This window comes from Rubrobacter aplysinae (genome assembly GCF_001029505.1).
GTDB lineage: Bacteria > Actinomycetota > Rubrobacteria > Rubrobacterales > Rubrobacteraceae > Rubrobacter_A > Rubrobacter_A aplysinae.
The window spans coordinates 1-115,343 of sequence record NZ_LEKH01000010.1; the positions used below are offsets into that span (position 1 = coordinate 1).

The 115,343-nt window shown below is 65.3% G+C and carries 114 protein-coding genes, 2 pseudogenes and 1 riboswitch (1 of these 117 running past the window's edge); of the genes and pseudogenes, 16 read left to right on the forward strand and 100 right to left on the reverse strand.

What is annotated here, in order from left to right:
- Positions 1-206 precede the first annotated feature (206 nt).
- The 6 genes from larA to ABD53_RS10685 all read right to left on the reverse strand — a co-directional run bounded on the left by larA (position 207) and on the right by ABD53_RS10685 (position 6,805).
- On the reverse strand, positions 207-1,472 hold the full coding sequence (larA, locus tag ABD53_RS10660; protein ID WP_047865789.1) for a nickel-dependent lactate racemase: 1,266 nt from the start codon (positions 1,470-1,472) through the stop codon (positions 207-209).
- A 76-nt stretch (positions 1,473-1,548) separates the two neighbouring features.
- A complete protein-coding gene (locus tag ABD53_RS10665; RefSeq protein ID WP_047865790.1) occupies positions 1,549-1,857 on the reverse strand; it encodes an MTH1187 family thiamine-binding protein in 309 nt (102 codons plus the stop codon).
- A 163-nt stretch (positions 1,858-2,020) separates the two neighbouring features.
- Complete coding sequence (locus ABD53_RS10670) at positions 2,021-3,244, reverse strand: cation:proton antiporter (protein WP_053057952.1); 1,224 nt, start codon at positions 3,242-3,244, stop codon at positions 2,021-2,023.
- Between the two features lie 465 nt (positions 3,245-3,709).
- A complete protein-coding gene (locus ABD53_RS10675) occupies positions 3,710-4,399 on the reverse strand; it encodes an SOS response-associated peptidase (protein WP_047865791.1) in 690 nt (229 codons plus the stop codon).
- A gap of 64 nt (positions 4,400-4,463) precedes the next feature.
- Positions 4,464-6,338 carry a hypothetical protein gene (locus ABD53_RS10680; RefSeq protein ID WP_047865792.1) on the reverse strand — a complete coding sequence of 625 codons (1,875 nt, stop codon included), beginning with the start codon at positions 6,336-6,338 and terminating at the stop codon, positions 4,464-4,466.
- Complete coding sequence (locus tag ABD53_RS10685; protein WP_152670737.1) at positions 6,338-6,805, reverse strand: hypothetical protein; 468 nt, start codon at positions 6,803-6,805, stop codon at positions 6,338-6,340. Before ABD53_RS10685 ends, ABD53_RS10680 begins: the two co-directional genes overlap by 1 nt.
- 207 nt (positions 6,806-7,012) lie before the next feature.
- Between ABD53_RS10685 and glsA the strand changes: the two genes are divergently transcribed.
- Positions 7,013-8,005: a glutaminase A gene (glsA, locus tag ABD53_RS10690; RefSeq protein ID WP_200900365.1), complete on the forward strand. Its 993-nt coding sequence runs from the start codon at positions 7,013-7,015 to the stop codon at positions 8,003-8,005.
- A gap of 27 nt (positions 8,006-8,032) precedes the next feature.
- Here the strand turns inward: glsA and ABD53_RS10695 are convergent, their stop codons facing one another.
- Complete coding sequence (locus ABD53_RS10695; protein ID WP_047865795.1) at positions 8,033-9,655, reverse strand: hypothetical protein; 1,623 nt, start codon at positions 9,653-9,655, stop codon at positions 8,033-8,035.
- A 305-nt stretch (positions 9,656-9,960) separates the two neighbouring features.
- Here ABD53_RS10695 and ABD53_RS10700 point away from each other — a divergent pair, with 305 nt between their 5' ends.
- Positions 9,961-10,395: a hypothetical protein gene (locus tag ABD53_RS10700; RefSeq protein ID WP_047865796.1), complete on the forward strand. Its 435-nt coding sequence runs from the start codon at positions 9,961-9,963 to the stop codon at positions 10,393-10,395.
- A 186-nt stretch (positions 10,396-10,581) separates the two neighbouring features.
- Here the strand turns inward: ABD53_RS10700 and ABD53_RS10705 are convergent, their stop codons facing one another.
- Both ABD53_RS10705 and ABD53_RS10710 read right to left on the reverse strand, forming a co-directional pair.
- Positions 10,582-11,385, reverse strand: coding sequence for a methylated-DNA--[protein]-cysteine S-methyltransferase (locus tag ABD53_RS10705; RefSeq protein WP_053057953.1), 804 nt, complete (start codon positions 11,383-11,385; stop codon positions 10,582-10,584).
- 16 nt (positions 11,386-11,401) lie between these two features.
- Complete coding sequence (locus ABD53_RS10710) at positions 11,402-11,977, reverse strand: RNA polymerase sigma factor (protein WP_053057954.1); 576 nt, start codon at positions 11,975-11,977, stop codon at positions 11,402-11,404.
- 255 nt (positions 11,978-12,232) lie between these two features.
- Here ABD53_RS10710 and ABD53_RS10715 point away from each other — a divergent pair, with 255 nt between their 5' ends.
- Complete coding sequence (locus tag ABD53_RS10715; RefSeq protein ID WP_047865797.1) at positions 12,233-12,691, forward strand: MOSC domain-containing protein; 459 nt, start codon at positions 12,233-12,235, stop codon at positions 12,689-12,691.
- A gap of 51 nt (positions 12,692-12,742) precedes the next feature.
- On the opposite strand, the gene msrA is transcribed toward ABD53_RS10715, so the two are convergent.
- Positions 12,743-13,240: a peptide-methionine (S)-S-oxide reductase MsrA gene (msrA, locus tag ABD53_RS10720; protein ID WP_047865798.1), complete on the reverse strand. Its 498-nt coding sequence runs from the start codon at positions 13,238-13,240 to the stop codon at positions 12,743-12,745.
- A 597-nt stretch (positions 13,241-13,837) separates the two neighbouring features.
- Here msrA and ABD53_RS10725 point away from each other — a divergent pair.
- Complete coding sequence (locus ABD53_RS10725) at positions 13,838-15,070, forward strand: peptidase C39 family protein (RefSeq protein ID WP_160309677.1); 1,233 nt, start codon at positions 13,838-13,840, stop codon at positions 15,068-15,070.
- Positions 15,071-15,078: 8 nt separating this feature from the next.
- Here ABD53_RS10725 and ABD53_RS10730 read toward each other — a convergent pair whose 3' ends face one another.
- Positions 15,079-15,498, reverse strand: coding sequence for a hypothetical protein (locus ABD53_RS10730; protein WP_152670738.1), 420 nt, complete (start codon positions 15,496-15,498; stop codon positions 15,079-15,081).
- A 117-nt stretch (positions 15,499-15,615) separates the two neighbouring features.
- Complete coding sequence (locus ABD53_RS10735; protein WP_047865867.1) at positions 15,616-15,903, reverse strand: cupin domain-containing protein; 288 nt, start codon at positions 15,901-15,903, stop codon at positions 15,616-15,618.
- A gap of 233 nt (positions 15,904-16,136) precedes the next feature.
- Here ABD53_RS10735 and ABD53_RS10740 point away from each other — a divergent pair, with 233 nt between their 5' ends.
- The 4 genes from ABD53_RS10740 to ABD53_RS10755 all read left to right on the forward strand — a co-directional run bounded on the left by ABD53_RS10740 (position 16,137) and on the right by ABD53_RS10755 (position 19,675).
- On the forward strand, positions 16,137-17,177 hold the full coding sequence (locus tag ABD53_RS10740) for an asparaginase (protein WP_047865801.1): 1,041 nt from the start codon (positions 16,137-16,139) through the stop codon (positions 17,175-17,177).
- A gap of 139 nt (positions 17,178-17,316) precedes the next feature.
- On the forward strand, positions 17,317-18,210 hold the full coding sequence (locus tag ABD53_RS10745; RefSeq protein WP_047865802.1) for a polysaccharide deacetylase family protein: 894 nt from the start codon (positions 17,317-17,319) through the stop codon (positions 18,208-18,210).
- A gap of 2 nt (positions 18,211-18,212) precedes the next feature.
- Positions 18,213-18,575 carry a hypothetical protein gene (locus ABD53_RS10750; RefSeq protein WP_047865803.1) on the forward strand — a complete coding sequence of 121 codons (363 nt, stop codon included), beginning with the start codon at positions 18,213-18,215 and terminating at the stop codon, positions 18,573-18,575.
- Positions 18,572-19,675, forward strand: coding sequence for a CobW family GTP-binding protein (locus tag ABD53_RS10755; RefSeq protein ID WP_084709531.1), 1,104 nt, complete (start codon positions 18,572-18,574; stop codon positions 19,673-19,675). The genes ABD53_RS10750 and ABD53_RS10755 overlap by 4 nt, the downstream gene beginning before the upstream one ends.
- Before the next feature lie 43 nt (positions 19,676-19,718).
- Here the strand turns inward: ABD53_RS10755 and ABD53_RS10760 are convergent, their stop codons facing one another.
- The 65 genes and pseudogenes from ABD53_RS10760 to ABD53_RS11070 form a co-directional block, all read right to left on the reverse strand.
- Entirely contained in the window at positions 19,719-20,141 is a 423-nt protein-coding gene (locus ABD53_RS10760; RefSeq protein ID WP_047865869.1) for a Fur family transcriptional regulator, read from the reverse strand.
- 217 nt (positions 20,142-20,358) lie between these two features.
- The gene (locus ABD53_RS10765) at positions 20,359-21,249 is read right to left on the reverse strand and encodes a manganese catalase family protein (RefSeq protein WP_047865804.1); all 891 of its coding nucleotides are present in this window, start codon (positions 21,247-21,249) and stop codon (positions 20,359-20,361) included.
- A gap of 292 nt (positions 21,250-21,541) precedes the next feature.
- Positions 21,542-23,140: a phosphoenolpyruvate carboxykinase (ATP) gene (gene pckA, locus ABD53_RS10770; RefSeq protein ID WP_047865805.1), complete on the reverse strand. Its 1,599-nt coding sequence runs from the start codon at positions 23,138-23,140 to the stop codon at positions 21,542-21,544.
- 255 nt (positions 23,141-23,395) lie between these two features.
- On the reverse strand, positions 23,396-23,932 hold the full coding sequence (locus ABD53_RS10775; protein WP_047865806.1) for a macro domain-containing protein: 537 nt from the start codon (positions 23,930-23,932) through the stop codon (positions 23,396-23,398).
- A gap of 36 nt (positions 23,933-23,968) precedes the next feature.
- Entirely contained in the window at positions 23,969-24,766 is a 798-nt protein-coding gene (locus tag ABD53_RS10780; RefSeq protein WP_327286895.1) for a RibD family protein, read from the reverse strand.
- Positions 24,726-26,123, reverse strand: a complete 1,398-nt coding sequence (gene hflX / locus ABD53_RS10785; RefSeq protein WP_084709532.1) for a GTPase HflX — start codon at positions 26,121-26,123, stop codon at positions 24,726-24,728. The genes ABD53_RS10780 and hflX overlap by 41 nt, the downstream gene beginning before the upstream one ends.
- The gene (locus ABD53_RS10790) at positions 26,114-26,950 is read right to left on the reverse strand and encodes a hypothetical protein (protein WP_047865808.1); all 837 of its coding nucleotides are present in this window, start codon (positions 26,948-26,950) and stop codon (positions 26,114-26,116) included. Before ABD53_RS10790 ends, hflX begins: the two co-directional genes overlap by 10 nt.
- A gap of 67 nt (positions 26,951-27,017) precedes the next feature.
- On the reverse strand, positions 27,018-27,971 hold the full coding sequence (locus ABD53_RS16025) for an ATP-binding protein (protein ID WP_053057958.1): 954 nt from the start codon (positions 27,969-27,971) through the stop codon (positions 27,018-27,020).
- Between the two features lie 18 nt (positions 27,972-27,989).
- The gene (gene rny, locus ABD53_RS10800; protein ID WP_047865809.1) at positions 27,990-29,546 is read right to left on the reverse strand and encodes a ribonuclease Y; all 1,557 of its coding nucleotides are present in this window, start codon (positions 29,544-29,546) and stop codon (positions 27,990-27,992) included.
- Positions 29,547-29,748: 202 nt separating this feature from the next.
- Positions 29,749-30,360, reverse strand: a complete 612-nt coding sequence (locus ABD53_RS10805; protein WP_053057959.1) for a regulatory protein RecX — start codon at positions 30,358-30,360, stop codon at positions 29,749-29,751.
- Positions 30,361-30,434: 74 nt separating this feature from the next.
- The gene (gene recA, locus ABD53_RS10810; RefSeq protein ID WP_047865873.1) at positions 30,435-31,499 is read right to left on the reverse strand and encodes a recombinase RecA; all 1,065 of its coding nucleotides are present in this window, start codon (positions 31,497-31,499) and stop codon (positions 30,435-30,437) included.
- Positions 31,500-31,674: 175 nt separating this feature from the next.
- Positions 31,675-32,541 (reverse strand): helix-turn-helix domain-containing protein, encoded by an 867-nt coding sequence (locus tag ABD53_RS10815; protein WP_047865810.1) that lies wholly within the window; start codon positions 32,539-32,541, stop codon positions 31,675-31,677.
- Positions 32,542-32,581: 40 nt separating this feature from the next.
- Entirely contained in the window at positions 32,582-35,185 is a 2,604-nt protein-coding gene (locus ABD53_RS10820; protein WP_053057960.1) for an FtsK/SpoIIIE family DNA translocase, read from the reverse strand.
- Between the two features lie 65 nt (positions 35,186-35,250).
- Positions 35,251-36,930 (reverse strand): ribonuclease J, encoded by a 1,680-nt coding sequence (locus ABD53_RS10825; RefSeq protein WP_235401536.1) that lies wholly within the window; start codon positions 36,928-36,930, stop codon positions 35,251-35,253.
- A 191-nt stretch (positions 36,931-37,121) separates the two neighbouring features.
- Positions 37,122-38,417, reverse strand: coding sequence for a M16 family metallopeptidase (locus tag ABD53_RS10830; RefSeq protein ID WP_053057961.1), 1,296 nt, complete (start codon positions 38,415-38,417; stop codon positions 37,122-37,124).
- A 2-nt stretch (positions 38,418-38,419) separates the two neighbouring features.
- Positions 38,420-40,483: a polyribonucleotide nucleotidyltransferase gene (locus tag ABD53_RS10835; protein ID WP_047865811.1), complete on the reverse strand. Its 2,064-nt coding sequence runs from the start codon at positions 40,481-40,483 to the stop codon at positions 38,420-38,422.
- Between the two features lie 94 nt (positions 40,484-40,577).
- Positions 40,578-40,844, reverse strand: coding sequence for a 30S ribosomal protein S15 (gene rpsO, locus ABD53_RS10840; RefSeq protein ID WP_047865812.1), 267 nt, complete (start codon positions 40,842-40,844; stop codon positions 40,578-40,580).
- An 84-nt stretch (positions 40,845-40,928) separates the two neighbouring features.
- Positions 40,929-41,849 (reverse strand): bifunctional riboflavin kinase/FAD synthetase, encoded by a 921-nt coding sequence (locus tag ABD53_RS10845; protein ID WP_047865813.1) that lies wholly within the window; start codon positions 41,847-41,849, stop codon positions 40,929-40,931.
- A complete protein-coding gene (truB, locus tag ABD53_RS10850; protein WP_047865814.1) occupies positions 41,837-42,724 on the reverse strand; it encodes a tRNA pseudouridine(55) synthase TruB in 888 nt (295 codons plus the stop codon). Before truB ends, ABD53_RS10845 begins: the two co-directional genes overlap by 13 nt.
- 14 nt (positions 42,725-42,738) lie before the next feature.
- Complete coding sequence (locus ABD53_RS10855) at positions 42,739-43,716, reverse strand: DHH family phosphoesterase (RefSeq protein ID WP_047865815.1); 978 nt, start codon at positions 43,714-43,716, stop codon at positions 42,739-42,741.
- Complete coding sequence (gene rbfA, locus ABD53_RS10860; protein ID WP_047865816.1) at positions 43,682-44,068, reverse strand: 30S ribosome-binding factor RbfA; 387 nt, start codon at positions 44,066-44,068, stop codon at positions 43,682-43,684. Before rbfA ends, ABD53_RS10855 begins: the two co-directional genes overlap by 35 nt.
- A complete protein-coding gene (locus ABD53_RS10865; protein ID WP_047865817.1) occupies positions 44,065-44,346 on the reverse strand; it encodes a DUF503 domain-containing protein in 282 nt (93 codons plus the stop codon). Before ABD53_RS10865 ends, rbfA begins: the two co-directional genes overlap by 4 nt.
- 30 nt (positions 44,347-44,376) lie before the next feature.
- Positions 44,377-46,707, reverse strand: a complete 2,331-nt coding sequence (gene infB, locus ABD53_RS10870; RefSeq protein ID WP_047865818.1) for a translation initiation factor IF-2 — start codon at positions 46,705-46,707, stop codon at positions 44,377-44,379.
- Entirely contained in the window at positions 46,700-47,836 is a 1,137-nt protein-coding gene (nusA, locus tag ABD53_RS10875; RefSeq protein WP_047865819.1) for a transcription termination factor NusA, read from the reverse strand. Before nusA ends, infB begins: the two co-directional genes overlap by 8 nt.
- Positions 47,833-48,270 (reverse strand): ribosome maturation factor RimP, encoded by a 438-nt coding sequence (locus ABD53_RS10880; protein ID WP_053057963.1) that lies wholly within the window; start codon positions 48,268-48,270, stop codon positions 47,833-47,835. The genes nusA and ABD53_RS10880 overlap by 4 nt, the downstream gene beginning before the upstream one ends.
- Positions 48,271-48,619: 349 nt before the next feature.
- Positions 48,620-48,856, reverse strand: coding sequence for a DUF2283 domain-containing protein (locus tag ABD53_RS10885; protein ID WP_047865820.1), 237 nt, complete (start codon positions 48,854-48,856; stop codon positions 48,620-48,622).
- A complete protein-coding gene (locus ABD53_RS18020; RefSeq protein WP_084709535.1) occupies positions 48,837-49,103 on the reverse strand; it encodes a DUF4258 domain-containing protein in 267 nt (88 codons plus the stop codon). The genes ABD53_RS10885 and ABD53_RS18020 overlap by 20 nt, the downstream gene beginning before the upstream one ends.
- An 18-nt stretch (positions 49,104-49,121) precedes the next feature.
- Positions 49,122-50,195: a flavodoxin-dependent (E)-4-hydroxy-3-methylbut-2-enyl-diphosphate synthase gene (gene ispG / locus ABD53_RS10890; protein ID WP_047865821.1), complete on the reverse strand. Its 1,074-nt coding sequence runs from the start codon at positions 50,193-50,195 to the stop codon at positions 49,122-49,124.
- A 32-nt stretch (positions 50,196-50,227) separates the two neighbouring features.
- Positions 50,228-51,427: a M50 family metallopeptidase gene (locus tag ABD53_RS10895; protein WP_047865822.1), complete on the reverse strand. Its 1,200-nt coding sequence runs from the start codon at positions 51,425-51,427 to the stop codon at positions 50,228-50,230.
- Positions 51,424-52,653: a 1-deoxy-D-xylulose-5-phosphate reductoisomerase gene (gene dxr / locus ABD53_RS10900; protein WP_160309679.1), complete on the reverse strand. Its 1,230-nt coding sequence runs from the start codon at positions 52,651-52,653 to the stop codon at positions 51,424-51,426. The genes ABD53_RS10895 and dxr overlap by 4 nt, the downstream gene beginning before the upstream one ends.
- Positions 52,646-53,416 (reverse strand): phosphatidate cytidylyltransferase, encoded by a 771-nt coding sequence (locus tag ABD53_RS10905; RefSeq protein ID WP_053057965.1) that lies wholly within the window; start codon positions 53,414-53,416, stop codon positions 52,646-52,648. The genes dxr and ABD53_RS10905 overlap by 8 nt, the downstream gene beginning before the upstream one ends.
- Positions 53,417-53,478: 62 nt before the next feature.
- Positions 53,479-54,237, reverse strand: a complete 759-nt coding sequence (uppS, locus tag ABD53_RS10910) for a polyprenyl diphosphate synthase (RefSeq protein ID WP_047865823.1) — start codon at positions 54,235-54,237, stop codon at positions 53,479-53,481.
- A 1-nt stretch (position 54,238) separates the two neighbouring features.
- The gene (gene frr / locus ABD53_RS10915; protein ID WP_047865824.1) at positions 54,239-54,799 is read right to left on the reverse strand and encodes a ribosome recycling factor; all 561 of its coding nucleotides are present in this window, start codon (positions 54,797-54,799) and stop codon (positions 54,239-54,241) included.
- A gap of 49 nt (positions 54,800-54,848) precedes the next feature.
- Positions 54,849-55,595, reverse strand: coding sequence for a UMP kinase (pyrH, locus tag ABD53_RS10920; RefSeq protein WP_047865880.1), 747 nt, complete (start codon positions 55,593-55,595; stop codon positions 54,849-54,851).
- Positions 55,596-55,700: 105 nt separating this feature from the next.
- Positions 55,701-56,288: a translation elongation factor Ts gene (locus tag ABD53_RS10925; RefSeq protein ID WP_047865825.1), complete on the reverse strand. Its 588-nt coding sequence runs from the start codon at positions 56,286-56,288 to the stop codon at positions 55,701-55,703.
- 11 nt (positions 56,289-56,299) lie between these two features.
- Positions 56,300-57,433, reverse strand: coding sequence for a 30S ribosomal protein S2 (gene rpsB / locus ABD53_RS10930; protein WP_084709558.1), 1,134 nt, complete (start codon positions 57,431-57,433; stop codon positions 56,300-56,302).
- Positions 57,434-57,711: 278 nt separating this feature from the next.
- Positions 57,712-58,548, reverse strand: a complete 837-nt coding sequence (locus ABD53_RS10935) for a FliA/WhiG family RNA polymerase sigma factor (RefSeq protein WP_053057967.1) — start codon at positions 58,546-58,548, stop codon at positions 57,712-57,714.
- A gap of 7 nt (positions 58,549-58,555) precedes the next feature.
- A complete protein-coding gene (dprA, locus tag ABD53_RS10940; RefSeq protein WP_047865826.1) occupies positions 58,556-59,728 on the reverse strand; it encodes a DNA-processing protein DprA in 1,173 nt (390 codons plus the stop codon).
- Positions 59,718-61,244 carry a YifB family Mg chelatase-like AAA ATPase gene (locus ABD53_RS10945; RefSeq protein ID WP_047865827.1) on the reverse strand — a complete coding sequence of 509 codons (1,527 nt, stop codon included), beginning with the start codon at positions 61,242-61,244 and terminating at the stop codon, positions 59,718-59,720. The genes dprA and ABD53_RS10945 overlap by 11 nt, the downstream gene beginning before the upstream one ends.
- A 375-nt stretch (positions 61,245-61,619) precedes the next feature.
- Positions 61,620-61,958 (reverse strand): annotated as a pseudogene (locus ABD53_RS10950) (YraN family protein); the annotation flags it as partial.
- Positions 61,959-61,971: 13 nt separating this feature from the next.
- Positions 61,972-62,616: a ribonuclease HII gene (locus ABD53_RS10955; protein WP_047865829.1), complete on the reverse strand. Its 645-nt coding sequence runs from the start codon at positions 62,614-62,616 to the stop codon at positions 61,972-61,974.
- 53 nt (positions 62,617-62,669) lie between these two features.
- A complete protein-coding gene (rplS, locus tag ABD53_RS10960) occupies positions 62,670-62,996 on the reverse strand; it encodes a 50S ribosomal protein L19 (protein WP_047865830.1) in 327 nt (108 codons plus the stop codon).
- A gap of 99 nt (positions 62,997-63,095) precedes the next feature.
- A complete protein-coding gene (gene trmD / locus ABD53_RS10965; protein WP_047865831.1) occupies positions 63,096-63,824 on the reverse strand; it encodes a tRNA (guanosine(37)-N1)-methyltransferase TrmD in 729 nt (242 codons plus the stop codon).
- 67 nt (positions 63,825-63,891) lie between these two features.
- A complete protein-coding gene (gene rimM / locus ABD53_RS16035; RefSeq protein ID WP_053057970.1) occupies positions 63,892-64,422 on the reverse strand; it encodes a ribosome maturation factor RimM in 531 nt (176 codons plus the stop codon).
- A 4-nt stretch (positions 64,423-64,426) separates the two neighbouring features.
- Positions 64,427-64,666, reverse strand: a complete 240-nt coding sequence (locus ABD53_RS10975; RefSeq protein WP_047865832.1) for a KH domain-containing protein — start codon at positions 64,664-64,666, stop codon at positions 64,427-64,429.
- A 19-nt stretch (positions 64,667-64,685) separates the two neighbouring features.
- Complete coding sequence (gene rpsP / locus ABD53_RS10980; protein WP_047865833.1) at positions 64,686-64,928, reverse strand: 30S ribosomal protein S16; 243 nt, start codon at positions 64,926-64,928, stop codon at positions 64,686-64,688.
- Between the two features lie 48 nt (positions 64,929-64,976).
- A complete protein-coding gene (gene ffh, locus ABD53_RS10985) occupies positions 64,977-66,437 on the reverse strand; it encodes a signal recognition particle protein (protein ID WP_084709536.1) in 1,461 nt (486 codons plus the stop codon).
- Between the two features lie 3 nt (positions 66,438-66,440).
- Positions 66,441-67,814 carry a signal recognition particle-docking protein FtsY gene (gene ftsY, locus ABD53_RS10990; RefSeq protein WP_047865834.1) on the reverse strand — a complete coding sequence of 458 codons (1,374 nt, stop codon included), beginning with the start codon at positions 67,812-67,814 and terminating at the stop codon, positions 66,441-66,443.
- 10 nt (positions 67,815-67,824) lie between these two features.
- Positions 67,825-71,181, reverse strand: a complete 3,357-nt coding sequence (locus tag ABD53_RS10995; RefSeq protein ID WP_047865835.1) for an AAA family ATPase — start codon at positions 71,179-71,181, stop codon at positions 67,825-67,827.
- A gap of 63 nt (positions 71,182-71,244) precedes the next feature.
- Positions 71,245-71,904, reverse strand: coding sequence for a ribonuclease III family protein (locus ABD53_RS11000; RefSeq protein WP_053057971.1), 660 nt, complete (start codon positions 71,902-71,904; stop codon positions 71,245-71,247).
- A gap of 51 nt (positions 71,905-71,955) precedes the next feature.
- Complete coding sequence (gene fabF / locus ABD53_RS11005) at positions 71,956-73,236, reverse strand: beta-ketoacyl-ACP synthase II (RefSeq protein ID WP_047865836.1); 1,281 nt, start codon at positions 73,234-73,236, stop codon at positions 71,956-71,958.
- Positions 73,233-73,478: an acyl carrier protein gene (gene acpP, locus ABD53_RS11010; protein ID WP_047865837.1), complete on the reverse strand. Its 246-nt coding sequence runs from the start codon at positions 73,476-73,478 to the stop codon at positions 73,233-73,235. Before acpP ends, fabF begins: the two co-directional genes overlap by 4 nt.
- A 111-nt stretch (positions 73,479-73,589) precedes the next feature.
- Positions 73,590-74,336 (reverse strand): 3-oxoacyl-[acyl-carrier-protein] reductase, encoded by a 747-nt coding sequence (fabG, locus tag ABD53_RS11015; RefSeq protein WP_047865838.1) that lies wholly within the window; start codon positions 74,334-74,336, stop codon positions 73,590-73,592.
- 42 nt (positions 74,337-74,378) lie between these two features.
- A complete protein-coding gene (gene fabZ, locus ABD53_RS11020; protein ID WP_047865886.1) occupies positions 74,379-74,822 on the reverse strand; it encodes a 3-hydroxyacyl-ACP dehydratase FabZ in 444 nt (147 codons plus the stop codon).
- A gap of 11 nt (positions 74,823-74,833) precedes the next feature.
- Complete coding sequence (locus ABD53_RS11025) at positions 74,834-75,661, reverse strand: ACP S-malonyltransferase (RefSeq protein WP_160309680.1); 828 nt, start codon at positions 75,659-75,661, stop codon at positions 74,834-74,836.
- Between the two features lie 30 nt (positions 75,662-75,691).
- Positions 75,692-76,645 carry a beta-ketoacyl-ACP synthase III gene (locus ABD53_RS11030; protein ID WP_047865839.1) on the reverse strand — a complete coding sequence of 318 codons (954 nt, stop codon included), beginning with the start codon at positions 76,643-76,645 and terminating at the stop codon, positions 75,692-75,694.
- Positions 76,642-77,676 carry a phosphate acyltransferase PlsX gene (gene plsX, locus ABD53_RS11035; RefSeq protein WP_047865840.1) on the reverse strand — a complete coding sequence of 345 codons (1,035 nt, stop codon included), beginning with the start codon at positions 77,674-77,676 and terminating at the stop codon, positions 76,642-76,644. The genes ABD53_RS11030 and plsX overlap by 4 nt, the downstream gene beginning before the upstream one ends.
- Positions 77,677-77,720: 44 nt before the next feature.
- Complete coding sequence (gene rpmF / locus ABD53_RS16620) at positions 77,721-77,906, reverse strand: 50S ribosomal protein L32 (protein WP_084709540.1); 186 nt, start codon at positions 77,904-77,906, stop codon at positions 77,721-77,723.
- 89 nt (positions 77,907-77,995) lie between these two features.
- Positions 77,996-78,472, reverse strand: coding sequence for a YceD family protein (locus ABD53_RS11040; protein WP_047865841.1), 477 nt, complete (start codon positions 78,470-78,472; stop codon positions 77,996-77,998).
- Positions 78,473-78,559: 87 nt separating this feature from the next.
- Complete coding sequence (locus tag ABD53_RS11045; protein ID WP_047865888.1) at positions 78,560-79,021, reverse strand: ATP synthase subunit B family protein; 462 nt, start codon at positions 79,019-79,021, stop codon at positions 78,560-78,562.
- Positions 79,022-79,028: 7 nt separating this feature from the next.
- Positions 79,029-80,165, reverse strand: a complete 1,137-nt coding sequence (coaD, locus tag ABD53_RS16625) for a pantetheine-phosphate adenylyltransferase (RefSeq protein WP_235401553.1) — start codon at positions 80,163-80,165, stop codon at positions 79,029-79,031.
- 198 nt (positions 80,166-80,363) lie between these two features.
- Positions 80,364-81,926 carry a hypothetical protein gene (locus ABD53_RS11055; protein ID WP_047865842.1) on the reverse strand — a complete coding sequence of 521 codons (1,563 nt, stop codon included), beginning with the start codon at positions 81,924-81,926 and terminating at the stop codon, positions 80,364-80,366.
- 276 nt (positions 81,927-82,202) lie between these two features.
- A complete protein-coding gene (gene recG / locus ABD53_RS11060; RefSeq protein ID WP_053057973.1) occupies positions 82,203-84,332 on the reverse strand; it encodes an ATP-dependent DNA helicase RecG in 2,130 nt (709 codons plus the stop codon).
- 49 nt (positions 84,333-84,381) lie between these two features.
- Positions 84,382-85,197, reverse strand: a complete 816-nt coding sequence (locus ABD53_RS11065) for a DegV family protein (protein ID WP_053057974.1) — start codon at positions 85,195-85,197, stop codon at positions 84,382-84,384.
- Complete coding sequence (locus ABD53_RS11070) at positions 85,194-86,915, reverse strand: DAK2 domain-containing protein (protein ID WP_053057975.1); 1,722 nt, start codon at positions 86,913-86,915, stop codon at positions 85,194-85,196. Before ABD53_RS11070 ends, ABD53_RS11065 begins: the two co-directional genes overlap by 4 nt.
- A 176-nt stretch (positions 86,916-87,091) precedes the next feature.
- On the opposite strand from ABD53_RS11070, the gene rpmB reads away from it, so the two are divergent.
- On the forward strand, positions 87,092-87,310 hold the full coding sequence (rpmB, locus tag ABD53_RS11075; RefSeq protein ID WP_047865843.1) for a 50S ribosomal protein L28: 219 nt from the start codon (positions 87,092-87,094) through the stop codon (positions 87,308-87,310).
- Positions 87,311-87,332: 22 nt separating this feature from the next.
- Here rpmB and ribH read toward each other — a convergent pair whose 3' ends face one another.
- The 6 genes from ribH to ABD53_RS11105 all read right to left on the reverse strand — a co-directional run bounded on the left by ribH (position 87,333) and on the right by ABD53_RS11105 (position 92,900).
- Positions 87,333-87,857 (reverse strand): 6,7-dimethyl-8-ribityllumazine synthase, encoded by a 525-nt coding sequence (ribH, locus tag ABD53_RS11080; protein ID WP_047865844.1) that lies wholly within the window; start codon positions 87,855-87,857, stop codon positions 87,333-87,335.
- Between the two features lie 8 nt (positions 87,858-87,865).
- Positions 87,866-89,068 (reverse strand): bifunctional 3,4-dihydroxy-2-butanone-4-phosphate synthase/GTP cyclohydrolase II, encoded by a 1,203-nt coding sequence (locus tag ABD53_RS11085; protein WP_047865845.1) that lies wholly within the window; start codon positions 89,066-89,068, stop codon positions 87,866-87,868.
- Positions 89,069-89,199: 131 nt separating this feature from the next.
- Positions 89,200-89,847, reverse strand: coding sequence for a riboflavin synthase (locus ABD53_RS11090; RefSeq protein WP_047865846.1), 648 nt, complete (start codon positions 89,845-89,847; stop codon positions 89,200-89,202).
- The gene (gene ribD, locus ABD53_RS11095) at positions 89,847-90,983 is read right to left on the reverse strand and encodes a bifunctional diaminohydroxyphosphoribosylaminopyrimidine deaminase/5-amino-6-(5-phosphoribosylamino)uracil reductase RibD (protein ID WP_053057976.1); all 1,137 of its coding nucleotides are present in this window, start codon (positions 90,981-90,983) and stop codon (positions 89,847-89,849) included. Before ribD ends, ABD53_RS11090 begins: the two co-directional genes overlap by 1 nt.
- 1 nt (position 90,984) lies before the next feature.
- Positions 90,985-91,190: riboswitch (FMN riboswitch) on the reverse strand.
- Between the two features lie 78 nt (positions 91,191-91,268).
- Positions 91,269-91,958, reverse strand: coding sequence for a ribulose-phosphate 3-epimerase (rpe, locus tag ABD53_RS11100; RefSeq protein ID WP_047865848.1), 690 nt, complete (start codon positions 91,956-91,958; stop codon positions 91,269-91,271).
- A gap of 114 nt (positions 91,959-92,072) precedes the next feature.
- A complete protein-coding gene (locus tag ABD53_RS11105; protein ID WP_160309681.1) occupies positions 92,073-92,900 on the reverse strand; it encodes a sigma-70 family RNA polymerase sigma factor in 828 nt (275 codons plus the stop codon).
- A gap of 293 nt (positions 92,901-93,193) precedes the next feature.
- On the opposite strand from ABD53_RS11105, the gene ABD53_RS11110 reads away from it, so the two are divergent.
- Together ABD53_RS11110 and mnhG are read left to right on the forward strand one after the other, a co-directional pair.
- Entirely contained in the window at positions 93,194-93,463 is a 270-nt protein-coding gene (locus tag ABD53_RS11110) for a monovalent cation/H+ antiporter complex subunit F (protein WP_235401543.1), read from the forward strand.
- A gap of 2 nt (positions 93,464-93,465) precedes the next feature.
- Positions 93,466-93,813 carry a monovalent cation/H(+) antiporter subunit G gene (gene mnhG, locus ABD53_RS11115; RefSeq protein ID WP_053057977.1) on the forward strand — a complete coding sequence of 116 codons (348 nt, stop codon included), beginning with the start codon at positions 93,466-93,468 and terminating at the stop codon, positions 93,811-93,813.
- Positions 93,814-93,850: 37 nt separating this feature from the next.
- On the opposite strand, the gene ABD53_RS17300 is transcribed toward mnhG, so the two are convergent.
- The 14 genes and pseudogenes from ABD53_RS17300 to ABD53_RS11185 form a co-directional block, all read right to left on the reverse strand.
- Positions 93,851-94,069: a SpoIIAA family protein gene (locus ABD53_RS17300; RefSeq protein WP_053057978.1), complete on the reverse strand. Its 219-nt coding sequence runs from the start codon at positions 94,067-94,069 to the stop codon at positions 93,851-93,853.
- A gap of 8 nt (positions 94,070-94,077) precedes the next feature.
- Positions 94,078-94,203, reverse strand: coding sequence for a hypothetical protein (locus ABD53_RS17820; protein WP_268778281.1), 126 nt, complete (start codon positions 94,201-94,203; stop codon positions 94,078-94,080).
- 118 nt (positions 94,204-94,321) lie between these two features.
- The gene (locus tag ABD53_RS11125; protein ID WP_047865850.1) at positions 94,322-96,964 is read right to left on the reverse strand and encodes a PEP/pyruvate-binding domain-containing protein; all 2,643 of its coding nucleotides are present in this window, start codon (positions 96,962-96,964) and stop codon (positions 94,322-94,324) included.
- A 38-nt stretch (positions 96,965-97,002) separates the two neighbouring features.
- Positions 97,003-97,798 (reverse strand): annotated as a pseudogene (gene heR / locus ABD53_RS11130) (heliorhodopsin HeR).
- On the reverse strand, positions 97,795-98,223 hold the full coding sequence (locus ABD53_RS11135; RefSeq protein WP_047865851.1) for a PEP/pyruvate-binding domain-containing protein: 429 nt from the start codon (positions 98,221-98,223) through the stop codon (positions 97,795-97,797). Before ABD53_RS11135 ends, heR begins: the two are co-directional and overlap by 4 nt.
- A 7-nt stretch (positions 98,224-98,230) precedes the next feature.
- Complete coding sequence (locus ABD53_RS11140) at positions 98,231-99,133, reverse strand: SAM-dependent methyltransferase (RefSeq protein ID WP_047865852.1); 903 nt, start codon at positions 99,131-99,133, stop codon at positions 98,231-98,233.
- A 234-nt stretch (positions 99,134-99,367) separates the two neighbouring features.
- Positions 99,368-99,721, reverse strand: a complete 354-nt coding sequence (locus ABD53_RS11150) for a SpoIIAA family protein (RefSeq protein WP_047865854.1) — start codon at positions 99,719-99,721, stop codon at positions 99,368-99,370.
- Between the two features lie 63 nt (positions 99,722-99,784).
- On the reverse strand, positions 99,785-100,768 hold the full coding sequence (locus ABD53_RS11155; protein ID WP_053057979.1) for a class I SAM-dependent methyltransferase: 984 nt from the start codon (positions 100,766-100,768) through the stop codon (positions 99,785-99,787).
- Positions 100,769-100,799: 31 nt separating this feature from the next.
- Positions 100,800-100,988: a hypothetical protein gene (locus ABD53_RS11160; protein WP_047865855.1), complete on the reverse strand. Its 189-nt coding sequence runs from the start codon at positions 100,986-100,988 to the stop codon at positions 100,800-100,802.
- A gap of 22 nt (positions 100,989-101,010) precedes the next feature.
- Entirely contained in the window at positions 101,011-101,367 is a 357-nt protein-coding gene (locus tag ABD53_RS11165) for a SpoIIAA family protein (RefSeq protein WP_047865856.1), read from the reverse strand.
- 105 nt (positions 101,368-101,472) lie between these two features.
- The gene (locus ABD53_RS16040) at positions 101,473-102,345 is read right to left on the reverse strand and encodes an ABC transporter permease subunit (protein ID WP_053057980.1); all 873 of its coding nucleotides are present in this window, start codon (positions 102,343-102,345) and stop codon (positions 101,473-101,475) included.
- Between the two features lie 53 nt (positions 102,346-102,398).
- Positions 102,399-103,265: an ABC transporter permease subunit gene (locus tag ABD53_RS16045; protein WP_084709549.1), complete on the reverse strand. Its 867-nt coding sequence runs from the start codon at positions 103,263-103,265 to the stop codon at positions 102,399-102,401.
- The gene (locus ABD53_RS11180; RefSeq protein WP_084709551.1) at positions 103,262-104,500 is read right to left on the reverse strand and encodes an ABC transporter ATP-binding protein; all 1,239 of its coding nucleotides are present in this window, start codon (positions 104,498-104,500) and stop codon (positions 103,262-103,264) included. The genes ABD53_RS16045 and ABD53_RS11180 overlap by 4 nt, the downstream gene beginning before the upstream one ends.
- A complete protein-coding gene (locus tag ABD53_RS11185) occupies positions 104,488-104,964 on the reverse strand; it encodes a GbsR/MarR family transcriptional regulator (protein ID WP_053057982.1) in 477 nt (158 codons plus the stop codon). The genes ABD53_RS11180 and ABD53_RS11185 overlap by 13 nt, the downstream gene beginning before the upstream one ends.
- A gap of 333 nt (positions 104,965-105,297) precedes the next feature.
- On the opposite strand from ABD53_RS11185, the gene ABD53_RS11190 reads away from it, so the two are divergent.
- The 5 genes from ABD53_RS11190 (at position 105,298) to ABD53_RS11210 (ending at position 111,504) form a co-directional block, all read left to right on the forward strand.
- On the forward strand, positions 105,298-105,927 hold the full coding sequence (locus tag ABD53_RS11190; RefSeq protein ID WP_152670742.1) for a class I SAM-dependent methyltransferase: 630 nt from the start codon (positions 105,298-105,300) through the stop codon (positions 105,925-105,927).
- A 189-nt stretch (positions 105,928-106,116) separates the two neighbouring features.
- Positions 106,117-106,602: a TspO/MBR family protein gene (locus ABD53_RS11195; protein ID WP_047865858.1), complete on the forward strand. Its 486-nt coding sequence runs from the start codon at positions 106,117-106,119 to the stop codon at positions 106,600-106,602.
- A 221-nt stretch (positions 106,603-106,823) separates the two neighbouring features.
- The gene (locus ABD53_RS16050) at positions 106,824-109,385 is read left to right on the forward strand and encodes an MMPL family transporter (RefSeq protein ID WP_053057983.1); all 2,562 of its coding nucleotides are present in this window, start codon (positions 106,824-106,826) and stop codon (positions 109,383-109,385) included.
- A 1-nt stretch (position 109,386) separates the two neighbouring features.
- Entirely contained in the window at positions 109,387-109,959 is a 573-nt protein-coding gene (locus ABD53_RS11205; RefSeq protein ID WP_047865859.1) for a TetR/AcrR family transcriptional regulator, read from the forward strand.
- 30 nt (positions 109,960-109,989) lie between these two features.
- Positions 109,990-111,504 carry an amidase gene (locus ABD53_RS11210; RefSeq protein WP_047865902.1) on the forward strand — a complete coding sequence of 505 codons (1,515 nt, stop codon included), beginning with the start codon at positions 109,990-109,992 and terminating at the stop codon, positions 111,502-111,504.
- Positions 111,505-111,669: 165 nt separating this feature from the next.
- On the opposite strand, the gene ABD53_RS11215 is transcribed toward ABD53_RS11210, so the two are convergent.
- The 3 genes from ABD53_RS11215 to ABD53_RS11225 form a co-directional block, all read right to left on the reverse strand.
- A complete protein-coding gene (locus ABD53_RS11215; protein WP_047865860.1) occupies positions 111,670-112,920 on the reverse strand; it encodes a cytochrome P450 in 1,251 nt (416 codons plus the stop codon).
- A 37-nt stretch (positions 112,921-112,957) separates the two neighbouring features.
- Positions 112,958-114,769, reverse strand: coding sequence for a thiamine pyrophosphate-requiring protein (locus ABD53_RS11220; protein WP_047865861.1), 1,812 nt, complete (start codon positions 114,767-114,769; stop codon positions 112,958-112,960).
- A gap of 73 nt (positions 114,770-114,842) precedes the next feature.
- A protein-coding gene (locus tag ABD53_RS11225; RefSeq protein WP_047865862.1) for a hypothetical protein crosses the window boundary here: on the reverse strand, positions 114,843-115,343 show its 3' portion. The gene runs 51 nt beyond the window's last position; 501 of the gene's 552 nt are visible here — the last part of the coding sequence; its start codon lies beyond the right edge, outside the window; the stop codon is at positions 114,843-114,845.

A 115,343-nucleotide genomic window follows, 5' to 3' on the forward strand; every position in this document is an offset into this window, starting at 1 on the left:
AACGGATCTCATCTGGTGGCGCTGGTTAGGGCCGGAGCGAAGTTCAGAAACGGAGAGCTGATAGAAGGAAGCGAGGAGAAGGTCGCCGCGTGACCCGACCTCGATCCACAAGATTTGCAAATATCTCCCGCAAGAGCTCCGCAATAGATTTGCACTCTGCAATATCCGGCGCGCTGTGGAGAGACTCTGCGGCGGTCCTACCGAGCCTACAGATAGGGGACCGTCTGGGGACCCTCCGGCAGCACGCACAGCCGGGAGCCCGGGCCGGCCTCGTCGAGGGCCTCGCGGACCGTCTCTCCCACGTTCCAGGTCTTTTGCAGGTGGGCGGCTTCGAGGCGATCCTCTTCGAGAAAGTCGCTGTACACCAGCACCCGCGCCTTTTCCTGGACCTGGGCCTGGATCTGTACCTGCCACTGGTCCGGCTCGGTACGCTCGCGGCCCTCTATGGAGCGTAGCAGCCCGCCTATCGTGGAGCCGGAGCCCAGCATCCGGTCGTACTCGCCGCCGTCGGGCAGGCCGTCGCGGCACTCGGCGGCGCAGACGATCACACCGCCTTCTTTGACCACTTTCTCGGCAGCGGACATGCCTTTCACGGCCTGGTAGAGATTCTGGTCCAGCGGGTAGCCAGAGTTCGTGGTCAGTACCACGTCGAACGCCTCTTCTAGCTTTACCATCGCGATGTTCCGGGCGGCTCCGCAGGCCGCGTCGTGCATGGCGAAAATCTCGCCGCCGAAAGCCGAAACGACGTGTTGCTCGCGGTTCAGGATCACATCCAGGGCGAAGTCCACCCCCGTAGCGGCGGCGATAGCCCGCACGTCGTCGTGTACCGGATTGCCCTCGCGTACGCCCCACGTGGCCTCCGGACTCCCGATGCGGGCCGCGTCGTGCAGGGTAAGCACGGTATCCAGCCCGGCCAGACCCGGCGCTACCATCTTCGGGCCGCCGGAAAACCCGGCAAAGAAGTGGGGCTCGACGAACCCGGTCGTGATCCGCACGTCGGCCCTGGCCCACTCCAGATTCAGCCACGTCGGCACCCCGCGCCCAAACTCGCCCATATACACCAGCGAGTACGAGTTGCGGCAGTCGTGGTTCACGACCCGTACCCGGCCGAGCAACTCCTCGCCGAGCATGTCCAAGAGCTCTTCGCGGGTGTTGCCCCGGTGGGTGCCGGTCGCGACCAGCACGACTACGTCCTCCGGCTCGACTATCCCGTCGAGCTCGTCGAGCACCACCTGCAGCATCACTTTCCGGGGCTGGGGCCGTGTAACGTCACAGATGGAGATCGCAACCTTCTGACCGGGGCGTACGAGATCCCGCAGGGGCGGCCCGGACACGGGTCTTTTCACGGCCTCGCGCAGGAGCCCGGCAGGGTCCTCAGCCCCGGGATGGTACTCGGGCTCTACCACGGTGGCCCGGTCCCCCGGCACCTCTACCGGTAGACCATCGGTGCCGTAGGCCAGCCTCACCTCCACGTCTCCTCCTTCCCGAGTATCTCCTCGTGCAGCAACGTGACTCTAGGCCAGGGCCCGCGCCCGCAGGCCGCCGGCTCTAATCCTCCTGACTATCGCGGACCGAGCGGACCATGTCTTCCTGGGAGCGCCCGGTCTCGTCCCGGCGGTCGTCCATCTTCAGGATGGTGTACACCCGCCCGGCGCCCTGACGAAACACCGCCTCCTGGGCGCCGGCAAGGGCCTCGAAGAGCTCCCCGGGTGAGTCGGCCTCCACACTGGTCCCGGTCGCGGTCAGGGTGACCCGGAGCCCGGACGCCTCCAGCTCCGAGACCGCCGCGGCCACGTACTCGCTGACGCTGGACGAGCCCGTCCCTATGGGTATTACGCTGATCTCCGCGTTGACCATGTCCCTCCTCCGAAGATTATTTAGGCGGGCATCCGGGCCCACCCGGCCCTCTTACCCACGGCCAGTTTATACTTTCCGGCGGCCCGGCGGTTCAGCGTCCGTTAGCCACGAGCTCCCCCAAAGACCGGTACGCACCGCCGGAGACCGGCTCGGAAGGGGCGGCTCATCCATCCTGGCCACCCTCCGGCGTATCCCTCGATACACCCAGCCGGCGCGCGACCGGGGCGGCGCTCAGGCCATACACGGCAACGGTTGCGAGGATGACGAGGAATGCCAGCGGCGCGAGCGCCTCCGCCCCGGGCACCCCGGCGGCCGAGAGCTTCAGCCCGAACACCGAGGCGACGGAGGCGGCCACTATCCCGCGAGGCGCCATCCAGGAGAGGAAGGCCCGCTCGCGTCCGGAGAGGCCTGAGCGGTAGGTCGAAGCCAGGACCGCGAGCGGGCGCACCACGAGTACCAGCCCGAGCACGAAGAAGAGAGTGCCGAGGGTGGCCACGGCGCCCAGCTCCTCCAGACCCAGCCGGGCGGAGAGCAGGATGAAGAGTATCGCCAGAAACAGCTCCCGCAGCTCCTCCTTGAAGTCTATGATGCCCTCGACGGCGACCCTCCGCTGGTTGGCGAGCACCAGCCCCATGAGCGTAACCGCAAGCAGCCCGGACTCGGCCCGGATCAGGTCGGAGACCGCGAAGGTTAGCAGCACTACCGCGAGCGTCACGCCGTTCCTCAGATGCTCCGGCACCCATCCCCGTAGCAGGACCACGAACAAGAATCCCCCGCCCGCCGCCCCCGCGAGCAGGCCGGCGAGGACGGTCAGGGCGAAACCAGCCAGCAGGGACGCGGGCTCCTCCCCCGAGCTCGCCGCGAGGATGCCCTGGAAGACGAGCACCGCGAGTATCGCGCCTATCGGGTCCACGAGTATCCCCTCCCATTTCAGGGCGGAGTTGAGCCGCTCTCTGGGCCGCGCGTGCTCCAGCAACGGCAGCACCACCGTCGGGCCCGAGACCACGAGGAGAGCGCCGAGCAGCACCGAGACCTGTATCCCGAGCCCCAGCAAATAGTATGCGGCCACGGAGGTAAGGAGCCACGTCAGCAGCACCCCGACGCTTATCAGGCCCCGCACCGCCCTCCGCACACCGCGCACCTCCGCTACGCGAAGGTTCAGGCCGCCCTCAAACAGGATCACCGAGACCAGCAACGACGCCACGGGGGATAGAAGGTCGCCCAGCAAGGCATCGGGATCTATTATCCCGGTAACCGGCCCGACCAGGAGCCCGACCAAGAGGAGACAAAGTATGGAGGGTATGCCCAGCCGCGCGGCGAGCCACTGGGCCCCGACCCCGGCCGCCACGACGCCGCCGAGCCCCAGCAGCGGTTCCGCTACGGCCACGGTGTATGGCCTTTTCGTAGGGCTCCGTCGAGCGTGGCGGGGTGAGCCGTGGGTCTCCGGCAGGTTTCACCGGGCGGAGGCCGTCGAGCCTCCGGCGCGTCTGTCAGGGAGCCTGCTTCGGCCCGGAGCATATTGTTAGATCCGACCATGACGAATACGCAACCTCACGGCCCCGGCCTTTATGAGCTTTATGACGCTTCTCATTACGGTCATTATGGCTGACGCCGTTGAATCTGCACGCGGAGGCGCGTGGCGAACGCGTGGCGGACACCCGGCTTCCCCGCGTCCAGGTTTTCCTATCCGGCTGGTAGCGGTTCAGCCAGAGACGAGGGTAAGCGCTTTATCTCCGCAAGTTACCGCCACTACTAATCGTGAACCGAGGAGCACCCGTGCCCTGGCCGGAGAGCGCCGCGGCTGGATGACGCCTGGTTAATAGATGCCTGATCGGGGGCTGCGGCCCATCTCTCAGTACGAGAGGTCCACGGGCTCGACGCACGAGGCGTCGTCGTTTGCGGGCCGGTTGACGTGGGTGCTCACGGGATACGCCCGCATGCTCTCCGAGGCGTGGGGCGCCAGCAGGGGAAGTAGCTTCTCGGCGTCGCTGGTGCCGGGATCCAGCCACGGGCCGTAGTGCTCGGGGGAGAGTATCACGGGCATCCTGTGGTGGATACCGCTCATCAGCTCGTTGGCCTCCGTCGTGATAATGGTCGTGCTCTGTATCTTCTCCCCCTCGGCGGACTCCCAGCTCTCCCACAGCCCGGCGAATGCGTAGGGTGAGCCGTCGGACATCTGGAGGTAGTACGGCTGTTTGGGGCCGGACTCCCCGGCTGCGGGACGTTGCCACTCGTAGAAGCCGTCGGCCGGGATCAGGCACCGCCTCCGCTTTAGCGCCGCCTTGAAGGCCGGCTTGCGGGCGACGCTCTCGGCGCGGGCGTTGATCATGCGCAGTCCTATGCCGGGGTCGTCGGCCCAGTGGGGAACCAGGCCCCAGCGCAGCTTTCTGAGCCTGCGTCGTCCCTCCGCATCCGCCCCGACGGCGGCTATATCGGCGCCCGGAGCCACGTTGAAGCTCGGGGCGAGCCGTGGCGACTCGCCCGAGACGCCGAAGCGTCCGGCGAGACCCTCCACCGTGGTAAGTGTAAACCTGCCGCACATACGGAGATTATCCCCGTTTGCGCAGGCTTCTCAACCCGGATTCCAGAAGAGATCGTCTCATTATCTACCTCACGAACTCCCGGAGGTTGTCCCAGAGTATGTACAGACCTATGGCGAGGACCGCGAAGACCACGATCTCCCAGAAGAACTGGTACAGCAGAAGCAGGGCCGCCACCACCGCGAGACCGGCGTTGGCGCTGCCGACCAGGCTGGTGAGCCTGCCCCGGAAACCGGCCTCCACGAACGCGAACAACGAGAAGCTCAACACCAGCGCCACCAGGATGTGATCCCGTTGGTAAGTCGCCACGACGACCAGCACGATAAGCATCAGCCCGACGCTCACCGCGGCCCACAGCTCGGCGATCCGGCCCGCCTTTATCTGCACCTCGGAGGCCGGTCGCTGGGGGTTCGCGACGTGTACGTCCACCGGCCCCCGCTCTCCCCGCCGGAGCCTCTCGGCGTGCCGGGCGAGGGAGCCTTCCACGAGCTCACCGGTCGCCACCTCCTCCCGCAACCCTCTCGCCTCCGAGGACAATGCCTGGATGCGCTCCCGGCGCAGACGGTACGGGTCTTCGAGGTGCGAGAGGTCGCGCATGGCGGCGGCCTCCATCCCGAGCCGCTTGAGCTCGCGGTCCTTCGTCTCTATCTCCGCCCGCGCCGCCTCCCGGCGGGCACGGATCTCCTCCATCCTGTGGCTTATGGTCGCGGCCTCTTCGCCGATGGTCGGGACCTTGTCGAGCCCGGCCCAGCCCACGGGGTCATACCACTCGCGGCTGATGCCCTTGTCCCGGTCGTACATGGGCCCGGCGGGCGCGTCCTCGCCCTCGAACGGGTCCCGAGTGTACAGTCCCCACAGCCCCCGGTACTCCGACACCCATCCCGGCGGCGGGTCGCCCATCACACGGGGCTCGTCCCACTCGTGATCCCCTCCGGGGCCGACGGTCAGCCCGTCTCCCCTGGCGTAGTCCACGAACGGGATGCTGAAGCGTTTGAGCGGGTCACGGTCCGTGTACTGGCGCAGGGCGTCGTTCCAGACCTTCTCGGCGGCGTCGCGGAGGCGCGCCAGGGGCTTGGGGGGCCGTATCTCTAGCTCCGTGAGGTACTCGCCCCGGACGTACCGGCTGGCGTGGGAGCCGCTACACACGTAGACGACCGGATGATCGTCCACCGTCTCCAGCTCCGGGTCGTCCCACCGGCGGCGCAGGTCGTCGCCGGTCTCGTTGTGTGCCGAGTAGGCTGCCCACTCGGGCACCACCCCGCCGCTCTCGGTGCGCGAGAGGTAGACAAAGACCTTCTCCCAGTCGGCCTCGTGGTCGTTGGCACCGTAGTAACCCGAGCGCCAGTCGTTGAAGGCGTAGAACAGCCAGTACTGAAGCACGATCCAGCCGTTCTGCCGCACGACCCGCCCGTGGTAGCGGTAGTGCTCGTCCTCGTGCATCGCCCGCCGGTACGTGTCGAGCGCCTCCTCGACGGCCTCGCCGGGGACGCGGCCCCGGGCCAGCAGGGCGAGCGAGTACAGGGCGTCGGCGAACCGGGAGACGTACCCGACCCGCGCCAGACGGCCCCGGCCGGGCCGGAAGAGCTTCCTGTGCCGGGCCAGGCTCTTGCGGTGATCCAGCCAGGGCCGCAAGGTCTGGTCCCTACGGCTCCTGTTGCCCTCGCCGGCGGAGTCGGTCACGATCAGGTAATGCACCGCGCCGAACTCGTCGTCGGGCTGCTGGGCGAGCCGCTCCAAGTTTAGCTTGCCCCGGCTGGCGGCCCGCACCGCTTCCTCTCCGGGACGCTCGACCCACAGTGCGCAGGCCTCGACGTAGGGCTCGACGTCCATCGGGTAGAACCTCTCGCCCTTCGTGAACCGCAGCGCCGGCTCGTATCGCCGCAGGAGCTCCCGGTCCGTGGCGTCCGCCCCGACCTCCGCCCCGCTCGTGCGGCCAACCACTATCCCACGCTCCCGGGCCAGAGCCGGATCGGGGCGTGCATTATGGTGCGGACGTCTCTGGAGTTCAGATACAGTATGGTGAGCACGCAGTAGGCCATCACCGGGTAGACAAAGGCCGGCGCGATCCCGGTGTACAGGAGCAGGCACGCCCCGAGACAGAGCCCCTGTGAGACGGACGCGACCACCCAGCCCTTGCGCCTGAGCAAGAACCACATGCCGGAGAGCAGCATCAGGGCGGCGGACGGTACGAACAGCACCACGATCAGCGCACCCCCGCCCTCCGCGCCGCCGGAGAGCAGCCCCTCCACCACCTCACTCCAGCCGATGCCCTCGGCGAGGCTCTGCCGGCTCACCACCGCCAGCCAGTACAGAACCAGCCCGCCGAGCCCCAGAGCCTGTACCACGAGCAGCGTCCCGACTATCCTGACGGGCCGGTAATATGCCCGCTCCTCACTCACCGGGGCCAACCCGCGCATCCCCCGGACGTCCCGTACGGACCCGGGCTCCCCGCCCAGGCACCGCCGTCTCTCTAATCTCTCTCGAATTCCGGGGACCGTGAAGCATCCTGCGGGTGAGTCTACAGTAAACTCGTCTCCGGCGTCCGTACCCGGCAGGATGTCCGACAGGGAGCACCGGAGAGCCGGAAGACCAACGTACGAAAAAGGAGACTGCGGGTGGGTAAAGGGCACGTAGACCCTCGCATAGACGATAAGCTGGAAGAGCTCTACAGGCGGCACCTCGACGCCGAGGAGCCCACGCTCGCAAAATACTACACTCCCGGGCGCGGGTACTACCCTCCCGAACTGGCCGGGGAGGAGCGGGACCATTTCGGCGTCTGCCTGGTCTCCACCGACGGTCAGGTCTACGGGGCCGGCGACTACGAGCTACGCTTCGCGCTGCAGTCGCTCTCCAAGGTCTTCGTGTACGGCATGGCCCTCTGCGACCACGGCCGCGAGCGCGTCCTGGAGAACGTCGGCGTCGAGCCCAGCGGAAACGCCTTCAACTCCCTCGTCTTCGACGAGCGTTACAACCGCCCGTTCAACCCGATGGTCAACTCCGGCGCGCTCGCGACCACCGACCTGATCGCCGCCGAGGGCTACACGGAGGCCTGGGAGAGGATTCGCGGCACCTTCGGGGTGTACGCCGCCGACGACACCCTCGAGGCGGACGAGGAGATCTTCCGCGAGGAGATGCGCGACGCCGACCGCAACCGCGCGACCGCCTACCTCATGCGCAGCTACGGCATGATCGGACGCGAGGTGGAGAACACGCTAGCGCTGTATCTGAGGCAGTGCTCGATCCCGGTAAACTGCCAGGACCTGGCGACGATGGCCGCCACCCTAGCCAACGGCGGCACCAACCCCATAACCGGCAGGCAGGCCATCGAGCGTCCCTACGTGCGGGACATCCTGAGCGTGATGTACACCTGCGGCATGTACGACTTCGCCGGACAGTGGGCCTACGAGGTCGGCATACCGGCCAAAAGCGGCGTGAGCGGCGGCATCCTCGCGGTCATCCCGGGCAAGTTCGGCATAGGGGTATTCTCACCGGGCCTCGACGTCCAGGGCAACAGCGTCCGGGGCATCGCCGTCTGCGAGGAACTGTCCGACCGTCTCGGGCTGCACGTGTTCGCCAACGAGAGCGAGGACGCGCTCCTGCAAGCATAGGGAGTCGGGGAGGGAGTCAGCGGGGCGCTACTCGCCCTCCACCCGCTTCCACAGATAGGTCTGATCCCCGGTGCTGAGGTTTATCACGAGCCTGTCGTACTCCTCGCGGAAGCCCGGGGTGTTCGCGAGCTCCTTCTCGCTGGCGAAGGTGAACGGGGGTGTGATCTCGGGCACCATTATGTAGTCCGGCTCCCGGGAGAGGATGTACTCGCCGTCGCTGGTCTGGTGTCCCGGCTTCAGGCTCGGGTACTTCTCGCCGTGGTGGGCTATGTAGCTGTCGTTGAGCCCGAGCATGTCCACGAGACGCAGATCCGAGTAGTATCCGAACGCCCCGACCCCGTCCCTGGCTACCAGGGCATTCGGGGCATTCTCGTCGAACCAGTCGGCGGCGGCGTGCCGCCGCTCGGTCATGGACGCCAGATAATCGCCGTGCTTCTTCTCTTCCTTGACCTGATCCGGGACCCCGGACAGGAACACGGAGACCGCGAAGATCAGGGGCAGAGCCACGGAGACCGCCCCGAGGACGGATCTCGTGCGCGTCGAGGAGCCCGCCGCCGCGCGGAGCACCAGCCCGGACCCGACGACGGCCAGAGTGTACAGCACGGGCAACATCGGCTGTAAGAACCTGCCAAAAGGCATGTAGTCGCCCCCGGCGTAGACCACGTACGCCGCCCACACCGGCACGAGGCCTGTCACGGCGAGGTTCCGCTTCAAGAACCCACGGTGCGCCACGGCCCCGGCAATGACCAGGACCCAGGCCACGGGAAACCAGTTTTCCTGGGCGGTCTCCACGATGTACGGCACCCCCCAGCGCTCCATCACCTCCAGACCACCGGCCTTGGCGAACGCGGTATTCGGAATCGGGGAACCATAGTAGTAGAGCCGCCACAGCGTAACCCCGGCGATCACGAGCCCGCCCGGCAACGCGGCGGCGAGCGTCCTGCGCCACCGGGCTCCGCCGGACCACAGGGCGTAAGCCGCCGCGGCGAAGAGGAGCACCAGTGCGCCCTCGGGACGGGTTATGGCCGCCGCGCCGAGCAGCAGGCTGCCCGAAACGGCACACCACAGCTTCCCCCCTCCCCTGAGAAAGTATAGCCCGGCCATCACGAGGAACCCGAAGAACACCACCTCCAGGCCGGAGGCCGCGTAGTAAGCAAAGCCGGGCGCTAGAGCCAGGAGGAAAGGCGCGCCCACGGCCCCGGTGGCGGCCATGGGCCGGGATACACCGCTCCCGAAGAGCTCCTCGAAGCCCCAGGCCCACGCCAGGAGCAGCGTAAGCACGCCGAAGATCAAACCCAAAGCCACCGACACGGCGGGCAATCCGGCCCCGCTTATCCACGAGCCCACGGCTAGGGAGAGGGTCCACAGCAGGTTGGTGATCCCCTCGACCTGCTGGCCGTCGGGGTTGAACACCAGCCCCTCTCCGGCGAGCAGGTTCTGGGCGTAGCGAAACGAGATGTAGGCGTCCTCGTCCACGGCGCCCACGTTCGCGGCGCGAGACAGAAACAGGGCGACCGCCGCGGCCAACTCCGCGACTACGAGCACCGCCAGAGACACGACGCCCGCCAGCTCCGCCGGCTTTCTGGAGCATCCCGTCCTGATCCCGCCTCTCCCCGCCAGCTTCTCCGGGAAACCAACGCTTCGCTTCATACACTCCCGTTCGACTCCGGGGTCCCGCCCGAAACCCCATGCCCGCCCGACAACCCGGAAACACGAGACCCGGCGCCCCATCCCGCATAGCCACGTGCCGGCGGGATAGCGCCCGTTCCGCCTTCCAGGGACCCTACCAATCTCCACTAACGCCCAACGCTAACCGCGGACACTAGTGTACAGCGATCCAGGCGGCCGGATACGGCGTTTTACCCTCGATCGTGTGTACTCTTTAGAACTTTAGGGTATCTAGTGAGTACTGGTAAGGGGTGAAAGTTTGACGACACAAAGGGGATGGTAGCGAGATGGAGACCAGCACACGGACCCAAAAATCCACCGGACGGCCGCCGTACTGGGTGATCACCCACAGCGGTGGCCCTCCCGGCAGACGCCGGAGGAGAGAAGCCGCCTACCGCGACATCCTGACTCTGGAGACCGCCGGTAACAAGATACTGCCGCTATTCGGCTCCGAGACGGCGGCTTCGGAGTTCGCCGGACTCTACGAGGCCCAAACGGGGATGTCCGGCTGGGGGGCGACTCAGGCCTGGTCCGGGGAGCTCCTGATGCTCCTCTCGGCCAGCGGCTCGGGGGTCGGGGCGTGTTCGGGGGTCGGCGCGGTGACCTTCGATCCTCCAGTGGAGGCTATCGAGGATGACGGCCGGAGCCTCAAGCTCCTCGGGGTGCGCTGCTTCATGGATCAACTCCTGGGCCGCGGCGACCGGTGGTGGCGGAGCCGGTAAGAGGAGACCGCGTGCTGGCCTTTCTCATAGCCAGAGAGCCCGGCCATTACGAGGAACCCGGAGTCCACCGTCTCCGCCTCGGCCCTGGTGAGGGCCAGGGCGTTCCACCGGACCAATCCCGACCAGAGCCTTCTGGTGGCAGTGACTTTGCCGGTCTAGCGGCCGCCGGGTTCGGTCCCGCCACGGCTACCCGGAGACCACCGGGCGGCACACTTTGCAGGGTCTATAACCGGCCCGTACCGCCTCCGCCGCCGAGCGGAAGCGCCGGCGGTTTCCGGGCTTTATCTTCCTGGCGCTGCGGCAGGTGGCGTAACAGAAGATCGCCGTGGACGGAGACCCGAGGTACGGGGAACCAGAGATCTCCGCGACCGGCACACCCTCCCTTTCGAGTAGCCCAACCTTCTCTCCGGCTCCGAAAGCGTAGTCGCCGGTGGCACCGTCGTTACGGACCACCCGGTGGCAGGGGATGACCAGCGGCACCGGGTTACGCGCCATCACCGAGCCGACGGCGCGCGAGGCTCTGGGCGAGCCGGCCTCGCGCGCAACCCAGGCGTAGGGCCGCACCTCGCCCCGGGGGATGCCGCCCACCACCCCCAGCACCCGCTTCTGGAAGGCCGTAGTGCGCGAAAGATCCGTCGGGACTTCCGGGGTCTCTACCTTCTCCACCCGCTCCCCGGCTATCGCGGCGGCTACTCTGCGGGCCAGGATGCGTGTCCTCTCGTCCGTGCCCCAGGAGAGGAGCCTCCCGAAACGCTCTCTGTATAGCCGGGCGAACTCCTCTGGCGAGGCGGCCTTGCCAAGAGAGCGCACTCCCAGGTCGCTCGCCCCGACGTAGACCTCGCCCAGGGGCGAAGCGCACGAGAAGAGGCGGTCCGTTCCGGCCGCGAGCGCACGGTCTACCGTCTCCTCCGACTCTCTCGCCGGCATCTGGCGCGCCGCGGACTCTCCGAGCAGATCCTCGACCCATCTCTCGCCGTGTTCGTCATTCATGTATTCTCCCGGTTCTCTAGCGTGCCTGATCCGGCCCCGCTTCATCGGCTAGAAGCGTGCCCAGCCTTCCGATACCCCGGCGCACCAGGGTCTTACAGGTGTTCTCCGGCCATCCGGTCGCCGCCGCAACCCCGGCGTACGGCAGATCCTCCAGATAGCGGAGCGCCACCGCGACCCGCTGCCGCTCGGGGAGCTTCGCCAGGGCATCTAGCGCGTCCATCCAGGACTCTTCCCGAGCCTCATCCCGAGCTCCGCCGGGACTCGGTGCAATCTCGGGGACGGAGCGCTCCCGGTCACCCTCGCGCCAGACATTGCGCACCACATTCAGGGTGATGCGGTACAGCCAGGGACGCAGAGACAGCGACTCGATGCGCTCTTCCGGGTATCCGCCAAGCGCGGCGAAAGCCCTCGAGAAGGCCTCCTGCACCGCATCCTCGGCGGCCTCCGGGCCGCCCAGCAGGGCCCGGGAGTAGCGAAAGAGCTCGGCGCGGTGCCGCTCCACCAGCTCCCGCGGGGCGGCGGGGTCTCCCCCCGCCAGCCGCCGCGAGAGAGACTCGGGGCTGCCCGCTTCGATTCCCGCCTCGCCTCTCACCTCGCCTCCCGCATCTACATCCACCCCCGTGTAACACGCCGGGCGCCCGGAAAGTTTCACCCCGCCCGCTCCACGCATAAAAGGGACGAGTCAGGGGCGCGTACACGAAGCTCACCCCACGCTGTAATGTAGATGCGGTGAAGGCGTGATGCAGGCTCCGCGTGCGGTAGCATAACCGGTTCGATCCGGGCGCCTGGGTGGCTCAGATAGCCTGGAGAGTTCGTGGCGGGTCAAGCGAGTGAGTCAGGAGTAGAGATGCCGGGAACCGTGGAGGAGATCTACATAGCCCCCGAGGGTAGCGTGCAGATGCGGAGGGTGGAGTCAGCCAGCGCGCTCGCCGGATGCGGCCTGGACGGGGACCGTTACTGCGAGGGCACCGGATACTGGACGCCCATGGGTGACGTCTGCGAGGTAACCCTCATAGCCTCCGAGGACCTGGACTACATACAGACCGAGATCGGCCTGCGGGTAAAGAGCGGCGAGCACCGGCGTAACATCATCACCAGCGGCATAGACCTCTCCGGGCTCTCCGGCAAGCGATTCCGGGTCGGGGAAGCCATCCTACGCTACGACAGGCCGAGGCCACCCTGCAAGCACATCCAGGATCTCACGGAGCCCGGCATGACCCGGGCGCTGGTTGGCCGGAGCGGACACTGCGCCAGGGTCGTGCAGGCCGGCACCATCCGCCCCGGGGATGGCATCAAGCCCGAGTAATCCAAGGTAACCTGGAGTGATATGGAGTAGGCCAGCGTAGCCGCGGACCGGCTACACCGGGCAGGAGGCTATACCCTTCTTCTCGAAGTAACGCTGGTGGTACTCCTCGGCCCGGTAGAATGGCCCGGCGGCCGTGATCTCCGTTGCTATCGACTTCCGGAGCGCGGACTGGGCCCGCTCCTTCGAGGCCTCGGCGCTCCGGAGCTGATCCTCATCCTGGTAGAAGATCGCCGAGCGGTACTGGGTGCCGACGTCCGGGCCCTGGCGATTTTTCTGGGTGGGGTCGTGCAGACTCCAGAAAACGTCCAGAAGCTCGTCGTAGCTGACCTTCTCGGGATCGTACTCGACCTCTACCACCTCGGCGTGCCCCGTGCGACCGCTGCACACCTGCTCGTAGGATGGGTCGGCCACACTGCCGCCCGAGTACCCGACAGGAGCGTCGATCACGCCCGGCACCTTCCGAAACGCCGACTCCACGCCCCAGAAGCATCCTGCCCCGAAGATCGCACTCCGCGTACTGTTTGCCCCGGCACTACCGTTTTCCGACATATCCCGCTCCTCTATAAAAGCTATTCGTCAGCAGTATCGTGCTCCGCGCCCGCCGTGCCTCCGTACCTTACTCCCCGGAGATTCCGATCAGTATCAGGGCGAACGGCACAATGGCCGTTAGAATCAGCACCGCGTACGGGATTATCTCCGCCATCTCGACTCTCCTTCTCCTCGCTTCTCCAGGCTCCGACTAGCATCTCGGCTCCGATGCTCCGGCTGTACCGGTATTTTACCCTGGTTACGGCCCGTCTTCCGCGTTTTCGGGGATCTCTTTCCACCTCCCCGCGCCTTCCAGCCACGGCCTCCACTTCATCGCATCGCCTGTCTCGGAAGGGAGCCGGGCGATCGGAACGCGTTAAAGTCCCAGCCTCTAGGAGACGACAAAGAGACGACGAAGAGACGACAAGCTGGTTGCCGCCCTCACACGGCACGACGAGGACGGTCGTGGGGAGGGCGTACGGGATCAGCCCGCGCGAGATTTCATAAGAAGAATAAGAAGGCGAGTCGCCGCCAGTGATAATCCCGGCGAAGGGAGAGATAGTGGACCAGAATGCTCGGAGAATGGGATCGTCCCCCGGCCTAGAGGCCCCGGGAACCTTGGAGGCTGAAACCCCGGGGACCGGGTTTAGCCGCCGGGACTTTTTGAAGATGAGCAGCGCCGGGGTGGCGGGGGCAGCGCTGCTGGCGACGCCCGGGGTGGCCTCGGCCCGGACCCGGCCTTACGTGGACTTCAACGAGCATCGCGGGGGCCACTTCGACAAGGGCAGGAAGCGGGGAGTCACCGTCAGAAACGGCGTCCTGCGGCTCTCGAACCCGATGAAGAGGGGTAGCAGATACATCGGTATCCTCACCTCGCGGCCGGTTCGCACCTCCGTGGGCTTCGACACCATGATCCCGTCCTGGGAGGCAAGGACGCCGCCGGGGACCCGGATGCTGGTGCTGGTCAGGGTCCGCTACGGCGGCCGCTGGAGCTCGTGGATGAACCTCGGCAACTACTCCGCGGCGGGCCGCAGCCGCAGCGCGAGCCCGGCCTACGGAAACTGGCGCGTCGCCGTGGACACCATACAGTCGCGGCACGGGGAGCGGGCCGGAGCGTATCAGTATCAGTTGCGTTTGATCTCGTCCCGCAAGAACCGCAGCCCCGTAGTGCGGCGCTTCTCGACGGCTTCTTCCCAGGTCACGAACCACGGCAGGTTCATAGATTCTGGGAACCTGAAGCGCGCCTATGGTGAGAGCCTCCCCGTACCCCGCTTCTCCCAGTACGACTACGACCGGGGCGCGGCCTGGTGCAGCCCGACCTCCATGAGCATGGTGCTGGGCTACTGGAGCCGCCGCACGAATCGCAGAGGCTGGAGGCGGACCCCGCCCCAGGTCGCCCCGCGCGTGTACGACGCCGGAGCCCGCCTGTGGGGCAACTGGCCCTTCAACACCGGATTCGCCGGACATCTAGGGCTGGAGTCCAGCGTGACCCGCTTCAACTCGTTGCAACAGGTCGAACGCTGGATAGACAAGGGTATACCCGTGATCGCGAGCGTCGCCTGGGACAACCGCTACCGCGGCCGGAGGCTGAACAACGCCTCCATACCCCGCGCCACCTACGGGCACCTGATGGTGATCGTGGGCTTCACGAACAGAGGAGACGTGATCGTCAACGACCCGGCCGCCTCCCCGCGCCGGACGGTGCGCCGGGTCTACGACCGGGGCCAGTTCCGCCGGGCCTGGCTGAACAGCGATCGCTGGCTGGGCGGACGCTCGGACGGCGTCGTGTACCTCGTGCATCCCAGAGGCTGGACCACGCCATACAACTACGCCTCCAACGGTAGCTGGTAGGCCGGAGACTATCTTTCCAGAGTTTCCAGAGAACGCTGCATCCAGCGCGGGAACCTGGACCAGAAGACCCGCTGGGATAGCTCCCAAGCACCGGCGAAGGGGCCCCGGACGAGGCTATCGAGCTGTAGCGTGACCCCGGTACCGCCTCCGGGCTCGGGCTCCGCCCAGAACTGGAGCCTCGTCGGGCGGGACAGGCGCAGGCTCAGGGCGTAGCTTCCGTAGAAGTACTTGAGGTCCCGGTAGGCGACGCTCTGAGCCTCCGGGCCTTTTACCTCCCCGATCACCCCCGCGAAGTTGATAAACGGCCCGTGGTGGACGTTCAGGACTCCGGGCTCGAAGTCCCCGCCCACGAACTCGACCCTGAAGGGCCAGATCTGGCCCTCCGTGAATGTCGCCGGGTCGTTTAGCCAGCGCCACACCCTATCCACGGGGTACGGCGTCTGGAATTGCTTGCGGTAGGAGTGACGGACAAAACCGTCGGGCGCGCCGTTCGGCGCCTCCGGGACCCGCGGGCTAGGCGTACCGACGGCCGCCCCTACTCCTCGTCAGTCCTCGTCGCGGGACTCGACCTCGGCGGGCGGGCTGGTGGCCTCCACGGCGTTGAAGGTCTCCAGGATCTCGTACGTGTGAGAGGCACCTTTGGGCACGACCCAGGAGTCGCCGGGGTCGAGATCCACGACCTGTCCCTCCAGGTGGAGCCTTGCCCGGCCCCCGATCACGTACCCGACCGTCTCGTAGCTGCGCCGGGCCTCGGGCTTTGTCTCCCCGGGCTCTTCGCCGTCCCAGAGCCGCATGGAGACCGCCTTACCGTCGGCGAGATACTTCTGACCCATCTCGCCCCGGGGCGAGTGCTCTGAGTCAACCTTCTTGATGCTCTTGTCTTCGGACACGATCCTCCACTCCCATGCTCGCTTGCGCTCTTCTGTGCTCCTGCAACCCGTCTCGGTCTCACGATACCCACAAGACGGGGGATCTACTCTGGCGCGCCACAGACCCCGAGCCCGCGGGCGGCAGTCCCGGTATCATACCCACCCGGACAGGGTATCTAGTGATAGGAGTTACCGTAATGGGTGAGCACGAAGATACGGCGCAGGCGGAAGAGTTGAAGGATAGGCCGGAGGTCGTGCTGCTGGCCACCGGCGGTACGATAGCCTCGCGGCCGGACCCGGATGGCGGCGTCGTGGCCCGGGCTCCGGGAGAAGAGGTGCTCGACAGCGCCCCCCGGGTCCGGGAGCACGCACGGATCCGGGTGGAAGACGTGATGAACGTCGGGGCGTACCTGATGACCCCGGAGAGAATGATGACCGTCGCCGGACGCGTGAGGTCGGCGCTGGCCGACGAAGAGGTCGCCGGCGTCGTGGTTACCCACGGCACCGACACGATGGAGGAGACGGCCTACGTCGTGGATCTTCTACACGACGACGAGCGTCCCGTGGTCTTTACCGGGGCCCAGCGCAACGCAGCCGAGCCGGACACCGACGGCCCTCGCAACCTCACGGACGCCGTAAGGCTCGCCGCCTCTCCCCGGGCCCGCGGGATGGCTCCCACGATAATGATGTCCGGAAGCGTGGAGGCCGCCAGGGACGCGACCAAGGTGCACACCACGGCTCCCAGGGCTTTCGCCTCTCCGGGCCACGGGCCGCTGGGCGAGATAAACGACCGCGCGATCCACATCCCCCGCTCCCGGACGAGCCCGGACACCCTGGCCGGAGAGCCCCCGGAGTCCCCTCTGCCCCGCGTGGATCTCGTCAAGCTCTACGCTGGAGTGGACGGTCTCCTGGTACGCGCCTCGCGGGAGGCCGGAGCGGAAGGGGTCGTGATCGAGGGCTTCGGACTCGGCAACGCAAACCACGAGGTGATGGCCGAGGTAGAACGGTCCGTGGCAGCCGGCGTCACGGTAATGGTCGTCTCCCGTTGTGCCGAGGGACACGCGGCACCGATCTACGGTAACGGCGGCGGCCACGACCTCGCGGTGGCCGGCGCGATCTTCGGCGGAGACCTCGGAGGACAGAAGGCCCGGCTACTCTTGATGCTGGCGCTGGTCCGAGCCAGAGAAGGCGGCGCCTCAGACGTGCAGACCCTCCTCACGCCGCACCTGCAAGCCTGAATCCCCGGGTCCCAACCTCCCGCGGCTCCCGTGGCTCCCGCGGCCAGCCGCCTCCCCGGCTCCGGGTTTGCGTTGCGCACCGGACGCGCCTCTAGCAGAATACCGCCCACGATCCGCGATCTTCCGAGAAGGAGGCCAGATGGCTGAGAAGGAAATTCTTGTAGCGTACGGGGTGGATGTGGACGCCGTGGCCGGCTGGCTCGGCTCCTACAGCGGCGAGGACTCACCCGACGACATCTCGCGCGGGCTGTTTGCCGGCGAGGTTGGCTCACAGAGGATGCTCGACCTCTTCGACCGCTACGGTATAAAGACGAGCTGGTTCATCCCCGGCCACTCCATAGAGACCTTCCCGGGCGAGATGGCCGAGGTGGTACGGCGCGGCCACGAGGTCGGTGTTCACGGATACTCCCACGAGAACCCTATAGCGATGACCGAAAAGCAGGAAGAGAACGTCCTCCTGCGCTCCATAGAGCTGATAACAGACCTCCGCGGCGACCGCCCCACCGGCTACGTCGCCCCGTGGTGGGAGTTCTCGAACATAACTAACGAGCTGCTCCTAAGAAACGGCATCAAGTACGACCACTCGCTGATGCACAACGACTTCTCCCCGTACTACGTGCGCGTCGGCGACTCGTGGACCAAGATAGATTACTCAAAGCCCGCCGCCAAGTGGATGGAGCCCCTCGTGCGCGGCGAGGAGACGGAGCTTATAGAGATACCGGCCAACTGGTACCTCGACGACCTGCCCCCGATGATGTTCATCAAGGGCAACCCCAACAGCCACGGCTTCGTGAACCCCAAGGACATAGAGGATCTGTGGCGCGAGCAGTTTGACTGGGTCTACCGTGAGCTCGACTACGCCGTGTTCACCATGACCGTCCACCCCGATGTCTCGGGCCGGCCACAGAACCTCTTGATGCACGAGCGACTCATCGAGCACATAAACTCTCACGATGGCGTGCGGTGGTGCACCTTCGACGAGATCGCCGACGACTACGCCAGCCGCAACCCGCACCCGGATGGCAAGGGCTAACCGTGTGCGTCCTCTGCGGCGACTCCATTACCCACCTGCACTGGACCGAGGAGAGCCGCCACGCCTCTGCGGTGGGCGGCGCCCAGGAAGATAGCCGAAACACGGACCCCCAGGGCAGTCTACGGCGCGAGCGGATAAACCGGGCCCGGTTGGCAGACACGCTGGTAAGGTTCTACGGGCTCAAGCTAAGGGAGACACCGGGCAGGGACTACCAGCTCTCGGACGGCAAAGGTCGCTCGGCCCTCGTCGGGGATCTAGGGGAGCTGTGGCCCGAGGCCGAGCGGCTCGCCGGGCGCCCCGTGGACCCGCTGGACCCCGCACTCGTCGCCTCTCTCGGAGAACCTTCGCGGAAGTCCGGGCCTTGAACGGGGATCTTGAAGCGTGCAGTCTCCACACTGACGATGCTAACGGTACCGGCGGCAAGCTACCGGTAACGGTCGTGACCGGGTTTCTCGGTAGCGGCAAGACCACTTTGCTCTCGCGAATCCTGCGAGACCCGGCGCTCGCGAACACGGCGGTGCTGGTGAACGAGATCGGTGAGATCGGGCTAGACCACCACCTCCTGGAGCGCGTGGACGAGACGACGGTGCTCCTGGAGAATGGCTGCGTGTGCTGTACCCGGCGCGGGGAGCTCGCGGATGCGCTGCGGGATCTCCTGGAGCGCGAGTCCAGAGGAGAGACCGGAGGGGGAGCATTAGAGCGCGTGGTCGTCGAGACCAGCGGCCTGGCGGACCCCTCCCCGATCCCCTACACCATCCTCTCAGACCCTGTGCTGCGGCACCATTACGCTCCGGGACGGGTTGTCGCAACCGCCGACGCGGTAAACGGGGCGCTCCACCTGCGGGACAACCCGGAGTCGGTAGCCCAGATCGCGGCCTCTGACACGGTCTGCATTACCAAGGGAGACCTGGCCGATGGACAGACCGTAGGAGATCTGGAGCCCAGCATCCAGAAGATAAACCCCCACGCCAGGCTGGTTTCAGCCGGTAGCCAGGTAGCCTCGGACGTCTTTGGCTCCCCGCAACCGCAACGGGACTCCACACCGGGGGACGCGCACCCGCAAACCGGTAGAGTCTCACACTCCGCCCACCACCTCGCAGACAACCGTTCCGGTGGTCCAGGCAGCGTAGAGACACTCTCGCTGACCTTCGGTGAACCACTGGACTGGACGGCGTTCGGCGTGTGGCTCTCTGCTGTGTTGCACGCCCACGGCGAGAAGGTGCTTCGCGTAAAGGGACTGCTGGATGCGGGAGGCCCGGGACCGGTCTCGGTAAACGGCGTCCAGCACGTTATACACCCGCCGCATCACCTGGAGCACTGGCCCGGAGACGCCGGGGGAGATAGCGGCCCGCAGAGTTCATCAGAGCGCCGCTCCCACCTGGTATTCATAACCCGGGACGTGGATACCGCCACGCTGGAGGAGTCGCTGAGAGCCTTTACAACGCTCGACCACCCGGCACCATAAGATTAATAATAGCCTCTGCAAACCTCGCCAGCCCCATTAGCCGCTATTCCGTGGAGCATAGGGGGCACAGGCCGCCCAGCATGATGCTCTTGCGGTCCACGACAAACCCTCCGCCGCCAGAGACTCTCAGGCTATTCACGCCTTCAAGGTATACATCGTAAAGCCGGCCGCAAGAGCTGCACCGGAAGTGGTGATGCTCCGGGTCGAGGTTGGCATCGTACAGTAAGGCTCCTCGTACCTCTACCACCTGTAGTAGCCCGGCCCGGACGAGCTCAGATAGTGCGTTGTACACGGTGGCCCGTCCCAGGTCCGGCAACTGTTGCCGGGCCCGGTCGAACACCTGCTCGGCGGTCAGATGCCGCTCCGATTCCTCCGTAAAAGAGGACCACACCGCCCGGCGCTGGGCCGTAACCTTCATCCCGGCCCCGCGCAGCCGCTCCTCGGCCTCTAGTTCGTTCCGCCTCATACGGTGCATGTACAACCGTCCTATACCCCTCGCAAACAGATGTCTGAAACTCTACGCTAGCAGGCCTGTCCCCGTAAATACGAACACCGCGGCGGTTCGGACGTATTACATGGGCACCAGACACAAAAACGCGGTACGGCGTCCTGGTGAACGCCGTACCGCGACTCTGGCCCCTTATCCCGGGCCGCCTGGGACCCTCGGATCGTTTTGGAGGAGACTAGCTTATGCCGAGCTTCTTGGCGATCTCGTTCACGTCCTCCTCGCTGACGCCGGGGGCAAAGACCTGCGGCTCCGCGTCGAGATCCGGCACAGGCCCACCCTCGGGGATCTGGTCCAGCACCTCGCGCTCCTCGCCGGTATCCACCTGCGCGCCGTTCCAGATCTGGCCCATGTCGTTGTAGTCGTTCTGGCTGAACTTGTAGATAAACTTGTGGAAGCCCTTGTCCATGAACTTCTTGGCGTGCGGGAAGTTCTTGCTCTCGATCTCCGGGATCGGCAGCAGCTTGGTGGCGTCCACGCCGGTCAGGTCGCCGAGCGCCTTGGCGTAGGCTTCCTGATGCACGCCGCCCCGGCAGATGAGGTACCCGATCATCTCGCGCGCCACCGGGTTACTCGTGGCCTCGTAGACCCGGATCTTGCCCATCCTGGCGCCGCTCTCCAAGAAGAAATTGTGCAGCAGGTCGAGCCGGAGGTTGCCGCTGTTGAATACGTTGGAGCTGTCCCAAGGTATGCCGCCCGGGTCCATCGGGAAAGATGACTGACCGGTGAACAGAAAATGCGCCGGGTTGCCGGCCTGCTTGGCGGCCGAGAGCGGCTCGCCGTCGGTGGCACCGTACGCCTCCGAGCCACCACTGAGCATCAGGTTGATCGTGTTCGCAACCAGCTCGACGTGACCGAGCTCCTCCGCGGCGATGTTGGCGATGAGGTCATAGTAGGGCTTGACCTTGCTCTTGGCCCTCATGTTGAAGGACTGGTGCATGTAGTTCATCAGGGTGGACATCTCGCCGAAACGTCCGCCCATGAGATCCTGCACGACCGCAGCCGCGTCGGGATCCGCCTCCTTGGGCTGCGGCAGCTCTACCTGTAGCTTGTCTATGCGGAGAAACATACCCCTCCTTCTAAACCGGTTGCCCGGTACTCGTTAGATGCCCTTCCAACTCCACTAACTCCGTGTCTGGATTACCCCCAGACACCGGCCATAAAAACCATCCACCGACGATTTTTCGCGCCGTCATCCCGTAACCGTTATCTTAACGATTATGATTCCTAATTTAGACGACGTCCAAACAAAGGTCAAGCCGGGAGGGTTGCCCCCCTCCCGGCCCGATACGCTTCGCATCTTCTCCTGCTCCCTCTGGGCTTCCGCCCAGCTCGGGTAAGCTCGGGTACTTCCGGGATTCTCAGGCCGAGGGTCCGGCCTCCATTACCTCCCGGTCCACCTCGCCTTCGAACTTCAGGAAGTTCTCCCGGAAGAGTGAGGCGAGACGTTCGGCCTGTTTATCGTAGGCCTCTTTGTCGGTCCAGGTCGCACGGGGGTCCAGTATCTCGGTCGGCACGCCCGGCACCTCCTCGGGGATGTTGAGCCCGAAGAACGGCTCGGTGCGGGTGCTACCGGGCTCTAGTCTGCCCTGTATTACCGCCCGGACCATCTCACGGGTTGCGGCTATGTCTATACGCTCGCCTTCACCGTAGGGGCCGCCGGACCAGCCGGTGTTGATCAGGTAGCACCGGCTGCCGTACTCCCTCAGCTTCTCCGAGAGCATCCGGGAGTAGGTGGTCGCCGGCAGTGGCAGGAAAGGAGCCCCGAAGCAGGTGGAGAAGGTGGCCTCGACCTCCGACTCCATATCCGCCTCGGTTCCGGCGAGCTTTGCGGTGTAGCCGGAGAGGAAGTAGTAGGCGGCCTGCTCCGGCGATAGCTCACTGATAGGGGGCAACACACCGAAGGCGTCGGCGGTCAGGAAGAGGACGGCGGACGGATGGCCGCCCTGACCGCTCTGTACGGCGCCGTCTATGTGCTCCAGCGGGTATGCCACGCGGGTGTTCTCGGTTATGGAGCCGTCCGTGTAGTCGACCTCGCGGGTCTTGCGGTCAATGCCCACGTTCTCCAGCACCGCGCCGAAGCGTATGGCGTGGTAGATCTGGGGCTCTTTCTCTTCGGAGAGGTCTATGGTCTTGGCGTAGCATCCGCCCTCGAAGTTGAAGATCCCAGTCTCCGACCAGCCGTGCTCGTCGTCGCCGATGAGGTAACGCGACGGGTCGGCGGAGAGCGTGGTCTTGCCGGTGCCGGAGAGGCCGAAGAAGAGCGCCACGTCCCCCTCCTCGCCCATGTTCGCCGAGCAGTGCATCGGGAATACGCCCTGGTCCGCCGGCAACACGAAGTTGAGGACCCCGAAGATGGATTTCTTGATCTCACCCGCATAAGCCGTGCCACACACCAGCACGACCTTTCGAGAGAAGTCCAGCCCCACGAAGGTCTCCGAGGCCGTCCCGTCTCTCTCGGGATCGCAGAGGAAACCGGGTACGCTGATAACGGTCCAGTCCGGCTCGAACTCGTCGAGCTCTTCTCTTTTCGGCCTGCGGAAAAGCTGCTGGGCGAACAGCGCCTGCCAGGCGTTCTCGGCGACCACCTGCACCCCGAGGCTGTATTCGGGGTCCGCGCCGGCGTGGGCGTCTACCACGTACAGCTCGTCGAGGTTCTCCAGGTAAGAGGTCGCCCTGCGGAGTATCCTGTCGAAGGCCTCGGAAGAGAAAGGCTGGTTCACCGCGCCCCAGCCCACCGTGTCGCGGGTCGCCTCATCCTCCACGATAAAACGGTCCTTGGGCGAACGCCCGGTGCGTTTTCCGGTCTTTGCCGCCAGGGCGCCATTCCCCGCCAACAAGCCTTCTCTCCTGCGCACCGCCGCTTCCACGAGGCGCGCTGGGGGCAGGTTCTCGTGTACCGCCCCGAGGTGCATGAGACCGAACCTCTCCAAGGTTCTCTTGCGAGCCGCTACGTCCATCTTTCCCTCACCCCTTTTTGAATGGCCTGTAAACCTCTCACCCCAAAGCCTCGGGAGGATACGCTACGAGAAGTACATCTCGGACGTGAAGTCTAACAAACTACCCCGCTAACCGCCGTGAGGGTACACGGCCGACTCCCGGCCCGACGTCGGCCATCAGCATGGCAGAAAAGAAGGGTTTTCCACCCCGTTTTCCCGCACCAGAATATCGTCATGCGGAAACTCTTCTACCGGATTCATTAACGGGCGGGCGCCTCAGCCGTCCACGAGCCGCAGGAGGGTCTGCTCGTGGACGGCGAGCCCCCGGTCGGAGAAGAGCACGAAGCGGACCAGGGAGACACTGTTCAGCCGGACCGTCTCGCCGAGCACCGCGTCGAGCGCGACGCCGGCCGCCTCCTCCAGTGGGTAGCCGAATGCCCCGGTAGACAGCGCGGGGAACGCTATGGAGCTAACACCTAGCCCTTCGGCGCGGGCCAGAGAGCCCAGGTAGCAGCGGGCTAGCAGCTCGGCCTCCGGCCGGTCCGAGCCGTAGACGGGGCCCAGGGCGTGTATCACGTACCGGTTCGGGAGGCCGTGGGCCCCGGTCACGGCGGTCTCGCCAGGTGAGATCGGGGCCAGCGGCCGGCACTCTCGCTCGAGACCGGGACCCGCCGCCCGGTGGATGGCTCCGGCCACGCCGCCCCCGGTCACAAGCTCCGCGTTCGCGGCGTTTACGACGGCGTCCACGTCGGGCTGGTAGGCGATGTCAGCCTTTACGCACTCGACCGTTACTCCCCGCAATGATCTCCGCACGACCCTTACCTCCCGCTACTCGGCCTCGACGACGCCTCAACCACGTTGCAGAGAGTACCTGAGATACAGCTCGCCACCGGACTCGTAGACGGAGATCAGCCGCATACCGGCCGGAGCTTCTAGAGCCTCTCCCGTGAGTATGTTCGCGGCCTCTCCCGCGGCGAGCTTAGGGGCGAAGGTCAGGAACAGCTCGTCGACCTTGCCGGCCCCGATCAGGCCCCGGTTCAGGCCGGGACCGCCCTCGACGAGCAGCCGCCTAACGCCGTACTCCTGCCGCAGCACCGCGAGCGTCGTGCCGTATCCGGCGTCTTCCGGTATCCTCCGGGCCTCGCCTCTAGTAGAGAGTGTCTCCACAGCCTCGTCCGGGGCACCTTCCGAGATCAGGAACAGCAGCCGCTCCCCGGCGTTGTGGACGAGGTTATCCAGGGGCACCTGGCCGCTGCCGCTGATCACGACCCCCAGGAGGTCTCTTTCAGACATTTCGGGCATTTCGGGCACCATCCCGCGCAGGTCTTGCGGGAGCCCGAGGTTGATCTTCTCTTCCCTTACGGTACCGGCTCCGACCATAACGGCGTCTACGCGGGAGCGCAGCAGGCGCATCACCAGCCGGTCAACCTGCCCGCCGATACCGCCCGCGCGGCCGTCCACCGTGATCTTGCCGTCTGCGGTGGAGACCATGTTCAGCGCGACGCAGGGCCTTTCCGGCGGGGGCTCCGGAAACTGGAGGCCGCCGTAGATCTCCTCCGCCCTGAGCTCTGCCGGCTCTGGAAGTAGCCGCCTTACGAGCGGGTTTCTAGGAGACCCTGAAATCGTCGTACTCGTCCGCGATGGAATCCGGCAGCGTTACGTCCATGAGCGTACCCTCGAGGGTGCTCTCGGAGTCGTGTATCTCGGCCCGGCCGTACAGGCTCGCCGCCTTGCCATACTCCTGGTGCGGGATGAGTATCCTGATCCTGCGCCGGTCGCGGGAGATCGCGGCGTATACCCTGTCGAGCAGCGGGCTCACGTCGTGGTAGGCGCTGATCGTCACCGCCTCCGGGTACTCTTCCAAGAGGTCCGCGAGCGTCTCCGAGCGGATCAGATCTCCCTTGTTCAGACACACGATAACGCGGGGCCCGGCCTCCGCATTCTCCGCGCCACTTTCCCCATCGGCCGCCTCATCCGCGCCGTTCGAGCCGAGATAGTCAGCTATGGTACGCCTGACGGTGCTTATCTCGTCGTGGAGCTCCTCGCTGGAGGCGTCGGCGCAGAGCACTATAACGTCGGCGTCGCGGGTGGCCTCCAGGGTGCTGGCGAACGAGTGCACGAGCTGGGTCGGCAGCTTGCGGATAAACCCGACGGTGTCAGTAACTATAAAATCCGGCCTGACGGTGTCCGCGAGGCCGTTGCGCCGGGCCTTTGCCGCCCCGGAGGTTTCGGCTACCCCCGTGGTCTGACCGTTGTTCGGCGCGTCGTGTCTATCGCGGCCGTCGTTGCCGTGCTCGGAGCCGCCGGGGATTCTCCGGGTGGTCGTCTCCAGGGTCTCGAAGAGTCTGTCGTCTGTCGAGCGTTCCGCTCCGCTCAGGGCGTTTAGTATGGTGGTCTTGCCGGCGTTGGTGTAACCGACGAGCGCCACCTTGGGCGGCCCGCTCTCGCGGCGGCGGGCGGACCGGACCTCGCGGGCGGAGCGTTCTTCGTCCAGCTTGCGCCGGAGCACGTCCATGCGCTCCCGGATCATGCGCCGGTCGTACTCTAGCTGCTGCTCGCCCGGTCCACGGGCCGCGCCCCGGGCGCTGGCCCCGACGCCGCCGATACGGCCGAGGGCCGTGCGGCGTCCCTTGACCCTCGGCAGCCGGTACTCGAGCTCGGCAAACTCGACCTCCAGACGGCTCGCCCGGTCACTGGCGTGGGACTCGAAGATGCGGATGATCAGCTCCGTCCGGTCCACCACCGTGCCTCCGGCGACCCGCTCCAGGTTCCGCGCCTGCGAGGCGGTCAGCTCGTCGTCGGTGATAACGAGATCCGCCTCTAGCTCCCCGACAAGCCCGGCGAGCTCCTCGCGCTTGCCGCGTCCCACGTAGGCGGCGTTATCGCGGCGGTTTTGCTCCAGGCTGCCCACGACCAGGACGCCCAGGGTATCCGCCAGGCGCGCTAACTCCTGCATGTGGCGGTTCTCGCCCGCACCGACGAGCACCGCTCTCTCTAATCCCATAGACCGATCATACCACGCATGTAACCCGTGGCTTTTTCTCCGCCCGCCCGCTCCGCGACCGTGACCCCGGCGCTCTCGGGGAGGCTATCGCAGAGCTTGTCGAACCAGCGCATCTGACGCCGGGCCAGCCTCCGGGTGCGGGTATTTATCTTCTCTTCCGCCCACTCCAGGCTCGCCTCGCCGCTCACGTACAAGGCCATCTCCTTGAAGCCTACGGACTGCTTGACGGAGTCGTTCGGCTCCACTCCGAGATCCCGCCAGCGGCGCAGCACCTCCGCCACCTCTTCGGCCCCGTCCCGGACTATGCGCCGGGCTCTCTGCCGTATCCGGAGATCGAGCTCATCGCGGGGCGGTCTGATGTACAGGAGCGAGGTCGTGTACCTGAGACCGCCATCCCAGATAGACCTTCTCTCCTCCGCCCCGGCCAGATCCAGCTCTATCCTTCTCGCCTCACGGCGCGGGTTCGCCTTTTCTCCAACCTCTCCCCCTGCCTCCTCCACCCTACTCACGGCCTCGGCCCGGATCTCCCCCGGCACCCTCGGGGCCAGGTCCACCTCGAGGAGGATGGCGTTCAGATACATCCCGGTACCCGCGTCCAGCACGAAAGGACCGTCTGCGGCCCGGATCTCCGCTTCGGCCGCCGCCCTGTGGCGCGCGACCGTCCACTCTTCCGAGACCGGCACGATTCCAGTAAGTCTCGCGGGACGCTCCCTGTGCTGGTTCGTCACGACGGGCAGCTCCCGGTACACCTGCATGGAATCCACCACGATTGACGGAACCTCTAGCCCGCTCGCCCGGGAAAGGCCGCCAGAGAGACTGTCCGCCACCCCGCTCTTCCCGCTTGCCGTCGGACCACACACCACCATAGCTCGTGAAGCTTCTGGCGAGCTCTTCCTAATCTTCGTACTCCTCCTCTGCCTCGTAGATCCTCGCCCGGATGATGATCTCACCCTCCCGGCTCTCGCAGCCGATCTCCCCAACCTCGAGATAACTCTCGCCGGCCGCCCGCTCCACGATGCTCCTTATCTGCGAGAGATCCCGCTCATCCAGGGTAAGTCTGCCGCCTCCGAAGGCTCGCGAAGGCTCACTCTCCGCCCTGGAGTCTCCGCCACTCTTCTTCGCCTCCTCCCGCTTGACGACCCGCTCCGCCGGCGCCACCAGACCCTTCCTCACCCGCTGCAAGGTCCTCTTGGATAATCCGCCCCCAAGATTCTCCTCACACCACGAATCAAGCTCCGCTATACTCGAAGCTTCTTGTATTATATGGTTATGCACCATCAGGGATGTCACGCTCGCGGGGGAGCCGTAGAAGATTCCGGGGGCCCCGGGAGTTGAGGCCAGGTCTTCGAGCGTGGCCCACAGGTTGCTGCGAGAGTTCCGGCGCGGTTTTTTGGAATCGTGGCCGGACTGCAGGGAGCGTTCGGGCAGCGTGCGGGTGTTGAAGACCGTCCTGATCGAGGTCGGAGAGCCGGTAGACCCGGTAGACAGGACCTCGGCGGAGAGCGCCGCCTCTTTGATGTGGTGCAGGGAGAGACCGGCGCCGTGGGTGCGGCCGGCGAGCCGCGAGGGGGATAGGTGCCGGGTGGTAACCCCGGGCTCGAAGATCGTCTCCCGGTACTGCTCCGGAATTCCCTCCCCGTCGTCGAGGACGATCAGCTCCCGGTAACGCCGGGCGTGGAGTACGGAGGCGACATATACGTTCCCGGCCCCCGAGTCCACGGCGTTGCGCACGAGCTCCAGGAGAGCATCCTCTACCGTTTCTATGCGGGAAGGGGCACGACGGACGCCTTCCACACCGGTCAGCCGGGCGAAGCCCTCGCCGAGATCCCTGTACGGCCCTTCAGACACGGATATTCAAACCAGGAGCTAGCGAGCCACCTCGCTCACCCGGCTCTCGCGGATGACGGTGACCTTGATCTGGCCGGGGTACTGCAGGTCGTTCTCTATCTGCTTGCTTATGTCCCAGGCGAGCTTGGCGGCGATACGGTCGTCTATCTGCTGGGGCTGGACCATGACCCTGACCTCGCGGCCGGCCTGTATCGCGTACGCCTTCTCCACCCCGTCGTGGTTCGTGGCGATGCTCTCTAGCGAACGCAGCCGCTCGATGTACGTCTCGGTCGTCTCCTGCCGGGCGCCGGGACGCGCGGCGGAGACGGCGTCGGCGGTTGCAACCAGCACATCCTCGACGGTCTCCATCTCGATCTCGTGGTGGTGGGCGCTTATGGCCCGCACCACGGGGTCCGGCTCCCCGGACTTCTTCGCGTAACGGCCGCCGATCATGGCGTGCGTGCCCTCGACCTCGTGATCCACGGCCTTGCCCACATCGTGCAGCAGCCCGGCGCGGCGGCATATCTTCACGTCCGCGCCGAGCTCAGCGCCCATCATGCCGCAGAGGTTCGCCACCTCTACCGAGTGCGCCAGCACGTTTTGCCCGTACGAGGTCCGGTACTTGAGCGCGCCGAGCAGGCCGACCAACTCATTGTCCATACCGCCGGTTATCTTGGCGTCGTCGAGCGCCTGCCGGCCGGCGTTTTTCATCTCCTTGTCCACGTCTTTCTTGGCCTTGGCCACGATCTGCTCGATCCTGCCAGGATGGATACGACCGTCCTTCACCAACCGCTCCATCGAGATGCGCGCGATCTCGCGCCTCACCGAGTCGAAGCACGAGAGGACGACCGTCTCCGGCGTGTCGTCGATGATCACGTCCACCCCGGTGGCGGCTTCGAACGCCCGGATGTTGCGGCCCTCCTTGCCGATCACCCGCCCCTTCATGTCGTCCGAGGCGAGGGCCACGGTCTTTACCGTGGACTCCGAGGTGTGGTCCGAGGCGAGACGCTCCATCGTCGTGGACAGTATGTGCTTGGCCTCCTCCTCGGCCCGCTGCTCGGCCTCCAGGGTGCGATCCCGGATCATCCGCCCAACCTTACCTTCAAGCTCAGATTCAACTTCCGAGATCAGCCGAGCCTCGGCATCCGCACGGCTCAGGCCGGAGATCTCCTCCAGCCTGAGCTGCTGCTCGGCTTCGTGCTGCTCCAGATTTCCTTCTCGCTGTTTGAGGCTTTCTTCACGCTGGTCGAGGTTCCTGTTGCGGTTCTCGAGCTCTTTATCTCTACGGTCGAGGGCACCGTCGCGGTTGTCCAGGCGCTCCTCGTAGCGCGCCAGCTCGGTCCGACGAGCCCGAGCCTCTTCCTCAGCCTCAGCTTTAACTTTCAGCGACTCTTCTTTTGCCGCAAGCTCGGCCTCACGGCGGGCGGATTCGGTGATCCTGCCAGCTTCCCGCTCAGCCTCCTCGCGTATGGAACTGGCGTCGGAGCGAGCCTCGGCCTGCTTGCTGTCGGCCTGGTTCCGGGCAAAGAGAAAGCCGGCCGCCAGACCGATGGCAAGAGCCAGGACCGCTATCACGGCCAGTAGCAAGGTGGTCATTGATTTTCCTCCAAAGGCCGCCCTCTCTGTGGCGGTGAGCCGCTATACAGGCCGCTGGCTAACCCGGCATGCTACTGCGGCTTTATCCACGATCCACGCTGCGAAACGCTACGAACCTCCACAACGGCGGCCGGATAGTACCGGTGTATATCTACAAGCCTTTACAGATCTTTACAGATCACGTGGCTCCGGCGAGAGGAGATCACTCTCCCCGGCGGTACTCCCGGGCTACCTCCGTACAAACCCCGGGTGAATAGCCCCGCCGCGCCAGAAAGCCGTGGACCCGGCGCGCGAGCGCGTCAGATCCTTCCTCGGTATTATAACGCCGCTCGGCGGCGGAACGCGCGGCCTCCAACTCCGAGAGTTCGGAAAACTCCTCGTCCACGGCCTGCCGGGCTATGCTGTCGTCTACGCCGCTACGCCACAGATCGGATAGAACCCTTCTCGGACCATACTTGCCGGACCTCTCGGAGGCGAGATCCCTGGCGAAACGCCAGTCATCGAGGTAGCCGAGCTCCCGCAAACGCTCTACCACCTCCCCGACGGTGCGCTCGCCGTAACCATACCGGAAAAGGCGTTCCTCGACCTCTCCCACGGATCGTGCCCGATATCCGAGGTAATGGAAAGCCCGGCTCATCGCCAGCGCCTTTTCCCCGGCTAGCCGGGCTTCCTCTAACTCTTCTTGTGAAAGAGAGAGGCCCTTGTACAGCCCGTAGTCCAGCACCGCTCCGGGGTCGATCTCGGCGAAGAAATCACCGTCCACGTACAGCCGGGCGCGATTGCGCTTCTCGCTTATACCCGTTATCTCCGGCATCTAGCAGGCTCCGGGGCGACGCCCTGAAAGACGACGCCCGCGGTCTCTTGTCCTGTTAGAGGACCTGTCAGAGGCTATACGGCGCGCTCGGAGCCCTCCATCCGGCCTCCTGGCAGATCATCCTCGAATGCAGCTTCCTCGGAAGGCGACTCTTCCGGCTCCTCCTGGGGCTCCTGATCCAACCCCAGCTTCTGGTGGATGTCCCTGACTATCCTGTCGCGGACATCCTCGTTCTCCTTGAGGAATATCTTGGCTTTCTCACGCCCCTGGCCCAAGCGCTCGTCGCCGTACGCGAACCAGGCCCCGCTCTTCTGTACCACCTCGTTCTCGATACCGATGTCCAAGAGACTCCCCTCGCGGGAGATGCCTTCCCCGTACATGATGTCGAACTCCACCTGCTTGAAAGGCGGCGCGACCTTGTTCTTGGCAACCTTTACCCGCGTCTGGTTACCCACCGTGTCGTTGCCATCCTTAAGAGCCCCGATACGACGCACATCCAGCCTGACGCTTGAGTAGAACTTCAAAGCACGTCCACCCGGCGTCGTCTCCGGCGATCCAAAGGTGACCCCGATCTTCTCCCGGAGCTGATTGATGAAGATCGCCGTGGTTCCCGAGCGGCTCAGGGAGCCGGAGAGCTTTCTCAAGGCCTGGCTCATCAAGCGAGCCTGGAGTCCTACGTGAGAGTCTCCCATCTCACCCTCTATCTCAGCTTTAGGCACTAGGGCGGCGACGGAGTCCACGACCACGATATCGAGGGCGCCGGAACGGACCAGGGTGTCGGCGATCTCCAGGGCCTGCTCGCCGTTGTCCGGCTGTGAGAAGTACAGGTTTTCGAGGTCTACCCCGATAGCCTGGGCGTAGATCGGATCCAGGGCGTGCTCGGCGTCTATAAACGCGGCGAGGCCACCTGCTTTCTGGGCCTCGGCGAGCACGTGCAGCGCCAGGGTGGTCTTGCCGCTGGACTCCGGGCCGTAGATCTCGACGATCCTGCCTCTCGGCACCCCGCCCACGCCAAGGGCGAGGTCGAGCGAGAGCGCGCCGGTAGAGATCGACTCTATCTTGCGCTGGGTTTCATCGCCCATGCGCATGATCGAACCCTTACCGAACTGCTTCTCTATCTGGGACACGGCCGCGCCCATGGCCTTGCTCTTATCCAATGCTCCTCCAATTTGGTGTCTCTCGCCTCATACGTGGAGGCGTGTTTTCAGCACAGCGTCAGCAGCTCTACGGTGGAAGTGCTTGCCTCGAACTTGCCCCGATTATACTTTAGCCGTCGCCGCCTCCCAACACGGCGATATTGATGTCTCTTCCTTCTCACTCTCGTTTCAGGGTAAAGCTTCTGGAGCGAACCTCTCCGCTCTCACCTAGGGTCCCGTACTCCAGGCCGTTGATCCTGAGCTCCACGGCTCCGGCGTTCCCGGTGGTTATCCTGAGCCCCTCATCGGAGTCGAAGCTCCGGGAGAATCCGGGCTGCGCAACGCCCGTGTACTCGACCCTGCCATCCGACTCCACGCTGATCCAGGACTCCGCCCCCCGCACGACCACCCTCGCCCGGAGCCTCTCTGCCTGTGATGGAGACCCGCTCCCCGCCTCTTCTTCAAGCGTGGGGGTCGGCTCGGCGGTCGTGCTCCTAGCCTCGCCCGGGCCTCCGCCGCCGGGAGAGCTCTCCACGGGGTTACCGTCACCCTCCATGGGAGCGCCGGACAGTACGGTCTCGTTCTGTAGTAGATAAAGGGTCGTTACAACGAGGCCGAGAGACAGCACTATCAGCGAAACCAAGAGCAGGGCGCCACCATTCAACCCTCTACGGCGGGCCCAGGATAAAGCGGTCTGGTCACTCTCAGACTGTGATTTCCGGGTCGGAGACAAACGATTTCCTGCGGGAGAGCTCCTCCTCACCCGCCGCTTGTTATCCCTTTCGTGGCTCCCGAGGCTCCGGGTGAGCTCTTCTGCATCTAGCCCGAGGAACTCGGCGTAGGCGCGCAGAAAGCCTTGCGTATACCTCCGGCCCGGAAGCTCGGTGGGGTCCTCGCGTTCCAACCCTTCCAGATAACGCCACCGGATACTGGTGTACTTCTCGGCCTCTTTCAGAGAGACTCCGCGCCTCTGCCGGGCCTCCTTCAGGAGAGGCCCAATCTCGCCGTTCCAGGCTCCGGCCCTCGTTTCTCGGCGTCCCTTCATCTCAGGCTAAAGCCTGGCCGGAAGGCTCCACGCCTCCGGCCTAGCTCCCTCCTCCGGTACCAGGCTCGTCCGTGGGACCTTTCGATCTATCCGGCCGCGGCTCGACTACGCTCCCGGAGCTTCCTCTCTCGACGGAGCCCAGCCGGGATCTTGAGAAGGCGTTCTCGCCGGCTCCGTCAGAGGGCGGCGGTGGAGCCTGCTCTTCGGTCTCCGGCTCGTCTTCACCATCTTCCGTACCTTCTTCCGGAGGGCTGAATATTCTTTGTAGGTCCATCTCCGTAGCCGATATGGAGCGGGCCTTGGAGCCCTCGTAGGGTCCGACCACACCCTTGCGCTCCAGGGCATCCACGATGCGTCCAGCCCGGGAGTAGCCGACCCGGAAACGCCGCTGCACCGCGCTAACCGAGGCCTGCTGGCTGGAGACCACGAAGCTCGCCGCCTCGGGTAGGAGATCATCCTCCGGCTCCTCCTTGGACTCGCGGTGGTCCGGGGTGCCCTCGGTGACCTCTTCCACGTAGCGGGCCTGCGCGCTGCCGGTAGAGGCCTTGACTATCTCTTCCACCTCTCTCTCCGTGATGTACGCGCCCTGCACCCGGGAAGACCTCAGGGAGGTGACGGGCTTGAACAGCATGTCGCCGCTGCCCAGCAGGGCCTCGGCACCCGGAGTGTCCAGGATAACCCGCGAGTCCACCTGACTGGAGACGGCGAAGGCGATGCGGGACGGGATGTTCGCCTTGATCATGCCCGTTATCACGTCCACGCTGGGCCTCTGGGTGGCGACCACGAGGTGTATCCCCACGGCTCGCGCCTTCTGGGCGAGCCGGATCACGGCGTCCTCCACCTTGGAGGCGGCGGCCATCATCAGGTCCGCCAGCTCGTCTATAACCACCACGACGTAGGGCATCTGCTGCTCGAATCGCTCGTTGTAGCCGTCAAGCGAGCGTGCGCCGTGCTTCTCGAGCATCTCGTAGCGCCGCTCCATCTCGGCCACCGCCCACGAAAGCGCATTAGCAGCCTTCTTTACGTCCGTCACGACCGGCGTGATGAGATGCGGTATCTTGCCGAACTGACTGAGCTCCACCCGCTTGGGGTCTATCAGGACCAGCTTCACCCGCCGCGGGTCGGCGGTCAGGATCAGGGAGGTAAGTAGGTTGTTCAGCATGACGCTCTTACCGCTTCCCGTGGTGCCGGCGACCAGCAGATGCGGCATCTCGGCGAGATCCAAGAACACGGGCTTGCCGGATATGTCCTTGCCGAGGCCAACCGGCAGCGCCCAGTCGTTACCTGCCGGGTACTCCTGGAACACGTCGCCGAGGGTTACGGTCGCGGGCTTGGTATTCGGGACCTCTACCCCTACCGCGCTCTTGCCCGGTATCGGCGCGAGTATGCGCACCTCCGTCGCGGCCAGCGCATAGGCTATATCCTGCTGGAGGTTGCGGATCTTGCCGACCTTGATGCCCGAACCCAGCCTGAGCTCGTAGCGCGTGACCCGCGGCCCGACGATGGCCCTCAGCACGTGTGCCTCGACTCCGAGGTCGGATAGCGCCCGCGTTAGCCTCTCGCTGGTCTGCTCGGCGTCGTGCTCGGGGTCCCCCTTACCGGTCTTGAGCATGGACATCGGGGGCGCGGAGTAATCGCCGGATACGATCTCCCGGCCGGCCTCGACCTCCTCGAACGAGGTCTGCTTACGACTCTCCGGCAAGACCACCTCGAAACCACCCCGAGGCTCCTCATCCTGACCGGACGCCGGCGCCACCTCGCCGTTGGACGGCTCCGGATGGGGCCCACGAGGCTCCTTCTCGAACTCTATGGTCTCGCTCTCGTCTTCCAGGGCGACGCCCGAGTCAGCTCCGCCCGTCCGGGGCTCGGGCCGGGGGGCCCGTTTCACGCTCCCGCCTTCTTTCCCCAGGACCCGGGTACCCTCCTGGTTTCGGGCTTCCGCGCGAGCCCGGCGCCTCTCGCCCTGCTTTTCACGCAGGGCCGACGCGCCATCCATCAGTCCCGAGCCTGAGCTGCCCAGAAATTCCCGTGACTTTAGTAGAGCCTGCTCGGCCGTTACCCCGGTCAGTAACAATAGGCCGGCCACGTACAGCAGGACTAGTAACAGCACGGCCCCGATAATCCCGGCGACGCTATATACCGCCGCGTACACCAGGCTGCCGACGAGGCCTCCGTGCTGCATGTACGTCCCCGGCTCGAAGCGTTCTCCGGCTGTCATGGGAGCGGCCAGCGTAGAAGCTGCGGCCACGAACAGCAGAGAGGCCCCGGCCAACCTCCGGTAATCCGGCGGGCCTACGAGGAGCAGAATTCCGGCGACGGCCATCGCGGGCGGCACGAAAAGCCCCGCCGCGCCCATGAGATACCGGAACCCGGTCATCCCGCTCTCTCCGAGAACCGCTCCACGCCCCGTTATGAAAGCCGCCGTCAGGAATAGCCCGACCACGAGCAAAACCACACCCAGCGCCTTGCGGGTCAGAAGCGGGTTCGGCGTCGGCTCCTTCTTCGAGGCGTGACCGCCCCTGGCGGCGGGCTTCCTCCCACCGCCGGAGGCTCCCTTCGGCCGGGCCCCGCTCTTGTGAGTCTTGGACGCCTTGCTCCCGCCGCCCGCACCGGATTTTGCCCGCGAACTCTTGTTCGTAGCCATGCCCTTAGTTTAGCGCAGCGTCCGCCGCGCCATAAGCCGGGGCCTCATGTAGTGGTCCCCGCCGGCTACACCTCAACTATTAGCGGCAGTATTATGGGTCGCTTCTGGGTACGCTGGTTCAGGAAGCCCGAGAGGTCGCGCCGGATCTCGGTTTTGAGGTCGCCCCAGTCCGTGATCTGCTTCTTGGCGGTCCGGTCCAGGGTCTTGGAGACGACGCCTATGGAATCGCCGACCAGCCCGTTCGCCTCCTGCTGGTTTACGAAGCCGCGCGAGATCACGTCCGGCTCCCCGAGCAGCTGCCCGTTCTGGGCGTTAATTCTGGCTATGACGATGAACATTCCGTCTTCGGAGAGCTGCTGGCGCTCGCGCATTATGGAGTCCGAGGTGTCGCCGAACGTCGCGCCGTCCACCAGGAACATACCCGCCGCGACGTTGTCTATCTGGCGGGCCTGGCCGTCACCGTAGAACTCCACGCAGCCGCCGTTTTCGAGCACGAAGATGTTCTCTTCCGGGATGCCCATGGACTTCGCGGTCTGGACGTGATGGAACTGGTGCTTGTACTCGCCGTGTACCGGCACGAGATACTTCGGGTTCAGCAGAGACAGCATGGTCTTCTGCTCCTCCTGGGAGGCGTGGCCGGAGACGTGCACCGCCTCCAGCGGGCTGTAGTGGACGTGCGCGCCGCGCTTCATCAGGTTGTTTATCGTGCGGGACACGCCCTTCTCGTTACCCGGTATGGGGTGGGCGGCGATTATTACCGTGTCGCCGTCGCCGGCCTCTATGGTCTTGTGCGCGCCGTTCGCTACGCGGGAGAGCGCGGCCAGCGGCTCGCCCTGGGAGCCGGTCATCAATATTACGATGTCCGAGTCCGGGACGTTTGCGATGTCGCGTCCCTCGACCATCATCGAGGACGGCAGATCTATGTAGCCGAGCTCGCGGGCTATACCGACGTTACGCACCATCGAGCGCCCGGCGACCCCGACGAGGCGGCCGTGACGCTTCGCCGCCTCGACGACCTGCGAGATCCTGTGCAGGTGAGACGCGAACGAGGCCACGATCACACGCCCCTCGGCCCCGGCTATGAGACGATCCAGCGTAGCCGCAACGTTCTGCTCCGAAGGGGTGTGGCCGGGACGTTCGCTGTTGGTCGAGTCGCCGAAGTAGGCGAGCACGCCCTCGTTGCCGATACCGGCGAGGCGGGCGAGGTCCATCCGGCGGCCGTCTATCGGGGTATGGTCTATCTTGTAGTCGCCCGAGAAGACCAGGGTGCCCTGATCCGTCTTTATGGAGACGGCGCAGGCGTCCGGGATGGAGTGGTTGACCTCTATGAACTCCAACCCGAAGCCGGCGAGCCGCTGCTTGTCGCCGCCCTTGACCTCGCGCAGGTCACCTTTCTTTATGCCGAACTCCTGGAGCTTGGATCTTATGATGCCGAGTGTGAGCTTGGTCGCGTACACCGGCACGTTGAACTCGCGCAACAGGTACGGGATCGCACCCACGTGGTCCTCATGGCCGTGGGTTACGACTATGCCCTTGAACTCCTGCGAGTGCTCCCGGATGTAACTAAAGTCCGGCAGTACCAGGTCTATGCCGGGCATCTCCTCGTCCGGAAACGACATCCCGGCGTCCACCAGAATCATGCCGCTATCCTGCCGCACGGCGGTCATGTTCTTGCCGATCTCCCCCAGACCTCCCAGGGGCATTACCTGTACGTTCTTGCTCTTGCCGTTTCTTTCGTTTGCCACTATCTCTATTGCCTCCTTTGCGAGCGCAAAGGCCGCAGCGCATCATGCGCTAATGTCGGGTTACGACCCGGGCACCGGAACGCCATCCCACTCTTGTACGGCGGGACATAGCGTTTCCCGGCTCCGGATCGCAACCGGCCTCCGCTTCGCTAGTTTTCGTCAGTTCTTATTCAGCTCTTTTGGCTCTTTATTTAGTTCTCGTTCAAGAAACGTCCGAGGTCGAGCTCTTCCGGTCCGACCGCGGAGAGATACATCCTCTCCGGCTTCAGGTGCTCCCTGGCAAGACGCTGTATATCCTCCGCCGTTACGGACTCTATGCGGTTCGAGATCTCCTCGGGTGTGAGAAGCTCCGCGCCCGTGATTACGCTCCGCCCCATGCGCGTCATGCGGGCCGAGGTGTTTTCGAGCGCCATTAGAGTCTGGCTCTTGAGCTGCTCGCGGGTGCGCCTGAGCTCTTCCTCGCCGATCTTCTCCTCCTGGATGCCCCGGAGCTGCTCGGCTATGACCTGTACCGCCTCCTCGACGTTCCCTGTCGTGGAGCCGACGTAGATCTTGTTCGCCCCGGCGTCCGAGAAGCCCTCGTGGAACGAGAATACCGCGTATGCCAGGCCGCGCTTCTCGCGCACCTCCTGGAACAGCCGGCTCGACATCCCGCCCCCGAGCACGTTGTTCAGCGCCGCCATCGCGTAGCGGTCCTCGCTCTTGGCGGGTAGCCCGAGAGAACCGAGCGCCACGTGGTACTGTTCGGTGTCCTTATACTTGTAGAAGAAGCGGCTATCCGGCTTTTCGACCCGCGATCCCCGGTGCGAGGACTCGCCCTGCGGCAGACCGCCGAGGCTCTCCTCCGCCATCCTTTCGAGCTCTTCGGGATCGAGGTTGCCCGCCGCCACGACGAACACGTTGGAGCCGTTATAGGTATTGTCGTGGAAGCTCATCAAGGTGTCGTGGTCCACGCCGCGCACCGTCTCCGCAGAGCCGATTATGGACTTTCCGAGGCCGTCGCCGTGGAACACGAGGCTCGCGAGGTACTCGTCGGCCATCTGGTCCGGCCGGTCCTCGTACATGCGAATCTCCTCGACTATGACCTCGCGCTCGCGTTCGAGGTCAGCGAGGGTCGGGCGCCGGATCATGTCTGACATGATCTCCATCGCCGAGCCCACGTGCTCGGGCAGGAAACGGGCGAAGAGCATCGTGTACTCCTCGCCGGTCGCGGCGTTCTCCTGCGCGCCAATGCCCTCGAACTCCTGGGCTATCTTCAAGGCGTCACGGTCGGGGGTACCCTTGAACAGCATATGCTCCATGAGGTGCGTGATCCCGGCGACCTCGTCCCGCTCGTCGCGGCTTCCGGCCCGGATCCAGACCCCGAGCGCAACGCTGGTTGCGCCCGGCATCCTTTCCGACAACACCCTCACGCCGTTTGGCAGGGTCTTTACCCTGACCCCGCCTCCGGCGTCCGCCGCTCCGTTGGAACCACTACTCTGAGCCATCTCTAGCTTTCCACCCGCTCTAGCGAGATCTTCTTGTTCTTGTCTATCTCCAGCACCCGGACTTTGATGGCATCGCCCTCGCTGACCACGTCCTCGACGTTCTCCACGCGCTCGTTGCCCGGCGCGAGCCGCGAGATGTGCAAGAGCCCGTCCCGTCCCGGCGTAAGCTCCACGAAGCAGCCGAAGTTGGTGATCTTTACGACCTTGCCGTTGTAGATGTCTCCGGCCTCGACGTCCTTGGTCATCGCGTTGATGGCCGAGATCGCCTCCTTCGCCGACACGCCGTCCACGCCCGCGACGTACACCGTGCCGTCGTTCTCGACGGAGATGTTGACGCCGTAGTTCTCCTGCAGGGAGTTTATGGTCTTGCCGCCGGGACCGATGAGCATCCCGATCTTGTCCGTGTCGATCTTGAACACCTCGACGCGCGGCGCATAGTCCGACACCTCCTCGCGGGGCTCTGCGATGGCCTCGTGCATGGTGTCCAGGATCTCCAGGCGGCCCCTCTTGGCCTGATCCAGCGCCTCCTGCAAGAGCTGCGCCGAGACGCCCGTGATCTTCATGTCCATCTGTAGCGCGGTGATGCCGTCCCGCGTACCGGCGACCTTGAAGTCCATGTCGCCGAGGTGGTCCTCCAGGCCCTGGATGTCGGTGACGATCACGTAATCGTCGCCTTCCTTGACCAGCCCCATCGCAACGCCCGCCACGGGGGCCTTGATCGGCACACCGCCGTCCATCAGCGCCAGAGTCGAGCCGCAGACGCTCGCCATCGAGGAGGAGCCGTTTGACTCCAGCACCTCAGAGATGATGCGCAGCGCGTACGGGAACTCCTCGTCCGAGGGCAGCACAGGCACGATTGCCCGCTCGGCCAGCGCGCCGTGGCCGATCTCCCGCCGCCGCGGCGGCCCGAGACGCCCGGCCTCGCCGGTTGAGTACGGCGGGAAGTTGTAGTGGTGCATGTAACGCTTGGTCGTGTCCGGCTCCAGCGTGTCGAGCTTCTGGGACAGGCCAAGATCCGCCAGCGCGAGCGAGGAGAGAACCTGTGTCTCACCGCGGCTGAACAGCCCGGTGCCGTGGACCCGCGGCAGCACGTCCGTCTCGGCGGAGGTCGGCCGGATCTCGTCGAACGCCCGCAGGTCGGTGCGCTTGCGGTCCTCAAGCATCAGCGACCGGAACGCCTCTTTCTTTAGCGTATCCAGCGCGTCCTTTACCTGAGGGACCTCTTCTTCCTCGCGGCCTTCCACGAGCTCGTCCTCCAGGTCGTCCAGCGCGGTGCGCCGCGCCCGGCGGTCGGTGTTGACGATCGCTTCCTTGATGCGGTCGAAGTGGCCATTACGCAGCTCGTCCACGAACGGGTTGGCCCCGGCCCCGGTCTCGAACTGCTGCTTGGGCTTGCCGTGCTCGGCGGCCCAGCCTTCTATGGCCTCGACCTGCGAGGTGATGGTCTGCTGCGCGAGCTGCAGGGCCTCCACCATGACGTCCTCGGTTACCTCGTTGGCCCCGGCCTCGACCATCGTGATGGCTTCCTTGGTGCCGGCTACGACGAGGTCCAGATCGCTCTCGCCGATCTCCTCGTAGGTCGGGTTCAGCACGAACCCGCCGTCGGGCTTGCGCCCGACGCGCACGGCCCCGATCGGGCCGTCATACGGTATGTCCGAGAGCGCGAGCGCGGCCGAGGCCCCGACCATGCTCACGGTGTCGAACGGGATGCTCTGGTCGGCGACGAGGACCGTGCCGATCACCTGTATGTCGTAGTAGTAGTTCTTAGGGAACAGCGGCCGCAGAGGGCGGTCGGTAAGCCGCGCCGTGAGCGTACCCCGCTCCGAGGGCCGGCCCTCACGCTTGATGAAACCGCCCGGGATCTTGCCCGCCGACGACATCCTCTCCTCTACGTCAACGCTCAGGGGCAGGAAAGTGGCCCCCGGTCGCGGCGACTCCGAACGGGTCGCGGTGGTAAGCAGCATGGTGTCGCCGAGCCGGGCCGTGACGGAGCCGCCGGCTTGCTTGGCAAGCTTACCGGTCTCCAGCACTAGCGTCCGCTCGCCGACGGGTATCTCTAGACGCATATTCTTTTTCTCCTGTTTACTTCGTGTAATTCGTTTACTGCGATGTTCGGTTCAGACAGACTTCTAAAGATTCTGATGGTGCTTCTAGTACCCGTTAGCGGCGCAGCCCGAGGCGTGCGATCAGGGCGCGATACTGCTCCACGTCGTTGCGCTGGATGTACTGCAACAGCCGCTTGCGGCGGCCTACCAGCTTCAAAAGGCCCCTGCGGGAATGATAATCGTGCTTGTGGGTGCGCAGGTGCTCTGTGAGGGACTTGATCCTCTCGGTGAGCAGCGCGACCTGGACCTCCGAGGAGCCCGTGTCTCCCTCGTGGGCCTGATACTGCTGAATGGTCGATTCCTTGTTTTCCGCTACCGCCAACTTCCTGCTCCTCTTCTTACTCTCTTCGTTTGCTTTGTCTAAACAGTCTCTAGATTATGCGTATGCTACCACAGGTATCAAACCCTAGGGTGCCCCCTCCTCCAGTTCCCGGGCCCGCTCCACGTCGCGTGAGATCTGGGTCTTTAGCTCCTCTAATCCCGAGAACCTCTGCTCCCCCCTGAGCCTCCCGGTAAAACCCACCTCAACCGTCTCACCGTACAGGTCGCCGTCGAAGTCCAGCAGATGGGCCTCGATGCGATTCTCCCGGCGGTCGAAGGTGGGCGCGGTCCCGACGTTGGTGCAGGCCCCGTAACGCTCTCCGCCGGGTAATTTCGCATACCCGGCATACACTCCGCGAGCGGGGACGAGAACTCTCGGGTCAGGGGCCAGATTCGCGGTGGGGAAACCTATAGTGGCCCCGCGCTGGTCTCCGGTTACCACCTCGCCCCGCACGGCATACGCGCGGCCCAGGAGGCGCGAGGCACCGAGAACGTCTCCCTCCGAGACCAGCTCTCTTATGCGGGAAGAGCTGATCTCGCCTCCATCCCCTCCCCAGGCGTGCATCGGCACAGGGTAGGCGTCGCCGCCGCTTTTCTGGAGGCTTCCCGCAAGCTCCCGTATCCCGCCCGACGCCTTGTGGCCGAAGCGGAAGTTCTCCCCGACCACGACCGCCGAGGCCCCGAGACCGCCGACCAGCACGTCCTCCACGAACTCCTCCGGCCCCTTCCGGGATAGCTCGGCGTCGAACGGGATCACGAACACCTCGTCTACTCCACAACCCAGAAGTAGCTCGCGTCTAGTCTCGGGCGCAGTTAGCAGCCAGGGCTCGGTGCCGGGCCGGATTACGGCCCTCGGATGGGGATCGAATGTCGCCGCCACGACCCTCCTGCCGCTCTCGCGGCCAACCTCTAGCGCCCGCCGAATAACGGCCTGATGTCCGAGATGTACCCCGTCGAAGTTCCCGAGGGCGACCACCACGCTCCCGACCCGATCTACCCCGCGCAAAGCACCGCTTCGGGCCGGGCCGTTCCCTCTTGCGCGCGGTAGATCGCGAGTAGCTCCCCGGCGTGCTCGACGCGGAGCGCCTCTCCCTCTCCGGCAGGGCCGGCGCCCGCGAGTGGCTTCCCGTCGGCAACCCGGTGGCAGTCACCGGCGTCCACCTCCATCGCCGGCAGGTGAGATACCACCTCCCGCATGGGCCTCAGCCGGGCCGGGACCTCCTTATCGGACAGCTCGTCCGGCGTAACCGCGTCCCTCACGCCCAATTTGCCGACCGTGGTGCGGCGCAGCGCGGTGAGGTAGGCATCCGAGCCCGCTGCCTGGACGAGGTCCGAGATCAGGGTCCGCACATAGGTCCCGCTGCCGCAAGAGACCTCGAAGGTCGCGGTGCTCTCGGCAGCGTCGTAGGCGGTAAGTTGTATGGAGTACACGGTTGCCGTCCGGACCTCACGCTCGACGGTCTCCCCCCGGCGATGCGCTTTATACAATCGCTCCCCACCGACCTTCACGGCGGAAGCCATCGGCGGAAGCTGCCGTATCTCGCCGGTAAACTCCGGCAGCATGGCCCGTATCTCGGCCTCCGTCGGAACAGAGCCACCTAGCTCGGTGACCTCGCCGTCAGCATCGAGGCTGTCCGAAGCCGCCCCGAGCCTCGCCGTGGCCGTATAGGACTTATCCAGGTCTGTGACGTAACGTGAGAGTCGGGTCGCCCGGCCTAATAGCAGCACCTGGAGCCCCGAGGCCATCGGGTCCAGCGTGCCGGTGTGCCCGATCTTGACGCCCTTTTTCTTCGGCAGCAGACGCTTCACCAGGGCGACCGCCTTCGCGCTACTAACTCCAGTTGGCTTGTCCAGTAGGAGCGCCCCGGTATACGCCGCTATCTCGGCGGTGTCCGCTACCTCGACCCCTTACCGTCCAAGTTCACCACGCCGTCGAGCTTCTCAAGGAGCTCTTCGCGGGCCTCGGCGGGCGTTTTAGGGGTGGTGTAACCGGCTGCGAGCCGGTGCCCGCCACCGCCGAAGGTGCGCGCGATCTCGGCCACGTCCACACTCTCCGAGCGGAGGCTGCCCTTGGTGCCCTCGGGAACCTGGCGCAGGTGGGCGACCAACTCGACGCCCTGCACCTTGCGCAGGCTGTCTATGGACTCCTTGGAGTCAAGCTCTGTGGCCCCGGCCCGCTCGTAGTCACCGTCGTCCACGGTCGAGATCAAGGCTTCCCCGTAGCGCCGGGCGTTGGCCATAGAGAGCCCGACTATGTTGACCTGCTGTATGGTGCCGGTGCGGTTGATCCTGTCGTCCACCTCGGCGGGCACGACCCCGGCGCGCAAGAGCTCGGCGACCAGCTCGTGCATCGCGGGGGAGGTATTGCGAAAGCGGAAGCCGCCCGTATCCGTATACACCCCGGCGTAGATCGCCTCGGCGGCATCGCGCTCGATCTCCACGCCGAGCAGCGGGTACAGGCTCGCCACGACCTCGGCGCTACCGGCGGCGTTGGCGTTTACCAGGTTATAGTCGCCGTAGAGCGGGTTGTCCTCGTGGTGGTCGAGGTTCAGCCCGACGTGCTCGTGGTCCACCCCAACCCTATCCTGCCGGGAGGTATCCGTCACGAGCAAGGTACGGCCGTCGTCCGGCAACTCGGTCAGGACCTCGTCCGGCGGCAGCCAGCTAAGGTAGCCCGGGACGGGCTCGCGGTGGCAGATCACGGCGTCTGCCCCCAGGGCGCGCATCAGGTACAGCATTGCCACAGACGAGCCGATGGCGTCGCCATCCGCCCCGACGTGGGTGCTGATGGCGACCTTGTCCAGCTCGCGCAGGTAGTCGGCTACCTCCTGCGGCGCGTTACTCGCTACTGCCTGCTGCGTCCTCTCCTGCATCTTCTCTAACCTCCCTGAGGGCTTCGTCTATCCTGGTGGCGTGCTCGACCGCCGGGTCCGGCTCGAACGAGATCCGGGGCGTCCGCCTGAGGCGTGTCCGCGACCCGACCGCGGATTGTAGCCGTCCGGCGGAGCTTTGCAGCCCCTCTGCAACCTCCCGCTCGTCGCCGCCGGAGAGCGTGCTGTAGTAGACCTTCGCGTGTGCCAGGTCCGGGCTGACCTGCACCCCGGTAACGGTGACGAGGCCCTGTATCCTGGGGTCGGAGAGGCCGTCGAGGTGGTCTCCGGCGATCTCCTTGATCTGGGACTCTATCTTTCTCGTGCGGCTCGACCCCGCCCCCGAGGCGCTCATAGCTTCACGAACTCCTCTCGCCACTCAACTATCGCCAGGTCGTCGTAGTTCAACAGCGCCCGGCGCACCTCCTCGCGCTTCTCCTCGGCGGAGCCGCGGTCCACAGCCGCCACGGCCAGCTCAACCGAGGCCCGCTGCCAGGATTCCTGGTGATCCGACTCCACCAGCGAGACGTTCTTGCGCCGCAGACGGTCCTTGACCGAGCGGATGATCTTTCGCTTCTCCTTGAGGCTGGAGGCGAAGGGCAGTTCTAACTCCAGCCTCACGACACAGAACACTCGGTCTCTCTAGCGTACGCTGCCGGCAGCCTACCGCTCTATCTCGATCATCTCGAAGAACTCCAGCATGTCGCCCTCTTTGAGGTCGTTGAAGTTCTCGACGCCGATGCCGCACTCGAACTCCTGGCGCACGGAGCGCACGTCGTCCTTGTACCGCTTGAGCGAGGAGAGCGTGCCGGTGTAGATCACGGCCCCGTCGCGCACGACGCGCACGCGGTCGTTGCGGTGGATCTCACCGCTCGTCACGTAGCTACCCGCGATAACGCCGGCGTTCGGCACCCGGAACAGGGCGCGCACCTCGGCAGTACCGTTATCCTGCTCGGCGATTTCCGGCGCGAGCATGCCCTTCATGGCGGCCTCGATGTCTTCGAGCGCCTTGTAGATCACGTCGTAGGTTCGGATCTCCACCTTCTCGCGCTCGGCGACCTGCTTTGCCGTGGTCGTCGGCCTTACGGAGAAACCGATCAGGATCCCGTCGCTGGCCGAAGCCAGCATCACGTCAGAGTCGGTCAGCGCACCCACTCCTGAGCGCACGATGTTGACCCGCACTTCCTCGGTGGAGAGCTTGGTGAGAGACTCCTTGAGAGCCTCGACCGAGCCCGCGACGTCCGCCTTGATGACCAGGTTCAGGTCCTGGACGCCGCTGTCGCTGACAAGCTGCTCCAGCGAGCGGCGCGGACCGGCCTCGGCAAGCTCCTGACGCCTGAGCGCGGCCTCGGCCTGCTCGGCCCTGCCACGGGCCTCCCGCTCGTGCTCCACGACCTCGAACCGGGTACCCGCCTCCGGAACACCGGAGAGACCCAGTATCTCCACGGGAGACCCCGGCACCGCCTCTTTCACCCGAGCCCCGGTGTAGTCGAGCATCGCCCTGACCCGCCCGTAAGAGGAGCCCGCGAGCACCACGTCGCCTTTCTGGAGGGTCCCGCGGTTCACGAGCAGTGTCGCAACCGGACCCCGGCCCGGGTCCCGCTCACCCTCTATGACGTACCCGCTGGCCTCGGCCTTGGGGTTCGCCTTCAGGTCCTCGAGCTCGGCCACGATCAGGAGGTTTTCGACGAGGTCTTCTATCCCCTCGCCGGTCTTGGCGGAGACGGCCACGGTCACCGTGTCGCCGCCGTAGGCCTCCGGCACGAGCTCACGCTCGGATAGCTCACCGTACACCCTATCCGGGTTGGCGTTCGGGACGTCTATCTTGTTCAGCGCCACCACTATCGGCACGCCGGCGGCCCGGGAGTGCTCTATGGCCTCCTCGGTCTGGGGCATGATACCGTCGTCGGCGGCGACCACGAGCACGACCACGTCGGTGACCCGCGCGCCACGCGCCCGCATCTCGGTGAACGCCTCGTGGCCCGACGTGTCTATGAAGGTGACCCGCTTGCCGTTGCTCTCGGCCTGGTACGCGCCGATGTGCTGCGTGATGCCTCCGGCCTCGCCCTCGGCCACGGCCTCGCGCCGGATACGGTCCAGGAGCGAGGTCTTGCCGTGGTCCACGTGGCCCATGACGGTAACGACCGGCGGCTTCTCTTCGAGGTCCTCCGGCGAATCCTCGACGACCTCCTCGGGCACCGGGTCGGATACGGCCCCGATCTCCACCTCCGCGCCGAGTTCATTCGCCACCAGCTCGATCTCATCCGGCGAGAGAGTCTGGGTGACGGTCTTCATCTCGCCCAGGGAGAAGAGTATGGAGACGATCCTGGCCGGAGCCACGCCCAGAGCATCCCCGATGTCGGAGACGGTCGCGCCGGGCTCTACCCGCACGGCGCTCGAAGGGGCTTCCGCAGGCTCCTCCGCCTCCGGCCTCTCGCTCTTGGCGGCGGGCTCCTGCCCCGGGTCCTTCGGGGCTGCGGGGGCCGCGGCCGCCTTGGGGGACCGGTTGGTGGCGCTGGAGTCTATGACCACCCTGCGCCGCTTGCGGCCCTTGTCTTTCTGGCCTTTCTGGCCGCTCTGGCTTTTCTGGCCGCTCCCGTCCGACGGCGTCGCGGGCTGCTGCGCCTCCGCGGCGGCCTGCTCCTCGACGGACGCCTCGTTCGGAGACTCTTCCAACTTGCCTACACGCTCGGCCTTCTGGGCCTTCTCGGCCTCTTTCTGCTGGGCCGTGGTTCGCCCATTACCGGCGGCGTCCTGCCGGTCCGTGTCGGGCTTTACGGCCTGATGCACGGTCTCTTCGTCGTCCAGCGTGGTGGCACCGTTCGGCCCATTGTCGGCCGGCTCGCCATCCGTCCCGAACAACCTGGCATAGGTATCGTCCTCGACGGTGGCGAAGTGGTTCTTCACCTCTATACCGGCATCTTGCAGCCGTCCCATGACCTCTTTGGTACCAAGGGACTGTTCTTTTGCTATCTCGTATACGCGCTTACTCATCCGCTACCCCCTGCGAACCTTCGACCAGGCCCTCAAACTCGACGGCCTGAGCCTGGTGAGAGGGTATACCGCAGAACAGTGAACCGGCCAGCGCGGTGTTGGCGCAGCGCCGGCCGTTTGATAGGACCGCCCTGCAACGGTGCAGCGCGGAGTCCTCCTCGGGCTCCCAGCCCTCCTCCTCGGTCTCGTAGTCTGTGGCCTGGCTTTCGGGTTTTATGTCTATCTTCCAGTCGGAGAGCTTGACGGCGAGGCGGGCATTCTGCCCCTCTCTGCCGATGGCGAGCGAGAGCTGATCGTCCGGGACGATAACCTCGGCCTGCTGCTCTTCCTCATCCAGGTAGACCTCACGCACCCGAGCCGGTGAGAGCGCCTTGGCTATAAAGCGCGCCGGGTCCGGGTCCCACTGGATTATGTCTATCTTCTCGTTACGTAGCTCGCTCACGACCGCCCTCACGCGGCTGCCGCGCGGCCCGACGCAGGCTCCGACCGGGTCTACCCCGGTCTCGTTGGAGTGTACGGCGACCTTCGAGCGCAGCCCCGCCTCGCGGGCCACGGCCTTGACCTCCACGAGCCCGTCGTGGATCTCGGGCACCTCGAGCTCGAAGAGCCCCTGGAGTAGCCCCTCGTGGCGGCGGCTAACGGTGAGCGACGGCCCGCGGCCGGGCTCCCGGATCTCCAGCAGGTACACCTTTATGCGCTGGCCGTTCTCGTAGCGCTCGGTCGGGACCTGCTCGCCCGGAGGCAGCATGGCCTCTACGCGGCCGAGGTCCACCAGCGTCATCCGCCGGTGTGACTGCTGCACGATGCCGGTGACGATGGCGCCCATGCGGCCGCCATACTCCTCCATGAGCTGCTCGTTGTGGATCTCGTTCAGCCGCTGGTAGAAGTTCTGGCGCATGACGTTGGCCAGCATCCGGGTGAGGTCTGGCGGGGTAACGTCCTCGCCGTCTTTCGTCACCACCATGTGGCCGGTCTCGTCGTCTATCGTGACCTCTGCGCCCTCGACGGCGTCCTCACGGTTCTCGTAAGCCGCCAGCAGCGACTCCTCCAAGACGCTCCGCACCGTCTCGAAGGGTATACCCTTGTCTCGTTCTATCTCTTGTAGTGCGCCTAGTAACGCTGTGTTCATGCTTGTATGTCCTCTCTGAGGTAAGCCCGGGTTACGGAGCCGAACGGCAACTCCACTTCCGCTCCCCCCTCCAAGAGTTTTAGGACGAAGCTCGACTCCCCGGTTCTGTGTATCGTGCCGGTGAAGTTACGCTGTCCGTTTATGGGCTCGCCGACCTTTATCTTTGCCTCGTGTCCCTCGAAACGCCTGAAGTGATCCGGCTTGGTCAGCGGCCGCTCTATGCCGGGAGAGGAGATCTCGACCGGCCCGTCGAATCCGGCCCCGTCGAGCGCCGGTCCGACCGTGGAGGCGAGCCGGGAGCAGTACTCGTGGTCCACCTCGCCGCCTTCCCGGTCGACGAGCAGCGTCAACGCGGGACCCCCGGAGAAACGAGCCTCTACGAGCTCCGCCTCCTCGGGCAACGACTCTTCGACGACCTGAGCCAGCCTCTCCAACCGTGCCGTACCTTCTCACCTCGCTTTTCGGGATCTTCGTGATCCGCTTTGATCCGCTTCTAACCACCGTTTTCAGACGTTAAAAAAGCAACGGGTCCGAAGACCCCTTGCTCCGTCCAACGCTTAGATTATACAGCAGCGGCACCCAGTTACAATGAGGCGGGACACTACAGAGCGCACGGCCCGAAGCTACGTCATAGCCGGTTCGCCCGCTACCGTTATCCCCCTAGGGGCTACTTCCAGCCGTCCTTCTCTATCTCCTCGAAGAGGGCGTCGAAGACCTCGTCGGGCTTTACCTTGCGGAGTTCCTGGCCCTTGGTGAATATGAGGCCGTAGTCTTTGCCGCCAGCTAGGCGGGGCTCAAGAACGAATCCGCGCCGGTCACCTTCTCCGGCACGTTAAGGGTGCCGTGCCTCTTCATCCACTCATCGAAGGCCGCGAGCGCGACGAACTCCAGACCTAGGGGATGATCCTCCGCGTCCAGGTCGGCGTAGACGCCTTCTTCCAACTCTATAGTTCGGCTCACCCGGCCATCATCGAGCCTTATATACAGTGCATCGGCCTCGTTATCGAACTCGAACCTCACGAGCCTGACCTTCCTCCAAGTCTATTGCACTAACAATTCTAGCATCGGTTTCAGTCTCAAGGGTGTCTACGAAGACTATACGTAGGAGCCTTCCACCTTCAAACACGTCCTCTGAGACTCGTTTGCCGTAACTCGGGTAGGTGAGATCGGGGTTATTCAGCACACGTAGAACGTCCGATTCCTGAACACCCCGCTCCTCCATCCGTATCAGCGCATGGCGAGTGTAGCTCAGCCGCTCATACGCCACGGCTAAGGGGCCTCTGGCTTACTTCCAGCCGTCCTTCTCTATCTCCTCGAAGAGGGCGTCGAAGACCTCATCGCGCTTTACCTTGCGCAGTTCCTGGCCCTTGGTGAATATGAGGCCGTCGTCCTTGCCGCCGGCAACGCCGTAGTCCGCGTCCCGGGCCTCGCCGGGACCGTTCACGATGCAGCCCATCACGGCGACGGTGAAGTGATCCTCGTAGTGCTTGAGCTTCTCCTCGACCTGCGCTGCGACGCCTATTACGTCGAAGCCCAAGGTGCGGGCGCAGGAGGGGCAAGCTATGACGTTCGGGCCCCGGTGCCGGAGGTCGAGCGCGCCCAGAATCTGGTACGCGACCGGTATCTCCTCGACCGGGTCCTCGGCGAGCGAGATGCGGATGGTATCCCCGATACCGTAGGGCAGGAGCTGACCCAGGGCCGCCGAGCTCTTTATAGCGCCGGGCAGCTTGGTGCCGGCCTCCGTGACGCCGAGGTGGAGCGGGGCGTCCGAGTGCTCGCGGAAGCGGCGGTTGGCCTCGACCATCTCCGGGACGTGGCTGGCCTTCAGCGAAACCTTGAATTCGTAGAAGCCCATCTCCTCGGCGATCTCGACCTTGTGGAGCGCGCTGGTTACCAGCGCCTCCTCCTTGGGTAGATCCCAGTACCGCTTCTCGACCGAGCCGGAGTTGACCCCGATGCGCATCGCCGTACCGGTCTCCTGACACTTCTCTATGACCTGGCGGTAGCGGTCGTCCTTGCCGATGTTACCGGGGTTTATGCGCACGCAGGCCGCGCCCGCGTCGGCCGCGCCGAGGGCCATCCGGTAGTCGAAGTGGATGTCGGCTATCAGGGGGACCGGGGAGCGGTGTACGATCTCCCGGAAGCCTTCGAGCGCCTTGGAACCGTTTACCGAGACGCGCACAAGCTCGGCCCCGGCGGAGTTCATGTCGTAGATCTGCTGCACCGTGGCCTCTACGTCGTTGGTCATGGTGTTTGTCATGGTCTGCACCGCGACCTGCGCGCCACCCCCGATGGGCACTCCGCCGACCGAGATCTGACGGCTCGTTACCGGCCTCTCGCGTACCGCTGTCTCAGACATCTCTCTCCTCGAATGCGCTTATCAGGGGGTTTCTACTGCGGAATGAACGGCTGTCCCGTAATAATTTTACTAATATCCGCGTAGGTTGCGAACAAGAACAACGTCACGAACAGCATCAGCCCGACCGTGGCGACCTTGTTCATCGTCTCCTCGGTTATGGGCTTGCCTCTGAGCTTCTCCGCGGCTATGAACAGCAGATGCCCGCCGTCGAGCGGCAGTACGGGTAGCAGGTTCATTATTCCCAGAACGATGCTGATTATCCCGAGGAACGTTAGCGCGTTGAGGGTTCCGATGGAGATCACCTCGCTGCCGACCGCCGTAATCCCCACGGGGCCGTTGATGTTATTGAAGAAGTCGAGCTGGCCCGTGGCAAGCTGATACAGCCCGTTGAGGTAGGTGACTATGAAGTCGCCGGTCATCTGGGTGCCCTGCCAGAGTGCGACAAACGGGGAATGACTGACCTCGGTGGCGGTGGGCCTTATGCCGACTAGCGCCTCGTCCGAGGCCTTGGAGACGGCTCCGAGCTCTCCGGTAACGGTGTTACGCTCGCCGGCGCGCACGTATGTCAGGGAAACCTCTTCGCCGGCGCTCCGGGAGCTCAGGGCCTCGTTGAACCCCTCCCAGTTCTGGAAGCTCTGGCCGTCAAGAGCAACGACGCGGTCCTGTTTCTCCAGCCCGACCTCTTCGGCCATCGTGCCCGCCTGTACCTGGCTTACTTCTGGCTCGATCTGCGTGGGCACGCCCTGAATGGCCTGCAGGCCCGAGAAAAGTAACAACGCGAAAAGCAGGTTCACGCCGGGCCCGGCGAAGATGATCAAGGCTCGCTTCCACCCGGCCTTCGCATAGTAGGTGTCCGGGGCAGGCTCCGCGTCCCCCCCGTCCCTCTCCGGTTCCGGCGGCACGAAGTCTTCCTCACCCTCCAGCCACGTCATGCTCCCGGAGTGGGCCTCCTGGGAGCCGGCCTTCCGGGAACGGGCCTCCTCGAAACGCGAGTCCCGACGGTCACTCGGAACCTCGCTATCTCCCATCCCGGCTATCTTGGCAAAGCCTCCCAGGAGTATTAGGCGAAAAGAGTAGGTGGTCTTGCCGAGCTTTTTCTGCACCAGCGGGGGGCCGAAGCCGATTGCGAACTCCGGGACGCGGACGCCGAAGGCTTTGGCGACGAGCATGTGGCCCATCTCGTGGATGAAGATCAAGAATATAAGGCCCAGAATGGCTACGACTATGGTCATCGGCGCGCCTCTCCGCGGCTCTCGCGCAGCGGGGTGCTTTCGAGCGCGGCCTCGCGGGCGCGGCGGTCTATCTCGTTTACCGCCTGCAGGCTCTTCAGGTTGTCCGCGCTACCAAAGTTCGGCACCCGCTCAAGTACCTCCTCGATCACGTCCGCTATCTCGGGGAATTCTAACGCGCCGTCCAGGAACCTCTCCACGGCGACCTCGTTGGCGGCGTTCAGGGCGACCGGGTAGGCTCCGCCGGCCTTTCCGGCCTCGACCGCGAGCGGCAGGCACCGGAACACGTCGCTGCGGGGCTCGGCGAAGGTCCAGGTCGCCTCGAAAGAGACCGGCTCCGCGCCAACGTCCGCCCGCTCCGGGTAGAGCATGCCGTAGGAGATCGGGAGCCTCATATCCGGCTGGGCGGCGTGGAGAACCGCCGAGCCGTCCTCGAATACGACGCCGCCATGGACCACGGACTGCCGGTGTACGACGACCTTCACCCTATCGTACGGCACGCCGAAGAGGTGATGGGCCTCCATTACCTCCAGGCCCTTGTTCATCATCGTCGCCGAGTCTATGGTCACCTTGCGGCCCATCTCCCAGGTCGGGTGCTTGAGGGCATCTTCCGGCCCCGCGTGGTTCAGCCTCTCCTGGGGCGTCTCGAAGAACGGGCCGCCGGAGGCGGTCAGCAGGATCTGGCTCACCTCCCTCTCGTGCGTCCCGTGCAGGCACTGAAAGATGGCGGAGTGCTCGGAGTCCACGGGGATCAGACGGCTCTCAGGGCTCCCGGCGGGGCCTCCCGCGAGCTCCATGACCCACTCCCCGGCGGCGACGAGCGACTCCTTGTTGGCAAGCGCCACCGTATTCCCGCTCTCAAGGGCTTCCACGGTGGCGGCGAGCCCGGCGAAGCCGACGATGCCGTTCAGGACCACGTCCACGTCCAGGCTGGCGAGGCGCACCGCGGAGCCGGGTCCGAGGGCGGCGCGGTAGCTCATGGCATCGAGGTCCGAAGGCGAGCCCTTTTCGAGCGCGACGTACTGCGGGGAGAACTCCTCGGCCTGGGAGCGCAACAGCTCTGCGTTGGAGTGTGCGGCGAGCGCGACCACCTCGAAAAGGTCAGGGTGGGTCCGGATCACATCCAGCGCCTGCCGGCCTATGGAACCAGTCGAGCCGAGTATGGCGACGCGGCGCTTCAGCTTGCCACCGGATCTGTCTCGTGTAGGTAGGGAAGATAGCTCATACAAGCAGGAAGATGTAGTATACCGCGGGCGCGGTAAAGAGCAGGCTATCTATCCGGTCCAGCATGCCGCCGTGCCCGGGCAGGGTGTTTCCGAGATCCTTTATCTCCATCATGCGTTTCAACAAGGACTCGAACAGGTCTCCGCTCTGGGAAAACACCGAGACCAGGGCCCCGGCGAGGACCGCCTGTAGCGGCGACAGCCCCAGCGCGTAGTAGCCGACGACCCCGACGGCCCCCATCGTGAGCACCAGACCTCCGAGGCCTCCCTCGATGGTCTTTTTGGGGCTGAGACTCGGGAACATGGCGTGGCGTCCGAACAGACGCCCGGCGAAGTAGGCGCCGGAGTCCGAGACCCAGGGGCCGACGACGGCGATCAGGATCAGGATCACCCCATCCTCGGCGCGGACGATGAGCGCGGCCATCGCCATCGGGGCCCCGACCCACAAAGCCATCAACATTAAAGCCAGCAGGGCGCGCAGCGTGCGGGCCTCTGGACGCCCGGCAAGACAGAGAAGCGTCCAGGGCAGGACGAGCACCACCCCGCCGAGCACACCGCCGGCCCCGAAGGGCACGGTGAGCGCCACCGGAAAGATCCCGGCGCCCAGCGCCGCGGTAAACGGCAGGGGGTTGAGGGCCTGCGAAAGCTCGTAAGCGGCGAGCGCCACGACCACCAGCACTAGCGCGAGCACCGTCCACCGTCCGAGCAGCAGGGCCCCGAGTACCACCGGAGCGAGGATAAGAGCGGTGGCTATTCGCCACCTCAGCACCTCTGAAACCTCTCAAACTTCTCAAAACCCTCAAGAACTTCAAGCACCCCACTCCACCCGCGCTAGACCCCTCCCCGGCGCCGGGACCGGGAGGCGTAGGACTCGATGGCCGTGAGGAACTCCTCGGCTGAGAAGTCCGGCCACAGGGTCTCGGTTATGTAGAACTCGGCGTAGGCTATCTGCCACAGGAGGAAGTTTGAGACCCGGAGCTCACCGCTGGTGCGGATCACGAGGTCCATCTCGGACGCCTCGGGGGCGTACAGGTAGCTCGCGAAGGTCTCCTCGTCCACCTCCGAAGGGTCTATGCCGGCGGACATCATGCGCCGCGTGGCGTCCACGAGCTCCGAGCGCCCGCCGTAGTTGAGCGCGATGTAGACGTCGAGGTCCTGGTTTGCGGCGGTCATCTCCTCGGCCTCGCGGGCGGAGGTGCGGATCCTCTCCGGGAGCCGGTCGGTCCGCCCGACGAACCTCAGGCGCGCGCCGCGCTCGTGCAGCTCGGGGACCTTGGTCTTCGCCTTCTCTATAAACAGGCTCATCAGCCCGGAGACCTCGTCCTCGGGACGGGTCCAGTTTTCGGTCGAGAACGCGTACAGGGTCAGGGAGCGCACCCCGGCCCGCCCGGCGGCCTCCAGCACCGGGGTCAAGACCTCCACCCCGGCCCGGTGCCCCGCAGAGCGCGGCAGCCAGCGCTTTCTCGCCCAGCGGCCGTTGCCGTCCATTATGAGGGCGACGTGCCGGGGCACGTTTGCGCGCTCGATGCGACTCAGCACCCTCTCTGCGGGCTCCGGGAGCTCTGGACGATTCTTGCGGGTGGACTCCACCCTACACCTCCGAGAGCTCTGACTCTTTGTCGGAGAGAGCCTCGTCTATGCGGGAGACGTACTTGTTGGTGAGCCTCTGCAACTCCTCCCCGGCGCGACGCTCCTCGTCCTCGGAGATGTCGCCCTCCCGGGAAAGCTCGGAGATGTCCTTGAGCTCATCACGGCGGACGTTACGCACCGACACCCGCGTGTCCTCGGCCATGCCGCGGGCGCGTTTGATCATGTCCTTGCGCCGCTCCTCGGTGAGCTCCGGGATCGGGAGGCGGATGATCTTGCCGTCATTCTGCGGGTTCAGACCGAGATCCGCGTTCTCGATGGCCCGCTCTATGTCCTTGGAGGTGGAGGGGTCGAACGGGGTAACGGTCAGCAGCCGCGCCTCGGGGACGCTGATGTTGGCGACGGTGTTCAGGGGCATGCGGGAGCCGTAAGCCTCCACCTCCACCCGGTCGAGTATGGAAGAGTTCGCCCTGCCGGTGCGGATGCTGGCGAAATCCCGCCGCAAGGACTCCATCGCCCCCTGCATCCGGCGCTCGGCGGCCGTAAGGTCAACGTTCTCCGACATATCAACCTCTCCTGTTCAGACTGGGCCCGTCTATCGCGCCTATCCGCACCTAGCCGTCGCTCACGTCTTTAGCGTCCTTGGTGTCTCCTGGGCTCCAGACCAGAGATCCCACCTGCTCACCTTCGAGTATCCGGCGTAGATTGCCCTGCTTCAGTATATCGAAAACGACTATCGGGAGCCGCTCCCCGGAGAGCAGCGTGGCGGCCGTGTGATCCATGACGGCGAGGTTCTTCGAGAGCAGATCCATATACGATAGCCGGGCGATGTGCGTCGCGTCATCGTGGATTCGGGGGTCGCGGTCGTAGACGCCGTCCACCCGGTTCTTGGCCATGAGCATCGCATCGGCCCCGATCTCCAGAGCCCTAAGAGCCGCCCCCGTGTCGGTGGTAAAGAAAGGGTTTCCGGTGCCGGAGGCGAAGATCACGACCCGCCCCTTCTCCAGGTGCCGTATGGCCCGGCGGCGAATGTAGGTCTCGGCGACCTCCTGGATCTGGATCGCAGACTGCACCCGCGTGTCCACGTTCCGGCCTTCGAGCGCGGCCTGCAGGGCGAGCGCGTTTATCACCGTCCCGAGCATCGCCATGTAGTCGGCGGTTGCGTCCTCGATGCCGAGGCTCGACGCGACCTGAGAGCCCCGGAATATGTTTCCGCCGCCGACGACCACGGCAAGCTCCGCGCCGGCCTCCACGCCCTCCATGATCTGGACCGCCGTGGAGTCCAGGGAGCCGGGGTCTATGCCGTAGCCCTCCGGCGGCGCCAGGCTCTCGCCCGAGATCTTCAGCACCACCCGACGCATCGCACCGGGCGAGCCTCCGCCCTCCACCTCGTCTCCCCGCAGAGTCTCCCCGCTCAACTCCCGTCGTCCCCGCTCTCGCTGCTCTCGCTGCTCGCGATACTTTTACTACAGCTCGTAGCGGACGAAGCGGCGGATAACGACGTTCTCGCCCACGGCGGCGATGGTCTCCTGCAGAAGCTCGCCGACCGTATTGTCCTCGTCCTTGACGTACGGCTGGGTCAGAAGGGCGCGCTCGGCGATCCACTTGTCCATCCGCCCGTCAACGATCTTCTGGGTCACGTTCTCGGGCTTGCCCATCTCGGCGGCCTGCTTCTCGACCGCCGAACGCTCTTCGGAGAGCTGATCCTCCGGTATATCCTCCGGCGCGACGCAGAGGGGGTTCATGGAGGCGATGTGCAGGGCCACGTTCTTGACGAAGCCCCTGAACTGCTCCGTGCGGGCGACGAAGTCCGTCTCGCAGTCCACCTCCACCAGCACCCCGACCTTGCCGTTGAAGTGGATGTAGGACTCTATTAGGCCCTCGTGTACCTCACGGGAGCTCTTCTTTGCGGCGGTCGCCTTGCCTTTCTCCTTGAGCGACTTCCGCGCACCGTCAAGATCCCCGTCGGACTCCTCCAGGGCGTTCTTGACGTCCATCATCCCGGCGGAGGTCTCCTCCCGGAGCTGCTTTATCTTCTCCATCGTGCTAGCCATGTATCAGAAACCTAGCCCTTCTCGTTCTCTTCCGCCCCGGCGTTCTCCTCGCCGTCCTCGCTACTCTCATCGGTTCCGCCACTCTCGTCAGTTACGCCGGCTCCGTCTGTTCCGTCGGTTTCAGAGGTCTTGGAATCCTCGGAAGCCTCGCCGCTGGTTTCCTCGCCTATGGGCGGGACCTCTGATTCTCCCACCTCGGGATCGGCCTGCTGCTCGGCGACCACCTCGCTGTCCGGCTTGGCCGGGGCGCTCTGGACACCGCCGACGTCCGCCGGGTCTCCGCCTAGGGGCCCGGTGCCTCCGGGGCGCTCGGCCTCGTCTTGGACGTAGGAGGCGCGGGCGCTGGCGCTGACCTCGTCCTCCTCGGTGGCCGAGCTCTGATCGGCGACGCTCTCACTGACGAGTGCGGCCTCGACGGCCGGCGGGATGGGCCGGTCCTCGGCCGGTACCTCGTCCTCTCCCTTGCCTTCTAGCACCGCGTTGGCCACCAGCTTGGCTATAAGGTTTATGGACCGGATCGCGTCGTCGTTGCCCGGGATCACGTAGTCCACGACCTCGGGGTCGCAGTTGGTGTCCGTCAGCCCTATAACCGGTATGCGCAACCGGTTGGCCTCCTTGACCATCAGCTCCTCGCGCTTGGGGTCTATCACGAACAGCGCGCCCGGCAGCCGCTCCATCGTGGTCAGACCGGCGAAGTTGCGCCGCAGCTTCTGGTACTCGCGGTTAAGCGCGAACCAGTCGCGGCCAGACCGCTGCTCCTCGGGGGTCTCCTCGACCCGGTTCGCGAGGTTAACGAAGTACCTTATGCGCGGCTGGATGGTCTGGAAGTTCGTCAGCATCCCGCCGATGTAACGTTCCGCCACATATGGCTGGCCGGAGCGCATCGCTTGCTCGGCGAGCGTGAGCTGCGCCTGCTTCTTGGTCCCGACGAACATCACGTCCCGGTCCGCGGCAGCTATGTCCCGCACGAACGAGAGCGCCCGGTCCAGGAGGGTAATGCTCTGATCCAGGTCTATTATGTGTATGCCGGCGCGCTCGGCGAAGATGTAACGGTGCATCTTGGGGTTCCACCGCTTTGCCTGGTGCCCGAAATGCACGCCAGCTTCCAGGAGTTCCCGGACGCCGACCTGCTGCGTTGTCGTCATGCTCTCCAAATCTACTTCCTTTCAGGTGGTTGATCCTCCGCCCGCCTATCGCAATCCGCCGAGTCTTTTGACTTCGCGGACCACCACCTGGGCCCTCCGGGGACCCTTCTACGGGCGTGTGTAGTAGAAACCTGGCAGATGGTAGCACAACCCACCGCGACGCTTCCAAGACTCTCCCAAGATATTCGGATGATATTCGACTTGCTTGACCCATGTCCGGCTGCGCCCGGTCTACGAGGGAGTGTCCCGAGCGAGATAGGAGAGGGTTACGCCAAGGATCATCCGCTCCGCAGGAGCTGACGGTCCATGAGCCTGTCGCGGAGCTTTTTGAGCGCCTGGCTCAGTATCTGGGAGATTCGGCCTTCGGTAAGCTCCAGGGCGCGGCCTATCTCCTTGAGGGTAAGCCCCTCGTAGAAGTAGAAGGTGGCCACGATCCGCTCCTGCTCTTTGAGCCCCTCGATGGCTCGTGAGAGCTGCTCGCGGAGGTCGGCCCGCTCCGCCTCCGACTGGGGGTCACGGGCTCCGTGGTCGATGACGAAGGTCTGGAACTCGGCCCCGAGCCCCCCGTCCACCTCCAGCCTGGAGTCCAGGGAGGAAACCTGCGCCCGGGAATGCTGCCGGAGAAAGTCCCGGTACTCAACGAGACTTACACCGAGCTCGTCTGCTATCTCGCCTTCGGCCGGCGCCCGTCTCAGGCTCTGGCTGAGGCTCGCCTTCACGCGCTCGGCCTCCTGGGCCTTCATCCTGATCCTGCGCGGGACCCAGTCCTCCCGGCGGAGCTCGTCCAGCATCGCCCAGCGGATCTTGGAGATGGCGTAGGTCTCGAACTTGGTGTTACGTCCGGGGTCGTAGGTCTCCACGGCGTCCAGCAGACCCGGGAAGCCCCACGCATACAGATCTTCGTGCCCGATCACGCCGGGCGACCTCGCATATACCCTGCCCGCCACGTACTTCACCAGCGGGGAGTAGTTCACCACCAGCCGATCCCGCAGCCCCTCGACGCGGCGCTCCAGCACGCGGCCCGGGCTCTCCCGGCCATCGAGATCCAGCGCATACAGCTCGCCGCGGATCTCCAGGTACTGCTTCCAGAGCCTGCCCAGAGTATGCTCTCTCACGCCTCTTTCACCTTCCCCTCCTCACGAAGGCTCCAGCGGAGTCCCGAGAGACGTAACCCTTCAACTCCAGCATGGAGAGCGCGGACAGTAGCTCCTCTATCCCGACGCCGCTACGCCGGGAGACCTCATCGGCCCGAGAGGGCTCGAAACCCACCCCCCGCAATGCTTGAGACTCCATATCCCGCAAAGGTTCTCCGTCTCCGGTCGCATCAAGCTGTACTCTGTTTACTCCGTCTACCTCACCCGCTCCGCCCGCTCCGGCCATCTGGAGCCCGGGCTCGAGGGGCGCAATCTCCTCCAAGAACTCCGGTATATCCCACAACACCCCCACGCCGTCGCCTAGCAGCCTGTTCGACCCCCGACACTCGGCCACGCCTATCGGTCCCGGCACGGCCCACACGTCCCTTCCGGACTCGGCCGCGTGACGGGCGGTTATTAGAGCCCCGCTCTTCTCCGCAGCCTCAACCACTACTACGGCCTGGGAGAGTCCCGAGATCACCCGATTCCGGGCCGGGAACCTCCACTGTAAAGGTGCCTCCCCGAGGTAATACTCCGAGACCAGCGCCCCTTTCAGCCTCATCTGCTCGAAAAGCGGGCGGTGCTTTCTGGGGTACACGACGTCTATACCGCAACCCAGCACCCCGACCGCCGGACCACCCGCCGCCAGCGCGCCCTCGTGCGCGGCGGCGTCTATGCCGAGGGCGAGCCCGCTGCCCACGCACACTCCCCGCTCGCCCAGGGCGCGCCCGATCCGGCGCGCGTTGTCTATGCCCGTGGCCGAGGCCCTCCGGGAGCCGACCAGGGACACGACGGGTCCTTCCGGCAGCGCGCCGTCCACGTACAGGGCGGGCGGCGGGTCGGGGATCTCGCGCAGCCGCTCCGGGTACTCTCCGTCGCCCAGGGTAACGGCCCAGATACCGCGCTCATGCAGCGGGGCGAGCATCTCCCGGGCGTCGAACCCGTCCCGAATCTCCTCGAAACCCTGCCGGGCCTTCTGGCTCAGCCTGGCCCGCTCGGCCACCTCTGAGGCCCCCATGCGCGGAACCTCCTCTAACGGGGTCTCCCCGAGCCGGGAGACGAGGCTGGCCCCGGTACGCGCCTGCACGAGCGAGATCAGAAGACACGCCTCCCGCAGCCGGTCGTTCCCGCCGACCGTTTCTCTTCCGGCGTTAGTGGTCAACGAAGCCAGAGCTCCTGTAGTTCAGCGACTCGGCGAGGTGCGCGGCGGAGATGTCTTCCTCGCCGGAGAGATCCGCCACGGTGCGCGCCACGCGCAGCACCCGATCATGGCCCCGGCCCGAGAGCCCCATGCGATCTATGGCGCGGGCGAAGAGCGTCTCGGCGTCGCCGCGCAGGGCGCACGCCTCCTTGAGCGCCCGGCCAGCGAGCGCGGCGTTCGTCACACCCTGACGCCGATGCTGGCGCTCGCGGGAGTCGGAGACCCGCTCCCGGATTCTCTCCGATGACTCCGCGGGCTCCTCGTCCCGGAGCTCCTCGCGCGTCAGGCGCGGCACGTCCACGAAGAGGTCTATCCGGTCCAAAAGCGGCCCGGAGATGCGTCCCTGGTAACGCTCGATCTGGCCCGCCGAGCACCGGCACTGCCGTCGGCGGTCGCCGGAGTAACCGCACGGGCACGGGTTCATGGAGCAGACCAACGTTACCCGCGCCGGATAGGTTAGCGTCGCCGAGACCCGGGAGATGGTCACCTCGCCGTCTTCGAGCGGCTGCCTCAGCACCTCCAGGGTGTTGCGCGAGAACTCCGGGAACTCGTCCAGAAACAGCACGCCCCGGTGAGACAGAGAGACCTCGCCCGGGCTCGGGTTCGTCCCCCCGCCGGCGAGCCCCGAGGTGGAGATGGTGTGGTGCGGTGCCCTGAACGGCCTCTCTCTCACCAGACGTCCGACACCTTCTCCGGCGGCGCTCCGCACCTTCGTGACCTCGACGCTCTCCTCTACCCTAAGGGGCGGCAGTACCCCCGGGAGCCTGCGCGCCAGCATCGTCTTCCCCGAGCCGGGAGGCCCCGTGAGCAGGACGTTGTGCCCGCCGGCAGCGGTCACCTCCAGGGCGCGCTTAGCGTAGCCCTGACCGGCCACGTCGGCGAAGTCCTCGCCTATCTTCGGCATCCCGGCCGAGCCGTTCTCCTCTGGCCGCGGGCCGGCGGCACCATACGTGGGTACCGTGTCATCGTCCGAGAGCACTCCCACCGCATCCTCCAGGCGATCCACGCCGTACACATCCACGCCGGTTATAGAGGCCGCCTCGGCGGCGTTGCGCAGCGGCAGTAGCAGGCTCCCCAGCCCCTGCATCCGGGTGGACTCGGAGATGGAGAGCGCGCCCCGCACGCCGCGCAGCCCGCCGTCCAGCGAAAGCTCTCCGACCACCGCCACCGTCTCTAGCCGCTCGACCGGGACCACCCCCGAGGCGGCCAGAATCGCCAGGGCTATCGGCAGGTCGAACGCGGGCCCTTCCTTGCGGATGCTCGCCGGGGCGAGGTTTACGATCACCTTCTTGCTGGGAAACTTGAACCCGCTGTTGGAGATCGCGACCCGAACCCGCTCCCGGGCCTCCTGCACGGCGGCGTCGGGCAGACCGACGATCGAGAACCCCGGCAGACCGTCGCCGACGTCCACCTCCACCTCAACGGGCAGCGCGTCTATACCAACCAGCGCGAGGCTCCGCGCCCGGCACACGGCCATTAAGACAGCCTCCCTGCGTGTCCGGCGCGGCGCATACTAGCCTCTGGCCACCTTCTACAACACATATAATTCATAATTATCGCATGCATTGTAAAGCAACAATTTCCGGAAGACTAATGTGAGGTTTTACTAAACGTATGCCACGGGGCTTTACGTCTCTCGCTTCACTACAAGCCCGTCCACACCTGGAGCAGCCCGGGATAAGCATTGATGAACGGTGTCAATGGATAATCCAGCGTAGCCTGGACGACCATGAAAGCCTGTAAACGTCTGTAAGTGCCTGTATTCCAGGCTCTCCGCAACCACCTCGCCGGTAACTCATAATGCTCTGGCTCGGCCCACCACCGCCAGAGGAAGACATACCGGCGGACAGCTCTAGAATGCGCCTTCGATGTGCCGCACCTCCGGCTCCGCTCCGCCTTCCTGTATACCCACGACGTCGAAACGGACTTCCTCGAAGCCGGGCTCGCGCTCGGCTATGTACTGCTCGGCGACGGCCCTGATGATCTGTTGCTTACGCGGGGTCACCGCCTCCACCGGCTCGCCAAAGCCCGTCCCCCGGCGCAGCTTGACCTCCAGGAAAACCAGACAATCGCCGTCGCGTAGGATCAGGTCTATCTCCCCGTAGCGAGTGCGGTAGTTGCGCTCGACCAGCTCGTAACCCCGGGCGAGCAGCCTCTGGAGCGCGATGCTCTCGCCCCGGTCCCCGACCCCTCTGGTGCCCCGGCTAGCCGACGTCGCCCGCTACCTCCAGGGCAGCACGTACGGGCGACCAGCTAAGACGATGCGACCTGCAAGGCCCGAACTCCGCCAGCGCCAGCCGGTGCTGGGGCGCCCCATAGCCCTTGTGGCGCTCGAAGCCGTATCCTGTCCTCTCGGCGGCGAGGCTGCGCATCGCGCCGTCTCGCAGCACCTTGGCGACCACGCTCGCCGCCGCGACCGCCGCACTCGACCCGTCCGCCCGTGGGAGAGACTCTATGTTCTCCCCCAGCCGCAGGTTGCCGTCGGCGAGGGCGCAGCCAGAGCCGCCCGCGCGCTCTATGGCCTCTATGGCCCCGCGCAAAGCCTCTTTGTTCGCCGCTCCGACCCCGTGGCGGTCGATCCACCACGCCGGCAGGCTAACCACGGATACCATCTCGGAGGCCGAGATCACCCACGGCAAAAGACCCTCTCTCTTGCGGGGAGAGAGGGTCTTAGAGTCATTCAACCCTTCTATTTCGGTGGCGCTGAGCACCACTGCCGAGGCCAGCAAAGGACCAGCCCACGAGCCTCGCCCCGCCTCATCCGCCCCCGCGAGCGGCGGCCGACGACCATCCCCTACGACCCACGCGGCGTCAAAGGCGTAGAGCGGGCCGCTGTCGGCGAGCCCCAAGTGATCAGGCCGGGAGCTGACGGGCTACCAGGCTCTACTCCGCTCTGGCGGTCCTACTTGGCCTTCTTGACGCGGGCCTTCTTGCCGACCTTCTCCCGGATGTAGTAGATCTTGGACTGCCGCACGTCGCCGCGCGAGACGACCTCGATGCTGGAGATCATGGGCGAATGTATCGGGAAGACGCGCTCCACCGACACGCCAAAGGAGTTCTTGCGCACTATGAAGGTCTCGTTTATGCCCGAGCCCTTACGGCCCAGACACAGACCCTCGAAGCTCTGTATGCGTTCGCGGTTACCCTCGGTAACGCGCTGGTTCACCCGAACCGTGTCGCCGGGACGGAACTGTACGACGTTCTGCTTGAGATTCTCACTCGTTATCATTGTGTAAGGCTCCTCTCGCCGATGCTCTGATACTTTAGGGTATTCCCTGCTGCTTTTTCGTGACCGCTCACGCGATGTAACGTCCTGAATCAACCTCCATCAGGACGTCCTCGTACCTTGCTCCGAGCCAACAGAGCGCCGGCGGGATTCGTCCTCGCGCCAGCGCTGGATCTCGGCATGATTGCCGGATAATAGCACGGCGGGCACTCCGGCTCCATCCCACTGGGCGGGCCGGGTGTACTGCGGCGGCCCGAGCGATCCGGGCTCCGCCTCCGAGAAAGACTCTCCCACGAGGCTTTCGGAGTTGCCGAGCACGCCGTCCAGCAGGCGTATTACAGAGTCGGAGACGGCGGCCGCGGCGATCTCACCACCCGAGAGCACGAAGTCGCCGACGGACACGGCCCCGCTCGATAGCTCCGTCCTGACCCGCTCGTCCAGGCCGCCGTAACGGCCGCAGATCATGGTCAGCCCCCGCCCGCCGGAGAGGCCGCCGGCAAGCTCCCGGGCGTACTCCTGATCGAAGGTGCGACCCCCGGGCTCCGTTACCAGTACCTCGCGGTGCTCGCGAACCTCGCGCGCCCTCACGCCGTAGGCATCCTCCAGGGCGCGGGCGATCACGTCGGCTCGCATCACCATCCCGGCGCCCCCGCCGTATGGCATGTCGTCAATACGGCCATCCGGCGCGTGCTCCCGCAGATCGAAGCACCGCAGACCGGCCGTGCCGCGCTCCACCGCGCGTCCAACCACCCCGACCCCGAGCATCGCCCGTACGGCCTCCGGGAAAACGCAGAACACGTCTATATTGGCTGTAACATTTGCGGGTCGCACTAGATAGAAGCCTTACTCGGGGCTTACGAGGGTGGTCCGTGAGTGCCGGTGATGACCTTTGATGAGGCTACTCGGGCGTATCGCGCGGGTCGTCGGGCTCCGGCGGGCGCACCACGACCTTCCCCTCTTCTACCTCCACCTCGGGGACGTGTTCGAGGGTAAACGGCACGAGCGTTTCCGTAGCCTCTTCGGCATCTGAAAGTATGACGAGGATCTCGTGCGCCGGAGTGTCAAAGACCTCGGAGACGGAGCCGACTCTCTCTCCAGACTCCGTAAAGGCTGCCAGGCCGACGAGGTCCTGGACGTAGAACTCCTCCTCCCCGGTGCCGTCCAGCTCGGAACGGTCGAGGATGAGCTCTTCGGAGCGCAGGACCTCCGCCTCCTCCCGGTTGCCGACTCCTTCGAGATCCAGCAGGAAACCTTTGCCGGTCTCCCGGCTTTCGAGGATGCGGCGGCGTCCACCACCGACGAACGGCTCCACACCTTCCCGGAGGTGACGGCCGGTGCCAGCCGGACGTACCCGGATCGTGCCCCGCACCCCGTGCGGAGGACCGACGAAACCGATAACTATCGGGTTCCGGGGCTCGGATCGCTCCACGCGGCTAGTCCTTTACCTCCAGGGAGACCCGCTTGCCGAGCTTTGTAGAAGAGGCCCGTAGGACGGTGCGGATAGACTTGACGACCCGGCCCTGGCGTCCTATTACACGCCCGACGTCGTCCGGCGCGACCTTTAGCTCTAGCTCCACCCGCGAGTCCTCTTCCCGGGCGGTAACCTCTACCTCGTCCGGCTGCTCGACCAGGGAACGAGCCAGAAACAGCAGCAGGGTCTCAAGACGCTCCATCGGTCAGAGGGCCCGGAGCCTACAGCGCGCCGGAGATCTCGAGGATCTTGCGCGCCTGATGGCTCGGCTGCGCGCCCCGCGAGAGCCACAGCTTTGCCCGCTCGATGTCAACCTCGATGTCGGAGGGGTTCGTCTGGGGGTTGTACGTTCCGATACGCTCTATGGAGCGGCCGTCACGCGGGCTCTTGGAATCCGCGACCACCAGCCGGTAGAATGGGTCCTTCTTGGAGCCGTGCCTCGCCAGCCTTATCTTTACCGCCATGCTCTCACCTCTCTGCTTTGTTTGCTACTTTTCTGGTTACCCTGTTGCCTACTTGCGGGAGCGCTGGCGCTTCTTGCCGCCTTTCCCGCCTTTGCGGTTGTTACCGCCCTTGCCGCTACCGCCGCCGTTGCCGCTATTACCACCCTGGCCCCCCTGGCCTCCCTGGGGGAGACCCTTCATCATGCCGGGAGGCAGCCCGGCCTGGGCGCCTTTACCGCCCTTGCCGCCCATCTGCTTCATCATCTTCTGCATCTCGGAGAACTGCTTGATGAGCTTCTGTACGTCCTGCTGGGTAGAGCCGGAGCCGCGCGCAATCCTACGCGTCCGGCTCGGGTTCTGCAACAGCTTGGGGTTGCGCCGCTCGGCGGTCGTCATGGAGGTTATCATAGCCTCCACGCGGCCGAGCATATTGTCGTCTATCTGTACGTCTTTTAGCTGCTTGCCCATGCCCGGGATCATGCTCATCAGCCCCGATAGCGGGCCCATCTTCTTGATCATCTGCATCTGCGAGAGAAAGTCCTCGAAGGTGAACTTCCCGGCCATGAGCTTCTTTGACTGCTCCTCGGCCTCGTCCTGATCCATCTCGGTCTCGGCCTTCTCGATGAGCGTCAAGACGTCGCCCATGCCGAGTATCCGCCCGGCCATCCGATCCGGGTAGAAGTAGTCGAACTCACTCATCTTCTCGCCCTCGGAGGCGAACTTGACCGGGCGGCCCGTGACCTGCACCACGGAAAGAGCAGCGCCGCCACGGGCGTCGCCGTCGAGCTTCGTGAGGACCATGCCGTCGAAGTCGGTGTAGCCCTGGAACTCCTGCGCAACCTCTACGGAGTTCTGGCCTGTGACCACGTCCAGCACCAGTAGCACGGAGGTAGGCTTCGTCACGGCGCGAACCCGCTTGAGCTCCTCCATCATCTCCTCGTCCATGACCTGCCTACCCGCGGTGTCCACGATGGCGAAGTCGTAGCCCTCGTCCTTTGCGGCCTTGACGCCGCGCCCGGCAACCTCGTCTGGCTTGGGGTCGGTGCCCTCGGAGTAGACGGGGACGCCGAGCTCCTTGCCAATCTGCTCTAGCTGCTCGATCGCCGCCGGGCGGTATGTATCGCAGGCGACTAGGTACGGGTGCTTGCCCTGCTTTCTAGCGAAAAGCGCGAGCTTTCCGGCGGTGGTCGTCTTGCCGTGGCCGTTTAGGCCTTCGAGCATCACGACCGTCGGCGGGTTGGAGGCGTAGGTGAGCTTGCTCGCCTGGCCGCCCATGAGGTTCGTAAGCTCCTCGTCCACGATCTTGACGATCTGCTGCCCCGGCGAGAGAGCCTTGGAGACCTCCGCACCGGTCGCCCGCTCGCGCACGTTGCCGACGAACTCCTTTACGACGGCGTAGTTCACGGCCGCCTCGAGGAGCGCCATCCGGATCTCGCGCGTTACCTTCTTGACCTGGTCCTCGGTGAGGTTGCCGCTGCTGCGAACCCCGTCGAGCGCCGTGTTTAGCCTCTCGCCTAGCGTCTCAAACATATGTTATAGGTCTCCAAACAAGGCTTCGGCGAACTCCCGCGCCTCGAACGGGTGCAGGTCGCCGACCTTCTCGCCGACCGAGATCAGCTTTATGGGAACCCCGATCTCGTTCGCTATCGCCAGTGCTATGCCGCCTTTCGCCGTGCCGTCCAGCTTCGTAAGTATAATCCCCGTAACCCCGACGGACTCGTGGAACATCTTCGCCTGCCTAAGTCCGTTCTGGCCCGTCGTCGCGTCCACGGACATCAGGGTCTCATGCGGCGCGCCGGGCATCTGCCGCCCTATGACCCGCTCCACCTTCTCTAGCTCGGCCATCAGGTTCGATTTCGTGTGCAGCCGCCCGGCGGTGTCTATCAGCAGCACGTCCGTGCCGGTGCGCTTGGCCTCCTCGACCGAGTCGTGGGCGACGGCTGCGGCGTCGGCGCCGCGTTGGCGGGACACTACCGGTGTTCCGGTGCGCTCACCCCAGGTCTGGAGCTGCTCTATCGCGGCGGCCCGGAAGGTGTCGCCGGCGGCGAACATCACCTTGCCCGGCAAGAACTCGGACATCTTGCCAATCGTGGTCGTCTTGCCGGTGCCATTCACGCCGACCATGAGGATGACGCTCGGCTCGTGGGAGATGTCGAGCTCGACCGGGGCATCGAGCATCTTCGTGGCGCGCTCGATCATGAGCTCGCGCAGCTCGCCGCCGCTGGTGATGTTGCGCTCCAGCGCCTCCTGCTCCAGCTCACCGACGAGCTTCGCGGTCGTGGTCACGCCGACGTCGGACTGGATCAGGATCTCCTCCACCCGCTCCCAGAACTCCTCGTCCTCGACGTCCTTGAACTCGGCGACAGCCGCGTTTAGCTGACCGACGACCGACTCCCGACTCCGCCGCAGACCGCTCCGCAACCGGCCGAACCAGCTGCCTCTGCCATCGTCGGCGGGCACCTCTTGCGCCGGCTCTTCCTCTTCGACGACCGGCTCCCCGGGCTCCGCCTCGAACCGGGGGAGCTCCGCAGGCTCTTCCTCTGGCTCCTCCTCCGGTACGACCTCCGGCTCCGCCAAGGTCGTATCCTCTTCCGAGAGCTCCTCTTCCGGAGCTTCCTCCGCGCGCCCGGGCTCCGAGGTGTCCCCGGCAATTCCGGGCTCTTCGGGGGGAGGCTCTTCCACGGGAGCCTCTTCTGCTGGAAGTTCTTCTGCTGGAAGTTCTTCTGCTGGAAGTTCTTCGGGCGGGGGCTCTACCTCCGCAGCCGCGACCTCTTCCGAGCCGGGGGCGGGGGCTTGATCCGTGATCTCTTCCGGGTCGGTCGCCTGCTCCCGAGACTCCTCGACGGTCCCGGACTCTTCGTCTCTATTCTTCTTGCGCTTGAAGAGGTCGCGCCAGGATCGAGCCATGAAAGTCTTTCTACTCTCCAGATAAACGCTTGGATACTACAGCAGTGGCTCCGCTGGCCTCCTGGGTGACGCCGTAGAGCACGTCCGCCGCCGCCATCGTCCGCTTCTGGTGGGTCACGAGCAGGAACTGGCCGGTGGACCGATACGAGTCTACCACAGAGAGGAATCGCGCCAGATTCAGGTCGTCGAGCGCGGCCTCGGCCTCATCCAGGATGCAGAAGGCTCCCGCGTCGGCCGAATCACCCGCCGACTCGTGCCCGGTCCGGCTCAGGAATATGGCGAACAGGAAAGACAGCGCCAAAAGCGAACGCTCGCCGCCGGAGAGCACGTTCAGCGGCCGGTGCCCCCGGCGGCCGAGCCGGATGCCGATCTCCACCCCGTCCTCAGATAGCGAGAGCTCGCCCGCGGAGCCCTCCATCATCCGGGGCACCAGATCCCCGAACGCCTGCTTTACGCGGGAGAACATCTCGGTGAAGCGGGCCTCTATCTCGTCGTCTATCTCCCGGATCATATCCGCGAGCTCTCCGGCCGCGGCTTCGGCGTCGGCGCGCTGGGAGGCGACGAACTCGTGGCGCTCGCGTAGCTCGCCTTCTTGGGACAGGGCGAGCAGGTTCACGTCGCCGAAGCGGTTGAGCTTGCGTGAGAGCCGGGAGCGCTCCGCGCCGGGGTCCGCTTCCCGGTCCAGTTCCTCGTGCTCCCGGCGAGCCGTCTCGAGGTCCGCCCCCCACTCGGAGGAGATCTCCTCTTCGGCGGCGGAGACGGACTCCTCGGCGCGGGAGAGCTCGTCGCGCAGGCGCTGTACGCCGGCCCGGGCGGTCGCCAGCTCCGAGGCGAGCCCCGTCCTATGGCCGGAGATCTCGTCCCGCTCCTCCGCCGCCTTACGGCGCCCTTCCGCCAGCTCGTCGCGGCGCTCCCGCAGGGCGGCGAGCCGGGAACGCGCGGCCTCTAGAGTGGCGCCGCCCGCCTCCACGAGCCGGTTGGACACGGCCGCGACGACGGCAAGCTCTTCTCCGGCCCCGCTCTCCGCGCGTCCGAGCTCGGTGGAGATCCTCGTCCGCCGCTCGCGGCCTTCCCGTAACGCCTCCTCTGTGCGGGACAGGCGATGCTGTATCTCCGCGGCCGCGGAACGGGCCTCCTCCTCGGTCGAGGCCGCGGCTTCGAGTTTTTGTCTCGCCGCCTCCCCCGCGCGATCCGCCTCTCTCAGGCTCTCCTCGGCGGTGGAGATCTCCCGGTCCAGCCTCTCCGTCTCCTGCCGGCGGGCCACCAGGCGCTCGCGTTCCCGCTGCAGCCGCTCCAGACGACGCGAGGCGCCCGAGGTGATGGCGCGCACGGCGCGCTCCGCGCGCTCGGCCAGGGAATCGGCGGCGGACACGTCGCGGGCGGCCGCCGCAGCCCGGTCGGACACGGCCGTGATCTCCGACCTCAAGGCCTCTAGGCTTTTCTCGGGGCCTTCGCGTAGCGCCTGCAGGCGTTGTTTCTCGGCCTCTAGCCGGGCGCCCCGCACGAACTCGCCGTCCTCGGCGTCTCCGGCACGCGGGAGGTGGCTCGCGCTGGTGCGGGTCAGCCGCAGCCCCTCGCGGGTCACGGTTACGTGTCCGTTCTCCGGCAGGTCCACCCGGGGATGGTCCACGACGTAGATGCCGGCCAGCAACCGCCGGAGCGGCTCGCCGCGCTCGGGGTCCAGGATCTCCACGCAATCCGTGAGCGGTTTCCCCGCGCCGTCCGAGCCGTTCACCGGGCTCGCGTCCAGCCTGACCGCCACGGTCTCATCCCCCTCCAGCAGGGAGATCGCCTCCTCCACGTCGCGGGCGAGCGCGCCGTCGGCGATCTCACCCAGAGCGGCCTGCACCGCGTTCTCGAAGCCGGGCCGGGCCCTGAGCACCTCGTGTAGCCGGGTGGTGTCCCGCGCCTCGCGCTCCCCGGCTCCAGTCGGCGAGAGGCTCCGGATCACGGCCTCCGCACGCCCGGTCACCGCGTCCAGCTCTCCCCGGCGCTTGCTGACCCGGGATGAAAGCTCCTCGGCCCGCCCGCGCAGGGACCCGGCTCTGTCCCCGATCTCCTTTAGCTGCGCGCGATTCTCTCCGCGAAGCCGCCCCTCCAGCGTGGGCACGGCCTCGGAGATCCCGCGCAGCTCTTCCTCGTCCGGCGCCTTGCGCGAGCCCTCACCGACCGCCCCGGCGGCGCTCTTGTCCCGGCGCGATCTCAGCGTCCCGAGGTCCCGCTTGGCCCGGGACGAGCGGCTCTCGGCGTCGGCCCTCTCTTCTCTGGCCCGGGAGAGCTCGGTCCGACGCTCTTCAAGCTCCGCCTGCCGTGCCGACAGCTCCTCCTGAGCCGCCGAAGCCTCCTCTTCGAGACCACCCAGCGCGGCCTCGATCCGCTCCATCTCCTGCCGCAGCCGCCCCGAGAGCCGGGCGCGCTCGGCCTCCGCGCGGCGAGCCTCCTGGAGCCCGAACCTGGCCCGCTCCGCCCTCAAAGATCCTCGCTGCAGACCTTCCGAGGCGTCCTCCAGGGACCTTATCCAGGACTCCAGCTCCCGGGAGCGTGTGTCGAGCTCGCCAAGCCTCTCCTCCGCGGCGACCCGGAGCTCCTCCAGGCCACGCTCCCGGCCTTCCAGCTCGCCCACGAGCTCCTCACCGGCTGAGAGCTCCTTCCGCTGCTCGTCCAGGCCGTTACTCGCCACCCGGTACAGGTGGGCCAGCGAGACCTTGCGATAGCGGGACTCCAATTCACGATACTCGCGGGCCGCGACCGCCTCCTGCTCGATGCGCTGTAGCTGCTCCGTGAGACTGGCCTCTAGCTGGCGGCTCTGCTCCAGCCCGGCCTCGGCGCGATCCAGCCGGCGGCTCGCCGTTACCCGGCGGCGGCGGTACACCCCGAGCCCGGCGGCCTCTTCGAGCGCGTTACGGCAGGCGGCCGCCCCGCCGGTCACGATGGAGTCCACCGCCCCCTGCCGCAGGATGCTGTGGTGCCCGATACCGAGCTCGCCCGCGACGGAGCGCACGTCGGCCAGCCGGGATCGGGAGCCGTTGATCCTGTACTCCGAATCCCCCTCACGCGTGATGCGCCGGGTGAGAGAGACCTCCCGGTACGGCAGGGAGATGGTGCCGGCGGAGTTGTCCAGCGCCAGCGTCACCTCTGCGACCCGCGCCCCCGAAAGCGAGTCCGATCCCGAGAAGATCAAATCAGACATCCCCCCGGCCCGCAGCAGCCCCGGACGCTGCTCTCCGAGCGCGAAGAGCACCGCGTCTGTAACGTTGCTCTTGCCCGAGCCGTTCGGCCCGACTATCGCGGTCACCCCGCCTTCGAGCGGCATCCTTACAGGGTTTGCGAAGGTCTTGAAGCCCTTGATGTAGATCGCGGTCAGCACTACCGCGGCATTCTACGCGAAAAGCCGGGCAAATCGAGGCTCACGAGGCTCGGCGGCCGCCACCTAGGCGCTAACGTGGACCTCGACCGGAGAGGGAGTGGAAGGCTTGAGGCCGAGTATCTCGACCGCGGAGCGGGCTGCGGCCTGCTCGCTCTCTTTTATGGAAGAGCCCTCCCCGCTCGCCACGTCCTTGCCGCCCACTGAGACGGCGGAGGTAAAGCTCGGGCGGTGGGGTGGTCCCTGCTTGGTCTTGACCCGGTAGGTGGGCCGCATCCCGTCGGCCTGTAGCGACTCCTGAAGCAGAGTCTTCCAGTCTCTGAGCTCGTCGGTGTCAACCTCCGCGGGATTGAAGATCTCGTCTATCGTGCGGGCGACGAGCTCCCGGTCGATAAGGTACGCCGCCCCGATTATCGCCTCGACCGTGTCGGCTATTACGGAGTCGTTTATCACCGAGCTGTCTATCTCTTGCTCGATCCCCTCCTCGCGCCCGACGACGGCCAGAAACGACTTGCGCACCAGGTGCGCCCGGATGCGGGTGAGGTCGCCTTCGAGGAGCTCCGGGTAGCTGTGGAACACGAGCTGGGCCACCCGGCTATTTAAGATAGAGTCCCCGAGGAACTCCAACCTGCCGTTGGAGTCGTAGGGGTCGGCGACACTCGGGTGTGAGAGTGAGCGCTGGCGGAGAGGCTCGGGCAGTACGTTTATAAGGTCCTTGATCGCCATCTCTAAACCGACCTCCGGTCTTCCGGGTCTCCGGCCTCGCTCTCCGCTCTCTTAAGGCGCCTCTGTAAAGGCGACGACTACGTTGTGCCCTCCGAACCCCATGGAGTCGGAGACGGCGGCCTTCAGCTCCGGGAGCTCTCTGGCCTCGTCCAGGACGTAGTCCAGGGGCTCACAGTCCTCAGCCAGGTTCTGCAGGTTTATCGTCGGCGGGACCACCTTGTTCTTCAGTGCCAGGGCGCACATGATCGCCTCGGTCGCCCCGACCGCGCCGAACGAGTGTCCCGTCATGGACTTGGTCGCCGAGACGGCAGCCTGGGGCATGACGCGGGAGATCGCCTTCGTCTCCGGCCCGTCTCCGGTCGGGGTGGCGGTGGCGTGGGCGTTGACGTGCCCGATCTCCTCCGCCCCGAGCCCGGAGTCCTCCAGCGCGTGCCGGATGGCCCGCTCCACGCCCCGGCCCTCTTCGTCCGGGGCGGTGACGTGATAAGCGTCCGTGGAGCGCCCGTAGCCCGAGACGGAGGCTATGGCATCGGCGCCCCGGCGCTCGGCGTGCTCGGCGCTTTCGAGCACCAGCGCGCCGCCGCCCTCGCTCATGACGAAGCCGTCGCGCTGGGTGTCGAACGGGCGGCTCGCGCCCTTGGGGTCGTCGTTGTAGGTCGAGATGGCGCGTATGGCGCAGAACCCGGCCATCGAGAGCGGGGTTATGGGAGCCTCGGAGGAGCCGACGATCACCACGTCGGCGTCGCCCCGCCTTATGAGCTCCAGCCCCTCTGCGACGGCCTCGCCGCCGGTGGCGCAGGCGAGCACCGGGCACTGGGTCGGCCCCTTTGCCCCGAGCGCGATGGCGAGCTGTCCGGCGGCCATGTTCGGCACCATCATGGTTATAAGGAACGGACTGACGCGGCTCGCGCCCTTCTCGTGCAGGGTCTCGTACTCGCTCTCCCAGGTAGAGAGGCCGCCGATACCGCTGCCCATTACGATCGCGACCCGCTCCGGGTTGTCCTGAAGAATACCGGTGATCCCGGCCTGATCCGCGGCCTCGATGCCGGCCGCCACGCCGAACTGGGCGTAGCGGTCCATGCGGCGGGCGTTCTTCTTGCCCAGGAAGTCCACGGGATCGAAGTCCGTGCACTCACCGGCTATGTGAGACGGGTAGGGAGCGGAGTCGAAGAGCGTGATCTCGCCTATCCCGCTCTTGCCGTGCAGCGCGTCGTCCCAGAAGGTCTCGACCCCGACGCCCAGAGGGGTAATGGCCCCGGTTCCGGTTATTACCGCGCTGCCGCGACCGGCGCTCGTGGGGCTTCCGTTGCCGCTGTTTCTATCTTCCGTCACGCGTTCTGGTGCTCCACTACGTACTCGACGGCCTGCTCGACCGTGGTGATCTTCTCGGCGTCCTCGTCCGGGATCTCCATCCCGAACTGCTCCTCTAGCTCCATGATGAGCTCGACGAGATCCAGCGAGTCCGCCTCTAGGTCCTCCCTGAAAGAGGCCTCGGGGGTAACCTCACTCTCCTCAACGCCGAGACGATCGACGGTTATCTCCCGGATCTTCTCCAGTATCTCTTCGCGCTCCATAAAAATTCCTCCCAATCTACATACTATCTTCAAGACTGCGCGCACGGCCCGATGATGCGCCTCTGGCTACCCCACCGCCCGAACACGAGCCAGTGTAAACCGAAGAATAACTCATTGCATGACCATCCCGCCATCCACCGCGATGGTCTGTCCGGTAACGTACCCCGCGCCCTCCCCCACGAGAAACGAGACTACTTCGGCTATCTCCTCGGGCTCCCCGAATCTTCCTACCGGGACCTGGCCGAGGATCTGCTCCTTTACGGAATCGCCCAGCGAGCCCGTGAGCTCGGTCTCCACGTACCCGGGGGCCACGGCGTTTACCGTGATGCCGCGCTCTGCGACCTCCCGGGCGACGCTCTTGGTAAAGCCGATGAGCCCGGCCTTCGACGCCGCGTAGTTGGCCTGCCCGGGGTTCCCGGCGAGCCCGACCACGGAGCTTATGTTCACGATCCTGCCCCACCGGCCCCGCACCATCCCGCGCAGCGCGGCCCTGGTGCAGTTGTAAGCACCCTTGAGGTTGGTGTCCAGAACCTCGTCGAACTCCGACTCTTTCATCCTGAGCATGATGTTGTCGCGGGTGGTACCGGCATTGTTCACGAGTATCTCCACCGGCCCGAACGCCTCGGCGGCTCCATCGAAGAGCCTCTTTACATCCTCCGCGTCGGAGACGTCGCCCTTGAAGACCTCGCACTCCCCGCCGACCTCCCGCACGAGCCGGGCCGTCTCTGCGGCGGCCTCGTCGTTGGAGCGGTACGAGACGGCGACCTTCGCGCCTTCCGATCCGAGCCTCTGCGCGATGGCGCGCCCTATGCCGCGTCCGCCGCCGGTAACGACGGCGACCTTGCCCTGCAATGTCATACTTGTATCATACTTTCCTATCTCCGATCCTGCCGATGCTGGCTAAACTTCCCGGTCGGCGAAGGCGAACATCAGCTCTCCCTCGCACACGCGCTCGCCGTCCACGGTAGCCGAGGCGTTGCCGCGCCCGACGCTGCCCTTGAGGCGGGTGATCCCGACCTCAAGCCTCAGGGCGTCGCCGGGCACGACCTGCCTCCTGAACCGCACGCCGTCTATGCCGGCGAAGAGCGCGAGCTTCTGCTGGTACTCCTCGCTCGCCATCACGCCGACCGCTCCTACCTGGGCCAGCGCCTCGACTATGAGGACTCCGGGCATCACCGGATAGTCCGGGAAGTGTCCCTGGAAGAACGGCTCGTTCTGGGTGACGTTCTTGATCCCCACGGCCCGCACCCCGGGCTCGACCTCCTCGACCCGGTCCACGAGCAGGAACGGGTAACGATGCGGGATCAGCGCGCGGATCTCCGCCGCCCCGAGCGGCAGCTTCATATCCTCGAACCTCACGAGAGCGCCTCCGAAGCCTTGAGGCCGGTGAGATCCAGACCCTTGAAATCCCGGAGCATCCTTACCAGGGTGCCGCCGTCCCCGGCCTCTACCATCTCTTCGGCGCCGAGATCCGCGAGCCTCTCGACCACCGCGGTCCAGCGCACGGGGGACAGCATCTGGCTTCTCAGGGCATCCCGGACCTCGGAGCCGGTCTGCAGCACCGACCCGTCCGCGCCGGAGACCATCGGCACGCGGGGCTCGGAGAACTCCGTCTCCGAGAGCAGCCCGTCCATCTCCTGCGAGGCGTCCATCATGAGCGGCGAGTGGAAGGCTCCGGCGACCTCCAGCTCGAACTTCCGCCCCCCGAGCCGCCCGGCCGCCGCATCCAGCGCGCCTTTCTCGCCGGAGATCACGGTCTGACGCGGGGTGTTGAAGTTCGCCGCCACGACCACCCCGCCCCGCTCTAGCTCCTCACCGATGACGTCCTCCACCTCCCGCGGCTCGGCTCCGACCACGGCGGTCATGCCTCCGGGGGTCTTGCGCGAGCACAGCATCATCAGCCGGTCCCGCTCGGCCACGAGCCGCACCGCGTCCCGGAGACCGAGCGCGCCCGCCGCGTACGCGGCCCCGTACTCGCCCAGCGAGTGTCCGGCGACCACGCCAGCCTCGACCCCGGCTTTCCGCAGCCGGTCGAAGAGCGTCGCGCTCGCGGCGAACACGGAGAGCTGGTACGGGGTCTCCTCTTTCCCGACCTCCGCGTCCACCGCCTCTTCGACCCGGCCGGAGATCTCACCTTCCGCCACACCCTGGCCCGGAAATACTACCGCCCTGCTTAACGCCAAACTTCCTCCCCGCCTACCAACTGCTAACAGCTATATCCTGTACAGGTTCGCGGCCCACGCGAGGCCGAAGCCGAAACCGACCGTAATAACGTACTTACCCGGCTCCAGATCATCATAAATATCCGGGTAGGCCAACGGTATGCTCGCCGCCGACGTGTTCCCGAAACGATCCACGTTGACCACGATCTTGCCCTCCGAAACATTCAGCTTCCTCGCCGCCGCCTGTATTATGCGGTTATTTGCCTGATGCGGGATTATGTACTGCACGTCGTCCAGGGTGATGCCGTTGCGGGAGACGAGCTTCTCGACCATCTCGGGGAAGACTTTTACCGCGAATCGGAAGACCTCGCGGCCGTCCTGATACAGCATCTGCTCGTCGCCGGGGTGGCCGGCCCGGCCAAGCGGGGCCATCTTGCCGTCGGCCCCGAGGATGTGGTCCACGAAGCCCGAGGAGCCGTCGCCCTGTTCGAGGACGACGGCCCCGGCCCCGTCGCCGAAGAGCACGGCGGTGGAGCGGTCGTTGTGGTCCACTATCTGGGTCATGGCGTCGGCCCCGATGAGCAGCACCCGCCCGGCGGCCCCGCTCGATAGCATCGAGCCCGCGACCGAGGCACCGTAGGAAAACCCGGCGCAGGCGGCGGCGAGATCCATCGCCCCCACGCCACGGGCCCCGATCCCGTCTCCGACCAGACACGCCACGGAGGGCATGGATTCCGGCGCGGTGGAGGTGGCGCAGAGGATGAGGTCCACGTCGCCGCCGTCGAGCCCGGCGTGGTCGAGGGCCGCTCTGGAGGCGTCCGTGGCCAGGGTTACACAGTCCTCGCCCTCCGCGACGAAGTGGCGCTGCTTTATCCCGGTGCGGTCCGTGATCCACTCGTCGGTGGTCTCCATGGACTTCTCGAAATCGTCGTTGGTGAACAGCCGCCCTCCGAGCGCCCGGCCAACGCCGACTATCTTGCCCGCCGGGGTCTCGCCGCTGCTCAAAGCTCTCCGGCCCCGTCTCCGGTTACGCCGGAGGGTACCTCCCCCCGCCGGAGCGCCGCCTCCAGAGATTCGGGCAGACCGCTGCCGGCGCGGGAGATGCCGAGCAGGGCGTTCTCAACGCCCCGGGCCCGGGAGTTACCGTGCCCGATCACGACCGTACCCTCTACTCCCAACAGAAAAGAGCCTCCGTAGTTCTCCGGGTCCACCCGGTATTTTATCTTCCCGAGCCTGGGCTTGAGCACGGCGGCGGCGAGCTTCTGTAGCGGGCCGCCGGTCATCTCCGAGCGGACCATGCCCAGGATCTCGCTGGACACGCCCTCTGCCGTCTTGAGGACCACGTTTCCGGTGAAGCCGTCGGTGACGAGCACGTCCGCCACACCCCGGCCTATCTCCCGGCCCTCGACGTTGCCCACGAACTCGATCTCCCCGCAGTCCGCGAGCAGCCCGTACGCCTCCTTGGCAAGCTCGTTCCCCTTGCCCGGCTCCTCCCCGACGTTGACGAGACCGGTGCGGACCGGGCCCGCACTCTCTTCCCGGTAGCGGTCGGCGAACACGCTGCCCAGGATAGCGAAGTTCAAGAGATCCCGCGCCCGGCACGAGATGGTCGCCCCGGCGTCCACCAGGAGCACGGGGTCCGGGAAAGGGATAACGGTCGCTATCGCGGGCCGGCGGCAACTCTCCAGACGCCCGACGATCAGGAGCGAAGCCCCGACGGTGGCCCCCGTGCTACCCGCCGAGAAAAGAGCCTCCGCCTCCCCGTCGCGGATCATCTTGGCCGCCACGGAGATGCTCGACTCGGGGTTGGATCTCAGGGCCGCCGCCGGGTCGTCCGCCATCTCTATCCGGCCGCTCGCGGCCCGGATGGATACGTTGTCGGGCATCGGGGAGTCCCCGAGCGCGGCCTGTATCCCGGGTTCGTCGCCGACCAGGACGATCTCGTCCTCCCCGAGCCGGGATGCGGCGGAGACCGCGCCTGAGACGATCTCCCCGGGCGCGCCGTCCCCGCCCAGGGCGTCGACCGCGATGCGCACGCTTATACCGGGACCTTTAGCCGGACGGCCCGCCTACGCCGGGCCTACTCCGTACCCTCTACGGTGACCACCCGGCGACCGCGGTAGCTACCGCAGTTCTCGCACACGCGGTGCGGCAGGTGGGGCGCTCCACAGGTCTGGCACGTGGCCAGCTTCGGCTGCCCCAGGGCGCGATGGGCCCGTCTCCTGTCGCGGCGGGAGCTGGAAGTCTTCTTCTTCGGTACGGCCATATCTCTCTACCTCCATGTTTGCAAACCATCAGATACTACAGTCTAAGAGCCCCGACGGCCAGCCGGGAGCGCCAAAATCTCTCGAATCCTTATAGCCCGGAGGCGAACAGGTCGTCGAGGCCGCGCCACCGGGGATCTATCTCGTCCTCTGCGGGACCGGGGTCCACAGCCTCGGATTCCGGCGCGAACACCTGCATCGGCACCTCGGCCGGCAGCGACTCGCGGGTGTACCGTGACAGGTCCAGCATCCAGTCCTCGACTCCGAGCTCGGGCTCGGAGGGGCCCGAGACGAGCTCGGAGTCCCCGAAAGACAGCGAGAGCGTTACGGGCTCCAGGGTACGGTCACAGGTGGTCTCGACCTCGCAGCCCACGGCGAGGTCGAGGTGGACCCCGTCCTGGAGCCGGGTGATCCCGACCCGGGCCTCCGCGCTCTTTATCTCGTGGGGACGGCCGTAGAGCTCGAAGGGCTCGACCGGGAACCCGGTCTCGATCTCGTCCTTATCCGCGATCTCGAGGTCCGGCCTCCAGAGGTTTATCAGATTCGGATACTTCTGATGCTCGCTCATCTTCTCACCCTGCCTTGCCGCGCCTTGCACGCTTTACCATGCTCTACCGCGCCCAGACGTGCCCAGCCGTGCTCTGGGCCGCCCGGCCTACTCCTCCGGCTCGTCGTCGCCCTGGAGCCGGGCGCGGCCCCGCTGCACGGCGCCCAGGAGTCGTCCGAGATTGTCTTCGAGGTTGCCGAGCACGTCGTCGGCGTAGTCCTCGGCGCCCAGGCGGATCTCACGCTCCCGGCGCCGGGAGTCCTCCACGATGTCCGCGCCCTGCTTCTCGGCCTGCTTTAAGACCTCCTGCTCGGAGACGAGCTTCTCCGCCTCCTCGTGGGCCTGCTGGACTATGCGGTCGCTCTCGGAGCGGGCCTCGTCCAGCATGGACTGACGCTCCTTGACGATCCAACGCGCCTGCTTCAGTTCCTCGGGGATGGCCTGGCGCATCTGGTCTATGAGGTCGTAGGCGGCATCCCGGTCCACCATGGCGGTGTTGCCGAAGCCGGGGAAGCTCCGGGCGTCCTCCACCATCTCCTCCAGCCTGTCTATCAGCACCAGTACGTCCATCGGCAACCTACCTCTTGTTGTTAGTCTCGATCTGGCCGGTCTGCTCGCCCGCGCCGGCCCTCTGGCCGCCCTCGTAGTCATCTGAAACGCCCGAATCGCCCGAATAGACCTCGCGGACGGTGCCGAGTATGCCTTGCGGAACGAACCTGCTAACGTCCCCGCCAAACCTGGCTATCTCCCGGATGGCGCTGGAGGAGAGGAAGCTGTGCTCGGCGGAGGACATGATGAACATGGTCTCGACCTCCGGGTCGAGCGTCTGGTTTAGCTGGGCCTGCTCGAACTCCGAGTCGAAGTCCGAGACGGCCCTGAGACCCTTTACTATGACCCGCGCCCCCTGTCCCCGGGCAAACTCGACCAGGAGCCCCTCCATCACCTCGACGGAGACATTCGGCATATCTCGGGTAACACGCTCGATCAGGGCCGCCCGGGCGTGGGCGTCCATGCGGGGGTTCTTCTCCCGGTTGCTCCCGACGGCGACCACCAGATGGTCGAATACCCGGGAGGCGCGCCGGATCACATCCAGATGCCCAACGGTGATGGGGTCGAAGCTACCGGGACACACGGCAACCGTCATTTCAGGCTCCAAACGCTCAAATATGGTTACCACCGTGTCGCCGTAGCGCCGGCTGACCCCTTTCTGGATCTCGGTACTGCCGGAAAACGCCGCGCCGGATACCGTCCCGGACGCCACGCCACTCTCTATTACAGCTTTACCCCCAGGAGCCAGCACGAGCTCCAGAGCCCCGAGGACACCCTCCAGTTCGTCCGGCGCGATTCTATAAGGCGGGTCTGCGAATATCAAACGGAACTCATCATTGTACATAGGTCTCGCCCGGCGCTCTAATAACCGCCGGACCTCGCCGCGTACGACCTCGCCCCGGCCCTCGAACCCGGTCCGGCGGAGGTTCTCCCGGATGGTCTCGACCGCCCGCCGGTCACGCTCGACGAAAACGGCGCGCTCACATCCCCGGCTGAGTGCCTCGATACCCAGGGTGCCCGTGCCCGCGTACAGGTCCAGCGCTTCGCCGCCGCTAAAGAACTGGCCCAGAGAGTTGAAAACACCCTCGCGCACCCGGTCCCCGGTGGGCCGGACGCCAGACGGAGCCTCGGCAAGCCGGACTCCTCGGGCGCTACCGGCGATCACCCTCAAACCAGACTCCCGGCATGGACGTTGAACGCACTTTCAAACGCGAGTTTCACACCAGGGATCATACCGGGGCGGCAAGCCTCATGCTCCCCGGACGTAGCCTCCCGGTCGGACTCTTCGGGGACGGCGTAGAGGCGCCCGGTCCCGGGCGCCTCTCACGAAACCATCCAGCCTATATAACCTCGTCAGGCGGCGCTAGCCGTCCAGGACGGTAACGCCGTCCTTGTTGATCTTGCCGTCGGACTTCTCGATCTCGTCGAAGGAGTTTGCCTCCTTCGTGCCGTCCGCGTCGTCATCGGGGGCCACGACCGTGCCCTGAACGACGAGGCCGCCGACCGCATCCCGCGAGCTCACGCCCTTTGGCAGGTCGAACCCGGCCACGAGCACGTCCTCGCGATTGGTCTCCTTGACCCTGGAAGCGGTGTACACGTCGCCGGCGGCGGTGTAGAAGCGGAGCCCGGCGGTGTCCTGGACCACATCCTCCTGGTCGAGATCCTCGTCGAACTCGAAGTAGAGCTTTTTGTCGGACTTCTCGGAGATGGTCTGGAGGTCCGGGTCTTCGGAGTTTCCGGCATTGCTGATGGCGGCGGACTGGGCGACGTTGTACGGGCCGTCGCCGTTCGAGTTGCTGGTCACGACGTTACCGTCCACGTAGCCGCGGGCGAAGTCGCTCTCGTCGACCCGGCCCTCGAAGATGACCGTGATCTTGTCGTCGCCTTCCTGATCGTTATCCGGCCGGAGAGCGGTGCCGTCGAGCACGTGTCCGCCATCGGTCGGGACGAGATGGAAGCTCGTGCGGTTGCCGCCACCGAGGTAGGACCGCTGGTCGAAGTCGAAGTCCACGCAGGTGGTGCGGCCGCCGTCGTCGGTGAACGGGCCCTCGCGGAAGTTACCGGCGAACTGAAGGTCGGGCGCGACGGTCCGGCCCGCGCGCAGCCCGGTCTCGTCCACGTTCGCCGGGGCACAGGTGGTGGTGTCCACGGGCGCACCGAGGAGCTCCTCGTCAAGCGCGTTTGGCTCGAAGGTGCCGTCGCCGTCCACGTCCGCGCCGACCACCGTACCCTGCGGCGTGAAGCCGCCGACCGCGTCGTCCAGCGTGGTGCCCTGCGGCAGGTCGTAGAGCGCGCGCAGCGTGTTTCCGTCGACCTCGTTGACCACCGAGGAGCCGAAGGTGCGGGCATCCGCGGTGTAGAAGCGCAGACCGGAGGTGTTCTGGATCATGTCGTCATCTTTGTCTATGGGCTGGTCGAAGGTGAACAGCAGCGAGTCGCCGTCCCGCACCACGGACCGCAGGTCCGGGGCGTTGGTGTTGCCGCCGTTCGAGACCGGAGCCGCCTGTGGCGGGTTGAAGGTCTCGCTGCCGCCGCCCGAGACCTTCACGGTGTTCTTGTCGACCGTGCCACGGGCGGTCTCCGCGGCTGAAAGCTGACCCTCGAAGGCGACCACTAGCTCGGTCGTCCCCTCACCGGCGAGTATTCTGAACGCGCCGAGCGGCTTGTCGTTCACGAGGTCGGCCGGTATCAACTGGTAGCCCGAACAACACGTCGCAGACACCGGCTCATCGAAGGTGAAGACAGCGGTAGTGTCGTTCGTGCCGCTGCCGTTGTAGTCATTGTTCGTGGCGCTAACGTCCGTCACCGATACCAAATCCGGCGCGATGGTCGGCCCGGTGCTCTGGGCCTGCGAGGGGCTTGCCAGCAAACCGGTCACGAGCAACGTTAGCGCGAACGTGGCTACCGCTGCGAAAGTCTTTGTCATACATACCTCTCTTGGTCTGTCATGTTTACGTGGCTTTACGCTTTCTGGTGCTGCTATTCAGGTGGATCAGGGCTATTAGAACGCCGCTCCTCAACCGGCGCTGATAGCTCTGTCAAACCCTGCCAAACTCTCCTCCCACTACGTGGGACGCGTCCGGGCCTTACGTAGTTACAGTATCTGTCCCGCAGAATTTACAGGCGACTTACCGGAGGAGCATCGTGTCTCCCCGTATCTCTACCAGGCTGTACCGACAACGAGCCAACGTGGGGCTGGCCTTTACTCTTTGAAGAGCCATTCCACGTTGGATCCGAGCAGCTCCCGGATCTCACGTCTTAGAGGCCGATGCTCTGTCTTGCCGAGCTTCTTGTCCCCGGCGACGAGCGAGAAGGCGGCGCGCCGGGCCTCGACGAGTATCTCCATGTCGCGCAGCAGGTTCGCCACCTTGAGGTCGGTCATCCCGCTCTGGCGGGCCCCGAAGAGCGTGCCCTCACCCCGAATTCTGAGGTCCTCCTCGGAGAGCTTGAAGCCGTCCTGGTGCTCGCACAGCGCCTCCAGCCGCTCACGGGAGTCGTCGGTCTTGGGCTCGCCGACGAGGAAGCACTTCGGCGGGTGCAGGCCCCGGCACACCCGGCCCCGGAGCTGGTGGAGCTGGGAAAGTCCGAACCTCTCCGCGCCCTCGATCACGATGGCGCTCGCGTTGGGCACGTCCACGCCGACCTCGACCACGACGGTCGCCACGAGCACCTGTATCTCACCGTCCCTGAACGCGGCCATCGTCTCGCGCTTGTCTGCTGCGGACATCCTGCCGTGCAACAGTCCGACCCGGCGCTCGGGAAACACCTCCTCGGCGAGCTCCTCCTGCAGCTCCTCGGCGGAGCGCACGTCTTCGAGAGCCTCGGACTCCTCGACCAGCGGGCAGATCACGTACGCCTGCCGCCCCTCCTTGAGCTCCTCGCGAACCGCCTCGTAGGCGTCCATGCGGCCCTCTACACCGGTTAGCACGGTCTCCACGGGCTGTCGGCCGGGCGGCAGCTCGTCTATTACCGAGACCTCAAGGTCCCCGTAGAGCGTCAGCGAGAGGGTGCGCGGTATCGGGGTGGCGGTCATCACCATCGTGTCGGGGGTGACGCCCTTCTCGCGAAAGTCGGTGCGCTGCCCGACGCCGAAGCGGTGCTGCTCGTCCACGACCACGAGGGCCAGGTTATCGAACTCGACGCCTTTCTGGATCAGGGCGTGCGTCCCGATCACGATACCCGCCTCTCCGCCCGCTACCCGCTCAAGGGCCTCCCGGCGTTCGGCGGCGGTCTGGGAGCCCGTGAGTAGCACCACCTCCACCGGTAGCTCGGACAACGCGGCGGAGACCGAGAGATAGTGCTGCTCGGCGAGCACCTCCGTCGGGGCCATGAGCGCGCCCTGCCCCCCGGCCTCGACCACGGAGAGCAGCGCGGCCACGGCGACGACGGTCTTGCCGCTGCCGACGTCGCCCTGCACGAGCCGGCGCATCGGGCGCTCCGAGCGGAGGTCTTCCAGTGCCTCCTCGATCACGCGCTCCTGCGCCCCGGTCAGCCCGAACGGCAGACCCTTCAGGTACGGGTTAAGAAGCCTCCCGTCTCCGGTGTGGCTGCGCCCGGTCTCCTCTAGCTCCACGCGGGACTTGCGCACGGCGAGTCCGGCCTGCAACACGAACAGCTCGTGGAAGATCAGACGCCGCATCGCCCGCTTCAGACGCCCCCGCTCCTCCGGAAAGTGGACCTCCTGGATCGCGTCATGGAGCGTCGGCAGCCCGTGCTCGGCGAGCACGCCCGCGGGCAAAGGGTCGAGGATGTACCCGCACTCGTCCAGGGCACGGTGTATCAATGTTCTAACGCGACGCGCGTTTATTCCTCTGTTCGAGGGGTAGACGGGGACGAACCGTCCGGCGTGGGCGTTGTCTCCGGTCGAGGCGGGATCGTCCACGACCTCGATGCTCTTGGTGGCGAGCTGGATGCCGTACCTGCGCTGCACCTCGCCGGAGACCACGACCCAGGTATCCTCCACGAGCTGGCCCACGAGCCACTGGCGGCCCCAGACCGTGGCCGGGATGTAGCCGGTGCCGTCGTAGAGCTGGGCGGAGAAGCCCGGTGAGCGGCCCCGGACGGGACGTCCCACGGGGCGCGTGGACATTACGCGTCCCACCACGGTTGCCTTTTCGCCTACGCGCAAGTCCGCTATCTTCTTCACGTTCGAGAGGTCCTCGTGCCGGGCGGGGTAGTGCTGGATCAGGTCCGCCACGGACTCCACCCCGAGCTCGGCGAGCCAACCGGCCACCTTCGGCCCGACACCCGGGACCTCGGTGGTTGCCCGCCCCCGCAGGGCGGTCAGCGTGGTGCGCTCCGGTAGCGTTACCCGCGGTAAGCTTGCCGGCACTGCTTTAGAAGTCTGTACTCCGGGCTCCTTCTACATCTTTTACAGGTGGTTACAGGCGGGCGACTCCGTACGCCCCGGGGCCCACATGGGAGCCGATCACACCACTAATAGAGACCGAGAAAGCCTCGCCACCGCCTAGCTGGCGTGAGATCTCCGCCACCGGCTCCGGCGCGTTCGCGTGGCCCAGAGAGTAGGGCCGCCCGTTGTCCACGGCGGGCCTTATCTCTTCGAGCATGGCCGCCATCTGGCGCTTGCGGCCCCTGGTGCGCTTGTGCGGCACGATCTCACCGTCTTCCAGGGTAAGAACGGGCCGGATGTCGAGCGCGGTCCCGGCCAGACGCTGGGCGCGTCCGATCCTGCCGCCCCGCTGCAAATACTCCAGCGTCCCGACCGCGAACCAGGCCCGGCAGCGAGCTATGGCGGACCTCGCGGTGGCAAGCGCCTCTTCGAGGTTTCCGCCGCCGTCTATAGCCTCCAGCACCTCGTTCAGTATAAGGCCAGAGCCGATCTCGGCCGACCTCATATCCAGCACCTCGACGGGGCGGTCCGCCATGTCGGCCGCCGAGACGGCGGAGTTGTAGGTGCCGCTGATCTTGGCTGAGGTCGTCAGGACGAGAACGTGGTCGTAGGCTCCGAGCGAATCGTAGGCCTCCACGAACTCCCCGGCCGAGGGCTGGGAGGTAGTCGGAAAGACATTCGAGCTTTCGAGCTTACGGTAGAACTCCTCGTCCGTGAGATCCAGCTTGTCCCGGTAGCCCTCCTCGGTCCCGAAGTGGAAGGTGAGCGGTACCATGCGCACGTCGGGCCGCTCCAGTACGCCCGGCGAGAAGCTGGTCATGGAGTCTGTCACGACGGCGAGGGTCACTCGGCCACCACCTGTAGCGGGTACATCGGCTGGCCGCCGTAGAACACCTCCACCTCCACCCCGCCGTCGAGGGACCGGATCTCGTCCGCGATCTCCTGGGCCACCGCCTCGTCGAGGTCTTCGCCTCTGAGCAACGTCAGAAGCTCCGCCCCACCACCGACCAGCTCCTCCGCAACCTTCAACGTAGCCTCTCTCACGCCGTCCTCGACGACCCGTAGCGCGCCGTCCACAAGCCCAATAAAGGCCCCCTCGGGAACCTCGTGTCCGTCGACGGAAGCCTCGCGTACGGAGCGTGTCACCTCTGCGCACTGGAGAGACTCGGCGAGCTCCCGCATCTCCTCGGCGACCTCTGAGGGCTCACCTTCCGGGTCGAAGGCGACCATTGTGGCCAGTCCGGCGGCTATGCTGGTGGTCGGCACGACATGCACCACGGAGTCCACGAGCTCTTGCAGGCGCTCCACGGTAGGAATGATGTTCTTGTTGTTCGGCAGCACCACGACCTCCGGCGCACCGGCGGCCTCGACCGCCTCCGCAAACTCGGCGGCGCTCGGGTTCGCGCCCTGGCCGCCCTCCACGACCACCGCGCCGGCCTCCTCGAAGATTCTGCGCCCCCCTGGCCCCCGGCTCGCCACGACGACGCCTATCGCCGCCGACGGAGCCGCGCCCGGGGCCCCGTTACCGTGGCCCACATTGCCTACTTCCGCCTCCCGGCGGGAACGAGCCTCGCGGCTCTGGGCCTCCATGTCGTCCACCTTTATGCCGTAGAGCCGGCCGAAGCTCCCGGCGTAGGAGAGCGCCTCTCCCGGGTCCTGGGTGTGCACGTGCACCTTTACGAGATCATCGTCCGGCACGACAAGCACGCTGCGCCCGATCTCGTGTATGTGCCGCCCGAAGTCCTCCGCGTCTCCGGAGAACCCGGTGACGAAGAACTCGGTGCAGTAACCCCAAGCCTCCTCTTCGGGGGCATCAGGTAGGCCGGTCGGAGAGCCGGGCTCTTCCGCGACGACGCCGGTAGCACCGGTAGATGACACATCCCCGTTCTCCGACTCGTGTGACTCGTGTGACTCCGTGCCTTTCCCCCCGAGCCACGAGGAGAGGCCGTCCAGAATGACGGCCACCCCGAGGCCGCCGGCGTCCACGACGCCCGCCTCGCGTAGCGTGGTCAGAAGCTGCGGCGTGCGCTTCACGGAGGCATGAGCCTCCCGCGCCGCCGCCCCGACCACCCCGGCGGGCTCCTTTACACCGGCTTCGAGAGCCTCCCGGGCGGCCCGGGCCGCGTCCTTTATTACGGTGAGCATCGTGCCCTCCACGGGTTCCCGAATGGAAGCGTATGCCCTCTCCCGGGCCCCTTCGAGGGCGGCGGCGAAGGCCTCGGCGGAGAGCGAGGCGTGGCGGGCCAGGACGTCGCAGGCACCCCGGATCATCTGCGACAGTATCACCCCGGAGTTTCCACGCGCCCCCATCAGGGCCGCCCGGGCCCCGGCCTTGCTGGCGGCCTCCGGGGTCTCGTAGGACTCCTCGGAGGTCTCACGCAGCACGGACTCCAGGGTCAGGAGCATGTTGGTGCCGGTATCGCCGTCGGGCACCGGGTAGACGTTGAGCGAGTCTATCTTCGAGACCTGGGCCTTGAGCGCGGCGTGTACCGCGGCCACGACGAGCGACATCCTTATGGTCATATCCGCGGTCTCCTCGGTCTCCTCAAGCTCCCCCGTGTCCAATATTGCTAGTCACTACCGGCCGCCCCGCATCACTCGCATTACGCGAGTCTGGTACAATCTTCGCTCGTGCCAGGGACCGGCGTTCAGCGCCGGGTTTAGTGTAGCCGCCCGGCGGGTGGTCCGCAGCTTTCCTTGGCCCCCAAAGACGACCGGTATCCTAGCATAGGAGCACTATCATGGCTAAAGTCTGCTATTCCTGCGGGAAGGGCCCCCAGTACGGCAACGCCCGCAGCCACTCCCTGCGCGCCACGCGCCGCCGTTGGGACCCGAACCTGCAGAAGGTCCGCATCCAGGAGGGAAGCTCCACCAAGCGCACCTGGGTCTGCACCTCCTGCCTGAAGGCCTTCAAGGTCCAGAAGGCCTCGCCGCGCACCCAGGCCACCAACTCGGCCTAACTCGGCCTCACCCGGCCGAGGGCTAGCGACGCTCCGAAGACGCCTCTCCGGCCCCGCCAGCGGGGCCGGGTAACTCCCGCATAAGCGAGGCCATCTCTATCGCAGTTACGGCGGCCTCGAACCCCTTGTTTCCGGCCTTGGTGCCGGCTCTTTCTATGGCCTGCTCGATGGTCTCCGTGGTCAACACGCCAAAGATCACGGGCAACCCGGTTTCAAGGGCCACGGACGAGACACCGCTAGAGGCCACCCCGGCCACGTAGTCGAAGTGCGGCGTGGAGCCCCGGATCACGGTTCCGAGGCAGACCACGGCGTCGTATCTACCCGAGAGCGCCATGCGGCGCGCGGCGACGGGTATCTCCTGGGCGCCCGGTACCCAGACGACATCCACCGATTCCGCGGAGCCGCCGTGACGCTCGATAGCGTCGAGGGCGCCGTCGAGCAGCGGACGGACTATAAAGTCGTTGAAGCGGGCAGCGACCACGGCGAAAGAGCGCCCGCCGGCCGTAAGGTTACCCTCGTAGAGGTTGTATCCCTCCGGGTTAGTCAACTCTCCCCCTAGAAACGCTCGAAAACGTTGTTCATCTTCTCCTGCTTGGTCTTCAGGTAACGCTCGTTCTCCTTGTTCGGCGGCACCTCTATCGGGACGCGTTCGGTCATCTCTATGCCGAACCCCTGCAGGCCTACCACCTTCGTGAGGTTGTTCGTCATGAAGCGTACGGAGCTTATGTCCAGGTCCTTGAGTATCTGGGCCCCGACCCCGTAGTTTCGGATGTCCGGGTCGAACCCGAGCTCTTCATTGGCCTCCACGGTGTCGAACCCGTCGTCCTGGAGCTGGTAGGCCTTGAGCTTGTTCAGCAACCCGATGCCGCGCCCCTCCTGCTGGAGGTACACGATGACGCCCTCGCCCTCCTCGGCCACTCGCCCCATCGCGGCCTCTAGCTGCTGGCCGCAGTCACAGCGGATAGAGTGCAAAGCGTCGCCCGTGAGACAAGAGGAGTGCAGGCGCACGAGCACGTCTTCCTTGCCTTCGGGCTCGCCCATCACGAGCGCGACGTGGGTGAGGCCGTCTATCTTGCTCTCGTAGGCCCGGGCGCGGAACTCGCCGTAGGCGGTCGGCAGCCGGGTCTCGACGGCGCAGGTTACGTGGGTCTCGTACTGGCTGCGGTACGCTATTAGCTGCTCGACGGTGACCATCTTTATGCCGTGCTCTTTAGAGAACTCCTCGAGGTCTGGCACCCGGGCCATCGTGCCGTCGTCTTTCATGATCTCGCAGATCACACCGGCGGGGTTGAAACCGGCGATGCGGGCAAGATCCACGGCCGACTCGGTCTGTCCGGGGCGCTCTATGACGCCGCCGGGCCGCGCCCGGAGCGGGAAGACGTGGCCGGGCATCACGAGGTCGTCCGGCCCGGTGGAGCCGTCCACGGCCACCCGGCAGGTGTGGGCCCGGTCGGCGGCGGAGATGCCGGTGGTGATGCCATGACGGGCCTCGATGGAGGCGGTGAAGGCGGTGCCCATGCGGGCGGCATTGTGCTGGACCATCTCCGGTATCTCCAGGCGGTCCACCATCTCGCCGGCCATGGGGAGGCAGATCAGACCCTTACCATAGGTCGCCATGAAGTTGATGTCATCGTCGGTTACGAGCTCGGCGGCCATCGTGAGGTCGCCCTCGTTCTCCCGGTCCTCGTCGTCGCAGACTATGACCATCTTTCCGGCCTTTATGTCCTCTACAATCTCCTCTACCGGACTAAACGGCATCCAACCACTCCTCTCATAAATACTCTTTAGATACCCCGGGCCGACTTCCTACGCTCTCTGCCCGGCCTTTTTCGACTCTTTTGACTCTCTTGACTCTCTTGGCTCGCGTGCGGCCTTCCTGCTCTAGGGGCTCACGGCCCGCTCCGCATCAGATGGGCTACATGAGGCCCGAGCAGACGCTCCACGTGCTTGCCTATAACGTCGGCCTCCAGGTTTACCCTCGCCCCGTCGTCGAGCCTCCCGAGGTTCGTGGCATCGCGGGTCTGCGGCAGCACGGAGACGGTAAACGCACCCTCTGTTCCCGTCTCATGGTCGCCCTCCTCTACAGAGACCACAGTAAGGCTTATTCCATCCACGCAGATGCTGCCCTTCTCCACCGTGTAACGCAGCACGCTCTCCGGGGCGGCGAAGGTCCAGATCTCGGCTCCTCCTTCGGGAGAGCGCCCGAGGACGTGCCCGACGCCGTCCACGTGTCCCTGGACCATGTGACCGCCGAGCCTGTCTCCGACGGCCATCGCGGGCTCCAGATTCACCGGGTCGCCCTCCGCGAGGTCCCCGAGGGCGCTCCGCCGCAGCGTCTCCCGCATGGCGTTGAACGTTACGCGCCCCTGCTCCACGGAGCCGACGGTGAGGCAGACCCCGTTCACCGAGATACTCTCCCCGAGCCCGACGTCTCCGGCGAGGCTAGGGGCGGAGATAACGAGCCGGTGCATGCCGCCGTCCCCTCCCCCGCTCATCTCCGAGACGTGCCCGGTATTCTCGATAAGCCCGGTAAACATCAGGCCCCCTTTCTCGCCGGTACCGGCTCCGCCGGGTAGAGGGTGAGGGCCACGTCCTCCTCGAACCTCTCTACGTTCTCGACCGTGAAGCCGGATGCGCCGGCCAGGCCGGCTGGCTTGAGAGAGCCGACCGCCGGTACGCCGCCGGCCCCGATCAGGCGCGGCGCGTAGAACAGGGTCATCTTGTCTATGAGCCCGGCCCGCGCGAAGCTCGCGACGGTCTCTCCGCCGCCCTCGACGAGCAGCCCGCGCAGCCCGCGCCGTCCCAGATCGTCCAGCACGAAACCGAGATCCAACCCCCGTCCCTCCCCGTCAAAGTCCGGCACGGGCACGGGGTCCACGCCTCTCTCCTTCAAAGCATCCTCCCGGCCGTCGAACGACTTTTCCGACGCGAATACCACCACCGGCTCCTCCGGCGCTCCCCCGGCGAGCCGGCTCCCAGGGTCGAGGCTGAGTTCCGGGTCCAGGACCACGCGGGTAATCCCCGGCGGAGTTATCTCCGGCCGTAGATTCCGGGCGTCCAGCAGTGGATCGTCGGCGCGGGCGGTCCCCGCCCCCACGAGTACGGCCCCGGCCTCGGCTCGCAGCAGGTGCACCCGGTGGCGGGAGTCGTCGCCCGTGATCCTCTCCGGCCCGCCGCCGGAGGAGATGCGGCCGTCGAGCGTCATCGCAAGCTTTACGTGTACGAAGGGCCGCCCCGCGTCCATGTAGTGGAAGAACTGCTCGTTCTGCCTGCCGAGCCTGGAGACTAGTACCGGGTCCCGCTCGATCTCGACCTCTACCCCGGCGGCGCGCAGAAGCTCCACGCTCTGACCCCTCATCCTGGAGTCGGGGTCCAGATGCCCGACGACGACCCGGGAGATACCGGCCGCAATGATCGCCTCGGTGCAGGGCGGGGTGCGGCCGTGATGATTGCAGGGTTCGAGGGTTACGTACAGAGTGGCCCCGCGGGCCTCGCCGCCGCAGTCCTCGATGGCCGCTACCTCGGCGTGCTTCTCTCCGGCCCGGACGTGGAACCCCTCGCCCAAGATCCGGCCCTCACGCACGACTACGGCCCCGACGAGCGGGTTCGGTGCGGCGGTATAGCGTCCGCGCTCTGCAAGCTCGCAGGCGCGGTCCATAGGGTTCCGTGCCACGGTTTCCTTTCTCCCATCCGGACTATAACCGTCGGCACCGGACTACGGAACGCCTCGCAACGCCTGTGCGTGCGGGAGATCCTTCACCGGTTCAGCCTCCGCCAGAGGCGGAGGGTCGCGGGCTCCCCGGAAAGGTTGCTAGAAACGCTAGAAACCCTACCGGGCTCACCGCCGGCGCGGGAATTTCGCCCGCCCCCGAAAGCTACGCGGAATAACTTACCACACGGTCACATCCCGGACAAGGAACGCCATGTGTACAGGGAAAACGGAAAAGCGCGGGGCCGTTCAACCCGGCTCGGCTCCCGACGAGGCGCGTCTGCCGGAGGCTATGATCTTTCCCATCTCCGTGGCCGGGTCCCCCCCGAACACGGCCGAGCCGGCGACCAGCACCCGCGCCCCGGCCTCCACCATGCCCGGGGCCGTCTTCTCCGTAATACCGCCATCCACCTCTACGGGAACGTCAGCCATCTGCCTCACGCGGCGCACCTTGTCGGCGGCCTCGGGTATGAAGTCCTGGCCGCCGAACCCCGGATCTACGCTCATGACGTTCGCGTAGTCCACGTACGGCAGCGCCCACTCGACGGCCTCGGGGGAGGTAGCCGGGCTGAGGGACAGCCCCGCCTCGCAGCCTCCGGCCAGGATCATCGCCAGGGTGCGGTACAGGTGGCGGACGGCCTCGGGCTGGACGCTTATGCTGCACACCCCGGCCTCTATAAACGCCGGGATGAGATCATCCGGGTTTATAACCTGCAGGTGGACGTCCACGGGTAGGAACGTTGCGGACACGAGCGAGGCCGCGACCGCGGGACCGAGGCTCAGGTTGGGGACGAAATGATTGTCCATGACGTCGAAGTGGACCAGTTCGGCGCCACCCGCTCCCGTGGCGCGCACCTGACCGGCGAGGTCCGCAAAGTCAGCCGCGAGTATCGAGGGGCCGCCGGCTACCCGTCCATCAAACCCAGAGAAAAACCCCAATGCGCCTCCCGGTCCAACCGGCGGGCGGGGGCCGGTCCTGCGTCCGGCACCAAGACGCCCGCCAATATTCTACGGCCGGGTATTCTACACAAACCTGCATAGACGAGCGGCTCCCTAGTCGCGAGTCAGACGGTCCTTCAGGGATTTCATCGAGGAGGCTATTATGCGGGAGACCCTCCGCTGGGGCAGGCCGAGCCTGCGTCCGATCTCGGTCTGCGAGAGATCCTTGTAGAAGAACAGGTAGACCACCCTGCGCTGGAGCTCGGTAAGCTGTTGCAGGCCTTCTTCGAGGACGATCCTATCTTCCACCGGTAGCGAGAAGCTCTCGTGTCTGAGACTCCTGATGGCCGAGAGGTCCGCCTCCTCCGCGCCGTCGAGGGAAGAAACCTCCGTGTCCGAGAATAGCTTCAGTAGCTCGTGGACGCCTTCCGGGGTCAGATTGACCTCGGTGGCGATCTCCTCCGGCAGCGGCAGACGCCCGAGCTCGGCGCTCAGACGCGCCGTGGCCTCGGATACGCGGGCGTACAGGCTCCGCGCCCAGCGGGGCCGCTTTACGAGGCCGTTATCCCGAAAGTGGTGCCGGAGCTCGCCGTCGATCTTGGCGTAGGCGTAGGAGCCAAATCCGGCCTCGTACCCGGGATCGTAGCCGCGCACCGCCTTCAAAAGCCCGACGTAACCCACCTGTAGAAGCTCCTCGTAGCTCTCGTCGGAGTGCGTGGCGTAGCGGCGGACGATGTGGGCGAGCAGGCGCTCGTGCTCGTCGAGGATGCGCCGCAGGGCGTGGTCGTCACCCTCACGATACGCGGCGAGAGACGATGGCGTCCCGGAGTCGTCCGTCCGCCGGGCTCCGGCAATGCCGTAGACACCATAAGCGTCGTGAGCACCATAAGGGTCCAGAGACAACCCTAGACCCGGCCCCCACAACCCGCGCACGCGGAACACGCGGAATAGCGCCCCGCATGGCGCGACAGGAGCGTAAGAGATGAGTTTAGGATCGCATACGGCATACCAGTTTGTCGTAAAACCCGGCGGAGAGCTTTAACGGAGTTAACGGAAGCCCGGGCTCTTCCAGCTCCGGCGGGGTGTAGATAGGGTTGGCGCCGGTTGAGATGATGCTACAGCCTGACGCCGGGGATTACGGGGTGCGATAATTCCACACGGGGTTATCTGCGGAGCCTGGATGGCTCTGTAACTCCGGGCAAGTTCTGACGGCTGCGGACGACTGCGGAGGGGCATTGTTACACCAGACGGTCTTCTTCATAGCGGCGGTGTGGATGACCGTCCTGTTCACGGTCACGGCGATTTCGGTGGTGCGGATGCGCACGACGGCGGCGCGCATCCTGGCGCTAGACACCCTGACGCTCGTGCTGGTCGCGTTGCTCGTGCTCTACGGGAGCTCCTACCAGAGCCCCTACTTTCTGGAGGCGGCGCTCGCGCTATCGTTACTGGCCTTTATAGCGACGCTCGCGGCCGCCCGTTACCACGGCAACCGGAGGATCTTCTAGGGATGATAATAAGCCTGCTGGCGGACGCTCTCGTCATACTCGGCGTCTTCATAATGACCATCGGGGTGATCGGCATGCTCAGGATGCCCGACACTTACACCAAGACCCACGCGGCCTCCAAGGCGGTCTTTCTCGGTGTGATCGCGATTCTGGTCGCCTCGACGGCCTCGGGACAGGCGGACGTCATCCTGCGGGTAATACTGATCGTCGTGGCCCTGATCCTGACCACCCCCGTCGCCTCCCACGTGGTCGCCCGCGCCGCCTTCGAACGCAACGAGGTAATGCGCTCACCGGAGGCGGTGGACGAGTCCGGGTCCGGGCTGGACCGGAGGCCCGGATCCCCCGGCTAGTTCAGGGAGGCCGGGTAGATCCGGTAGATGAGTCTACCTAGCCCTTCAACCAGGCGAGAGCCTCATCGCGCTGTCCGGGCTCGAAATTCTCGATCTCCATGCTGGTGGACGAACCCAGATTCTCCGCGAGGTCCTCTATCCACCGCTTCTCGCTCACTACCGCCATGCGCTCGGCGTTCTGGAAGATGCTCGTCTCGAGCTTCGTGTCCTCCCACAGGGCCTTCGGCCCCATGCTGCCGAGCTCCTCGTACACCATGAGCAGCCTCAGCTTGTCGTACTCTTCGTCGAGGAGACCGCCGAACGTGCGGCCTCTATGTCCTTTTCCTCTACCTCTCCATCGAGGTAAAGCTCGACGATGTTCGTGTCCTGTACCTGGCTTGCGGTTAGCAACGCCGTCTCCTCTTTTCGGGGTTGAACTCTGTCTGTTACCTCTGTGTATGATCTCCATAATCTTCATGATCTTTATTCTCTACATGATCCACCTCCCAAGGCTCATGAGATGCGCTGGCTACTCCAGGAGGCGGACTACGCCCGTGGTGCCGTCCACCTCGACCTTCTGGCCGTCCCGGAGCTTCGTGGTTACGCCCTGGATTCCGGCCACGCACGGCTTGCCGTACTCGCGGGCCACGACACCGCCATGCTGGAGCATGCCGCCAACCTCCAGGATCACGGCCTCGGCGTTCAAGAACAGCGGCGTCCAGCCCGGGTCGGTGGTGTAGGCGACAAGCACGTCCCCCTTCTCGACGGGCTTCTCCCGGGGTGTTTGCAGGATCTTGATCCGTCCCGTGGCCGTCCCGCGGGAGATTCCGAGCCCGGTATATACGTCCGGATCATCCTGCGGCGTTTCGACCTGCCCGATGCGGCCGCGGGAGTCTATGAGGTGCGGGAACGAGTCCACCTGCTTTAGCTTCTGGTAGAACGGCAGCCTCTTCGCGAGCACCTCTCGCAAGTCGTAGGCGGGGTCCGCGTTCGCGGCCGACACCTCGTCCAGGGTGAGGTAGAAAATCTCCTCTCTATTGTCGAGCCGCCCCTTTTCGACGAGGCGGTCGGCCTCGATCAGGGCGCGCCGCCGGAACGCTCCGTTCGCCAGGACCATCAGGTACTTTGGCGTGTCTCGGGTGCCGCCCATCATGTCGATCATGCCGTATGCTCGCTCTAGCTGGCGGCTCTTGCGGTTGTCGAGCTTCTCCTGCAACTGCTCGTAGGCCGCTTTGCGATTGGCGACGCGCTCTTCCTGCGACTTCTCGGGATCGAAGGTACTCTCTGCCATGTAGGACATCTGCTCTAAGGCGAGCCTCGGCTCGTCGCCGTAGCGGGGGTTCGAGAGATCCAGCTCACCCGGTCCCCGGGACCCGTATTGCTCGACGAACTCAGCCCACGCCGCCATGAACTCCTCCGGAAGCTCTCGGTTCTCCAGCCTATTTGTAAGGCTGTCGAGATCATTGAATTCTTCCGGGTCGAGCATCCGGGTGAGGCGGTAGAGCTGCATGCTGATGTTCACGGCCTCGTTACCCGAGAGGCCGGTTTTCATGGTGTCGGCCAGCCGCTGATTCTCTTCGGGCTCGTCAGCGAAAAGACGGTTCAGGCGCCACAGATAATAGAAGTAGACCAGCAGCGCGGGGAACGAAAACTCAGAGAGCACCGGACCCATGATGGCGTCGTGTTTACGGCGCACGGCGTTCAGCAGCATGTTCGGGTTCGCACTCACTTTGAGAGCCTGCTCCGCGTCGGCTATGGCACGCTCGTAGCGGCGATAGAAGCGTTCGGGGCTCCACCAACCGTAAACCGTATCCCCTATGAAGCGGCGCGAGTGCCACAGTGCACGGGGTATCTGGCGAGCTATAGCACTCCAGCGCAGCGCGTCTACCGGCTCTCTGGCGCGGTAGCGATCCTCGTCCAGGTTCTCCAGCAGCTCGCCGAGCAGCGCGTCGGCGGGACCGAACAACTTGGCGATATTGCTTGCGCCGAAGAGCGTCAGCAGCTGCGAGAGGTTCATGTAGTAGCGGCCCCCGGTGCCGAACAGAATGCTCTCGTGCGGGTCACCATCCGCCGGCACCTCTACCGGCCCGACGAACGGGTTTGCCCATATGGCGACGGACTTGAACAGCCAGTCGAGCGTCATGGGCGAGATGGGGGCATTGGTGGTTAGCCCTTCGGTCAGGGCGGCGTCCAGATAGAGTATCCGGTCCTCTCCGGGCTCCGTCCGCATCTCGGGCGGCAAGGGCACGTAGGCCGTAATCGGGCGTGCCTGGAGCATGTACAGCTCGCCCTCGGCGTAGGCCCACTCCGTGTCCATCGGCTGCTCGTACAACTCTTCAACCCGGGAGATCATGTCCACGATCTCAAAAAGCTCCGCATCGGTCAGGGAGAGCTCGTCCGTGCGTGGGTCGGCCTTCTCGGCGGTGCCGCCGTCGGCCTGTAGCCAGACCGAGGTCTCCTTGCCGCCGACGCTCTTCTCCACGATTGAGCGGGTCTGCTTGTTGACCACGAAGTGGTCGGGAGAGACCTGACCCGAGACGACCGACTCTCCGAGACCCCAGTTGGAATCTACGACCGCCTCGTCGTAGTCGTTGGTGATCGGGTTCAAGGAGAACCCGACCCCGGCGCGTTCGGAGGAGATCTGCTGCTGCACGATCACGGCGATGCGCGGGTCGTCCGTGGCGAAGCCTTGCTCCCGCTTGTACACGAAGACGCGCTCGTCGAAGGCAGAGACGAAGGAGCTACGCAGTGCGTCGGGCAAGGTCTCCTTCGTAACGCCGAGCTCGGTCTCGTAGCCGCCCGCGAAGGAGGCTCCGGCGAGGTCCTCTTCGGGTGAGGAAGAGCGGACTGCGAGCAAAGCACCATCCGGCAGCGAGGTCAAAGCTGCGTCAAGCTGCTCCCGTTGGTCGGCCGTGAGCTCCAGGTTCTCGCAGGCGGCCTTGAGGTCGTCCGTGCTCGGAGAGAGGTCGTCTCCTCCGCGCAGCGCCTCCTGCAAAGCCTCCCACTCCGGCGTGGATCTGAGCTCTGAGATCCAGGGCTCGAAGAACCCAACGGGCAGGTTGAAGCCGGGCGGCACCGGTAACCCGGCCCGCGTCATGCGCATCAGCGAGAAGCCCTTGCCGCCCACTTCGTTAACGCCCGGTTTATCCGGGGTGGTGAAGTTGTAGATCATCTTCTGAGCTTCCTCTCTAAGGTCTTTGTAGCGTGTTCCTAGCCCGCCAGCGAGCCGGAGAAGATCTGCCAGGCGAGCGCCGTCTTCGCAGCGAGGCTGAGGACCAGGTAGGCGGTCTCGCCGAAGGCGTAGCTGCGCCAGGGTCCGATCTGGCGGTACTGCAGCCACTGGTTGGCGGCGAAGCTCATGAAGAAGATAAACAGGGAGACGAAGATCCCGTACACGAATCCCGGAACGGTCTCCGCGCCCACGAAGTTCACGACGATAGCCACCCACGGGGCGAGCCCAGCCAGGATTCCGAACCAGAACGGCATCATCGTAACTCTGTCGATGCCGGGCGGGTTCATCCTCTCCTGCAGCCACCCGAACAGGATCATCGCCACGTTCGCCCCGATGATCCCGATAATGGCGGCGATGCCGGTGATACCGGCGTAGAAGCTGATGAGCAGCACCATCACCGTCGAGCTTACGGAGTATTCGAGCCAGCGGAAGCGGTTGATCCCGGCCCGCAAGTCCGTCTCATAGCGGCGGCGGAACACGGTCGAGGTGAGCAGATGGTCGAGGGCGGCAAGGCCCAGGAACACGGCTATAGCGGCCCCGATCCGCACGTCGAACAACGACTCGGGCGCGGGCACGGGGGCTCCGGGAGGTCTTGGGGAAGGTCGAGGTGACGGTGGTGGCGAAGTCTGTCGCCAGCGCGAGTATCACCACGGCCTGGACGGCGTGCAGGACCGTGAGGCCTATGTTCCAGATCCGGAGCCTTTTTAGCCGGGAGTCGGTAGTTCCGGACGCTGTTGCGGAAGTTCCGGTCGCAGAGGTTTCGGTTGTGCTCATCGGGTGCTCCTTTTCGGGGTAGTGTAAGTATTGGTTGCGGGCGGCAAGTTCTCTGCCGTCGCTGACGAACGCACCGCCACCGCCTGACCCGTTTCGTCCGTTAAATTTCCGTAGGCTTTTTTGATCTCCGTCACCAGTTCATTGGGGATCACCCCTTGCTGAAAGAGCGCCTCAATCTCCGCGGACGCGGACTCGAAGGAAGCTGAATCATCCGCCCGTGTTTGCGCGGCCAGGTCGATGGTTTGTGCCTGCAGCCCGTTGACCTCTACAAAGGCGGCGCATGCGTCGGTCGTCATCGCAAAGCCAGATGATATAGGGAGTTCAGCCTGTACAAGCTCACTCAGGTTGGCCCCTTTGCCGCCGGCCAGATCGCTGGCGGATGTATCCAGATCCGCAAACCATTTGATCGTTTTATGAGCTGTCATGAGATCATTACTCCTTTTCGGCATAGACCATCCGCTCGATCGCCATGAACGGCAACTCACGCCCGGTCGGTTTCACATATCGGTCAGCCAGGTCGTCATAGCCAAGATGCTCGATCATGCGCCAGCCGTACTCGCCCAGGAATCCGGCCACTTCCTCCGGTTCGAACCCAAAGTGCCACGCGTTGTTCTTGACGATCATCCGCTCGTAAAACTTCTCCAGCCCATATAGTTCCTCTCCCTCGACAAAATCCTTGCGCACGTACGTAAACGCCCACCGACTGCCCGCCGGTGCTTGCGCCAGAAAATCGAAGGTCTGTCGGACGGCCGTTTCCGTCAGGTATTGCGAGACTGCTTCCCAGACAAAGAAGGTTTTGGTGTCAGCGGCATACCCATGTGCAGCCAGCACGGGCCCCAGTTCCTGCTCGACGAAGTTGATCGGAACGAGCGTAACGTTTGTGGGTATCTTGCCCAGTGCCTTTTGCAGGTTTGCCTGCTTGGCCTCGATATTCGCGGGCTGGTCAACTTCCCAAACGGGCACGTTCGCCAGGGCGGGCAGTCGGTACACACGCGTGTCGTAGCCTGCTCCCAGATTCACCACGGCATCGACTGAATTCTCGCCAGCCACGGCCAATACCACCGTGTCGTCAATGTAGCGCTTGCGGCACACAATACCGCTCCAGATGCCACCTACTTGCTTCTCTGACGCCCTGACCATCCAGTCCCTCAACACAGGAATCCGCGTCAGTTTGACCAAGAATTGATAACCAACGGGCAGAATTTTCAAAGCGAGTTCATCGTGGATGATGCGTTGATCACCGGGGAAATTTTGTTCGATGGCGACCATCATCGTGGGGGCAACGCCTGTTTGCGCGGCGACACTCGTGTCGATTTTTCTTTCTGCTTGCGTCATGTTTTGTATTCTTTCTCTGGTCTCATATCCGAACCGGGCGCATTCTCATGCCCCAGGCTTTCTAGCCGCAGCGCTTACTGATCCAGGATCTCCACGACCCTTGGGTGCCGTCCACACACGGTTTGTCGTGCTCCTGGGCCACCGCCCCACCGTGTTGCAACATGCCACCCACCTCCAGGATGATGGTCTCCGTGTTCAAGGACAGCGGCGTCCAGACCGGATGGCTGTGGAGAGCTAGGACTGGATCCAGCGCCACGCCTCCTCGTATTGCAAGTCCTCGAAATGCTTTATCTCGCCACTGATCAGCGCGTCCCCGAGGCTCTGGGCCCACTCCAGAAGCGAGGCGTCGCCCACGATGGCGTAGCGCTCTATGTCTTTCGCGTACGGGGCTAGCTTCAAGCGTTCCGCCAGGGCACCGAATCCCACGTTGGGAATCTCGTTCATGCGGACGAGTAGGCGGACCTTGCCGTGCTCGGCGACGACTTCCTTGACCTCTTGGGAGAGGTTCGCGACCTCCTTCTCCGTGATCCTCTCTTTTACCTCGTAGGCCAGCACGTTTCCGGTGCCTTCGTCCAATCTCTTCAACATAGTTGTCTCCTTTTCGTGTTCACTCTGTCCAACCCGGCCAGGTTTTGCCTACAGCATTGATGGTTATTCGTTAACCGCTACCGCCAGACCGCCGTGCGGCCGCTCGCCGCCCTCGACCTCTCCTACCGGCTCGTATTCCGCCAGGCGGAGCCCGTTCCTCTCCAGAAATTTCGCCAGTTGCTCTCTGGCGGGGGCTTCGGTGCTGATGCCGAACGTCCACGGTTCGCCTATGAGTCGAGCTGCCAGCGTGGCCATCCGGTAGATCAGCGACGTATTACCTTCGACGATGTGACGAGCCGGGTAATCGAAAGCTATCGCGCTGCCCGGCGCTAGTTGCTCCGCGACGGTTTTGAGGGTTGCTTCGACCGCTTCGGCTTCCAGGTAGTACGTGACCCCTTCCCACAGAACGAAGGTCGGCTTGCTGGGGTCGAAGCCAACACGTTCGAGCGCATCGAGCCACGATTCCTCGTTGAAGTCGGCAGCGGCGAAGACTACATCCGAAGCGTCGATGTTCGCCGCCGCCAGCGACTCGCGCTTCTGTGTCTGCGTCTCTGGCGCATCGACCTCGAAGGCTTGCGCGTCGGTCCCTTTGACCAGGTTGTATGAGCGTGTATCCCAGCCGGCGCCGAGGATCACGACCTGCTCCGCCTCGCCGAGATGATCTCGCAGGGCGTCATCGAAGAAGCGGGTGCGGTGACCGAATGCGCCCCAGATGGAGGACGAGCTATACACTGGGTAGTCGTACATGTTGGTCGTGACCCCGGTGGTACGCATTGCCAGCAGGGTCGGCCCCAGCATCAGGTTGACCGCGAGAGGCGAGACGGTGGGCAGAGCGTAGAGGAGTTGCTTGTTGGCTTCGTCTCGCCGTTTGTTCTGGGCGTGCAAGATGTAGCGGGCGAAGAATGGATCATACGCCGTCGCCGAAGTACGCGACTCGCGCAACCTCAAGACGAAATTGACCGAGAATAGAATCACCCCTACAACGATAACGGGCAGCAAAACGATCTCGATAGCGGCGAAAACGAGCAGTGATCCCTGCCTGGACAATGCGCTCTCCATTCGTAATAGATCCGGTTGGTCAGAGGACGAGCAGTATCCTGAACTTGTCGCGCCCGGCTATGGTCGTCTTGATCTCCGCAAACACGGTCTCAAGCTCCTCGTCCGTAGGCTTCTCCCGGGACTCGTAGCTCAGCACGTTCTCCGCACCCCCGTGCAGCCTCTTGAACAGTCTCGTCTCTCCGGTTCCCTCGTCGGGCTCGGACGTCATGGTTGGATCCGTCCTAGTCCGTCTAGGAGGTGAGCCACCGCAGCGCCGCCTCCTCTTCGCCGGGATCGAAGTGCTCCATCCTGGCCTCGAACACGCGGTCAACGCCCTCCATCATCCGCTCGAACCACTCCTTGTCGGTGACGACCGCCGCGCGCTCCAGCTCGCTCAAGACGCTGGTCTCGAGCTTCAGGTCCTCCCAAATGGCCCCTGGTCCGACGTTGCCGAAGTTCCCGAGGACGACCAGGATCTTGAACTTGCCGTGCTCGGAGATCACCCGGTCGATCTCGGCACGCAGATCCTCCACCTCGCTCTCCTGTACCGCGCCGTCCAGGTGGACCTCGACGATGTTAGTGTCGGCTATGATCTGCTTGGTTAGCATCTGTATCTCCTAGTACTGGTATTGGGATACAAGGCGCGATCCGCGCGACGAGTCTCGGTAGAGCCGCCACGCGGACCCGGCCATCTTCGTGCAGGGATTGCAGGGTTAGTTGTAGATGTCGCGCCGGTGGAAGATGAGTACGGCTAGCCCCGCGAGCACTACGGTGGCTCCGGTAAGGACGGAGAAGTTAGCCCAGTCCATGCCGTTCTGTACCGCCGAGCCGTAGTAGTTAAAGGCCGACAGAGGCTGGATCGTCTCGAAGAACTCGACTGAGCCCGCCAGAGCATCCACGAAGTACATCACGATGAGTAGCGCGGCCGGTATGGCGAGCGCCAGGAATCTCCGGTGGAGTACCGCGGAGAGCAGCAGCGCCAAACCGCCGAAGAAGATGCACAGCGCCCACAGGGTGAGAGAGCCCGCCGCCATCGAGCCGAGTGCGAGATCCACGTCCGCGATAACCGCTGTTAGCCACGTTGCGGCTCCCATGATGGTGACGATTCCGAGTAGCAGTACGGCGGCGGCTAGAAAACGACCCGTCGCAAACTGCCAGCGCGATAGCGGGTTGCCCATCAGGATGTCTATCGTACCGTCTTCTTCCGCACCAGCTATGGCCGAGGAGGCCACGAGTATCGGGAAGAAAGATAGTGCCAGCGGCACCAGGAAGCCGAGCATCTCCCCGTTTAGCCAGCTCTCGACGGAACTGAAGGCGCCGGCCCCGAACCCGACCATCTCCCTCATGGCATCCGGCATGCTGCTTACCATCTGCTCCATGCCCGCCCCGCTACCCGAGATCGAGGGGTATAGCGCCACGAACAGGGCTCCGAGGAGTCCGAGGGCGGCGCCCCAGATCAGCATCGCCCTCGCCTTGAGGTTGATCGCATGCCCCGTAATCGTCAGTAGCTTCGTGAGGCCGTTCGGGCTCCGGGCCTCCCGGTAGGTAGTTCCTTTCTGTGTTTTCTGTACTTGTCCGACGCTCATCGGTTTGGCCTTTCTCTAAAATTTCTCTGCTTTACAGGCATCTATGCAAAGCCCTACGTGAAGATGTCGCGCTTCTGGAAGGCGAAGACCGCCACTACCGCCAGGACCACGGCGATCGCGGACATCCCGGCAAAACCGGCCCAATCTATGCCGCTCGTGAGTGGCGTCCCGTAGTGGTAGATCGCGGAGAGGTTCTGTACCCACTCGATCTCCTCGACGATGCCGCCCAGAGCGTCCATGAAGTACATCGCAAAGAGCACGGCTCCCGAGATGCCTATGGCTACCACCCTGCGATGGAAGACCGCCGAGGCAACCAGAGCGAGCCCGCCGAACAGCAGTGCCAGAGGCCACGCCCCGAACACGCCCTCCGCGACCGCTCCAAGCGGCAACTCTGCGTCTATGAACAGCGCCGAGCCCCACAGGATGAGGCCGAAGATGGCGAGGATTCCCACGAGCGCGACGGCGATGGACACGAAGTAGGCCGCGATGAGCTGCCAGCGCGAGAGGGGGTTACCCATCAGGATGTCTATGGTCCCGTTCTCCTCGGCCCCGGCTATCGCCCCGGCAGCGGCCAGGATGGCGAAGAAGGGAAGGGCCAGCGGGAGTACGAGCCCGAAGATCTCGGCTTCGAGGAAGCCCTTTAAGTTACCCAGGGCGGCGATATCCTCTACCCCAGCGGCCTGCATCATACCCTGGGGTAGTGCATCGCTCATCTGCTGTAGGCCAGGGCCGCTTGCGATGCCGGGGAAGATGGCGACCATCATCACGCCAAGCGCCCCGAGCGCTGCGCCCCAGATGGCCACGCTCCGGGCCTGGAGGCCCATGACGTGTCCGAGGAGCACGCCGAACCTGCGCCCCGCTCCCGGCGCTGCCGGGGCCTGCGGTGCTACGCTTCTCGTCCTGGCTCCTGCGGCGCTCATTGCCTGTCTCCCTTCTGGGCGGCTCTCTCTACCGGGCGCTCCGCTCCGTCTCCGGCGGTCATTCTCTCGACGGTCCTCTCCACGGTCTGCTCGACGATAGCCTCTATGGCCTGCTGCATGGCGATTCCCGCGCTGGACGCCGGTGAGGATGTCCGGCTGCCGTTGTGCGAGGCTTCGGAGCCGGTGTAGCGGGAGGTGGCCTCTGCGCCCGTCCCCGCCGGAGATCCGTTGCCGTTCCTGGCGTTACCGGTGTCGCCGTTGCCCGGAGCACCAGAGGGACCGGAGGCCGGGGCCTTACCCGCACCCGGGACGCTGCTCGCTTCTCCCTCGTCGCTCGTGTCCTCGCCGCCGTAGTAGGCGAGGAAGATCTCCTCCAGGCTCGGCCGCTCGTAGATCATGTCTAGGACCTCGTGCCTCGCGGCGAGCTTTATGACACTGTCCAGGTTCCCGTGCAGCTCGAAGGAGAGCCTCTCTCCGTCCTGCTCGAACTTTTCGATCCCTTCCAGCTCCTCGAAACGCCGCGCTTCCTCTCCCCCGATGGCATTGGCGAAGTCGAGCATCACGTGCCGGAAGGACTTGTTTATCAGGGTGTCGGTGGTCTCGACCCGGACGAGCTCGCCCTCGCGGATGATCCCGACCCGGTCACAGACCCGCTCTACCTCGTTCAAGGTGTGAGACGAGAAGAATACGGTCCTGCCCTCCGCCTTGACCTCGCCTATGATCCTCAGGAACTCCTCCTGGACCAGCGGGTCGAGCCCGCCCGTGGGCTCGTCCAGAATGAGCAGCGGCGGGCGGTGGAACATGGCCTGTATCAGACCGATCTTCTGCTTGTTGCCTCTCGAAAGACGGCGCATCGGACGCGTGAGGTCCGCGTTGATCCTGTCCGCGAGCTCGTAGGCGTAGTCCAGGCTCTCGACGCCGCGCAGCCGGGCGAAGAGCTTCAGGAGCTTCTCGCCGTTCATGCGGTCTTCCAGGGCGAACTCGCCTGGAAGGTTGCCGACCATCGAGCGGACGGCCACGCTGTCGCGGCTGATGTCGTGGCCGAAGATCTCGGCGCTGCCGCCCGTGGGATGCATGAAGCCGAGCAGCGTGCGGATCATGGTCGTCTTACCCGCGCCGTTCGGCCCGAGAAATCCGAAGACCTCGCCCTCGCGAACCGTGAGGTCCACGTCCTTTATTCCGCGGTTCTTGCCGTAGGTCTTGGTAAGACCTTTAGCCTTGACTACCTGCTCCACGTCTGCTCCTTTCCTTTCTCTTCTTGCCAACGGTCTATGATCTCGGGAAACTCGCGCTCTAAATGAACGAAGAAGTCGTGCATGTCCTCCAGCTTCTCTCTGGTCTCATCCTCGTCGGAGTCCACGATTGCCAGGCCCCGTTCGGCCATCTCACGTAAGGCCTTGAGAGACTCCATCTCACGGCGCATGAACTCGTCCCAGGCCCCAGGCTTGACCCGGAAGTAATCCCGGCGCTCCCCCCGCCTGGTGTAGCGCTGCACGAGCCCCATCTGCGTGAGGGTCTTGGTAGCCGAGCTAATGGAACCCCGGCTCGCCTGCAAAGCCTCTGCAAGCTCCTCCGCGGATAGCTCGGGCTCCTCGGAGACCAATAGCGCCCCGAGGGACCTCCCAACCATTCTCTGCAGCCCGAACCCCTCGAACATCATGCCGAAGTCCTCTACGTAACTGGCTCTCTCTTCGTCCACGCATCACCTCCACGTAGCGGTCTCGTTTATATTGATACTATAGCAATGTAAGTAATTTCAGTCAATACTGAAAGGACGAATTTTCAGAAATTTGAGTAAAGCCTTTGGCTCGGCGTTATCCAAACTCTCAGCAACGATGGAGGACTGTGGAGGGTGGCTTTGGATCTAGCCGGAGGTAGGTTGGGGCGCGGTGTGATGGTTCATGCAGGTTGAGGCGTAGTCAGATCGCTTCGTAGCCGGATATGCTGAACTGCGGTAATCTGCAACGGTCTATCTTAGAAGAGCCGGCAAGGGGACGACGTTTAGAGGAGGGGCTTAGAAGAGGAGATGCGGGTGATATCGAAGGGGGTCGTTCGGATGTACGAGGAGTATGAGCGGAGCCGAGGCGATCTAAGCGGAATGTTTTCGGTCCTCGCCGATGCTTTTACCATCGATCGGGTGCTCTACCCAGGGTCATACATCCACCTCAGCCCTTCGCTCATCTTCCCCAGCGTTGTATACGTAGATACCGACAGACGGGCCAAGAAGTTCTTCTCCGACCGTTCAAGTGTAGAAACGCTTGTGGATGCCCGCAAGCAGTATGACGAATCTTCCGGGATCACCTTTCATCACGCCGACTACACCACCGCCTTGGACGAGCCGGATGAGAGCTTTGATCTGCTCATCTCACTCTACGCCAGCTTTGTCTCCGAAGCCTGCAAGCGGTATCTGCATGTGGGCGGGTGGCTGGTGGCCAACAACAGCCACGGAGATGCCAGCATGGCCTCCGTAGATCCTGACTACGAGTTTGTCGCTGCTATCAAGCATCGCAGCGGTCGCTACGGGCTTGCCAGCAGGGAGCTTGATTCCTACTTCGTGCCAAAGAGAGACGTCGAGGTAACACCAGAGCTGCTCAGATCGACCGGAAGAGGAGTCGGCTATACCAAGTCCGCCGACGCCTACGTCTTTCGACGTCGTCACTGAGCTCCCGAGCCTGAACCTAAATCCACCCTGCCGGAAGTGTACATTGCCAGTGCCCTGCCACTCTGACCGCACCCTGGAGTCAAGCCTATTCTTGAGTGGGTCTAGATCGCATTCTGAGCTTACGGTGTAGACTTTGGAGCGTTATAGCTTGGCGGGGGTTGATCAGGCGATGGCTCGGGAGGCGCGACGATGTCGGAGGGTGTATCCGTACCGAAGCTTTTGGGATCGGTGCTCGCCTGCGAAGCGGCCGGGGTCGTGGGGGCGATAAGCACCTCTCGCGGAGTAAATGACTGGTATCCGCGTATAGAGAAGCCCTCGTTCACGCCGCCCGGCTGGGTGTTCGGGCCGGTGTGGACCACGCTGTACGCGATGATGGGGGTCGCTTACTCTCTCGTGTCGCAGCGGGGAGACGACGGCGGTGATCTCCATCGGGCGTCGCGTGTCCTGTTCTGGACGCAGCTAGCCCTGAACGTGTTGTGGTCCTATCTCTTCTTCGGCCGCCGGAGGCCGGGGTGGGCGCTGCTCGAGATAGCCTTTCTGTGGTCCGCCATCGTGGCTACCACGGCGGCGTTCTCGAAGCTCTCCCGGACGGCGGCGCTGCTAATGGTCCCGTACCTTTTGTGGACGAGCTTCGCGGCGGTTTTGAACCTCTCGATCTGGCGTCTCAACAAGTAGTCTCACCGTTAAGCGCCGTTACGTGCCGTTACGCGCGGCCGCCCCCGAGCGCAGACTAGAACCTAGCCAAGCCCCCTTAATACTCCGTAAGCCTTCCACGGTTGCCGGAGGACGTCACCGTGTTATATTCCTCGTTTATGAACAAATTCATTCATTTATCACTGCCATGCCGCTTGCGTGCTCGATGAAGCCAGATGAAGCCAGATGAAGGGTCAGGTGCAATGGGTATCTTTTACAGGGTAGGGCGTCTCATATACCGTTTACGGTGGCTGGTGGTCCTGCTCTGGGTCGTGGCGCTCGGGGTGAGCGCGTACTTCGCGCCGCAGGTGGGCGACCGGTTAACCGGCGGTGACATTACACTTCCGGGCTCGGAGTCGGCCGCGGCGCAGGAGATTCTCGACGAGCAGGGTTCCGGCTCCGGCGATTACGTGATCGTGTTCCAGAGCGAGAGCCTGGACGCCAAGGGCGACGATTTCCGGCAGGCGGAGTCCGAGATTCTGGACCGGGTGCGGGACCTGCCGGGGGTGTCGGAGGTTACCGGATACGAGAGCACCGGGGAGGACTCCTTCGTCTCGGACGGCGGCGAGAGCTACGCCGTGATCGGCACAGGGGGCTCGGCGGGCAACAACTTGCTGGAGAATATCCGGTCGGAGACCGGCTCCGGCGAGCTTGAGACCTACGTTACCGGGCAGGACGCGGTGGAGAGCGACCTGCAGGAGGCCGCCCAGGAGAGCATCGAGCAGGCCGAGATCTTCGCCCTGCCCATCGCGCTCGTCATACTGGTGGTAGCCTTCGGCGGGCTCGTGGCGGCTGGCATACCGATGCTGGTGGGCGTGACGAGCGTGCTCGGCACGCTCGGGCTGGTGTTTCTCGCCTCCCAGTTCTACGAGATGTCCATATTCGTTACCCAGGTCGCGACGATGCTCGGGCTGGGCCTGGGAATAGACTACGCCCTGATGGTCGTGAGCCGCTTCCGCGAGGAGCTAGAGGAGCACCCAGCCCCGGAGGCGGTGGCGCGGACCGTGGGCACCGCCGGGCGCACGATCTTCTTCTCCGGTACGGCGGTGCTCATAGGGCTGGCCGGGCTGTTCTTCTTCCCGCTGCCGACCCTGCGCTCGGTCGGTATCGGCGGCGTGCTCGTGGTCTCCACCACGGTGCTGGCGGCGCTGACGCTGGCCCCGGTGGTCATGGGACTGCTCGGGGGCTGGATCAACCGCCTCTCGGTCCGGCGTCGCCGCTCCCGGAACGCGGCATCCGGCGCGGGCAACGTGTGGCAGCGTATCGGGGGCCTCGGGATGCGCCGTCCAGTGTTCACCATCCTGGCCGTCGCGGTCGTCGCCGGGGCGCTCATCTATCCCTTGAGCAACCTCCAGACCGGGCTGGCGAACGCCCAGGCGCTGCCGGACGAGGTGGAGTCCCGCGCCGGTGACGACCTCCTCCGAGAGGAATTCCAGTACGCGAGCCTGAGCCCCATACAGCTCGTCGCCCGCACCGGCGGCGACCCGACGAACGCCGAGAACCTGGCCAAGATACAGACCCTCGGCCAGGAGGCAGCAGACACGCAAGGCGTGGACGGCGTGACGAGCGTATACACCGTCGGGGAGCAAGCGGCGCAGCAGTACGCGGAAGGGATACAGGAAGCCCGCCAGCAGGCCGAGGAAGAGGCGGCCTCGCAGACGGATCAGGTGGTTGACGAGCAGTTCGAGGAGCAAATAGAGACCCAGACGGACAAGGCCATCGAGGAGCAGCTCGCCGCGCTCCGGGAGCAGCGCGGCACGGTGCCCGAGGGCTCCGAAGAGCGGATACGCTCCGAGGTAGAGCCGCAGGTCCGGCAGTCGCTCGAAGAGGCCGGCGCCAGAGAGAAGATAAGGACCGAGGTAGAAAAGAAGGCCCAAGAGCGGATAGACGAGCAGGTGCCAACCATCCCCGACGGCGTCTCCGCCAACGGTGAGATAACGCCGCAGGGCGTCGCGAGCTTCCTCGACACCGACGCCGCCCGGGATAACGGGCAGCTACAGGACGCGCTCGACACCTTCGTCGCGGACGAGGCCGCTGTCGTACAGGCGGTCCCCGACTCGGACCCGTACTCCGAGGAGTCCCGCCAGACCGTGCAAAATCTGAGAGGTCTGCAAGACCCGGAGGGGCTGGACGTCTCGGTCGGCGGCCTTTCGGCGCAGCAGCGGGACGTGCTGACGGAGCTTTTCGGTCCGCCGCTGGTCTACGCCGGGCTGTTCGTGATCGGGGCGACCTACCTGACGCTGGCGGCGAGCTTCCGCTCGCTCGTTGCCCCGCTCAAAGGTCTGCTGGTAAACGGTTTGAGCCTGGCCGCGAGCATGGGTGTACTGGTCTTCATCTTCCAGCAGGGGCACCTCTCGGAGGCGCTGAACTTCACCGACACCGGCTTCGTGGACGCGCTGGTCCCGATACTCACTTTCTGCGTCGTGTTCGGGATCTCCATGGACTACGAGGTCTTTTTGCTCTCCCGCATCAAGGAGGCCCGCGACGCCGGGGAGACCCCGGAGAAGAGCATAGACATCGGGCTGTCGTCTATCGGCGGGATCATCGCTTCGGCGGCGGCGATCCTGATGACCGTTACGGGAGCCTTCGCCTTTGCCGACATCCTGCAGATAAAAGCCCTCGGCATCGGCATCGCGGTCGCCGTGTTCATCGCGGCGTTCCTCATGCAGATGCTCTTCGTGCCCGCCGTGATGAAGCTGCTCGGCGAGTGGGCCTGGTGGCCCTCCGGGTCCCGGAAAAAGAAGAAAGAAAAGAAGAAAGGCTAGCGTGGCCCGTCCGGCGGACCCCGGCAAGCGGGAAAGGATACTGGAGACCGCGCGGGCCGTCTTCGTGGAGGACGGCTACGACGGGGCGAGGATGACGAGGATAGCTTCTGGAGCCGGGGTGGCCGTCGGGACGCTATATTTGTACTTCGACTCCAAGGACGCCCTGGCGGTCGCGCTAACGGATCAGTTCTTCGAGAAGGTCTCGCACAGGGTAAAGCCAATGCTCGCGGACCTCTCCTCCCCGGAGAGCATAGGCCGGATAGTGGACTCGGCGCTGGAGATAGCCTCCGAGGAGCGGGACCTGTTCAAGATCGAACGCCTACCCGAAAGGTCCGCCCACAGCTTCAGGGAGGAGATGGCGCGGGTCTTCTCCGAGAGGCTACAGAGCCAGATAGGCTCCGGCGCGATAAACGACCTGGACGCGCCCGTGGTGGCGAGCCTGCTTATAAGCCTCATAGAGAGTGCGATCTACGAGTGCTTGGTGTGGGAGACGAAAGACCTCTACCGCTACCGGGAAGCACTAAAATGGACCTTTACCCGCCTGCTGCTCGGGCGGGGCCCGGACGGCTCATAGGACTCATAGGGGAGGATATTCTTGAGCCCACTGAACCAAGAGGATTACGCCCGCCACGACGCCACCGGCCTGGCCACGCTGGTAAAAACCGGCGAGGTAAGCGCCGGCGAGCTTCTGGAAACGGCCATCTCCCGGGCGCACGAGGTAAACCCGCGCCTGAACGCCATCGTGCATCCGATGCTCCAGGAAGCGCGGAGCCGGGCAGATAGCTCTGAAGAAGGGCTTTCGGGTATTTCAGGACCTTTCACCGGGGTGCCTTTCCTCACAAAAGATCTGGGCCAGGACTACGCCGGACATCCGACCTCTTGCGGCAACCGCATCCTGGCCTCGCCTCCGGTTCCGGAGCACGCCACGGTGGTGAGGCGGTGGCTGGAGGCCGGGCTCCTCGTCTTCGGCAAGACCAATACCCCGGAGTTCGGGGCCAAGGGCGTTACCGAGCCGGAGGCCTTCGGCCCAACCCGCAACCCCTGGGACGAGACCCGGACGCCGGGCGGCTCCTCGGGGGGCTCGGCGGCCGCGGTCGCGGCGGGCATCGTGCCGGTGGCCGGGGCGAGCGACGGCGGCGGCTCGATCCGCATCCCCGCCGCCTGTTGCGGGCTCGTCGGGCTCAAGCCGGGCCGGGGCAAGGTGCCCCACGGCCCGGTCCGCGGAGAGGCCATGCAGGGCGCCTCGACCGACGGCGTCGTGTCCCGCTCCGTGCGTGACACCGCCGCGATGCTCGACGTGCTAGTTGGTAACGAGCCCGAGGACCCGTACCAGGCGTCCATCCTGGAGAGGCCCTACTCGTCGGAGGTCGGGCGGGAGCCCGGCAGGCTGCGCATCGGCTTTACCCACCACTCCTCGCTCAACCCGCAGGCCCACCCGGAGGCGGTCGCGGCGGTCACCGACGCCGCCAGGCTTTTGGAAGGCCTCGGCCACGAGGTACAAGAGATCGGGCCCCGCGAGCTCGGCTACGACGACGCGAGCCTGGCGCGAGACTTTCTTACGGTGTGGTTCGCAAACGCGGGCAGCCTGATGTCCGAGACCCGCAAGACCACCGGAGCCCGGGCGGAAGACTTCGAGCTCGACACCAGGATCATGGCCGCCGTGGGAAGGTCCACGAGCGCCGTGGAGTACGCCTCCACCCTGGGACGCTGGCACTCCTACGTCCGGGCGCTCGCCGACTTCCACTCCCGCTACGACCTCCTGCTTACCCCGACACTGGCCAGGCCGCCGCTGGAAATCGGAGCCCTCGACACCCCACCCGCCCTCCGGGCGGCGGCCCGCACGCTACTCTCGCTCGGAGGCGGCCCGCTCTTGCGCAGGGCCGGGATAATAGACAGAATCGCCTACGAGAACCTCGGCTGGGTGCCGTACACCCAGCTCGCCAACGTCACGGGCCGCCCGGCCGTCTCGCTCCCGACCTACCGCACGGCGGATAACCTGCCGCTCGGCGTACAGTTCGTCGCCCCGCTCGGCGGAGAACCTACTCTGCTACGCCTGGCCTCCCAGATAGAGCAGGCCCGTCCCTGGCCCGTGCAGGCTCCGGATCGCCCTAACGGGTGAAGTCCACCCCGCGTACGAGGCTCCCGCGCCACGGCCACAAGAGGATGGCTGCCTGCGAATCCGGGCGGCACGCGCACCACTCCGGGTGGGCCGGCATGGCGAGGGGCGTGCCGCTCGCTGCCATTCTCTCCGGAGGCCCGTGAGGCTGCGCCGGACTACATGAGACTACGCTGAACCGCTCGGCCGTACGTCGTGGATAATGAACCCGTCTTTGGGCAGCGAGGGCATGAAGCTCATGCTGATGCTAAAGTCCTGCACCCCGACCTGATAGCTCATGCTGCGGGTCAGGAGCTGCACCGCCCGCTGCATTAGCCCGATGGTGATCGGCTCTCCCGGACAGCGGTGGTCGTCCGCGTACTCGCCGGCTCCCTGGGGTATGAGCGTGTTCGGGTCAATCGTCTGGCCCCGGAAACGCCCGGGCCGGAACGCCTCGGGATGCTCCCAAAGCCGGGCGTCGTGGTTGGTGCCGTAGAGGTCCAGCAGCGTCCATTCGCCTTCGGCGAAGTCGTGGCCCCGCCAGCCAAAGCTCTCCCGGGCCCGGCCCCCGATCATCGGGAAGAACGGGTACAGCCTACGGACCTCGTTTACGAAGTGCCCGAGGTCCTCGTCGTTGCCGGCGGCGAAGGTCTCGTGCCACTCCGGGTGGCGCAGCAGGGCGAGCGCGGCGAACGCGATGAACCGGCTCACCGCCAGTATGGGCCGGAGGACGTTCAGGAGCTCGACTGCGGCGGTCTCCACACTAAGCGGTTCTCCATCCGGTCCCCGGTGGTCCACGAGCACGGCGAGGAAGCTGCCTCCGGGCGGACGGATGGAGCCTTCGCGAGCCCGGGTTACGACCCCTTGCGCCCAGCGTTCGCAGCGGTTGCGCAGCGAGCGGGCCCACCAGTTCGCCGGGCCGAAGCTGCCGGCGTTGTCCACCATCGCCGAGAGCTCCCGGGTGCGCAAAACCACGTCCCGCTCGCTCATCGGCACGCCGGCCCAGGCTGCCGAGGTGCGGGTCAGCAGCTCCTGCATCTCGTCGTGCAGGACGACGCGCCCCTTACGCTGCCAGCGCGGTATGGCGGCCAGCCACTCCCGCTCGAAGATCCCGTACAGGTCCATCGGGTCCTCGCCCTGGAGGGTGTGCAGGAACATCGCCTTGCGGTGCCGGTGGGCGTCGCCGTCGAGGGCCTGCACGCTCCCCTCGTCCTGCAGGAGGTGGACTATGGAGGTCGGGAACGCCCCCTGGCGGGTAAAGCGGTGGCCGCCGTAGAAAACGCGGGCGGCATCGGCCCCGTGGATGCACGTCACCGGCTTGAACAGGAGCCGGGCCCTGAAACCGTCGGTGCCGAGCTCGTCGCACCGGCGCGGGATGAACGTGTATCCCTCGCGGAGGAGATCCACCGAGCTTTCCGGGGTCTTTAGGGCTGGAAACACGCTACCTCCTCAAACCTCTTCGAGTTACTCAAGTCTCTCAAGATCTCCCATGCTGAACGCCGTGACGGGCCTTGGCGAACAGCTCCGCGGCGACCGCCCGGATGCTGTCTCCGACCACGGCTCCCTCTGCCGGGTCCCGCTTCGCCAGCGACTCGACCATCCCCTTCGCCTCGTCGAACGTGATGTGGGCTGGCAGTGGCGGGACGTTCGGGTCGGTCCGCACGTCGAGCAACACGGGCTTGTCTGCGGCGAAGGCGCTGTCCCACGCTCCGGCGACGTCCTCGGGGCTCTCGACTTTGATGCCTTCGAACCCGAGAAGCTTCGCATATTCGGCGTAGTTCATGTCTTCGAGGAGCTGGCTGGTGTCGTAGCGCGGGTCGCCGGCCTCGCGCATCTCCCACGAGACCTGGGTGAGGTCGTCGTTGTGCAGGATGAGCACGATGAAGCGGGGGTCGTCCCACTCCTTCCAGTGGCGCTTGACCGTCAGCATCTCGTTCATGCCGAGCATCTGAAAAGCGCCGTCGCCGATGGTGCAGATTACCGGACGATCGGGTAATGCGAACTTGGCCGATACCGCGTACGGCATCGAGGCCAGCATCGAGGCCATGCCGCCGGACATGTTGCCCATCATGTTCCTACCGAGCTTTATGTGGTGGCCGTACCAGTCGGCGGTCGAGCCCGCGTCGGCGGTTACTATGGCGCTCTCCGGCAGCCGCTCGTTCAGCGTGTGGAACACGTAGCGCGGGTTTATCGGGTCGGCTTTGACCATCGCCTCACGCTCTGTCACCTCGTTCCAGGACTCCATGCCCTCGATCACGCCGTTCTGCCAGCTCCGGTCGTCTTTTCTTTGCAGGTGCTCAGAGAGCGCGGCCAGGGTCGTCTTTGCGTCCCCGATGAGGCCGACCTCCATCGGGTAGCGAAGGCTCAGGTGACCCGGAGAAAGGTCTATCTGCACGCCGCGGGCCTGGCCGGTCTTTGGCAGAAACTCGGCGTAGGGGAAGTTCGAGCCGACCATCAGCAGCGTGTCGCAGTCCTCCATCATGTCGTAGCTCGGTTTCGAGCCGAGCAGCCCTAGCTGCTGGGTGTGGTAGGGCAGGTCCCCGGGCACCGCGCCCTTGCCGAGCAAGGCGGTGATAATCCCGGCCCCTAGCTTGTCCGCAACCTCGATCACCTCGTCTGTGGCGTCGAGCGCGCCCTGGCCGACGAGCATCGCGACCTTATCGCCGGCGTTTAGCACGTCCGCGGCCCGTTTTAGCTCTTCTTCTACCGGCACGAGCCTGTTGGAGATGTGGCTGACGCCGGTACGCGAGACCCAGTGCTCGCGGTCCGGCTCCGTCATCTCAAGATCCTGCACGTCGGCCGGCAGGATGACGACGGTCGGGCAGCGTTCGGCTTTTGCGATTCTGACGGCACTGTCGAGGACCATCTGGGCGTGCATCGGGGTCGTCACCGTCTGGACGAACCCGGCGACATCCTCGTACAGGCGTTCGAGGTTTATCTCCTGCTGGGCCTCGCTTCCTAGGGACACCCGGCCCTGCTGGCCGACTATCGCGACCACGGGCTGATTGTCGAGCTTCGCGTCGTAGAGGCCGTTTACGAGATGGACCGCGCCGGGGCCGGAGGTTGCAATGCACACTCCGGGCTCCCCGGTGAACTTGGCGTGGGCGGTCGCCATGAAGCTCGCTATCTCCTCGTGGGTCGGCCGGATGTAGCGGAAATCTTTATCGGCCCGCTCGGCCCGCTCCAGGGCCCCGTCAAAGCCCCCGATGCCGTCCCCGGGATAGCCGTAGAACCGGTGCAGATCCCACTCGATCATCCGGTCGATGATGAAGTCGCTCACGGTGCTCATGGCTCTCCTTCTTTTCTCCCGTTTTGGCAATCCGACCGGCTGCCTCGTGGCTGCTTTCCGGTCTCTCAACGGATCATTTCGTGGGCAGGTACACGCCAAACAGCGACCGGAAGAAGCTGCCGGAGAGCACGAGGATTATCGCCCCGACGATGACGGCTCCGGGTCCGGTGTTGATCACGGGTATCTCCGGGATGATCTCCTCCAGCCCGTACCACATCAACACTATCGCGAAGAACACCGCGCTGCCGTAGATCAGCCGGTGGTGGACCTGTATGTCGCGCCGGGCCTCCTCGGCCTCCGCCTCGATCTCGCCCAGCCTGCCGGAGCGCAGCCTCTGCTCCATCTCGTCCCCGACCTGCCGTACGAGCTCGTCTTCCGCTCTCGATTCCCCGGAGCCGGACCGGCTCTGGCGACCGTCGTCTCGCCCCGAGCTCGACCCAGAGCCCTGTTTGGGGCCTTGTTTGGAGCTCTGGCTGGAGTGCTCTCCGGCACCGGCCCGTATCCTGCTCTCCACCTCGTCGCTTATCTGCCGCGCGAGACGTCCGCTTGCCCCGCTATTCCGGCCCGGGGTGGC

Bases quoted from the DNA above. Each gene is read 5' to 3' on its own strand.
- ABD53_RS10665 (WP_047865790.1), bottom strand. From the start codon at position 1,857: ATGGTCAACGCGGAGATCAGCGTAATACCCATAGGGACGGGCTCGTCC.
- ABD53_RS10675 (WP_047865791.1), bottom strand. From the start codon at position 4,399: ATGTGCGGCAGGTTTACACTTACCACGGTGGAGGGTCTCGCCGGACGC.
- ABD53_RS10695 (WP_047865795.1), bottom strand. From the start codon at position 9,655: ATGAAGCGAAGCGTTGGTTTCCCGGAGAAGCTGGCGGGGAGAGGCGGG.
- ABD53_RS10700 (WP_047865796.1), top strand. From the start codon at position 9,961: ATGGAGACCAGCACACGGACCCAAAAATCCACCGGACGGCCGCCGTAC.
- ABD53_RS10705 (WP_053057953.1), bottom strand. From the start codon at position 11,385: ATGAATGACGAACACGGCGAGAGATGGGTCGAGGATCTGCTCGGAGAG.
- ABD53_RS10715 (WP_047865797.1), top strand. From the start codon at position 12,233: ATGCCGGGAACCGTGGAGGAGATCTACATAGCCCCCGAGGGTAGCGTG.
- msrA (WP_047865798.1), bottom strand. From the start codon at position 13,240: ATGTCGGAAAACGGTAGTGCCGGGGCAAACAGTACGCGGAGTGCGATC.
- ABD53_RS10735 (WP_047865867.1), bottom strand. From the start codon at position 15,903: ATGGGTCAGAAGTATCTCGCCGACGGTAAGGCGGTCTCCATGCGGCTC.
- ABD53_RS10740 (WP_047865801.1), top strand. From the start codon at position 16,137: ATGGGTGAGCACGAAGATACGGCGCAGGCGGAAGAGTTGAAGGATAGG.
- ABD53_RS10745 (WP_047865802.1), top strand. From the start codon at position 17,317: ATGGCTGAGAAGGAAATTCTTGTAGCGTACGGGGTGGATGTGGACGCC.
- ABD53_RS10760 (WP_047865869.1), bottom strand. From the start codon at position 20,141: ATGAGGCGGAACGAACTAGAGGCCGAGGAGCGGCTGCGCGGGGCCGGG.
- ABD53_RS10765 (WP_047865804.1), bottom strand. From the start codon at position 21,249: ATGTTTCTCCGCATAGACAAGCTACAGGTAGAGCTGCCGCAGCCCAAG.
- pckA (WP_047865805.1), bottom strand. From the start codon at position 23,140: ATGGACGTAGCGGCTCGCAAGAGAACCTTGGAGAGGTTCGGTCTCATG.
- hflX (WP_084709532.1), bottom strand. From the start codon at position 26,123: ATGGGATTAGAGAGAGCGGTGCTCGTCGGTGCGGGCGAGAACCGCCAC.
- rny (WP_047865809.1), bottom strand. From the start codon at position 29,546: ATGACCACCTTGCTACTGGCCGTGATAGCGGTCCTGGCTCTTGCCATC.
- ABD53_RS10805 (WP_053057959.1), bottom strand. From the start codon at position 30,360: ATGCCGGAGATAACGGGTATAAGCGAGAAGCGCAATCGCGCCCGGCTG.
- recA (WP_047865873.1), bottom strand. From the start codon at position 31,499: ATGGGCGCGGCCGTGTCCCAGATAGAGAAGCAGTTCGGTAAGGGTTCG.
- ABD53_RS10815 (WP_047865810.1), bottom strand. From the start codon at position 32,541: ATGAAGGGACGCCGAGAAACGAGGGCCGGAGCCTGGAACGGCGAGATT.
- ABD53_RS10820 (WP_053057960.1), bottom strand. From the start codon at position 35,185: ATGGCTACGAACAAGAGTTCGCGGGCAAAATCCGGTGCGGGCGGCGGG.
- ABD53_RS10830 (WP_053057961.1), bottom strand. From the start codon at position 38,417: ATGGCTCAGAGTAGTGGTTCCAACGGAGCGGCGGACGCCGGAGGCGGG.
- ABD53_RS10835 (WP_047865811.1), bottom strand. From the start codon at position 40,483: ATGCGTCTAGAGATACCCGTCGGCGAGCGGACGCTAGTGCTGGAGACC.
- ABD53_RS10855 (WP_047865815.1), bottom strand. From the start codon at position 43,716: ATGCAGGAGAGGACGCAGCAGGCAGTAGCGAGTAACGCGCCGCAGGAG.
- rbfA (WP_047865816.1), bottom strand. From the start codon at position 44,068: ATGAGCGCCTCGGGGGCGGGGTCGAGCCGCACGAGAAAGATAGAGTCC.
- infB (WP_047865818.1), bottom strand. From the start codon at position 46,707: ATGAGTAAGCGCGTATACGAGATAGCAAAAGAACAGTCCCTTGGTACC.
- nusA (WP_047865819.1), bottom strand. From the start codon at position 47,836: ATGAACACAGCGTTACTAGGCGCACTACAAGAGATAGAACGAGACAAG.
- ispG (WP_047865821.1), bottom strand. From the start codon at position 50,195: ATGTCTGAGACAGCGGTACGCGAGAGGCCGGTAACGAGCCGTCAGATC.
- ABD53_RS10895 (WP_047865822.1), bottom strand. From the start codon at position 51,427: ATGACCATAGTCGTAGCCATTCTGGGCCTTATATTCTTGATCTTCATC.
- frr (WP_047865824.1), bottom strand. From the start codon at position 54,799: ATGTCGGAGAACGTTGACCTTACGGCCGCCGAGCGCCGGATGCAGGGG.
- pyrH (WP_047865880.1), bottom strand. From the start codon at position 55,595: ATGCGTCGGGTGGTGCTGAAGATCTCGGGCGAGAGCCTGGCGCCGCCG.
- ABD53_RS10925 (WP_047865825.1), bottom strand. From the start codon at position 56,288: ATGGCTAGCACGATGGAGAAGATAAAGCAGCTCCGGGAGGAGACCTCC.
- rpsB (WP_084709558.1), bottom strand. From the start codon at position 57,433: ATGACGACAACGCAGCAGGTCGGCGTCCGGGAACTCCTGGAAGCTGGC.
- ABD53_RS10945 (WP_047865827.1), bottom strand. From the start codon at position 61,244: ATGGCCGTGTGCCGGGCGCGGAGCCTCGCGCTGGTTGGTATAGACGCG.
- rplS (WP_047865830.1), bottom strand. From the start codon at position 62,996: ATGATAACGAGTGAGAATCTCAAGCAGAACGTCGTACAGTTCCGTCCC.
- ABD53_RS10975 (WP_047865832.1), bottom strand. From the start codon at position 64,666: ATGGAGCGTCTTGAGACCCTGCTGCTGTTTCTGGCTCGTTCCCTGGTC.
- rpsP (WP_047865833.1), bottom strand. From the start codon at position 64,928: ATGGCGGTAAAGATAAGGCTGGCGAGGCACGGCTCCAAGAAGGACCCA.
- ffh (WP_084709536.1), bottom strand. From the start codon at position 66,437: ATGTTTGAGACGCTAGGCGAGAGGCTAAACACGGCGCTCGACGGGGTT.
- ftsY (WP_047865834.1), bottom strand. From the start codon at position 67,814: ATGGCTCGATCCTGGCGCGACCTCTTCAAGCGCAAGAAGAATAGAGAC.
- ABD53_RS11000 (WP_053057971.1), bottom strand. From the start codon at position 71,904: ATGGCGATCAAGGACCTTATAAACGTACTGCCCGAGCCTCTCCGCCAG.
- acpP (WP_047865837.1), bottom strand. From the start codon at position 73,478: ATGGAGCGCGAAGAGATACTGGAGAAGATCCGGGAGATAACCGTCGAT.
- fabG (WP_047865838.1), bottom strand. From the start codon at position 74,336: ATGACATTGCAGGGCAAGGTCGCCGTCGTTACCGGCGGCGGACGCGGC.
- fabZ (WP_047865886.1), bottom strand. From the start codon at position 74,822: ATGAAGCTGCCGCTCGGGGCGGCGGAGATCCGCGCGCTGATCCCGCAT.
- rpmF (WP_084709540.1), bottom strand. From the start codon at position 77,906: ATGGCCGTACCGAAGAAGAAGACTTCCAGCTCCCGCCGCGACAGGAGA.
- ABD53_RS11040 (WP_047865841.1), bottom strand. From the start codon at position 78,472: ATGAGCGAGCATCAGAAGTATCCGAATCTGATAAACCTCTGGAGGCCG.
- ABD53_RS11045 (WP_047865888.1), bottom strand. From the start codon at position 79,021: ATGGACGTACTGGTGCTGATAGACAGGCTGGAGGAGATGGTGGAGGAC.
- ABD53_RS11055 (WP_047865842.1), bottom strand. From the start codon at position 81,926: ATGACAAAGACTTTCGCAGCGGTAGCCACGTTCGCGCTAACGTTGCTC.
- rpmB (WP_047865843.1), top strand. From the start codon at position 87,092: ATGGCTAAAGTCTGCTATTCCTGCGGGAAGGGCCCCCAGTACGGCAAC.
- ABD53_RS11085 (WP_047865845.1), bottom strand. From the start codon at position 89,068: ATGCCGTTTAGTCCGGTAGAGGAGATTGTAGAGGACATAAAGGCCGGA.
- ABD53_RS11090 (WP_047865846.1), bottom strand. From the start codon at position 89,847: ATGTTTACCGGGCTTATCGAGAATACCGGGCACGTCTCGGAGATGAGC.
- mnhG (WP_053057977.1), top strand. From the start codon at position 93,466: ATGATAATAAGCCTGCTGGCGGACGCTCTCGTCATACTCGGCGTCTTC.
- ABD53_RS17300 (WP_053057978.1), bottom strand. From the start codon at position 94,069: ATGGTGTACGAGGAGCTCGGCAGCATGGGGCCGAAGGCCCTGTGGGAG.
- ABD53_RS11125 (WP_047865850.1), bottom strand. From the start codon at position 96,964: ATGATCTACAACTTCACCACCCCGGATAAACCGGGCGTTAACGAAGTG.
- ABD53_RS11135 (WP_047865851.1), bottom strand. From the start codon at position 98,223: ATGACAGCTCATAAAACGATCAAATGGTTTGCGGATCTGGATACATCC.
- ABD53_RS11140 (WP_047865852.1), bottom strand. From the start codon at position 99,133: ATGACGCAAGCAGAAAGAAAAATCGACACGAGTGTCGCCGCGCAAACA.
- ABD53_RS11150 (WP_047865854.1), bottom strand. From the start codon at position 99,721: ATGTTGAAGAGATTGGACGAAGGCACCGGAAACGTGCTGGCCTACGAG.
- ABD53_RS11160 (WP_047865855.1), bottom strand. From the start codon at position 100,988: ATGACGTCCGAGCCCGACGAGGGAACCGGAGAGACGAGACTGTTCAAG.
- ABD53_RS11165 (WP_047865856.1), bottom strand. From the start codon at position 101,367: ATGCTAACCAAGCAGATCATAGCCGACACTAACATCGTCGAGGTCCAC.
- ABD53_RS16040 (WP_053057980.1), bottom strand. From the start codon at position 102,345: ATGAGCGTCGGACAAGTACAGAAAACACAGAAAGGAACTACCTACCGG.
- ABD53_RS16045 (WP_084709549.1), bottom strand. From the start codon at position 103,265: ATGAGCGCCGCAGGAGCCAGGACGAGAAGCGTAGCACCGCAGGCCCCG.
- ABD53_RS11195 (WP_047865858.1), top strand. From the start codon at position 106,117: ATGTCGGAGGGTGTATCCGTACCGAAGCTTTTGGGATCGGTGCTCGCC.
- ABD53_RS16050 (WP_053057983.1), top strand. From the start codon at position 106,824: ATGGGTATCTTTTACAGGGTAGGGCGTCTCATATACCGTTTACGGTGG.
- ABD53_RS11220 (WP_047865861.1), bottom strand. From the start codon at position 114,769: ATGAGCACCGTGAGCGACTTCATCATCGACCGGATGATCGAGTGGGAT.